At 71.7% G+C, this 85,170-nt stretch carries 69 protein-coding genes and 3 tRNA genes (1 of these 72 only partly in view); 30 read left to right on the plus strand and 42 right to left on the minus strand.

The window, feature by feature from the left end; genetic code table 11:
- On the plus strand, nt 1–437 hold the 3' end of the coding sequence (locus tag AB0P35_RS15595) for a histidine kinase (protein ID WP_363510949.1). It extends 700 nt beyond the left edge of the window; 437 of the gene's 1,137 nt are visible here — the last part of the coding sequence; its start codon lies beyond the left edge, outside the window; the stop codon is at nt 435–437.
- Between the two features lie 86 nt (nt 438–523).
- Here the strand turns inward: AB0P35_RS15595 and AB0P35_RS15600 are convergent, their stop codons facing one another.
- Together AB0P35_RS15600 and AB0P35_RS15605 are read right to left on the minus strand one after the other, a co-directional pair.
- On the minus strand, nt 524–3,523 hold the full coding sequence (locus tag AB0P35_RS15600) for a S53 family peptidase (protein WP_363510952.1): 3,000 nt from the start codon (nt 3,521–3,523) through the stop codon (nt 524–526).
- Nucleotides 3,524–3,941: 418 nt separating this feature from the next.
- A tRNA-Leu gene (locus tag AB0P35_RS15605) sits at nt 3,942–4,025 on the minus strand.
- A gap of 453 nt (nt 4,026–4,478) precedes the next feature.
- Here AB0P35_RS15605 and AB0P35_RS15610 point away from each other — a divergent pair.
- The 6 genes from AB0P35_RS15610 to pknB all read left to right on the plus strand — a co-directional run bounded on the left by AB0P35_RS15610 (nt 4,479) and on the right by pknB (nt 12,898).
- Nucleotides 4,479–5,351, plus strand: coding sequence for a DUF3662 and FHA domain-containing protein (locus tag AB0P35_RS15610; RefSeq protein ID WP_095873823.1), 873 nt, complete (start codon nt 4,479–4,481; stop codon nt 5,349–5,351).
- Nucleotides 5,352–5,363: 12 nt separating this feature from the next.
- The gene (locus AB0P35_RS15615) at nt 5,364–5,879 is read left to right on the plus strand and encodes an FHA domain-containing protein (RefSeq protein ID WP_095873824.1); all 516 of its coding nucleotides are present in this window, start codon (nt 5,364–5,366) and stop codon (nt 5,877–5,879) included.
- A gap of 122 nt (nt 5,880–6,001) precedes the next feature.
- A complete protein-coding gene (locus AB0P35_RS15620) occupies nt 6,002–7,618 on the plus strand; it encodes a protein phosphatase 2C domain-containing protein (RefSeq protein ID WP_363510957.1) in 1,617 nt (538 codons plus the stop codon).
- A 111-nt stretch (nt 7,619–7,729) separates the two neighbouring features.
- Nucleotides 7,730–9,097, plus strand: a complete 1,368-nt coding sequence (locus AB0P35_RS15625; protein ID WP_363511051.1) for an FtsW/RodA/SpoVE family cell cycle protein — start codon at nt 7,730–7,732, stop codon at nt 9,095–9,097.
- Between the two features lie 14 nt (nt 9,098–9,111).
- Nucleotides 9,112–10,575: a penicillin-binding protein 2 gene (locus AB0P35_RS15630; RefSeq protein ID WP_363510960.1), complete on the plus strand. Its 1,464-nt coding sequence runs from the start codon at nt 9,112–9,114 to the stop codon at nt 10,573–10,575.
- Between the two features lie 262 nt (nt 10,576–10,837).
- On the plus strand, nt 10,838–12,898 hold the full coding sequence (gene pknB / locus AB0P35_RS15635) for a Stk1 family PASTA domain-containing Ser/Thr kinase (RefSeq protein WP_095873827.1): 2,061 nt from the start codon (nt 10,838–10,840) through the stop codon (nt 12,896–12,898).
- An 87-nt stretch (nt 12,899–12,985) separates the two neighbouring features.
- Here pknB and AB0P35_RS15640 read toward each other — a convergent pair whose 3' ends face one another.
- The 5 genes from AB0P35_RS15640 to AB0P35_RS15660 all read right to left on the minus strand — a co-directional run bounded on the left by AB0P35_RS15640 (nt 12,986) and on the right by AB0P35_RS15660 (nt 16,446).
- Nucleotides 12,986–13,678 carry a class E sortase gene (locus AB0P35_RS15640; protein WP_363510964.1) on the minus strand — a complete coding sequence of 231 codons (693 nt, stop codon included), beginning with the start codon at nt 13,676–13,678 and terminating at the stop codon, nt 12,986–12,988.
- Between the two features lie 24 nt (nt 13,679–13,702).
- On the minus strand, nt 13,703–14,710 hold the full coding sequence (locus tag AB0P35_RS15645) for a class E sortase (protein ID WP_363510967.1): 1,008 nt from the start codon (nt 14,708–14,710) through the stop codon (nt 13,703–13,705).
- Between the two features lie 4 nt (nt 14,711–14,714).
- On the minus strand, nt 14,715–15,374 hold the full coding sequence (locus tag AB0P35_RS15650) for an aminodeoxychorismate/anthranilate synthase component II (RefSeq protein ID WP_095873828.1): 660 nt from the start codon (nt 15,372–15,374) through the stop codon (nt 14,715–14,717).
- Between the two features lie 62 nt (nt 15,375–15,436).
- Nucleotides 15,437–15,607, minus strand: coding sequence for a hypothetical protein (locus AB0P35_RS15655; protein ID WP_095873829.1), 171 nt, complete (start codon nt 15,605–15,607; stop codon nt 15,437–15,439).
- An 80-nt stretch (nt 15,608–15,687) separates the two neighbouring features.
- The gene (locus AB0P35_RS15660; RefSeq protein ID WP_363510971.1) at nt 15,688–16,446 is read right to left on the minus strand and encodes a DUF881 domain-containing protein; all 759 of its coding nucleotides are present in this window, start codon (nt 16,444–16,446) and stop codon (nt 15,688–15,690) included.
- 164 nt (nt 16,447–16,610) lie between these two features.
- Here AB0P35_RS15660 and crgA point away from each other — a divergent pair, with 164 nt between their 5' ends.
- Nucleotides 16,611–16,859 carry a cell division protein CrgA gene (gene crgA, locus AB0P35_RS15665; protein ID WP_095873831.1) on the plus strand — a complete coding sequence of 83 codons (249 nt, stop codon included), beginning with the start codon at nt 16,611–16,613 and terminating at the stop codon, nt 16,857–16,859.
- 296 nt (nt 16,860–17,155) lie between these two features.
- On the opposite strand, the gene AB0P35_RS15670 is transcribed toward crgA, so the two are convergent.
- Together AB0P35_RS15670 and AB0P35_RS15675 are read right to left on the minus strand one after the other, a co-directional pair.
- Complete coding sequence (locus tag AB0P35_RS15670; protein WP_363510974.1) at nt 17,156–18,046, minus strand: rhomboid family intramembrane serine protease; 891 nt, start codon at nt 18,044–18,046, stop codon at nt 17,156–17,158.
- Between the two features lie 81 nt (nt 18,047–18,127).
- Complete coding sequence (locus AB0P35_RS15675; protein ID WP_363511053.1) at nt 18,128–18,652, minus strand: peptidylprolyl isomerase; 525 nt, start codon at nt 18,650–18,652, stop codon at nt 18,128–18,130.
- Between the two features lie 151 nt (nt 18,653–18,803).
- Between AB0P35_RS15675 and AB0P35_RS15680 the strand changes: the two genes are divergently transcribed.
- Nucleotides 18,804–19,676: a DUF5324 family protein gene (locus AB0P35_RS15680; protein WP_363510976.1), complete on the plus strand. Its 873-nt coding sequence runs from the start codon at nt 18,804–18,806 to the stop codon at nt 19,674–19,676.
- Nucleotides 19,677–19,779: 103 nt separating this feature from the next.
- Here AB0P35_RS15680 and AB0P35_RS15685 read toward each other — a convergent pair.
- From AB0P35_RS15685 to dnaA, 14 genes are all read right to left on the minus strand, one after another.
- Nucleotides 19,780–19,852 (minus strand) — tRNA-Ala (locus AB0P35_RS15685).
- Between the two features lie 128 nt (nt 19,853–19,980).
- On the minus strand, nt 19,981–20,109 hold the full coding sequence (locus AB0P35_RS15690) for a DLW-39 family protein (protein ID WP_014137031.1): 129 nt from the start codon (nt 20,107–20,109) through the stop codon (nt 19,981–19,983).
- A 40-nt stretch (nt 20,110–20,149) separates the two neighbouring features.
- Nucleotides 20,150–20,581 (minus strand): DUF6191 domain-containing protein, encoded by a 432-nt coding sequence (locus AB0P35_RS15695; RefSeq protein ID WP_363510978.1) that lies wholly within the window; start codon nt 20,579–20,581, stop codon nt 20,150–20,152.
- A gap of 105 nt (nt 20,582–20,686) precedes the next feature.
- Nucleotides 20,687–21,337 (minus strand): hypothetical protein, encoded by a 651-nt coding sequence (locus AB0P35_RS15700; protein WP_363510980.1) that lies wholly within the window; start codon nt 21,335–21,337, stop codon nt 20,687–20,689.
- Nucleotides 21,338–21,608: 271 nt separating this feature from the next.
- Nucleotides 21,609–21,682: transfer RNA gene (locus AB0P35_RS15705), tRNA-Ile, on the minus strand.
- Between the two features lie 16 nt (nt 21,683–21,698).
- Nucleotides 21,699–23,075, minus strand: a complete 1,377-nt coding sequence (locus AB0P35_RS15710) for a cyclopropane-fatty-acyl-phospholipid synthase family protein (protein ID WP_363510982.1) — start codon at nt 23,073–23,075, stop codon at nt 21,699–21,701.
- 234 nt (nt 23,076–23,309) lie between these two features.
- Nucleotides 23,310–24,065, minus strand: a complete 756-nt coding sequence (locus AB0P35_RS15715; RefSeq protein WP_363510984.1) for a DUF3566 domain-containing protein — start codon at nt 24,063–24,065, stop codon at nt 23,310–23,312.
- A 142-nt stretch (nt 24,066–24,207) separates the two neighbouring features.
- Complete coding sequence (gene gyrA / locus AB0P35_RS15720) at nt 24,208–26,781, minus strand: DNA gyrase subunit A (protein ID WP_095875540.1); 2,574 nt, start codon at nt 26,779–26,781, stop codon at nt 24,208–24,210.
- An 87-nt stretch (nt 26,782–26,868) separates the two neighbouring features.
- The gene (gene gyrB / locus AB0P35_RS15725) at nt 26,869–28,869 is read right to left on the minus strand and encodes a DNA topoisomerase (ATP-hydrolyzing) subunit B (RefSeq protein WP_363510986.1); all 2,001 of its coding nucleotides are present in this window, start codon (nt 28,867–28,869) and stop codon (nt 26,869–26,871) included.
- A gap of 271 nt (nt 28,870–29,140) precedes the next feature.
- A complete protein-coding gene (locus AB0P35_RS15730) occupies nt 29,141–29,677 on the minus strand; it encodes a DciA family protein (protein WP_363510988.1) in 537 nt (178 codons plus the stop codon).
- Nucleotides 29,678–29,737: 60 nt separating this feature from the next.
- Nucleotides 29,738–30,871 carry a DNA replication/repair protein RecF gene (recF, locus tag AB0P35_RS15735; protein ID WP_363510990.1) on the minus strand — a complete coding sequence of 378 codons (1,134 nt, stop codon included), beginning with the start codon at nt 30,869–30,871 and terminating at the stop codon, nt 29,738–29,740.
- 29 nt (nt 30,872–30,900) lie between these two features.
- A complete protein-coding gene (gnd, locus tag AB0P35_RS15740; RefSeq protein WP_363510992.1) occupies nt 30,901–31,776 on the minus strand; it encodes a phosphogluconate dehydrogenase (NAD(+)-dependent, decarboxylating) in 876 nt (291 codons plus the stop codon).
- Between the two features lie 172 nt (nt 31,777–31,948).
- Complete coding sequence (dnaN, locus tag AB0P35_RS15745; protein ID WP_095873840.1) at nt 31,949–33,079, minus strand: DNA polymerase III subunit beta; 1,131 nt, start codon at nt 33,077–33,079, stop codon at nt 31,949–31,951.
- 956 nt (nt 33,080–34,035) lie between these two features.
- Nucleotides 34,036–35,874: a chromosomal replication initiator protein DnaA gene (gene dnaA, locus AB0P35_RS15750; protein WP_363510995.1), complete on the minus strand. Its 1,839-nt coding sequence runs from the start codon at nt 35,872–35,874 to the stop codon at nt 34,036–34,038.
- Nucleotides 35,875–36,276: 402 nt separating this feature from the next.
- On the opposite strand from dnaA, the gene rpmH reads away from it, so the two are divergent.
- From rpmH to AB0P35_RS15795, 9 genes are all read left to right on the plus strand, one after another.
- On the plus strand, nt 36,277–36,414 hold the full coding sequence (rpmH, locus tag AB0P35_RS15755) for a 50S ribosomal protein L34 (protein ID WP_030392420.1): 138 nt from the start codon (nt 36,277–36,279) through the stop codon (nt 36,412–36,414).
- 21 nt (nt 36,415–36,435) lie between these two features.
- Complete coding sequence (gene rnpA / locus AB0P35_RS15760) at nt 36,436–36,864, plus strand: ribonuclease P protein component (protein ID WP_363510997.1); 429 nt, start codon at nt 36,436–36,438, stop codon at nt 36,862–36,864.
- Complete coding sequence (gene yidD, locus AB0P35_RS15765; protein WP_095873843.1) at nt 36,861–37,175, plus strand: membrane protein insertion efficiency factor YidD; 315 nt, start codon at nt 36,861–36,863, stop codon at nt 37,173–37,175. The genes rnpA and yidD overlap by 4 nt, the downstream gene beginning before the upstream one ends.
- A 3-nt stretch (nt 37,176–37,178) precedes the next feature.
- Entirely contained in the window at nt 37,179–38,336 is a 1,158-nt protein-coding gene (gene yidC / locus AB0P35_RS15770; protein ID WP_363510999.1) for a membrane protein insertase YidC, read from the plus strand.
- A gap of 79 nt (nt 38,337–38,415) precedes the next feature.
- Nucleotides 38,416–38,946, plus strand: a complete 531-nt coding sequence (locus AB0P35_RS15775) for a R3H domain-containing nucleic acid-binding protein (RefSeq protein WP_095873845.1) — start codon at nt 38,416–38,418, stop codon at nt 38,944–38,946.
- Nucleotides 38,947–39,168: 222 nt separating this feature from the next.
- Complete coding sequence (rsmG, locus tag AB0P35_RS15780) at nt 39,169–39,933, plus strand: 16S rRNA (guanine(527)-N(7))-methyltransferase RsmG (protein ID WP_363511056.1); 765 nt, start codon at nt 39,169–39,171, stop codon at nt 39,931–39,933.
- Between the two features lie 263 nt (nt 39,934–40,196).
- Nucleotides 40,197–41,192, plus strand: coding sequence for a ParA family protein (locus AB0P35_RS15785; RefSeq protein WP_363511001.1), 996 nt, complete (start codon nt 40,197–40,199; stop codon nt 41,190–41,192).
- Nucleotides 41,189–42,271: a ParB/RepB/Spo0J family partition protein gene (locus AB0P35_RS15790; protein WP_363511003.1), complete on the plus strand. Its 1,083-nt coding sequence runs from the start codon at nt 41,189–41,191 to the stop codon at nt 42,269–42,271. Before AB0P35_RS15785 ends, AB0P35_RS15790 begins: the two co-directional genes overlap by 4 nt.
- A 116-nt stretch (nt 42,272–42,387) precedes the next feature.
- Nucleotides 42,388–43,005 carry a GNAT family N-acetyltransferase gene (locus AB0P35_RS15795; protein ID WP_095873847.1) on the plus strand — a complete coding sequence of 206 codons (618 nt, stop codon included), beginning with the start codon at nt 42,388–42,390 and terminating at the stop codon, nt 43,003–43,005.
- 88 nt (nt 43,006–43,093) lie between these two features.
- Here the strand turns inward: AB0P35_RS15795 and trxA are convergent, their stop codons facing one another.
- From trxA to AB0P35_RS15830, 7 genes are all read right to left on the minus strand, one after another.
- Entirely contained in the window at nt 43,094–43,420 is a 327-nt protein-coding gene (trxA, locus tag AB0P35_RS15800; protein WP_030270128.1) for a thioredoxin, read from the minus strand.
- Between the two features lie 121 nt (nt 43,421–43,541).
- Nucleotides 43,542–44,507, minus strand: a complete 966-nt coding sequence (gene trxB / locus AB0P35_RS15805; RefSeq protein WP_363511006.1) for a thioredoxin-disulfide reductase — start codon at nt 44,505–44,507, stop codon at nt 43,542–43,544.
- A gap of 201 nt (nt 44,508–44,708) precedes the next feature.
- On the minus strand, nt 44,709–45,602 hold the full coding sequence (locus AB0P35_RS15810) for a hypothetical protein (RefSeq protein ID WP_363511008.1): 894 nt from the start codon (nt 45,600–45,602) through the stop codon (nt 44,709–44,711).
- Nucleotides 45,599–46,330: an RNA polymerase sigma factor SigM gene (sigM, locus tag AB0P35_RS15815; RefSeq protein ID WP_179419422.1), complete on the minus strand. Its 732-nt coding sequence runs from the start codon at nt 46,328–46,330 to the stop codon at nt 45,599–45,601. Before sigM ends, AB0P35_RS15810 begins: the two co-directional genes overlap by 4 nt.
- 26 nt (nt 46,331–46,356) lie before the next feature.
- Nucleotides 46,357–48,579, minus strand: a complete 2,223-nt coding sequence (locus AB0P35_RS15820; RefSeq protein ID WP_363511010.1) for a protein kinase family protein — start codon at nt 48,577–48,579, stop codon at nt 46,357–46,359.
- Nucleotides 48,580–48,807: 228 nt separating this feature from the next.
- A complete protein-coding gene (gene murJ, locus AB0P35_RS15825) occupies nt 48,808–51,093 on the minus strand; it encodes a murein biosynthesis integral membrane protein MurJ (RefSeq protein ID WP_363511012.1) in 2,286 nt (761 codons plus the stop codon).
- A gap of 41 nt (nt 51,094–51,134) precedes the next feature.
- Nucleotides 51,135–53,489, minus strand: a complete 2,355-nt coding sequence (locus tag AB0P35_RS15830; protein ID WP_363511014.1) for a DUF6049 family protein — start codon at nt 53,487–53,489, stop codon at nt 51,135–51,137.
- Nucleotides 53,490–53,875: 386 nt separating this feature from the next.
- Here AB0P35_RS15830 and AB0P35_RS15835 point away from each other — a divergent pair, with 386 nt between their 5' ends.
- A complete protein-coding gene (locus AB0P35_RS15835; RefSeq protein ID WP_363511058.1) occupies nt 53,876–55,297 on the plus strand; it encodes a CCA tRNA nucleotidyltransferase in 1,422 nt (473 codons plus the stop codon).
- 122 nt (nt 55,298–55,419) lie between these two features.
- On the plus strand, nt 55,420–56,136 hold the full coding sequence (locus AB0P35_RS15840) for a restriction endonuclease (RefSeq protein WP_363511016.1): 717 nt from the start codon (nt 55,420–55,422) through the stop codon (nt 56,134–56,136).
- Between the two features lie 63 nt (nt 56,137–56,199).
- On the opposite strand, the gene AB0P35_RS15845 is transcribed toward AB0P35_RS15840, so the two are convergent.
- From AB0P35_RS15845 to AB0P35_RS15860, 4 genes are all read right to left on the minus strand, one after another.
- Nucleotides 56,200–56,919 (minus strand): hypothetical protein, encoded by a 720-nt coding sequence (locus AB0P35_RS15845; RefSeq protein ID WP_363511018.1) that lies wholly within the window; start codon nt 56,917–56,919, stop codon nt 56,200–56,202.
- A 47-nt stretch (nt 56,920–56,966) separates the two neighbouring features.
- Nucleotides 56,967–58,319 (minus strand): MFS transporter, encoded by a 1,353-nt coding sequence (locus AB0P35_RS15850; RefSeq protein ID WP_363511020.1) that lies wholly within the window; start codon nt 58,317–58,319, stop codon nt 56,967–56,969.
- A 149-nt stretch (nt 58,320–58,468) separates the two neighbouring features.
- Nucleotides 58,469–59,551, minus strand: a complete 1,083-nt coding sequence (locus AB0P35_RS15855; protein ID WP_095873857.1) for an inositol-3-phosphate synthase — start codon at nt 59,549–59,551, stop codon at nt 58,469–58,471.
- 136 nt (nt 59,552–59,687) lie between these two features.
- Nucleotides 59,688–60,374: a PadR family transcriptional regulator gene (locus tag AB0P35_RS15860; RefSeq protein ID WP_095873858.1), complete on the minus strand. Its 687-nt coding sequence runs from the start codon at nt 60,372–60,374 to the stop codon at nt 59,688–59,690.
- Between the two features lie 395 nt (nt 60,375–60,769).
- Between AB0P35_RS15860 and AB0P35_RS15865 the strand changes: the two genes are divergently transcribed.
- Nucleotides 60,770–63,349: a transglycosylase domain-containing protein gene (locus tag AB0P35_RS15865; RefSeq protein WP_363511023.1), complete on the plus strand. Its 2,580-nt coding sequence runs from the start codon at nt 60,770–60,772 to the stop codon at nt 63,347–63,349.
- Between the two features lie 93 nt (nt 63,350–63,442).
- A complete protein-coding gene (locus AB0P35_RS15870) occupies nt 63,443–65,044 on the plus strand; it encodes a glycosyltransferase 87 family protein (RefSeq protein ID WP_363511025.1) in 1,602 nt (533 codons plus the stop codon).
- Nucleotides 65,045–65,056: 12 nt separating this feature from the next.
- Here the strand turns inward: AB0P35_RS15870 and AB0P35_RS15875 are convergent, their stop codons facing one another.
- The 3 genes from AB0P35_RS15875 to AB0P35_RS15885 form a co-directional block, all read right to left on the minus strand.
- A complete protein-coding gene (locus tag AB0P35_RS15875; protein WP_363511027.1) occupies nt 65,057–66,103 on the minus strand; it encodes an alanine racemase in 1,047 nt (348 codons plus the stop codon).
- Between the two features lie 31 nt (nt 66,104–66,134).
- Nucleotides 66,135–67,256 (minus strand): peptidoglycan bridge formation glycyltransferase FemA/FemB family protein, encoded by a 1,122-nt coding sequence (locus AB0P35_RS15880; RefSeq protein WP_363511029.1) that lies wholly within the window; start codon nt 67,254–67,256, stop codon nt 66,135–66,137.
- A gap of 180 nt (nt 67,257–67,436) precedes the next feature.
- Entirely contained in the window at nt 67,437–67,745 is a 309-nt protein-coding gene (locus AB0P35_RS15885) for a hypothetical protein (RefSeq protein ID WP_095873861.1), read from the minus strand.
- 331 nt (nt 67,746–68,076) lie between these two features.
- Between AB0P35_RS15885 and rpsF the strand changes: the two genes are divergently transcribed.
- The 4 genes from rpsF (at nt 68,077) to rplI (ending at nt 69,883) form a co-directional block, all read left to right on the plus strand.
- A complete protein-coding gene (gene rpsF / locus AB0P35_RS15890) occupies nt 68,077–68,367 on the plus strand; it encodes a 30S ribosomal protein S6 (RefSeq protein WP_030270167.1) in 291 nt (96 codons plus the stop codon).
- A 103-nt stretch (nt 68,368–68,470) separates the two neighbouring features.
- On the plus strand, nt 68,471–69,073 hold the full coding sequence (locus tag AB0P35_RS15895) for a single-stranded DNA-binding protein (protein ID WP_095873862.1): 603 nt from the start codon (nt 68,471–68,473) through the stop codon (nt 69,071–69,073).
- A 109-nt stretch (nt 69,074–69,182) separates the two neighbouring features.
- Nucleotides 69,183–69,419 carry a 30S ribosomal protein S18 gene (rpsR, locus tag AB0P35_RS15900; RefSeq protein WP_030270170.1) on the plus strand — a complete coding sequence of 79 codons (237 nt, stop codon included), beginning with the start codon at nt 69,183–69,185 and terminating at the stop codon, nt 69,417–69,419.
- Nucleotides 69,420–69,436: 17 nt separating this feature from the next.
- The gene (gene rplI, locus AB0P35_RS15905) at nt 69,437–69,883 is read left to right on the plus strand and encodes a 50S ribosomal protein L9 (protein WP_095873863.1); all 447 of its coding nucleotides are present in this window, start codon (nt 69,437–69,439) and stop codon (nt 69,881–69,883) included.
- Nucleotides 69,884–69,962: 79 nt separating this feature from the next.
- Here rplI and AB0P35_RS15910 read toward each other — a convergent pair whose 3' ends face one another.
- On the minus strand, nt 69,963–71,288 hold the full coding sequence (locus tag AB0P35_RS15910) for an MATE family efflux transporter (protein WP_095873864.1): 1,326 nt from the start codon (nt 71,286–71,288) through the stop codon (nt 69,963–69,965).
- Nucleotides 71,289–71,889: 601 nt separating this feature from the next.
- Between AB0P35_RS15910 and dnaB the strand changes: the two genes are divergently transcribed.
- Entirely contained in the window at nt 71,890–73,383 is a 1,494-nt protein-coding gene (gene dnaB / locus AB0P35_RS15915) for a replicative DNA helicase (RefSeq protein WP_363511060.1), read from the plus strand.
- 147 nt (nt 73,384–73,530) lie between these two features.
- Here the strand turns inward: dnaB and AB0P35_RS15920 are convergent, their stop codons facing one another.
- A complete protein-coding gene (locus AB0P35_RS15920; protein WP_363511033.1) occupies nt 73,531–74,094 on the minus strand; it encodes a dihydrofolate reductase family protein in 564 nt (187 codons plus the stop codon).
- A gap of 213 nt (nt 74,095–74,307) precedes the next feature.
- Here AB0P35_RS15920 and AB0P35_RS15925 point away from each other — a divergent pair, with 213 nt between their 5' ends.
- The 3 genes from AB0P35_RS15925 (at nt 74,308) to AB0P35_RS15935 (ending at nt 80,807) form a co-directional block, all read left to right on the plus strand.
- Nucleotides 74,308–74,931 (plus strand): HD domain-containing protein, encoded by a 624-nt coding sequence (locus tag AB0P35_RS15925; protein WP_363511035.1) that lies wholly within the window; start codon nt 74,308–74,310, stop codon nt 74,929–74,931.
- Nucleotides 74,932–75,030: 99 nt separating this feature from the next.
- Nucleotides 75,031–77,787, plus strand: coding sequence for a right-handed parallel beta-helix repeat-containing protein (locus tag AB0P35_RS15930; protein ID WP_363511037.1), 2,757 nt, complete (start codon nt 75,031–75,033; stop codon nt 77,785–77,787).
- 260 nt (nt 77,788–78,047) lie between these two features.
- Nucleotides 78,048–80,807 carry a right-handed parallel beta-helix repeat-containing protein gene (locus AB0P35_RS15935; RefSeq protein WP_363511039.1) on the plus strand — a complete coding sequence of 920 codons (2,760 nt, stop codon included), beginning with the start codon at nt 78,048–78,050 and terminating at the stop codon, nt 80,805–80,807.
- 78 nt (nt 80,808–80,885) lie between these two features.
- Here AB0P35_RS15935 and AB0P35_RS15940 read toward each other — a convergent pair whose 3' ends face one another.
- The 3 genes from AB0P35_RS15940 to AB0P35_RS15950 all read right to left on the minus strand — a co-directional run bounded on the left by AB0P35_RS15940 (nt 80,886) and on the right by AB0P35_RS15950 (nt 84,727).
- Nucleotides 80,886–81,809 (minus strand): NADP-dependent oxidoreductase, encoded by a 924-nt coding sequence (locus AB0P35_RS15940; protein WP_363511041.1) that lies wholly within the window; start codon nt 81,807–81,809, stop codon nt 80,886–80,888.
- Between the two features lie 202 nt (nt 81,810–82,011).
- The gene (manA, locus tag AB0P35_RS15945) at nt 82,012–83,205 is read right to left on the minus strand and encodes a mannose-6-phosphate isomerase, class I (protein ID WP_363511043.1); all 1,194 of its coding nucleotides are present in this window, start codon (nt 83,203–83,205) and stop codon (nt 82,012–82,014) included.
- Between the two features lie 130 nt (nt 83,206–83,335).
- Entirely contained in the window at nt 83,336–84,727 is a 1,392-nt protein-coding gene (locus tag AB0P35_RS15950) for a phosphomannomutase/phosphoglucomutase (protein WP_363511045.1), read from the minus strand.
- Nucleotides 84,728–85,170: the final 443 nt, after the last annotated feature.

Consider the following 85,170-nt stretch of genomic DNA (forward strand, 5'->3'; position numbering starts at 1 on the left):
GCGTGCTGCGCGCCGCCGGCGTCGAGCCCACCGAGCCGCTGGCCCCGCAGCCGCGGCTGGCCGACCTGCCGAAACTGATCGACGGCAGCGGGCTGCCGGTGACCACCGACCTCTCCACCGGCGGCTGGCAGTGGCCGGAGGCGGTGGAGCGGGCCGCGTACCGGACGGTCCAGGAGGCGCTGACCAACATCACCAAGTACGCGCCCGGCGCCGCGGTGACCGTCCGGGTGGCGGGCGGCGGCCACCGGCTGCTGGTCGAGGTGCGCAACGCCCCGCCGCCGGCCCGCGCCACCGACCTGCCCACGCTGCCCGGTGGCGGCCACGGCCTGGTCGGCCTGCGCGAACGCGCCCAGCTGCTCGGCGGCACCCTGGTGGCCGGCCCCACCGCGGACGGCGGCTTCACCGTCCGCGCCGCCCTGCCGGCCGCGGCTGACTGACCCCGGGTCCTGCCGGGGCGAGAAACGAGGGCGGCGCCCTCCCCGCGAGGGGAGGGCGCCGCCCGTCTGCGTCACCGACCGGGAGGTCAGTTGGCGCTGTAGTAGCCGAACAGGTCGACGATCACGTTCGCCGAGCCGGGGCTGGTCAGCGCCAGGTCGACCACACCGTTGTTGACCGGGACGGTCACCAGGTTGGCGATCGTCTGGCCCTTGGTGTCCCAGTTCAGGTTCGAGGAACCCGGACGGGTGGTGTTGCCGGGCCACGCGTTGAGGTAGCCGCTCGAGGTGGTGTCGGTCACCGTGACGTTCAGCACGACCGAGGTGGCCGACGCCAGCGCGCCGCCGTCGTTCAGCGACAGGTGGACCACCTTGCCGTTGGTGAGCGCGGCCGGAGCCGGCGCACCCTTGCCGGAACGGGTGTCCATCAGGCGCTTCGGACCGGCGTTGTGGAACTTGCCGCCGGAGGCGTCCTTGGTGAAGTAGCCGAACACGTCGGCGAGGACGTCGATCGAGGCCGAGGCACCGTTGTAGATGCTGACCTTGCCGTCGGCGCCGACCGGCACGACGACCAGGTTCGGCACGGTCTGGCCCTTGACCCAGTTCAGGTTGGACGAGCTGGGACGGGTCTCACCGGCCGGCCAGACCGTCAGGTAGCCGCCGTTGTCGGTACCGGTGACGGTGGTGTTCAGCACGACCGCGGTCACGCCGCTGCCCGGGATCTGGAGGTCCAGGGTCTGCTTGCCGCCGAGCTTGGCCTGGGGAGCGCCGGTGCCGTAGCGGGTGTCGAGCAGACGGCTGGGGCCGGCCGGGGTCAGCGTGGAGCCGTTGGCGTCGGCCGAGTAGTAGCCGAACACATCGGCGACGAGGTCGACCGAGCCGGACCAGCCGCCGTTGAAGAGGCTGACCTTGCCGTCGGCGCCGACCGGGACGGTGACCAGGTTCGGCACGTCACGGCCCGCGGACCAGTTCAGGTTGGACGAGTCCGGCCGCGCCTTGCCCGAGGGCCAGGCGGTCAGGTAACCGGCGGCCGTCGTGCCCGCCACGGTGACGTTCAGCACGACCGCGTTGACGCCCGAGGCCGGGACACCGCCGCGACCGGCGACCTGCAGGTTGAGCGTGCCGCGGGCGGGAACCTTGGCGGTGGGGGCACCGGTGCCGAAGCGGGTGTCGAGCAGACGGTCCGGCGACACCGGGTTGTAGGTGCCGGCCGGCTGCGAGGGCAGCTGCTGGCACAGCGCCGCCATGACCGCCTTGCCCTTCGGCGAGCCGAGGCCGGTGGCCAGGTCGTAGCCCGCGAGCGCGGAGTACTTGCCGGAGGCGCTGACGTCGTTGTTGCCCAGGGTGACGTCGTTGAACACCGAGCTGTCGAGCTTGCGCAGGATCGGGTTCAGGTAGCCGACCGGGCCGTTGGCGGCGCAGTCGGTCGACGAGTTGGCCAGCGCGACCAGGGCCGCCCAGAGCGGGGCCGCGGCGCTGGTGCCGCCGTAGACGTTCGCCCAGAGGCTGTTGTTGGCGTCGTAGTTGGTGAAGATCAGGTAGCCGGTGGCCGGGTCGGCGAGCGCCGACACGTCCGGAACCTGGCGGCAGGACTGGCCGGCCGCGGCACCGCAGACGTTCGCGTACTCGGCGGCGTGCTGGGCGTTCCAGGCGAAGTCGGTGTCGCTCAGCGCCCAGCGGGTGGAGAGACCGCCACCGCCGGAGCCGCCGTTGCGGTTCCACACCGAGATCGGGCCGGGGTAGGTGCCCAGGCCGGTGTGCGAGGTGCCGCCGATACCGGTCACGTAGGGCTGCGAGGCCGGGCTGTCGGTGCTGAGCACGTTGTCGTTGCCGAGGCCGGAGCCGCGGCAGTCGGTCGAGCCGGCGTCACCGGCGGCGGCGACCACGGACTGCCCCTGGGCAGCGGCCTGCTGCAGGACCAGGTTCAGCGCGTTCTCGCGGCCGGAGTCGCGCTCCGCCTCGCAACGGCCCCAGCTGATCGAGACCACCTGAGCGCGGTTGTCGTTGACGATCTTCTGGTAGGTGTCGTAGACACCCTGGGCGGTGTTGGGGCCCTGGTAGACAAGGATCGAGGCACCGGGCGCCAGGGACGCGATGGTGTCCACGTCGAGCGCGGTCTCGCCGCCCTCGCCGTTCTGGTAGTCCGGAGCCTGGTTGACGAAGCCGTCCACCGAGACGTTGGAGACCGAGGTCTTGGTGCCGTTGCAGGCCTGCCAGGCGGCGGCCGCGCGGGTGTCGTAGTTCTCCAGCGACAGGATCGCGATGGTGGAACCCGAGGCGCCGTCGGCTATGCCGTTCAGGTTGTAGGCCTGGGCGAGCGCCCCGGAGCTGTAGTAGTCCCGGCCGTCCACCATGTTGTTGGACGAGAGGATGTTCTTCCAGTCGGCGCAGAGCTGCGGGCTGGCGCCGATGTTGCGCGCCTGCTCCGAGCCGGCCGCCGAACCCTTGATCGCGGCCTTGGACTTGACCACCGAACGCGGCTTGTACGTCGAGGTGGTGTCCAGGCCGACGACGCCGGCGATCCGGCCGGCCAGGTCGCCCCGGACCGACGGGGCCTGGGTGTTGGCGTAGGTGGCGGTGCCGTCCGCCAGCTTGTAGCCGGCGAAGTCGGTGTCGAAGGCCTTCTTCGCCTCGGCGACGGTCGCCTTGACCGGGATGGTCAGGCCGTTGGCGCCGAGCTCGCCCGGGTGCAGGCCGGCAGCGGTGAGCGCCGCGCGGACGCTCGCCACGGTCGCCGGGTCGGCGCCGAAGCGCTTCCCGAACTCACCGGTGCCCAGGTAGTGCTTGTACAGCGGGGAGCCGGGGGTGGAGACGGCGCTGACGAACGCGGTCAGCGCGACCTGGTCCTTCGGCTGCAGGGTGATGCTGAGGTCGAGCTCGGTGCTGTCGGCCGGTGCGGCCGTCTTCACGGCGTCCTTCGGCGCGACGGGCGCGGAACCGATGCGCTTGGGCGCGATCGACTCCGCCTGGGCGGTCGCGAGGACAGGCAGGCCGGCCCCCGTGACCAGGGCGGCGGTGGTGACGGCGAGGGTGGTCGCACGTCCTGCCGCCCGCATTCGCGTCCTGGTCGGACCCGATGGGTCGAGCATCCGCGTTCTCCTTGGGATGACAATGCGGCGGATATGGGCGGAATTCCGGACAGAACGGCGGGCACGGCAAAAGAACAAGAAGCCGGCACAGCCGCGTCAGCGGCGCGCTCCCGGCTGATCCCCCACGTGCAACCCCCCGTGGAGACGCCCGAGTTGGCACCATCGGCACCAAACGGACATTTCATCGAACTGTCTTACGGGAATTCCGCTGCATGTTCTATCAGTCGGCGCCGACACGAACGGTTCGAGGGCGCCCCCCGTTATCAGGAGGAGACATTGCCGGGTCTCGGACATCCCGAAATACCCCCGAAGTCCCCCCAAAAGCCCCCCGCACCCCTCAAAGTCGCCGACCCGACGACGGAATGAGTCCGAACAACGAGAAAGCCCCGCAGATCCGAAGATCTGCGGGGCTTCGCTGTGCGCGAGGGGGGAGTTGAACCCCCACGCCCTTTCGGGCACTGGAACCTGAATCCAGCGCGTCTGCCTATTCCGCCACCCGCGCATGGGTGCTGTCGTAAGATGCTTGCCGCTCTTCCGACCTGTCGAGAACCTTACCGTATCTCTCCGGGTCTTCCGTCCGGCTCCCTCTCGGGCGCCCCTTCCGACGTGGAAAACATTAGCACGACCGGCGGGCTACCTCCGAATCCGTTTCCCCGCACCCCGGGGAACCGCCTCCCTCCGGGGCGGACGAACGGGTGACCGAGGGATGAGCGGGGCCCCGCGCGGGTACCTCCCGCTTGCCGTTCAGCTCGCTCCGCACCAGCGTCCGCACCCGGCGCACGCCCCCGTACCGGCACCTGCCGGGCAGGTGGCGAGCGGTGTGCCCGGTCTCACGCCCCGGGACCACGTTCCCGGGGAACCGTACGGATGGGCCCGACGTGGATACGATCAGTACGGAAAACCGCAACCCGGCCCGCGAGCGCGGCCCGGCCGACGCCCTGGAAGGGGGTGCCCCGTGGGAGTCCTGAAGAAGTTCGAGCAGCGGCTCGAGGGTCTCGTGAACGGCACCTTCGCCAAGGTGTTCAAGTCCGAGGTCCAGCCGGTGGAGATCGCCGGCGCACTCCAGCGCGAGTGCGACAACAACGCGACGATCTGGAACCGCGACCGCACGGTCGTCCCGAACGACTTCATCGTCGAGCTCAGCCCGCACGACTACGAGCGGCTCAGCCCGTACGCCGGCCAGCTGGGCACCGAGCTCGCCGGCATGGTCCGCGAGTACGCCGAGGCGCAGCGCTACAGCTTCATGGGCCCGCTCCAGGTGACCCTGGAGCAGGCCGACGAACTGGACACCGGCCTGTACCGGGTGCGCAGCCGCACCCTCGCCGGCGAGGAGCCCGCGGCGCAGCAGGCGCCGCAGCCGCCGGCCGCCCCGGGCGGCTACGAGCGACGCCCGACCCCGCCCGCGCCCGGCGCCCCGTGGCAGCAGCAGGGCGCGGCCCCGTACGGTGCGCCGCCGCCCCCCGCCGGGCCGCCGGCGATGCCGCAGACCCCGCCGGCCGCCGCCGGGAACGTCCGCCCCTTCCCGGGCGCCGGCCACAGCGGTGCGAACACCCGCCGCTGGGTGGAGGTCAACGGCACCCGGCACCAGATCACGGGCAACGCGTGCGTGCTCGGCCGCTCGACGGAGGCGGACATCCGGATCGACGACCCCGGGGTCTCCCGCAAGCACGCGGAGATCCGGCCGGGGACGCCCGCGATGGTGCTCGACCTCGGGTCCACCAACGGCATCGTGGTGGACGGGCAGCACACCCAGCGCGCTACGCTCCGCGACGGCTCCCGAATCGTCCTCGGGTCCACCACCATCGTCTACCGACAGGTCGAAGGGTAGAGCGGGCCACTCATGTCAGAACTGACCCTCACGGTCATGCGGCTGGGCTTCCTCGCCGTGCTGTGGCTGTTCGTCATCGTCGCGGTCCAGGTCATCCGCAGCGACCTGTTCGGCACCAAGGTGAACCCGCGCACGGCGCGGCGCGGCGCACCCGCCGCAGCCGCGCCCGCGGGCCGTCCGCCGCAGCAGGCCGGCGGTCAGGCGGCCCCGCCGCAGCCGCGCCAGCGCCGCGGCGCACCGACCCACCTGGTGGTCGTGCAGGGCTCGCTGGCCGGCACCACCGTCGCCCTGCAGGGGCAGACGATCACGCTGGGCCGGGCGCACGACTCGACGATCGTGCTGGACGACGACTACGCCTCCTCCCGCCATGCCAGGATCTTCCCGGATCAGACTGGGCAGTGGACGGTGGAGGATCTAGGCTCCACCAACGGCACGTATCTGGACCGGCAGCGGCTCACCGCGCCGATGCCGCTCCAGCCCGGCGTGCCGATCCGTATCGGCCGGACCGTCATCGAACTGCGGAAGTAGCGGCGCATGAGGGACACCACCCCGTCCAAGACCAGCCGGGAGCGCGGGCGCCGCGCTGCCGCTGCCGTGCGCGCCCGCGGCATGGTCGCCACCCCGCGGTCCCGGAAGGGGGCGGCGACGGCATGAGCCTGGTGCTGCGCTTCGCCGCCGGCTCCCACAAGGGACTGATCCGGGAGGGGAACGAGGACTCCGGCTACGCCGGTCCGCGGCTGCTCGCCGTCGCCGACGGCATGGGCGGTGCGGCGGCCGGTGAGGTGGCGTCCTCGGAGGTGCTCGGTTCGATCGTCCGGCTGGACGAGGACATCCCCGGTGCCGACCTGCTGACCCTGCTCGGCGACGCCGTGCAGGGCGCCAACGACCGGCTCCGGCAGATGGTCGAGGAGGACCCGCAGCTGGAGGGCATGGGCTGCACCCTCACCGCGATGCTGTGGACGGGCCAGCGGATGGGCCTGGTGCACATCGGCGACTCCCGGGCGTACCTGCTGCGGGACGGCGCGCTGACCCAGATCACCCAGGACCACACGTGGGTCCAGCGGCTGGTCGACGAGGGCCGGATCACGCCCGAGGAGGCGGAGACCCACCCGCAGCGCTCGCTGCTGATGCGGGCGCTGGACGGCCGCGGCCAGGTCGAGCCGGACCTGTCGATCCGCGAGGTCCGGGCCGGCGACCGCTACCTGATCTGCTCGGACGGCCTGTCCGGGCCGGTCAGCCACCAGACCCTGGAGGCCACGCTCGGGAGCTACTACGCCCCGCAGCAGACCGTCCAGGAGCTGATCCAGCTGGCGCTGCGCGGCGGCGGGCCGGACAACATCACGTGCATCGTGGCGGACGTCATCGACGTCGGTGCCACGGACACCCTGAGCGGGCAGCTCGCGGACATCCCGGTGGTGGTCGGCGCGGTCGCCGAGGCGCAGCCGCACCACGGCGACCAGAACCTGCTCAACACCCCGGCCGGCCGCGCCGCGGGCCTCGGCCGGCCGCAGGCGCCGCAGGGCGCGTTCGGCCCGGCCAGCGGCTACGAGGCGGCGGGCTTCGGCCCCGCCGAGGGCTACGAGGACGACGGGTACGGCCAGGCCGACGGCTACGGCGCCGACGCGCAGTCGTACGACGACTACGACGGCGAGCGGCCGTCCCGGCGCAAGCGCAAGGGCCGGAAGCTGAAGGTCTCGCTGGCCGCGCTGGTCGTGCTCGGTCTGCTGGGCGGCGGCGGGTACGTCGGCTGGAAGTGGACGCAGGACCAGTACTACGTCGGTGCGGACGGCAACGGGGTGGCGGTCTATCGCGGCCTGAACCAGTCGCTGGCCGGCCTGAGCCTGTCCTCGGTGTACGAGCAGCACGCCGACATCGAACTCAAGTTCCTGCCGACGTACCAGCGGACGCAGGTCAGCAAGACCATCCAGGCGAAGAGCCTGGCGGACGCCCGCGAGCAGGTGCGTACCCTGGGCACCCAGGCGGCGGTCTGCAAGAAGGTCGCGCAGGGCGCCAAGCCGGCCCAGGGCACCACCGGTGACGGCTCGACGCCGCAGCCCGGGGCGAGCCCGAGCCCGTCGGCGGCCCCGTCGGCCTCCGCCACGGCGCTGACCCAGGCGGGTTTCCGCAACGAGACCCCGGCCCCGGGGGCGAGCCAGAGCCCGAGTCCGAGTCCGAGCACCGACACCCTGAGCACCGGCAACCCCGGCACCACGCCAGATCTGAACGAGCAGGAGAAGCAGCTGGCATCCTCCTGCCCGACCCCCTAGCACCGACCCCGCCAGGGGACTCAGCCGTCGGGGAGCGGCCTACACGTGAGCACCTTTGACCTGAGCAACAGTGAGACGGACCGCCGCGGCGCGCGGCGGGGCAATACGACGATCACACCGCAGAACGCGCCGAACCGCCGCAACACCGAGCTGGCCATGCTCGGCTTCGCGGTGGTGCTGCCGATGTTCGCCTACGCCAACGTTGGCCTCGCCATGGACGGCTCGCTGCCGGCCGGCATGCTCGCGTACGGCCTCGGCATGGGCGCCCTGGCGCTGGTCGCGCACCTGCTGATGCGCCGCTTCGCGCCGTACGCGGACCCGCTGCTGCTGCCGCTGGCCACCCTGCTCAACGGGCTGGGCCTGGTGATGATCTGGCGGCTGGACAAGGCCGGCAAGCTGCTGGCCAGCAACTTCCCCGCGGCCGCGAACCAGCTGATGTGGTCGGGCCTGGGCATCGCGTTCTTCATCGGCGTCATGGTGCTGCTGAAGGACCACCGGATCCTGCAGCGGTACACCTACATCTCGATGGCGCTGGCCCTCGTGCTGCTCGCCGCGCCGGCGTTCTTCCCGACCCGGGACGGCGACTTCGGCGCCAAGATCTGGATCCACATCGGCAGCTTCTCCATCCAGCCCGGCGAGTTCGCCAAGATCATCCTCACGGTGTTCTTCGCCGGCTACCTGATGGTCAAGCGGGACGCGCTGGCGCTGGCCAGCCGCCGCTTCATGGGCCTGTACCTGCCGCGCGGCCGCGACCTCGGCCCGATCATCATGGTCTGGCTGCTGTCGATCCTGATCCTGGTCTTCGAGACCGACCTCGGCTCCTCGTTCCTCTTCTTCGGCCTGTTCGTGGTGATGCTGTACGTCGCCACCGAGCGCACCAGCTGGATCCTCTTCGGCCTGGTGATGTCGATCGGCGGCGCCGCGGTGGTCGCCTCCGTCGAGTCGCACGTGCAGACCCGCATCAACTCCTGGCTCGACCCGATGGCGGCCTTCGCGGACCCGCCGCCGGTCGGTACCAGCGAGCAGATCGGCCAGACCCTGATGGCCTTCGGCTCCGGCGGCGTCACCGGCACCGGCCTCGGCCAGGGCCGCTCGTGGCTGATCCAGTTCGCCGCGAAGAGCGACTTCATCCTCGGCTCGTTCGGCGAGGAGCTCGGCCTCACCGGCATGATGGCGATCTTCCTGCTGTACGGCCTGATCGTGCAGCGCGGTCTGCGGACGGCGATCGCCGCCCGCGACCCGTTCGGCAAGCTGCTCGCGGTCGGCCTGTCCTCGGCGTTCGCGCTGCAGGTGTTCGTGGTCGCCGGCGGTGTGACCGGCCTCATCCCGCTGACCGGTATGACGATGCCCTTCCTCGCCCAGGGCGGTTCCTCGGTGGTGGCGAACTGGGGCCTGATCGCCATCCTGCTCAAGATCAGCGACAGCGCGCGCCGCCCGGCCGCCGAACCGGAGCCGGCCACCGCCCCGGCCTCGGCCTGAAAGGGATCCGACACGTGAACAAGCCCATCCGCCGGGTCTCGGTCTTCTGCCTGATCCTCGTCCTCGCCCTGATGGTGCGCACCAACTGGGTGCAGGGCGTCCAGGCCCACGCCTGGGCCACCAACAAGAACAACGACCGGAACAAGTACGACCGGTACGCCTACCCGCGCGGCAACATCATCGTGGGCGGCCAGCCGGTCACCAACTCGGACTTCGTCAACGGCCTGCGCTACAAGTACAAGCGCAGCTGGATCGACGGCGCGATGTACGCCCCGGTCACCGGGTACTCCTCGCAGTCCTTCGGCACCAGCCAGCTGGAGTCGCTGGAGGACGGCATCCTGGCCGGCACCGACTCGCGGCTGTTCTTCCGCAACACCCTCGACATGCTGACCGGTGACGACAAGAAGGGCGGCGACGTCGTCACCACGATCGACGCCAAGGCCCAGAAGGCCGCCTTCGAGGGCCTCGGCAACAAGAAGGGCGCGGCGGTCGCGATCGACCCGCGCACCGGCGCGATCCTGGCCCTGGTCTCCACCCCGTCGTACGACCCGAGCACCTTCTCCGGCAGCTCGGCGGCGGACGCCAAGGCGTGGACGGACCTCAACGCGGACCCGAACAAGCCGATGCTGAACCGGGCGCTCCGCGAGACGTACCCGCCGGGCTCGACCTTCAAGCTGGTCACCGCGGCCGCCGCGTTCGAGGACGGCAAGTTCCAGAACCCCGGGGACAAGACCGACACTCCGGAGCAGTACTTCCTGCCGGGCACCAAGACCGAGCTGAAGAACGCCAGCAAGGACGAGCCCTGCACCAACGCCACGCTGCTGGACGCCATGGACGTGTCCTGCAACACCGTCTTCGGCAAGATCGGCGCCGAACTGGGCGGCCCGAAGCTGCGCGCGCAGGCGGAGAAGTTCGGCTTCAACAGCTCCAAGGTGGAGGTCCCGATCCGGGCCACCACCAGCGTGTTCCCGTCCAACTCCGCGCCGGACGGCACCGCGATGGACGCCATCGGCCAGCACGACACCCGGGCCACCCCGCTGCAGATGGCGATGGTCGCCGCGGCGATCGCCAACAACGGCACGCTGATGGAGCCGTACCTGGTCGACCAGGAGCGCTCCAGCACCCTCGCGGTGGTCTCCAAGCACTCCGAGAAGGTCATGAGCCAGCCGGTCTCGGCGACGACCGCGCAGAAGCTGCAGCAGCTGATGGAGTCGGTGGTGCAGAACGGCACCGGCACCAAGGCGAAGATCGACGGCGTCACGGTCGGCGGCAAGACCGGCACCGCCCAGCACGGCCAGGACAACAGCGGTCTGCCGTTCGCCTGGTTCATGTCCTACGCCAAGGGCGCGGACGGCAAGCAGGTCGCGGTGGCGGTCGTGGTCGAGAACGGCAGCGACGACCGGAGCGAGATCAGCGGTGGTTCGATCGCCGCGCCGATCGCCAAGAGCATCATGCAGGCGGTGGTCCAGGGCAAGTAGCAGCGGCGCCGACCTGAGGGAATCGTCACAGCAGGACCGTTCCGGTGCATACCGGTCTGGTCTCAGCTGGCAGGCTGTTCGGGTTGCCTCAGGTTCGCCCGGTAGCGTATCCGCCAGCAGCGGGTGTATCCACTGCTGAGTCGTGGCTCCGGCCGCGGCGTCGGCGTCACAGAACCGTGGTGGCGGCGGCAAGCGTCCAACAGTGCGTGCGGGGACACCTACGTCACATCCTCACCACCCGGTGAGGGAGAGGGTCGGAACTATGGAAGAGCCTCGTCGCCTCGGCGGCAGGTACGAGCTCGGCGGCGTCCTCGGGCGCGGCGGCATGGCCGAGGTCTACCTGGCCCATGACACCCGGCTCGGCCGCACGGTCGCCGTGAAGACGCTCCGCGCGGACATGGCCCGCGACCCCTCGTTCCAGGCCCGGTTCCGCCGCGAGGCGCAGTCCGCCGCGTCACTGAACCACCCGGCCATCGTCGCGGTGTACGACACCGGCGAGGACTACATCGACGGGATCTCCATCCCGTACATCGTGATGGAGTACGTCGAGGGCTCGACCCTGCGCGAGCTGCTGCACTCCGGCCGCCGGCTGCTGCCGGAGCGCGCGCTGGAGATGACCATCGGCATCCTGCAGGCGCTGGAGTACTCGCACCGGGCGGGCATCGTCCACCGCGACATCAAGCCCGCCAACGTGATGCTGACCCGCCAGGGCAACGTCAAGGTGATGGACTTCGGCATCGCCCGGGCGATGGGCGACGCCGGTATGACGATGACGCAGACCTCGGCCGTCATCGGCACCGCCCAGTACCTCTCCCCCGAGCAGGCCAAGGGCGAGACCGTCGACGCCCGTTCCGACCTGTACTCCACCGGCTGCCTGCTGTACGAGCTGCTGACCGTGCGTCCGCCGTTCGTCGGCGACTCGCCGGTGGCGGTGGCGTACCAGCACGTGCGGGAGGAGGCGCAGCCGCCGTCCGCCTTCGACCCGGAGGTCCGCCCCGAGGTCGACGCGATCGTGCTGAAGGCGCTGGCCAAGGAGCGCGACTACCGCTACCAGAGCGCCGACGAGATGCGCGACGACATCGAGCGCTTCCTCGACGGCCTGCCGGTGGCCGCGGCCCAGCAGGCCGCCGCGTACGGCATGGGCGGCGCCGGCTACGGCTACGACCAGAGCGGTGCGCCGCAGTACGACCCGTACGGGCAGACCAACCTGCTGCCGCAGCAGGGCGCGGCCGGCCCGACCACGATGATGCCGCCGGTCGGTTCGCAGCAGTCCGGCTACGGCTACCCGCCCCAGGCGCACGAGGACGGCTACGGCGCCGGCGGCGGCCAGGGCGGCGGTTACGAGGACGAGGACGGCTACGGCCGCAGCAGCCGCCGGCAGAGCCAGCAGAAGAAGAACAACACCTCCTGGATCGTGCTGGCCGTCGCGGCGGTGCTGGTGCTGGTCGGTGCGTTCTTCGTCGTCCAGGCGATGCTGAACAGCGGTGGCGGCGGCGGCAAGACGACCGCGCCGAACCTGGTCGGCCTGAGCCTCGCCGACGCGCAGACCAAGGCGAAGGCGCAGAACGACAAGCTGCAGGTGCAGCAGAGCACCCCGATCGCCTGCCCCGACGCGAAGATCCAGAAGGATCAGGTCTGCACCCAGGAGCCGGCCGCCAACTCGTCGATCGACGTGAACACCCCGATCAAGGTGCACCTGTCGTCCGGCCCGGTGGAGACCGAGATCCCGGACGTGTCCGGCCAGTCGGTGGACGCGGCGACGACGACGCTGCAGGGCAAGGGCTTCACGGTCAAGACGGAGATCAAGAACGACGACTCCGTCGCCCAGGACAAGGTCATCTCGTACAGCCCGACCGGCAAGGCCGCGGCGGGCACGCAGATCACCCTGACCATCTCCGGCGGCGCGGGCAAGGTCGCGGTGCCGAGCGTGGTGACCCTGACGAAGGACGCCGCCTCCCAGGCGATCACGGACGCCGGTCTGACCGTCAAGGTCGCCACCCAGTCGGTGACCGACCCGGCCCAGGTGGACGTGGTGCTGGACCAGAACCCGAAGAGCGGCCAGCTGAAGAAGGGCGCTCAGGTCACCATCACGGTCGGCAAGCTGGCGGACAAGCCCTCGGTGCCGATCCTCCAGGGCAAGACCTACAAGCAGGCCTTCGCGATGCTGACCCAGAAGGGCCTCGTCCCGCAGGTCGTCTTCGGTCCGCAGGACGACAACGCGATCGTGCTGACCAGCGACCCGCCGTCCGGCACCCCGGTCGACGCGGGCACGGTCATCCGCCTGACCACGCGGGCCGGCGACGGCCCTCCCACGAACAACTGACCGACCGGTCGTCAGAGCGACGGCGGAGGGGCCGCGCACCACGGGTGCGCGGCCCCTCCGCCGTTCCCGGGCCCGGCCCGGGTGGTCTCAGGCGAGTTCGGGCGGCGGGGTGCGGCGCGCGTCCACCGGCTCGACCCGCTGCAGGCTCCCCCACACCACCAGCCGGTGCAGTGAGGTGTACACCGGTGTGCAGGTGGTCAGGGTGAGGTAGCGGCCGGGCCGGGTGTACGGCGAGCCCTCGGGGACGGGGGCGATGACGCCCACGTTGTCCGGGGAGGTCTCGGGCAGGACGCCGTCGACCCGGTAGACGTACCAGTGGTCGTCGGTCTCGACGACCACCGGGTCACCGGGGCCGAGCCGGTCCAGGTCGTGGAAGCGGGCGCCGTGGCCGTCCCGGTGGGCGGCCAGCGTGACGTTGCCGGCCGGGTCCCAGGGCATCGCGGAGCGGTACGGCGCCTCGTAGAGGCCGGCGACGCCGGTGTCGAGGACGTCGGGGCCGGTGCCTACCCGGATCAGCACCTCGTTGCCGCGGCCCAGCGCGGGGATGTGCAGGAAGCCGACGGCGCCGGCCGCCCGGACCCGCCCGCGGTCGGGCGGCGGGGCGCTCCAGCTGCCGCGCAGCCGGGCGGCCTGCTGCCCGGACTGACGGTCCGCCACCAGGTCGGTCCACCACACCGAGTAGACCGCGAAGAGGGCGATCACCGCCCCGAATGTGATCATCAGCTCGCCGGCGGCGCCGACCACGGCCCCGATCCGGCGTCCGACGGGCAGTGGACTCACGGCGGGGCCTCCCGGGGTGCGGGACTAGCCGGTGAGCGCGGCGGGCTTGCCCTGGCTCCTCGGCCGTTCCTCGAGCATCTTCCCGAACACGATCAGGCGTCCGCGGGCGCTGAACTCGGGTGTACACGTGGTCAGCGTGATGTAACGACCCGGTTGGGCGAACGGGGAGCCCTTGGGGACGGGCTGAATGACCGTCACGTTGGTCGGCGGGGTCTCCGGGATGCCGCCCGCCACCTCGTAGGTGTAGAAGGCGGTGGCGGTCTCCACGACGATCTCGTCGCCGGGCGCCAACTGGCCGATCTTGCGGAAGGGCTGACCGTGCGTCGTCCGGTGCGCGGCGAGCGCGAAGTTGCCGGCCTTGTCGCCGGGCATCGCCGTGCCGGTGTAGTGGCCGACCAGGCCCTTGTCGAGCACCTGCTGCTTCTGGGTGCCCTCGGCGATCGGGTACTTGAGGCCCAGCTTGGGGATGTACAGCAGCGCGAAGCCCTTGCCGGGCTCGAACTGCCCGGCCGGCGCCGAGCCGGGCTTGGCCGGGCCGGTGGGCTGCGTTGCGCTGTTCCACTGCTGTTCCAGCCGGTTGCCGGCGGCGTTCGCCGAGGCGTCGGCCTGCACGTTCGTCCACCACAGCTGGTAGGAGACGAAGAGCAGCATCACCAGGCCCAGGGTGATGAAGAGCTCGCCGATCGCACGGGCGACGACCACCCGCTTCTTCTCCGGCGGCCGTACCATGGCCGCTGCGGAGCGGCCCTGTGCCCGGCGGCGGCCGGTGCCGGGGGCGCCCAGGCCACCACCCAGGGCACCGGCCCGGCGGCGCTCGGCGCGGCCCTCCGGGGCGCCCGTGGCGGGCGGCCCGGGTGCGGCGGGCACGACGGCCTCCGGGACCGTCCGCAGCTGCATCGTGCGGTCGTCGAGGGGCCAGGCGTCCTGCCCGCCCTGCGGCACCTGCGGCGGCGGGGCGGCGGCCTCGTACACACCCCAGTCGTCCGCCCCCCGGCCCGGCTGCGCGCCCCCCTCCGGGCGTACGGCGGTCACCGCGTCAGCTCCGGCCGATCACCGGGGCGAGCCCCCGGGAGCGCTCGACGGCCTCCGGGAATCCGCACTCGGCGAGCCAGTTGGCCAGCATCCGGTGGCCGCCCTCGGTGAGCACCGACTCGGGGTGGAACTGCACGCCCTCGACCGGCAGCTCGCGGTGACGCAGGCCCATGATGACGCCGCTCTCGGTCAGCGCGGTCACCACCAGGTCGTCCGGCACGGTGTCGGGCTCGACCGCCAGCGAGTGGTAGCGGGTGGCGGTCAGCGGCGAGGGCAGGCCCTCGAAGACGCCGCCGTCCTCGTGCTCCACCAGCGAGGTCTTGCCGTGCAGCAGCTCGGGGGCCCGGCCGACCACGGCGCCGTGGGCGACGGCGATCGACTGCAGGCCGAGGCAGACACCGAAGAGCGGCAGGCCGATCGAGGCGCAGTGGTGAACCATCTCGACGCAGACGCCGGCCTCCTCCGGGGTGCCGGGGCCGGGTGAGAGCAGCACCCCGTCGAAGCCCTCGTCCCCGGCGCGGCGCACGGCGTGCTCCACGGTCACCTCGTCGTTGCGCACCACCTCGCAGGTGGCACCCAGCTGGTAGAGGTACTGGACGAGGTTGAAGACGAAGCTGTCGTAGTTGTCGACCACGAGGATCCGGGGCGAGCCGGCGGAGCTCATGCGTGCTTCTCCTGGGGTGGGTCCGAGGTGCGGATCGGGCAGGGACGGGGAGTGGCGGCGGGTCAGCCGGCGCCGCCGTCCTCCACCGTGACGTCGCCGAAGGGCAGCAGCGGTTCGGCCCACGGGAAGACGTACTGGAACAGGACGTAGACCGCCCCGAGAACGAGCAGCAGCGAGACGATCGCGCGGACCAGGGTGTTCCCCGGCAGGTGGCGCCAGATCCAGCCGTACATCGTGCTCCTCGGATTCGGGTCGGAGACCAGATTAGACGCCGTGCCGCCGGGGCACGCCGTCCATCGCCCTTCCTCACCCTCTAACGACGGGCCTGCGCCGAGAGATCCACCGATCCCTGGTAGGCGGGGACGGTGAGGTCACCGCTCTCCTGGACCTTCCAGCCGAGCCCGTACGCGGCGACGTACTGCAGGTAGTTCTTGATGGTCGGGTCGGCGTCCACCGCCGAGCGCAGGGCGTCGGTCTTCCCGACCGCCTTGATGACGTAGGGCGGGGAGTAGACCCGGCCCTGCAGCAGCAGGGTGTTGCCGACGCAGCGCACCGCGCTGGTGGCGATCAGCCGCTGGTCCATGACCTGGATGCCCTCGGCGCCGCCCCGCCAGAGCGCGTTGACCACGGCCTGGATGTCCTGCTGGTGGATGACCAGGTCGTTGACGCCGGGCTCGGGCACACCGGGGATCCGGGCGGTGGCGTTGGGCGGTGCGTCGTTGAGGGTGACGGTGAGGCCGGGGCCGCGCAGCGGCTCCAGGCCGGCCGTCCGCTCCAGGGCGTCGACCCGGGCGGTGTCGGCCGGGTCCTGGCTCTGGTCGCCCGCGAGCTTGTCGACCCGGTCGTGCAGGCCGCCGATCTGCGCCTGGATCTCCTGGTTCTGGGTGCTGCGCTGCTGTATGACGTCGCTGAGGCGCAGCAGGGAGTCGTCCGTCCGCAGGTCGGTGCCCTGGGCGGTGCGGGCGCTGATGTAGAAGAGCAGACCGGCCAGCGCGAAAACCGCGCAGGTCAGGGCAGGACCGACAATTCGGATGCGGCCGGGGCGGCGCTCGGCCCGAGGAGGGGGAATCATGGAATTAGGCACCGTACCCTTATCTCCTTAAGACCCGGCGAACCACTACGCTAACGGACGCCGGTGGCATGTGCGGAGCACGTCTCCCGTCGTGACCGGCCCCCACAGCCGCCCCGCTCCGCTGCACACCGCGCGGTCACAGCGCATCGACAGGAGAGCCTCTCGTGCCGAAGTCCCGAGTCCGCAAGAAGGCGGACTACACCCCGCCGACCACGACCGCCGTGAAGATCAGCTCCGGCCGGGGCTGGGTCGCGCCGCTGATGCTGGCGCTCTTCCTGATCGGACTGGTCTGGATCGTCACCTACTACGTGACGAGTGGCGACTGGCCGATCAGCGGCTGGGGCAACTGGAACATTCTGGTCGGTTTCGGCTTCATCGCGGCGGGATTCGGCGTCTCCACGCAGTGGAAGTAGCGGCCGGACACCCCGTTCCGACCACCGCCGCCCCGGTTCGGCCCGGGGCGGCGTTTCGCTGCCCGCCGACCGGTCGATCGTACGTTTATCCACACGGTTATCCACACTGGGGAAAACTCGCCCCAGCCTGTGGATAACCTGCCGGCGCTTTGTCCGCGCCCATCCGTCGGCATTCCGCGAAACGCGGAATGCCGACAGCAGGACGCGCGTAGACCCGGTCGGGTCGGCCCGGTGGTGGAATCGGCTGTGCACAACCCGGCGCGCGCTGTGGACAACGGCCGCGCACCGCACCGTCGTCAGGCCCCGAGCAGGGCGCTCTCCACCACGACCATCAGCACCACCACGGCCAGCACGCCGGCCAGCGTCAGCCCCTGGACGAGGTTCCGGCGCCCCCGGGGTGCGTACATCAGCCCCGCGCCGGTCACCGCGCCCGCGACGAGCCCGCCGACGTGCGCCCGCCAGTCGATCGCCGAGACCGAGAAGGTGATCACCAGGTTGAAGACCAGCAGCGCGATCACCGGCCCGAGCGGTGTCCTGGTCACCCGGAACAGCACCGCGGTGGCGCCGAGCAGACCGAAGATCGCCCCGGACGCGCCCACCGAGAAGACGTTGCCCCCGGTCACCAGGTAGGCGAAGGCGTTCCCCGCCAGGCCCGAGAGCAGGTACAACGCCAGATAGCGCCCCCGGCCGAGGACCCGCTCCAGCTGTGGGCCCAGCACCCACAACGAGATCATGTTCATCAGGATGTGGAACGGCCCGGAGTGCACGAAGACGGCGGTGAAGAGCCGGTACCACTCCTCGGGCCCCTGGGCGACGCCGTAGCGCACCGGCACCCCGCCGAAGCTCGTCCCGCTGAGCATCGCCAGCCGGACGCCCCACTTGGGGCTCAGGTACTCCGTCACCAGGAACACCAGCAGGTTGAGGCCGATCAGCACCTTGGTGACCAGCGCCCCGTCCGCGGTCGGCAGGCCGCCGAAGCGGGTCCTGGCCGGACGGTGCTCGGCGGCCTCGCCGCGCACGCACTCCGGGCAGTGGAACCCCACCGACGCGCTCACCATGCAGTCCGGGCAGATCGGCCGGCCGCAGCGGGAGCAGCCCACCCCCGTCTCGCGCTCGGGGTGCCGGTAGCAGCCCGGCAGCTCGGCCGTGCCCTCCGACTGCGGACGGGCCGGCTCGTCCGGAAGCATCCGGGATTCCCTCCTCGTGACCGGTCCCGGCGGCAGCCCTCCGAGGGCACCACCGGGACCGTCCAGGCTACTGCGGGCGGCTCAGCCCCGGGTGATCTCCACCGACTCGATCACCACGGGCTGCAGCGGACGGTCGTTCCGGTCGGTCTCCAGCCCGGCGATCTTCGACACCACGTCCTGGCTGGCCGGGTCGGTGACCTCGCCGAAGATGGTGTGCTTGCGGGTCAGCCAGGTGGTCGGAGCGACCGTGATGAAGAACTGCGAGCCGTTGGTGCCCGGGCCGGCGTTGGCCATCGCGAGCAGGAACGGCTTGGTGAACGCGAGGTCCGGGTGGAACTCGTCGGCGAACTTGTAGCCGGGGCCGCCGGTGCCGTTGCCGAGCGGGTCGCCGCCCTGGATCATGAACCCGCTGATCACCCGGTGGAAGACGGTGCCGTCGTAGAGGGGCTTCGCCTCCTTCGTCCCGGTCTCCGGGTCCGCCCACTCGCGGGTGCCCTCGGCCAGCTCGACGAAGTTCGCCACGGTCTTCGGAGCGTGGTTCGGGAAGAGCTCGATCACGATGTCGCCCTGGTCGGTCTTCAGGGTCGCGGTGAGTCGGGCCACGATCGCCCTCCTTCTCTCCTGTCTCGTCAACACCGGAATCATCCCACGGGCCCCGCGGACGGCCCAGCTTGGCGTGCCCCTCGGCATAACGGGATGCATGATCTCGAAAGAGGTGGAAATGTGCATACCGGACGCCACCGAAGAGGAGAAGCCCGTGACCCGTCTGGACTCAGCGCGCGAGAACACCGGCTGGAGCAAGGAAGCCGCCGCCGTCTACGCCGCCACCGCCAAGGACGCAGCCATCCACTACGCGGACGAGGCCAGGCAGCGGTTCGGCCCGGCCGTCGAGGCACTCGGACCGAAGGCCGCGGCGGCCGGTGCACAGGCCCGGACCAGCGCGTCCCAAGCGGCGCAGGCGGCCCGCGTTCAGTACGCCAAGCATGTCGCTCCCCAGTTGGAGTACGCCTTCCTCTCCCTGCCGCCGGGCGCGCAGCAGAGCACCCTGAAGGCCGTCCACCGCGCCCAGGAGGCCGCGCTGGCCGCGAAGATCAACGCCGGCAAGGCGGCCGACCAGGCCAAGGCCACGCTCGGGCCCAAGGTCAGCGACGCCTACAGCGGCGCCAAGGCCACCGTCGTCCCGGCCGCCCAGGAGGCGCAGGTGCGCGGCGCGGCTGCGCTGACCGCGCTGCAGGGGCACGTGACCGCGGCCGAGATCAGCGACCTCGCCGCGAAGAACATCAAGAAGGAGAACCGCAGCGGCTGGGCGACCGGCCTCGCGGTCGGCGGCGTCGTCGCGATCGGCGCCGGCGTCTTCGCCTGGCAGTGGTGGCGCAAGCAGAACAACCCGGAGTGGCTGGTCGAGCCCCCGGCGGGCGCGAACAACGACACCGGAAGCCCTGCGGCCGGCACCGAGCGGCCCGCGGCCGGCTCCGCCACCGCACCGGCTCCCGCGGCGGCCGACACCCCGGTCAACGGCTCCGTCCCGCACGAGCAGCAGGGCGGCGAGGACACCCCCAAGCCCGACTCTCAGCCGGGCCGACCGGACGCCGACCGGCCCAAGCCGCACGACCCGCGCAAGCCGCACTGACCCTGCGCCCCACCGCCCCGGCAGAAGCCTCCGCCGGGGCGGTGGGGCCCGGAAACGACGATCGGCCGCCGACCTGATCCCAGGTCAGCGGCCGATCCGCGTGTGGAGCTTAGGAGATTCGAACTCCTGACATCTGCCATGCAAAGACAGCGCTCTACCAACTGAGCTAAAGCCCCAGCAACAGCACACGAAGCCGTGCGCTGCGCACTAGCGTACCCGCTCCCGACGGAAATCTTGAGCGGGCCGCCGCCCGCCGTCCCGGCCCGGTGGGCCGGGACGGGACCGGCGGATTTCGTCCAGGGTCTCAGCGACCGGCCGGGACCGGGTCGGTGGCCTCGGTCCACAGGTCCTGCTCGGCGCGGTCCGCCTGGACCTGACGGTAGACAAAGAAGCCGCCGAGGGCGACCAGGGCGACCAGGAGAAGCTTCTTCACCGCGGGACCTCGTCCTTCTTGCAGATCGGATGTACGAGCATCAAGGAGCGGTCGGGCCGACAGACCGCCCTGCGGCCGATGATACACACCGGTAACCCGCTTCCGAGCGGGCCGCCACCGCGTCCAACCCGGCCGTCCCCGCGCCCGATTGACGCGGCGCCTCCCGGCGGCGGCCCGACGCCTCCGTACGGACCGGGAGCACGGCGGTGCCGCGCCCCAGGTCGACGCCGCCACGCGGCGGGGCCCCGTCGCCCTCCTCGTCCCGGAGCATCAGCGTGGTGGCCCGCTGCTTCAGCTCGTGCTGCTTGCCGGCCGCGAACTGGGCGTGCAGCTGCTCGAAGCCGGTCGCCGAGACCTGGCCCTCGCGGCCGGCGCCGCGCCACGGCAGCCGGCCGGCCCGACGGGCCCGGAGCGCCACCTGGTCCAGCACGGCCAGCGCCACCAGGCCGCAGACCAGACCGGGCAAGCTCATCGCCCAGAAGATCGCCACACCGACCGCCTTCCGTCCCGTGGACGTGCTCGTACCCGCAAGCCTGCCCGGCCCGGGACGGAAGGTCCAGGTCCGTGAATCACCCGGTCAGCGGCCGAGACCCCACCTGCGTGGCCGAACGGCACCGAGCCGGCCGAGCCCGCGACGGAGTTCGGCGACGTCCTCGCGGAGCTCGCGCAGGTCGTGCGCGGCCTCGCAGAGCCGGGCGCTCATCGCCCGCACCAGCGCCCGGTCTGCGAGCACCATCCGCTCGCAGGCGGCGAGCCGGTCGCCGACCTCACCGGCCAGGACCCGCCGCTCGGCGGCGGCGAACAGCGCGTCGCGGTCGACCGGGGCGGCAGCCGCCTCCTCGGCGTCCAGCAGCTGCGAGCGCACCCGGCGGGCGACCTCGCTGCGGCGCAGCACCATGGCCACATTGAGCACCGCACGGCGCGGATAGAGCGCCGTGCGCCATCCCCCATTCGAGTTAGGCTGCAAGTTGCAGCCCGGGCCGACCTGGGCTTTTGCATTCCTGTGGATAACTTTCAGGCCGTTGTCCACAAGCTCGGCGCGGTGCCTGTGGATAACCGCGTTGATCGCGCGCTCGCCGACCTCGAAGTAGTCGGCGACCATCCGCGTGGTGATGTGCAGCCCGTCCGGCAGCAGCACGACGGCCTTCACGCGGTCGAGCGCCTCGACGCGGTCGCACAGGCTGCGGCGCAGGGTCGGGGATTCGAGCAGGGCAGCTTCCCTGGACATGGGGACGCCGTCCATGACGGAGTGGATGGTGGACCGCCCGCTCACCCCGGGCCGGGGGCATGGTCTTCCGCCAGCAGGAGCGGAGGTCGCATCACGTCCACGGATCCCATGACCGGTTCTGTCGCCCGGCTATCCCCGACTTCACAACAGTTTCGAGTCGCTCAACCCCACAAGTGCCTCCGCGCACCCGGTCCAACGAGCGGCTGCCCCCGGCGTCACGCCGGGCAAAGCGAAAGGCCCGGACGTCTCCGTCCGGGCCTTTCAACTTCGGTGGGGCTAACAGGACTTGAACCTGTGGCCTCTTCCTTATCAGGGAAGCGCTCTAACCGTCTGAGCTATAGCCCCTTGCCGCACTGAAAGATTAGCGGACCGACGGCCGATCTCCCAAATCCGTATCGGCCGGCTGCTCCGATCGGGGCCGGTCGGAGGTGGGGCGGGCCTGCGCGAGCCACTGCTCGCGGGTGGCTGGGAGACCGCTGGCACCGGCCTCGGTGGTGCGGACGGCGAGCACCTGGTTGATGCCGATCCGGTTCTCCTCGAAGGCGACCGCGGAGGCGGCCATGTACAGCCGCCACACCCGGGCGCGGCCGCGGCCGGCCAGCTGCGCGGCGGTCGGCCAGTGTGCCTCCAGGTTGGCCACCCATTCGCGCAGCGTCAGCGCGTAGTGCTCGCGCAGCGACTCGACGTCCCGGACCTCGAAGCCGGCCTCCTCCAGGAGGGAGACCGTGCTGCCCACCGGGGCGAGCTCGCCGTCCGGGAAGACGTAGCGGTTGATGAACGGGCTGGGGGCGTACGCCTCGCCGGGGCGGTCCGGGCGGCGGGAGATCTGGTGGTTGAGCAGCCGGCCGCCGGGGGCGAGCAGCCCGTACAGGCCGCGGGCGTAGCCGAGGTACTGGACGGCGCCCACGTGCTCGGCCATGCCCACGCTGGAGACGGCGTCGAACGGGCCGTCGGGGATCTCCCGGTAGTCCTGCAGCCGGACCTCGACGAGGTCGGCCAGGCCGGCGTCGGCGACCCGGCGGCGGGCGTACTCCACCTGCTCGGCCGAGATGGAGACGCCCACGGCGGTGACGCCGTAGTGCCGGGCGGCGTGCAGCAGCAGGGAGCCCCAGCCGCAGCCCACGTCGAGCAGCCGCATGCCGGGCCGCAGCCCGAGCTTGCGGCAGATCAGGTCGAGCTTGGCCTCCTGGGCGGCCTCCAGGCTCTTCGCCTCCGGCGTCCAGTAGGCGCACGAGTAGACCATGCTGGGGCCCAGCACGAGGCCGTAGAAGTCGTTGCCGACGTCGTAGTGGTGGCTGATCGCGGCGCGGTCGCGGCCGCGGGTGTGGGCCCGACCGCGGCCCCGGGGGACCTCCTCCGGCGGGGGAGCGGGCTGCGGGCCGACCGCACCGGCCCTCAGGACGGCCCGCAGCGCGCGGCGGCCCGGGCCCCCGAGGACGTCGCCGAGGCCGGGGTGGTGGACGTCCGTGCGTTCGGAGAACCTGCCGACCGCGGAGAGCACCTCGTAGAGGTCGCTGTCGGGGTCGGTGTCGAGGTCCCCGGAGACGTAGGCGCGGGCGAGCCCGAGCTCGTCGGGGTGCCACAGCAGGCGGCGCAGGGCGCGGCGGTTGCGCAGGACCACGCCGGGAGCGTCGGGCGGGCCGGCGGTGCTGCCGTCCCAGGCCGTCAGGCGCACCGGGATCCGGGCACCGAGCAGTGACTCCACCGCACCGACCAGTTCCGTCGCGACCTCGGCCATCAGACACCTCCGAGCAGCCATGTACCGGACAGTCCGGGCGCCCCCGGCACCGCAACAGCCAACCGCCGCCCGGGGCCACAGGGCCGTCCGGCACGCCGGGGCGGTGGCGCTGTCACCCGGATGCCACCCGGACGCCAGCGGGCCCCGACAGCTGCAACAGCTGTCGGGGCCCGTCTTGTTCCCTGGAATTGACCGGGTGTCAGCGATCTGCGGGAGCCGCCCGGAGGGGGGTGCTCACTCCTCCTCGGCGAGGGTCAGCTCGATGCCGCCGGTGAAGCCGGCCGCGGTGTTGTAGATGAACGCCGAGAGGGTGGCGAGCGCGGTCATCAGGACGACGTCGATGATGGCGATCAGCGTGGTGAAGATCATCACCCGGCCGAAGCCGATGTACTCCATGAGGTCGAAGCCGCTGTTGGTGTCCGAGCCGGTGACGTCCTTGAGCGTGCTGGTCAGCGAGTCGAAGACGCCGAGCCCGTTGAGCACGATCCACAGCACCGCCGAGGCGACGATGATGATCACGCCGACGGCCAGCGACAGCAGGAAGCTGACCTTCATGACCGACCACGGGTCGGCCTTGGCGATCCGCAGCCTGGCCTTGCGGACCCGGCCGCCCGCGGCGGAGCCGGGGGCGGGGGCCGGACGGCGCGCGGCCGCGCCGCCGGACTGCGCGGCACCGGGCACCCGGGTGCCGCGGGCCGGGGTCGGCTGGCCCTTGGAGTAGGTCGTCGGCTGCGAGTAGCCGCCCGCCGAGGGCGGGGCGCTGGGGGCCGGCGGCGCGGACGGCGGGGTGCCGCCGCCCGCGGCGAAGCCGGCGCCGCTGGTGCCGCCCGGGCCGGACTGGCCGGCGGAGGCGACGGGGGGCATCAGCGAGGTGGATGCGGCCGAGTGCTCGGCCGGAGACTGCGGTACGCCGCCGTAGGGCGTTCCGCCCTGCGCGGCACCCGGCGCTCCGCCCGCGGCACCTCCCGCTCCGCCCGTGGCTCCACTCACCCTGGTCCTCCCGCTGTTCCCTCCCGGGCGGCCGCCGCCTCCCGGTCATCGTCTCTCAGCCGGCCCCGGCCAGGTGGCCGGTCCCGGGCGGCGGCCGGCGCGCCCCTCGGGGGAGGGCTGCGCCGGCCACCCGGACGTGCGGTCAGGCCTGGTCGGCCGTGCCGTCCGCCGTCGTCGTGTCCGCGGCCTCGCCGGCATCGCCGGCCTCGTCCTCCGCGGTCTCCTCGTCCTCCGCCTCCGCGTTGCGGGCCATGCCCACGACCGCGTCGCGCTTTCCGAGGTTGATCAGTTGGACGCCCATGGTGTCACGTCCGGTTTCACGAACCTCGGAAACCCTGGTCCGGATGACGCCGCCCGAGAGGGTGATGGCCATGATCTCGTCGGTCTCCTCGACCACGAGGGCACCGACCAGGGAGCCACGGCCCTCGACGATCTTCGCCGCCTTGATACCGAAACCGCCTCGGCCCTGCACACGGTACTCGGCCACGGGCGTGCGCTTCGCATAGCCGCCGTCCGTCGCGGTGAACACGTACGTGTCCGGCCGGATGACGTTCATGGACAGCAGCTCGTCGTCCTCGCGGAAGGCCATGCCCTTCACGCCGGAGGTCGCGCGGCTCATCGGCCGCAGGGCCTCGTCGGTGGCGGTGAAGCGGATCGACTGGGCCTTCTTGGAGATCAGCAGCAGGTCGTCGTCGGCGGAGACCAGCTCGGCGCCGATCAGCTCGTCGTCCCGGCCCTCCTCGTCCTGGCGCAGGTTGATCGCGATCAGGCCGCCGGAGCGCGGCGAGTCGTAGTCCTTGAGCAGGGACTTCTTCACCAGGCCGTTGCGGGTGGCGAGCACCAGGTAGGGCTTGTCCTCGTAGGTGCGCACCGCCATGACCTGCGCGATGTGCTCCTCGGGCTGGAAGGCGAGGAGGTTGGCGACGTGCTGGCCGCGGGCGTCACGGCCGGCGTCGGGCAGCTCGTAGCCCTTGGCCCGGTAGACCCGGCCCTTGTTGGTGAAGAAGAGGATCCAGTTGTGCGTCGTCGTCACGAAGAAGTGGTCGACGATGTCGTCCTGCTTGAGCTGCGCACCCCGGACGCCCTTGCCGCCGCGCTTCTGCGAGCGGTACAGGTCGGAGCGGGTGCGCTTGACGTAGCCGCCCCGGGTGATGGTGACGACGATGTCCTCCTCGGCGATGAGGTCCTCGATGGAGAGGTCGCCGTCGGAGGGGATGAGGGTGGAGCGCCGCTCGTCGCCGTACTTCTCGACGATGGCGGTGAGCTCCTCGGAGACGATGCCACGCTGGCGCTCCGGGGAGGCGAGGATCGCGTTGTACTCGCTGATCTTCGCCTGCAGCTCGTCGTGCTCGCTGACGATGCGGGCGCTCTCCAGGGCGGCGAGGCGGCGCAGCTGCATCTCGAGGATGGCGTTGGCCTGCAGCTCGTCGATGTCGAGCAGGCCCATGAGGCCGGTGCGGGCGGCGTCGGCGCTCTCGGAGGCCCGGATGAGGGCGATGACCGCGTCGATCTGGTCCAGCGCCTTGAGCAGGGCGCGCAGGATGTGCGCGCGCTCCTCGGCCTTGCGGAGCCGGAAGGTGGTGCGGCGGACGATGACCTCGATCTGGTGCGCCACCCAGTGCCGGATGAAGGCGTCGAGCGAAAGCGTGCGGGGCACGCCGTCGACCAGGGCGAGCATGTTGGCGCCGAAGTTGGTCTGCAGGTCGGTGTGCTTGTAGAGGTTGTTCAGCACGACCTTGGCGACGGCGTCGCGCTTGAGCACGATGACCAGGCGCTGGCCGGTCCGGGAGGAGGACTCGTCGCGGACGTCGGCGATGCCGGCGATCTTGCCGTCCTTCACCAGGTCGGCGATCTTCAGGGCCAGGTTGTCCGGGTTGACCTGGTACGGCAGCTCGGTGATCACCAGGCACTGGCGGCCCTGGATCTCCTCGACCTCGACGACCGCGCGCATGGTGATCGAGCCGCGGCCGGTGCGGTACGCGTCCTCGATGCCGCGGCGGCCGACGATCAGCGCGCCGGTGGGGAAGTCGGGGCCCTTGATCCGCTCGATGAGGGCTTCGAGCAGCTCCTCGTTGGCGGCCTCGGGGTGTTCGAGCGCCCACAGGGCGCCGGAGGCGACCTCCCGCAGGTTGTGCGGCGGGATGTTGGTGGCCATGCCGACCGCGATGCCGGTGGCACCGTTGATCAGCAGGTTGGGGATGCGTGCCGGGAGGACGGTCGGCTCCTGCGAGCGGCCGTCGTAGTTGGCGGCGAAGTCGACGGTCTCCTCGTCGATGTCGCGCATCATCTCCATGGCCAGCGGCATCATCTTGCACTCGGTGTAGCGCATGGCCGCGGCCGGGTCGTTGCCCGGGGAGCCGAAGTTGCCGTTGCCGTCGACCAGCGGCATCCGCAGCGACCACGGCTGGGCCAGGCGCACCACGGTGTCGTAGATCGAGGTGTCGCCGTGCGGGTGGTAGTTGCCCATCACGTCGCCGACGACGCGGGCGCACTTGTAGTAGCCCTTCTCGGGCCGGTACCCGCCGTCGTACATCGCGTACAGCACGCGGCGGTGCACCGGCTTGAGGCCGTCGCGGACCTCGGGCAGCGCGCGGCTGACGATCACGCTCATGGCGTAGTCGAGGTACGAGCGCTGCATCTCGGTCTCGAGCTCGATCGCCTCGACCCGGGACACGAACGTGTCGGTGGCGGTGCTCTGGGCCTGCTCCGGCTGCATGTCGCCGTCGGGACGGTTGTCGTCGACCACTGGTGGTCAGTTTCCTTTCACGCGTGACTGGACGGTACCGGCGGGGGTTCGGCCCCGTCAGACGTCCAGGAAGCGGACGTCCTTGGCGTTGCGCTGGATGAAGGAGCGGCGGGCCTCGACGTCCTCGCCCATCAGGACGGAGAAGAGGTCGTCGGCGCGGGCCGCGTCCTCCAGGGTGATCTGCTGCAGCAGACGGTGGGCCTGGTCCATGGTGGTGATCCGCAGCTCCTCGGCGTTCATCTCGCCGAGACCCTTGAAGCGCTGGATCGCGTCGTCCTTGGGCAGCCGGCGCCCGGCCGCGACGCCCGCGGCGATGACGGAGTCGCGCTCGCGGTCGGAGTAGACGTACTCGAAGTCGTCCTTGCCCCACTTGATCTTGTAGAGCGGCGGCATCGCGAGGTAGACGTACCCGGACTCGACCAGCGGCCGCATGAAGCGGAAGAGCAGGGTGAGCAGCAGGGTGCGGATGTGCTGTCCGTCGACGTCGGCGTCCGCCATCAGAACGATCTTGTGATAGCGGAGCTTGGACTCGTCGTAGTCCTCCTGGATGCCGCAGCCGAAGGCCGAGATCAGCGCCTGGACCTCGGTGTTCTGCAGCACCTTGTCGATGCGCGCCTTCTCGACGTTCAGGATCTTGCCGCGGATCGGGAGGATCGCCTGGATGCGCGGGTCGCGGCCCTGCTTGGCGGAGCCGCCGGCCGAGTCGCCCTCGACGATGAAGATCTCGCACTCCGCCGGGTCCTTGGACTGGCAGTCGGAGAGCTTGCCGGGCAGCGAGGCGGTCTCCAGCAGGCCCTTGCGGCGCGTCAGGTCGCGGGCCTTGCGGGCGGCGACGCGGGCGCTGGCGGCCTGGATGGACTTGCGGATGATGTCCGCGGCCTCGTTGGGGTTGCGGTCCAGCCAGTCGGCGAAGTGCTCGTTGACGACCTTCTGCACGAAGGTCTTCGCCTCGGTGTTGCCGAGCTTGTCCTTGGTCTGGCCCTCGAACTGCGGCTCGCCGAGCTTGACCGAGATGATCGCGGTCAGACCCTCGCGGATGTCCTCGCCGGAGAGGTTGTCGTCCTTCTCGCGGAGGATCTTCTTGTCGCGCGCGTAGCGGTTCATCAGACCGGTGAGCGCGGCCCGGAAGCCCTCCTCGTGGGTGCCGCCACCGTGGGTGTGGATGGTGTTGGCGAAGGAGTAGACGCCCTCGGTGTACGAGCTGTTCCACTGCATCGCGATCTCGACGGAGATCGTCCGGTCCTTGTCCTCGGCCTCGAAGTCGATGACGGACGGATGGACGGGGTCGCCCTTGCGGGAGTTGAGGTGCGCGACGAAGTCGGCGATGCCGCCGTCGTAGCGGTAGGTGACGCTGAGCGGGTTGCCGTCGTCGTCGTTGTGCTCGGGGCGCTCGTCGGTCAGCGAGATGGTCAGTCCCTTGTTGAGGAACGCCATCTCCTGGAACCGCCGCGACAGCGTCTCGAAGGAGTAGACCGTGGTCTCGAAGATGTCCGGGTCGGCCCAGAAGGTGACGCTGGTGCCGGTGCGGTCGGTCGCCTCGTGCTGGTCGAGCGGCGCGGTCGGCGCACCCATCTTGTAGTCCTGGGTCCACCGCCGGCCGTCGGTGTGGATCTCCACCGAGAGCCGGGTGGACAGCGCGTTCACGACCGAGACGCCGACACCGTGCAGACCGCCGGAGACGGCGTAGCCGCCGCCGCCGAACTTGCCGCCCGCGTGCAGGACGGTCAGCACGACCTCGACCGCGGGCTTCTCCTGCCCCGGGACGATGCCCACCGGGATGCCGCGGCCGTTGTCGACGACCCGCACGGCGCCGTCGGCGAGGATCGTCACGCCGATGGTGTCCGCGTGCCCGGCCAGCGCCTCGTCCACGGAGTTGTCCACGACCTCGTACACCAGGTGGTGCAGGCCGCGCTCACCGGTGGAACCGATGTACATGCCCGGGCGCTTGCGGACGGCGTCGAGGCCCTCCAACACCTGGATCGCGTTGGCGTCGTAGGACTTCCCGGTCGCCGGGTCGATGGGTTCATTGGTCTGGCTGGGGTTGCCGGAATCGGCCACGAAGCGCCCTCTCTGGCACAGCGCGGGCCGCACCCCCGCCCCATCGTCGGGCGGGTCTGCGACCACGGCGTTTCGACTCAGTTGCTGCAAGCAACAGCGTTTGCACTTCAGTCTACCGGTACGACTGACAGAGACGGGCGTTTGGCAGCCCCTGAGGGCAGATGTGCCGCCCTGAATCCCCTCCGCACATGTCCCGATACTCGACAGGGGGGCTCAGAGCCCCTACACGGGCCGCCAGCCGTTCCGGATCCGTTCACTCCGGGTGATGCCGTCAGCCCCAGGTGTCGCCGGGGCCGCGACTGCCCGGCGCACGCAGCCGGCCGTAGCCGCGCTTGGGGGCGTCCGGCCCCAGCACCTTGATCACCCGCACGGTGCCGTGGCCCAGCTCGTGGTTCAGCCTCGCTACCAACTGCCTTGCCAGAAGCCGAAGTTGCGTGGCCCATGCGGTGGAGTCGCACTGCACCGTGAGCACCGCCGCGGACTCCTCGAACTGCTTGGGCACACAGTGCGCCGCGATGTCCGGCCCGACGATCTGCGGCCAGCGGCCCATCACCCCGCCGACGGCCGCGGGCGCCTCCCAACCCCGCTCCGTGATCAACCGGTTCAGCGCCGCCCCCAGCGGAACCGGATCGCGGCCGTCCGCCCGCGCCCCGCTGCGCAGCCCGTGCCGCTTGGCCTCGCGCTTCTCCCGGACCTGCTCACCGCGCTGCCGCGCCTGTTCCTTGGCCGCCCGCAGCGCCACCCGGGCCAGATCGACCCCGGACGCCTCGGACGGGCCGGCCCCCGACGGCTGCGGCGTCTCGCTCATGCGCGGCTCTCCCTTGGCGCGGCGACGGATGAGCCTTCCAGCGTACGGGGCCGCCGCACACTAGACGTCGAGTCGGGCCACCGATCCCTCGGCGACCGCGAAACGCGCCCCCGACAGCGCCTTCGGCACGTCCTCCGCCACGGCCGCGGTCACCAGCACCTGCTCGCCGCCGGCCACCAGCTCCGCCAGCCGGTCCCGGCGCCGCGCGTCCAGCTCGGCGAACACGTCGTCCAGGATCAGCACCGGCTCGCCGCCGTCCGCCTTCAACAGCTCGTACGAGGCCAGCCGCAGCGCCAGCGCGAACGACCAGGACTCGCCGTGGCTGGCGTACCCCTTGGCCGGCAGCGGGCCCAGCCGCAGCACCAACTCGTCCCGGTGCGGGCCGACCAGCGTCAGCCCGCGATCGATCTCCTGCTTGCGCATCGCCTGCAGCGCGGCCAGCAGCTGCTCCTCGGCCTGCTCCCGGCTGCTCGGCAGAGCGCCCTCGAAGGAGCTGCGGTACTCCAGCACCGTCTCGCCCGCGCCCGGCGCCATCTGCCGGTAGGCCTCCGCGACCAGCGGCTGCAGCGCGCCGACCAGTTGCAGCCGGAAGGCGGTCAGCTCGGCGCCGGCCCGGGCGAGGTGGCCGTCCCAGATCTCCAGGGTGGAGAGGTCGGCCCCCTTGCCGCCGCCCGACCGGCGGGCCATCGCCGCCGTCTTCAACAGGGCGTTGCGCTGCTTCAGCACCCGCTCGTAGTCCTGCCGGACACCGGCGAGCCGCGGCGCTCTCGCGGTCAGCAGCTCGTCCAGGAAGCGCCGGCGCTCGCCCGGGTCGCCCTTCACCAGGGCGAGGTCCTCAGGCGCGAAGAGCACCGTCCTCAGCAGCCCCAGCACGTCCCGCGGCCGGACGTTGTCCGAGCGGTTGATCCGCGCCCGGTTGGCCTTGCCCGGGGTGATCTCCAGCTCGACCAGGGTGGGTCGCTGCTCCCGGAGGATCGAGCAGCGGACCACCGCCCGCTCCGCCCCCAACCGGATCAGCGGGGCATCGGTGGCCACCCGGTGGCTGCCCAGGGTCGCCACGTATCCGATCGCCTCGACCAGGTTGGTCTTGCCCTGGCCGTTGGGCCCCACGAACGCGGTGACGCCCGGATCGAGGGGCACCTCGACCCGGGCGTAGGAACGGAAGTCGGCGAGCGACAGATGCGCGACATGCATGGTGGTGGACTGCGCCCGCCTTCCGTGGACTACTTCGACTCGACCGCGTGGCCGCCGAACTGGTTGCGCAGCGCGGCGATCATCTTCATCTGCGGCGAGTCATCCTGCCGCGAGGCGAAGCGGGCGAACAGCGAGGCGGTGATCGCCGGCAGCGGCACGGCGTGGTCGATCGCGGCCTCGACCGTCCAGCGGCCCTCGCCGGAGTCCGCCGCCCAGCCCTTGAGCTTGGCCAGGTGCTCGTCGTCGTCCAGCGCCCGGACGGCGAGGTCCAGCAGCCAGGAGCGGATGACCGTGCCCTCCTGCCAGGAGCGGAAGACCTCGCGCACGTCGGTGACCTCGGGGGCCGCCTCCAGCAGCTCCCACCCCTCGGCGAAGGCCTGCATCATCGCGTACTCGATGCCGTTGTGGACCATCTTCGCGAAGTGGCCGGCGCCGACCTTGCCCGCGTGCACCGAGCCGAAGTCGCCCTCGGGCTTCAGCGCGTCGAAGATCGGCTTGACCCGCTCGACGTGCTCGGCGTCGCCGCCGTACATCAGCGCGTAGCCGTTCTCCAGGCCCCAGACGCCGCCGGAGACACCGCAGTCCACGAAGCCGATGCCCTTGGCGGCGAGCACCTCGGCGTGCTTGATGTCGTCCGTCCAGCGGGAGTTGCCGCCGTCGACCACCACGTCGCCGGGCGAGAGCAGCTCGGCGAGCTGCTCGACGGTCTCCTGGGTCGGGCCGCCGGCCGGCACCATCACCCACACCACGCGCGGGCCGTGCAGCTTCTCGATGAGCTCCTGCAGGCTGTCCACGTCCGCGAGGTCCGGGTTGCGGTCGTAGCCGATGACGGTGTGGCCTGCGCGGCGGATGCGCTCGCGCATGTTGCCGCCCATCTTGCCGAGACCGATGAGGCCGAGCTCCATGACTAGTCCTTCACTGTGGTGTCGTGCCGGGACGTCGGCGCCGTTGCCGCACTGCCCTGAGCCTACGCCGCCCAGGGCAGAGGCCCCGCCGGTCGCAGCCGACCGGGCGAGGCCTCGTCGTCCACAGGCTGTGGACCGGTGCGCCCGCCCTGTGGAGAGCGGGCGCGGCCGGTCAGCCCGACAGCCGGACCGGCATGATCAGGTACTGGTACGCCTCGTCCGCCTCGGCGTCCACCGCGGGCTTGCCGCTGAGCAGCGCCGGCTTGGTCGGCGTGGTGAAGCTCAGCTGGGCGAAGGCGGAGTCGATGGCCTTGAGGCCCTCCTCCAGGTAGCCCGGGTTGAACGCGATCGAGATGTCGTCGCCCTCGAGGTCGGCGTCGATCCGCTCGGTGGCCTGGGCGTCGTCGCCGGAGCCGGCCTCCAGGGTCAGCACGCCCTGCTCGAAGCTGAGCCGGACCGGGGTGTTGCGCTCGGCCACCAGGGAGACGCGCTTGAGCGCCTCCAGGAACGGCTGCGTCTGGATCGCGGCGACGGCCGAGAACTCCGTCGGGAAGAGGCTGCGGAACTTCGGGAACTCACCCTCCAGCAGCCGGGTGGTGGTGCGGCGGCCGGCGCCCTCGAAGCCGATCAGGCCCTCGCCCGCGCCGCCGGAGGCCAGCGCGATGGAGACCGTGTCGCCGCTGCCGAGGGACTTGGCGATGTCCTGCAGGGTCTTGGCGGGGACCAGCGCGACTGCGCTGATGTCCGGCTGCTCGGGCTTCCACAGCAGCTCGCGGACGGCGAAGCGGTACCGGTCGGTCGCGGCCAGGGTGATCCGGTCGCCCTCGATCTCGACCCGGACGCCGGTGAGCACCGGGAGGGTGTCGTCCCGCCCGGCGGCGACGGCGGCCTGGCTGACGGCGGAGGCGAACACGTCGCCGGAGACCGTGCCGGTGGCGGTCGGCATCGCCGGCAGGGCCGGGTACTCGTCGACCGGGAGGGTCGGCAGGGTGAACCGCGAGCTGCCGCAGACCACGCTGACCCGCATCCCGTCGGTGGAGATCTCCACCGGCCGGTTCGGCAGGTTGCGGGAGATGTCGTTGAGCAGGCGGCCGGAGACCAGGACCGTGCCGGCCTCCTCGACGTCCGCCTCCAGCTCGACCCTGGCCGAGACCTCGTAGTCGAAGCCGGAGAGGGCCAGGGTGCCCTCCTGGGCCGTCAGCAGCAGGCCGGCGAGCACCGGCACCGGCGGCCGCGCCGGGAGGCTGCGAGCAGCCCAGGCCACCGCCTCCGCGAGGACATCACGCTCCACCCGGAACTTCACCGGTAACCGCCTCCTGGCTCACTGCTGTGCGCTGCGCGCTCGATCGTCTCGGTGCACTGGGCCGCCCGGCGCAACCGCCCGGCTTCCAGTTGCCGAGAACAGTCTGACGTACTCCACCGACAGACGGAGCAGATGGGCGGAAGCAACCCGAACAGATGTCGGGATCCGGTTGTCCACAGATTTCGGCCCGCCCCCCTGTTGATCAAGCTCAGGGGTCTCTATGTGTAGTGGTAGTAGTAGGGCCTGTGGATACGGTGGATAACCCCGTTTCCGCAGGTCAGGCCCGGTATTTTGTCCACAGTCGCTGTGGACGGCGGATGTGGACAACCAGGCCTCGCTGTGGACGACCGAGAGTTACCCACAGGGCACGCTGAGTATCCACAGGTTATCCCCAGGACTGTCCCCAGATCATGGCCCGGTTATCCACCGGTGTCGAGCAACATCACGTGACGCCTTTCACACCTGGGGGTGAACATCTGCGCCGTGTTGTCGAACTGTGGATACAGCTGTGGAGAACCTGGGGATAACCATCGGTTTCCTGGGGACAACCGGTGGACAACCCGATCGGCCCACTGGCGGACCGTCAACTTTCCACAGTCTGTGGATAACTGTTGTGCACAAGTCCACAGGCACCTGACCTGCAGAGAAGAGCGTAACCCGGACGGCCCTGTGGACGAATTCTGGATAACTCGCCGTCCCCGCACCTGTGGACAGGGGAAAACCGGTCCGTCCTGTGGATTGTGCCGCCCCGCACCGAGCCCGTTCGAATTCCTGAACGGATGTTCCATTCGGCGCATTTCCCGCCCCTCGCGCCGTCACCGGGATGCTGCCCCGGCTTGCGGCTGTCCACACCTGCCGTCGCGTGCCGGCCGCCGGTACGGCGAGGGCCCCGCCGACAGTGTGTCGACGGGGCCCTGGAACGCCCGACTGCCGCCCCTGCAGGGCGGGTTGACGGATCAGCTCTTGATGCGGTTGGTGAGCTCGGTGACCTGGTTGTAGATCGATCGGCGCTCGGCCATCAGCGAGCGGATCTTCCGGTCGGCGTGCATGACCGTGGTGTGGTCGCGCCCGCCGAACTGTGCGCCGATCTTCGGCAGCGAAAGGTCCGTCAGCTCCCGGCACAGGTACATGGCGATCTGGCGGGCCGTCACCAGCACGCGGCTGCGGGAGGAGCCGCAGAGGTCGTCCACACCGAGGCCGAAGTAGGCGGCCGTCTGCTGCATGATCACCTGCGCGGTGATCTCCGGGCCGGCGTCCTCGTCGCCGCCGGGGATCAGGTCCTTGAGGACGATCCCGGCCAGTTCCAGGTCGACCGGTGCCCGGTTCAGGTTGGCGAAGGCCGTCACCCGGATCAGCGCGCCCTCCAGCTCGCGGATGTTCCGGGTGATCCGGGAGGCGATGAACTCCAGCACGTCGGCCGGGGCGTTCAGCTGCTCCTGGATCGCCTTCTTGCGCAGGATCGCGATCCGGGTCTCCAGCTCCGGCGGGGTGACGTCGGTGATCAGCCCCCACTCGAAGCGGTTGCGCAGCCGGTCCTCCAGGGTGATCAGCTGCTTGGGCGGCCGGTCGGAGGAGAGCACGATCTGCTTGTTCGCGTTGTGCAGGGTGTTGAAGGTGTGGAAGAACTCCTCCTGCGTGGATTCCTTGCTCGCCAGGAACTGGACGTCGTCCACCAGCAGGATGTCCATGTCCCGGTACCGCTTGCGGAACGCGTCCGCCTTGCCGTCCCGGATCGAGTTGATGAACTCGTTGGTGAACTCCTCGGAGCTCACGTACCGCACCCGGGTGCCGGGGAAGAGGCTGCGCGAGTAGTGGCCGATGGCGTGCAGCAGGTGCGTCTTGCCGAGGCCGGACTCGCCGTAGATGAAGAGCGGGTTGTACGCCTTCGCCGGCGCCTCGGCGACCGCGACCGCCGCCGCGTGCGCGAAGCGGTTGCTCGCGCCGATGACGAAGGTGTCGAAGAGGTACTTGGGGTTCAGCCGGGCCGGCTCGTCCTTGCGGGCGCCGCCCGCCGGGGGAGCACCGGGCGGCGCGGGCACGCCGGGGGCCGGGGTGCGCTCGGGCAGCGCCGGGGGAGCCGCGGCCGCCGGCGGGGCAAGGGGCGGCCGGGTGGTGCCGCGGCGGGCGGCGCCCGTCCGGGGCCGGGCCTCCGAGGGGTCGGGGCCGAGCACCCCGCCGAACAGGTCGCCCTGCGCGGGGTTGCCGGCGGGCAGCCCCTTCGGCCGGGACGCCTCGGGCTGCCGTTCGGTGGCGGCCGGCGGGGACTGCTCGTACTCGGGCCGGTCCCACTCGGCCGGGCCGGCGGGCCGCTCGCCCCAGGGACGCTGCTCCTCCGCGTACGGGGCCGGGGCCTGCTCGTAGCGGGGCACGTCGTACCGCTCGGGCTGCTGCTCGTACGGCTGCGGCTGCTCGTAGGGCGTGGGCCCGTAGCGCTCGGGCTCGCCGTGGTAGGGACGCTCGGACCAGTCCTGGCCGGCCGGCGGGCGCGGCGGCTCGGCCGGCTGCGGCTCGGGCGCGGGGGTGGGCAGCGCGTTGGCGTCCACCATGACGGCGATCCGGACCGGGCGGGCGAACTCGTAGGTGAGCGCCTCGGTGAGCTGGGGGAGGAGACGCCCCTCCAGCACCTGCTTGGCCCGCTCGTTGGGGGCCGCCAGCAGGGCGGTGTCGTGCATCATCCACATCGGCTGGGTGCGCCGCAGCCACATCTTGTCGCTGTCCCCGACCCCGGCGTCGTTGACCAGCCGCTCGACGACCTTCGCCCAGAGCGGGACGAGATCGCTGTTGACATCAGCCACTGGTGCACGCTTTCTCGTTCCCCGCGTTCGGGGGCTCAGGGGACTCGGGGTGCCGGTCCGATCGATGAACAAACCCGACAAGTCCTGCAACGGTAGTCAGCGGGCAGAGCTGATTCAAGTTGTTGTCCACAGGCTGTGGGCGACGGCCGCCGGGGCTGCCGGTTTGACCCTCCGGGGCGCTCCCGCGTACCGTAACCAGGTCGAGTTGTCGATGGCCGCTGCCGCATGCCCGCGGGTCCACCCGCTTCCACAAGGCGCGCAGCACGGGCGCCGTGGATGGCCTCAACACCAGCAGACCTGGGCCGTTGAGGTGGATTTCCCGTCGAAGGGGAGATCGCGCGGACGCACGGTGACGGCCAAGCGACGTCCCGTCATCCTACGATTCACCTCAGGAGCCCCCGAGTGAGCAAGCGCACCTTCCAGCCGAACAACCGCCGTCGTGCCAAGACCCACGGCTTCCGGCTCCGGATGCGTACCCGCGCCGGCCGCGCCATCCTGGCCGCTCGCCGTGGCAAGGGCCGCACCAGCCTGTCCGCCTGATCCGGCGCACGGGTTCTGATCGTGCTGCCCTCCGAGAATCGGCTGCGGCGGCGCCAGGACTTCTCGACCGCGGTCAAACGCGGTCGCCGGGCCGGCAAGCCCCTGCTGGTCGTCCATCTCGACAGAGAGGGCGGTCGGCCGGGGCGGACGGACCGGGAAAGCGACTGCGACCCGCACGCCGCCGAGGGGATCCCTTCGGCGCGTGCGGGTTTCGTCGTGAGCAAGGCCGTGGGATCCGCGGTCGTGCGCAATCTGGTGAAGCGTCGCCTTCGTCACCTCGTCCGTGAGCGTCTGCCCCGGCTGCCCGCAGGTAGCCTGATAGTGGTACGCGCGCTGCCCCCGGCCGGGTCGGCGACGTACCTCGATCTCGAACATGACCTGGATGCGGCGCTGAGGCGTCTGCTCCGGGCGGAACCGACCGGCAGTGCGCCGACGGGAGCAGGGCGATGAAGTACCTGCTGATGGGGCTGATCAGGCTCTACCAGTGGACGATCAGTCCGCTGCTCGGGCCGGTGTGCCGTTACTACCCCTCGTGCTCGCACTACGGGTACGAGGCGGTGCGCCTGCACGGTGCGATCAAGGGGAGCGGCCTGACCGCGTGGCGCATCCTGCGCTGCAACCCCTGGTCACCGGGTGGGGTCGACCATGTGCCACCGCGCAAGCACCCGGTGTGGCACCGCCGGGTCCGCAATCTGCTGAGCCCGAAGAGTGGGACCGCCGGGCCGGAGCCGGTGGCCAATCCTGATGTCCAAGGAGCCTGACCGGTGACCTTCTCCTTCCTGAATCCCCTCTACACAGCGGTGTCCTGGATCATCGTCCAGTTCCACTCGCTGTACAGCCACGTCTTCGATCCTGACGGCGGCTGGGCCTGGGGTCTGTCCATCGTCTCGATGGTGGTCGTCATCCGGATCTGCCTGATCCCGCTCTTCGTGAAGCAGATCAAGGCGACCCGGGCCATGCAGGCGATCCAGCCGAAGATGAAGGCCATCCAGGAGCGCTACAAGAACGACCGGCAGCGCCAGTCCGAAGAGATGATGAAGCTCTACAAGGAGGCGGGCACCAACCCCTTCTCGAGCTGTCTCCCGATCCTGGTCCAGGCTCCGTTCTTCACCGCGCTCTACGGTGTGCTTGCCTCGGTGGCCGCCGACAAGACGATCGGCGTGATCAACGAGCAGCTGCTGGACAGCGCCAAGCAGGCGCACATCTTCGGCGCCCCGCTGTCGGCGACCTTCCTGGGCAGCAGCGAGCTGAGCGTCAAGATCGTCGTCGCGGTGATGATCGTCCTGATGTCGCTGTCGCAGTTCGTCACCCAGCGCCAGCTGATGACCAAGAACGTCGACCTGACGATCAAGACGCCGTTCATGCAGCAGCAGAAGATGCTGATGTACGTCTTCCCGATCATCTTCGCGGTGATGGGCATCAACTTCCCGGTCGGTGTCCTGGTCTACTGGCTGACCACCAACGTCTGGTCGATGGGTCAGCAGCTGATCGTCATCCGCAACAACCCGACGCCGGGCTCCAAGGCCTACGCCGAGCGCCAGGCCCGCCTGAAGAAGGCCGGTCGGCTGAACCCGGACGGCAGCGTCCGCAAGACCGGTGTGCTGGCCGCCCTGACCGGCGGAAACAAGCAGACCGAGGCGACCGCGGAGGCCGTGGTGGCGGAGACCGTCCAGGTCCGCCGTCAGCAGCCGCGCAAGCAGACCAAGGCGCAGCGCCAGCACACCGCCGGGCACCCGGGCGCGCAGGCGGCCGAGGAGCACGCGGAGGAGCCCGTCGCCGAGGAGCCGGTGGCGCTGTCCAAGCAGGACGCCGTCCCGGCGGGCCGGTCCGCGGCCAAGCAGCCGGCGGGCAAGTCCGGCCAGCGCCAGCAGCCCAAGCGCGGCGGCCAGGGCGGCGGCCAGCGGCCGAAGAAGAAGTCCTGACCGGCCTCCGCCGGTCGATACGGACCCAGATCTTCCCTCTCGGCCCCACCCGAGGGCCCATCCCCGAAGGAGTCCATCAGTGACGGAAGGCACCACCTCTGCCGTCGAGGTCGAGGCAGGCGCGGAGTCCGGCGAGAACGTCGTCGCGCGGCTGGAGCGCGAGGGCGACATCGCCGCCGACTACCTGGAGGGTCTGCTGGACATCGCGGACCTGGACGGCGACATCGACATGGACGTCGAAGGCGACCGGGCGCTGGTCTCGATCGTCAGCGACGGCACCGACCGGGCGCTGCAGCGGCTGGTCGGCCAGGACGGCGAGGTGCTGGAGGCGCTCCAGGAGCTGACCCGCCTGGCGGTGCACCGGGAGACCGGTGAGCGCAGCCGTCTGATGCTGGACATCGCCGGCTTCCGGGCCCGCAAGCGGTCCGAGCTGGCCGACCTCGGCGCCAAGGCCGCCGACCAGGTGAAGTCCACCGGCGAGCAGGTCAAGCTGCGGCCGATGACCCCCTTCGAGCGCAAGGTGGTGCACGACGCGGTGGCGGCGGCCGGGCTGCGCAGCGAGTCGGAGGGCGAGGAGCCCCAGCGGTGCGTGGTCGTGCTTCCGAGCTGACCTCGTGCCGAGTCGAGCGACCCCGTCCGCCGCGTGCGGGCGGGGTCGTCGTTCCTTCGAGGGTGGTTCGTACGGCCCGGTTTGCGCACGGGTCGGGTGCCCGCGTGAGGATGGGTACCTGGTGTTGGGGTGGATACGGTGAGCGGAGAGGCTGACATGGAGACGGACGGCGTGGCGACCGAGGGCGGGCCGTCGGAGGGTGTGCCCGGTCGGGACACTCCGATGGAGGGCGTCCCCGCGGGAGTTCCGGCCCCGGGGGAGGGGCCCGGCGAGCCGCCGGCCGCGGCTGCGGGCATCTTCGGCGAGGGCCTGCCGGCGGCGGTTCGGTACACGGAGCTGCTGGCCACAGCGGGGGTGCAGCGCGGGCTGATCGGCCCGCGCGAGGTGCCGCGGCTGTGGGACCGCCACGTGCTGAACTGCGCCGTGCTGGCGGAGCTGCTGCCGCCGAACGCCTCGCTCTGCGACGTGGGCTCCGGGGCCGGACTGCCGGGCATCCCGGTGGCGCTGGCCCGGCCGGACGTCTCGGTCACGCTGCTGGAGCCGCTGCTGCGCCGGACCACCTTCCTGGAGGAGGTGGTGCGCGAGCTCGGCCTGCAGAACGTCACGGTGCTGCGCGGCCGGGCCGAGGAGATGGTCGGCAAGGTCGCGGTGGACATCGTCACGGCTCGCGCGGTGGCGCCGCTGGACCGGCTGGCCGGCTGGGGGATGCCGCTGCTGCGGCCGTACGGGCAGATGCTGGCGCTGAAGGGCGACACCGCGGAGCAGGAGATCGAGGACTCGCGGGCGGCGCTCACCAGGCTGGGTGCCGAGCGCTGGTCGGTGATCTCGGTCGGTGAGGGCACGCTGGAGACCTCGACCCGGGTGGTCCGAGTGGAGGCGGGGGAGAGCCCCGGCGGTGTGAAGGCGGCCACACGGCGGGCCAAGGCGGCGCGGGCGGGCCGCGGCGTCCGGGACGGCGGCCGCGGTGGTGGGCGCCGGCGCCGCTGATCGGCGGCGGGTGAGCAGGACGGAGAGCGGGTGGCCCCGGGGCCACCCGCTCTCGGTGTTTTCGCAGGCCGGGCGTGCCGGGCCGGGTGCGGGCGTCGCCGGGAGGGTGGCATTGGATCGAGGACGGAGTGTCGCACCGTCAGATTTACGACATTCCGGGCATGGTGTTTCACGTGAAACGACGCTCACTGCTTCCCGGAATCCTCGACCGCGCCATGGCGGTGACTGTTGCCGCTCCGGTTTCACGTGAAACACTGACCCCCATGCAGGACTCGGAGACCATCCACCAGATCGACGACACGCCGATCGGGCGCGCCGCCCAGGCCGCCGTCCAGGCCATCGGGCGGACCGGGGAGGGGCTGCCCAGGCCCGCCGCGACCCGGGTGATCGTGGTGGCGAACCAGAAGGGCGGGGTGGGCAAGACCACCACGACCGTCAACCTGGCCGCCGGCCTCGCGCTGCACGGGCTGCGGGTGCTGGTCGTCGACCTCGACCCGCAGGGCAACGCCTCCACCGCGCTCGGCATCGACCACCACGCAGAGGTGCCGTCGATCTACGACGTCCTGGTGGAGGGCAAGCCGCTGGCGGACGTCGTCCAGCCGGTGGTGGACGTGGAGGGGCTGTTCTGCTGCCCGGCCACCATCGACCTGGCCGGCGCGGAGATCGAGCTCGTCTCGCTGGTGGCCCGGGAGAGCCGTCTCCAGCGCGCCATCGCCGCCTACGAGCAGCCGCTGGACTACATCCTGATCGACTGCCCGCCCTCGCTCGGCCTGCTGACCGTCAACGCCCTGGTCGCCGGCCAGGAGGTGCTGATCCCGATCCAGTGCGAGTACTACGCGCTGGAGGGCCTCGGGCAGCTGCTGCGCAACGTCGAGCTGGTGCGCGCCCACCTGAACCCGGCGCTGCACGTCTCGACCATCCTGCTCACCATGTACGACGCCCGCACCCGGCTGGCCGCGCAGGTCGCGGAGGAGGTCCGGACGCACTTCGAGAACGAGGTGCTGCGGACGGCCATCCCGCGCTCGGTCCGGATCTCCGAGGCGCCGAGCTACGGGCAGACCGTGCTCACCTACGATCCCGGCTCCACCGGTGCCCTCTCCTACCTGGAGGCCGCTCGCGAGATCGCGCTGCGGGCCGTCGAGGGCGGTTTCCCGGCCGGGGCGTCGGCGGGCTACGGTGCGGTCGGGCAGCAGCGGACCGCTGGCGCGGCGGCGCAGGCCGCGGCGGCACAGCACGGCACGATGGAGGGCAACCGGTGAGTGGTGGGCGCAGAGGACTGGGACGGGGTCTGGGGGCACTGATCCCGGCCGCCACACCGGCGGCAGGGGTGCCGGCGGCCGCCCCGGCGGCGACCGCGGTGGTGACCCCGACGGCCGTGCCGGTCCTGCCGACCGACCGCGGCACCGTGGCGGCCAAGGCCGCCGCGGAGAGCCTGCGCGAGCTGGCCGGCGAGGCGCACGCGCGGAGCGTGCCGGAGTCGGTGCTGACACCGGTGGACGGGGCGCGCTTCGCCGAGCTGCCGCTCGACACGATCACGCCGAACCCGCGTCAGCCGCGCGAGGTCTTCGACGAGGACAAGCTCGCCGAGCTCGTCGCCTCCATCAAGGAGGTGGGCCTGCTGCAGCCGGTGGTCGTCCGCCAGGTCGGCCCGGAGCGCTTCGAGCTCATCATGGGCGAGCGGCGCTGGCGGGCCTCGCGGGAGGCCGGCCTCGAGGTGATCCCGGCGATCGTCCGGGCCACCGAGGACGACAAGCTGCTGCTGGACGCGCTGCTGGAGAACCTCCACCGGGCGGAGCTGAACCCGCTGGAGGAGGGCGCCGCCTACGACCAGCTGCTGCGGGACTTCTCCTGCACCCACGACGAGCTGGCCGACCGGATCGGCCGCTCCCGCTCGCACGTCTCCAACACGCTGCGCCTGCTGAAGCTGTCCCCCGCGGTGCAGCGCCGGGTCGCGGCCGGGGTGCTGACCGCCGGCCACGCGCGCGCCCTGCTCGGGGTGCCGGACGCGGGCCGGCAGGACGAGCTGGCCCGGCGGATCATCGCGGAGGGTCTCTCGGTGCGCACCACCGAGGAGATCGTCGCGCTGATGGACCGGGAGGAGAAGCCGCAGAGGTCGGCCGGGCCGAAGGCCGGGAAGATCCTCTCGCCGGCCTTCGGCGACCTCGCCGGGCGGCTCTCCGACCGGTTCGAGACCCGGGTGAAGGTCGAGGTCTCGCAGCGCGGCGGCAAGCTCGGCAAGGGCAAGGTCGTGCTGGAGTTCGCCTCCGTCGATGACCTCAACCGGATCCTCGACACCCTCGCCCCCGGCGAGGAGGGGCTGCGGCTCTCCCAGAGCTGACGGCGGCCTGCCGAGAAGCGGACGAGCGGGTGCATGTTTCACGTGAAACGTGCACCCCTCGCGTTTTTCGGAGCAAGCTCGTGGTGTGGGACCGAGCCGGAGGAGGTGTGTGGGGCGTGGGTCGCAGGCTCGCTCCGCTGACGCTGGACAACCTGGCCGATCTGCCGGACGGCTGCCGCTCGTGCGTGTTCTGGGAACTCGACCCGGTCAGCGGACGGGCGGCGGTGGACGGGGGCAAGGCGGAGTCGGAGAAGGAGGGGTGGATCTCGGCGGTGCTGCTGGAGTGGGGCTCCTGCGGACGCATCGTCTACGTGGACGACGTCCCGGCGGGCTTCGTGCTCTACGCGCCGCCGGCGTACGTGCCGCGCTCGCAGTCGTTCCCGACCAGTCCGGTCTCGCCGGACGCCGTGCAGCTGATGGTGAGCCGGGTCGTGCCCGGCTACCAGGGTCAGGGGCTAGGCCGGGTGCTGGTCCAGGCGGTGGCCAAGGACCTGCTCGGCCGGGGGTTCCGGGCCATCGAGGCGTTCGGGGCGGTGGGCCGTCCGACGCCGAGCTGTGTGCTGCCGGCAGACCATCTGCTGGCGGTCGGCTTCAAGACGGTGCGGCCGCACCACCGCTACCCGCGGCTGCGGCTGGAGGCCAGGAGCACGCTGTCCTGGCGCAGTGACGTCGAGGGGGCACTGGAGCGGCTGCTGGGCGGAGCCCGGAAGGAGCCGGCGCTCCGACCGTTCTGAGCCGACCGGGGCGGCCGAACACGGCCCGAGAAACGCCGGAGGGCCCCCGGACAGGTCCGGGGGCCCTCCGCGGCCGGCGGGTGGCGGCTCAGATGAAGTCGGCCAGCTCGCGCAGCAGCGCGGCCTTCGGGCGGGCACCGGTGATGGTCTTCACCAGCTCGCCGTTCTGGTACACGTTGAGCGTCGGGATCGAGATGACGTTGTAGGTGGCAGCGGTCTGCTGGTTGTTGTCGACGTCGAGCTTGGCGATGGTCAGCTTGTCGCTGTGCTCGGCGGCGATCTCCTCCAGGATCGGGGCGACCTGGCGGCACGGGCCGCACCAGGTGGCCCAGAAGTCGACCAGGACGGGCTTGTCGCTCTTGAGCACCTCGGCGTCGAAGGTCGCGTCGGTCACGGTGATGGTGGCGCCGGCCACGGCACTCTCCTTGGGGTCACGGACGAGGGGTGCCTCGCCGCCGCGGGGGCGGCTCGGCACCTTCGGACGGGATAACAACCGCGAGGGCTGTTCTGTTTCAGGGGTGGTCGGGGGGTGGGGGTCAGACCGCGACGGCCGCGGCCTGGGCCTCCAGGTCGGCCAGCGAGGCCAGGTAGCGCTCGGCGTCCAGGGCGGACGAGCAGCCGGTGCCGGCCGCGGTGATGGCCTGGCGGTAGGTGTGGTCGACCACGTCGCCGGCGGCGAAGACACCGGGGATGTTGGTACGGGTCGACGGCGACTCGACCTTCAGGTAGCCCTCGGCGTCCAGGTCCAGCTGGCCGGTGAAGAGCTCGGTGCGCGGGTCGTGGCCGATCGCGATGAACAGGCCGGTGACCGGCAGCTCGCGGGTCTCGCCGGTGGTGGTGTCGCGCAGGGTGAGGCCGGTGAGCTTCGGGTCGCCGTGGATCTCCTCGACGGCGCTGTCCCAGGCGAAGGTGATCTTCGGATCGGCGAAGGCACGCTCCTGCATCGCCTTCGAGGCGCGCAGGCTGTCACGGCGGTGGACGACGGTCACGCTGCGGGCGAAGCGGGAGAGGAAGGTCGCCTCCTCCAGAGCGGTGTCGCCGCCGCCGACGACGGCGATGTCCTGGTCCCGGAAGAAGAACCCGTCACAGGTGGCGCACCAGGAGACACCGCGGCCGGACAGGACGTCCTCGCGGGGGAGACCGAGCTTGCGGTGCTGGGAGCCGGTGGCGACGATCACGGCGCGGGCGCGGTGCACGGTGCCCTCGGAGTCGGTGACGGTCTTGACGTCACCGGTGAGGTCGACGGCGACGATGTCGTCCGGCACGAGCTCGGCGCCGAACTTCTCCGCCTGGGCCCGCATGTTGTCCATGAGCTCGGGGCCCATGATGCCGTCGCGGTGGCCCGGGAAGTTCTCGACCTCGGTGGTGTTCATCAGCGCGCCGCCCGCGGTGACCGCGCCCTCGAAGACCAGCGGCTTCAGGGAGGCGCGCGCGGTGTACAGCGCAGCGGTGTATCCGGCGGGGCCGGACCCAATGATGATCACGTTACGGACATCGCTCACTGCATCTCCTGGTTCGCTTCGCGACCCGCGCTGGTGCGGGGAGGGCGGTCCTGCTCCGCCGCCCGGGACAACGACTGCCCAGTCTCCCGCATTCCCGGGCACGGCTGTGTCACATGCCCGCACTGTGGGAGCGAATGTTCCGATGGGTGGTTGTTCCGGCGGCCGGGCCGGGGTGCCCTGCGGGTGGGCGGAGGCGCAGGCTCAGCCGGCGGGGACGGTCCGGTGGAGCACCACGCCGGGGGCCGAGCAGTCCGGGGTGACCAGGTAGACGTCCAGCCGGTCGGTGCCGTCGGGGTACACCAGGGCGGTGACGGCGGTGGCCTGGTAGCGGCCGGGGGCGACGGCGAGCGGGGCGCGGTCGCCCTGCCCGGTGAGCGCGGCGGCGCAGGACGGCGCGGTGGTGCCGACGGAGGTGCGGGGGGACTCGCCGCCGCCCTGCTGGGTGAGCGCCTCCGGCGTCTTGGAGCTGCCGGGGGCGCTGGAGGCCGTTCGGACCAGCTGCTGGACCTGGGCGGCCAGCGCGTCGTCCCGGAAGGTCGTCCCCGCGCTCAGGGCCGGCTGCTCCGCGCTGCCGGCCGCGGGCCTGGCGGCGCTGTCGGCGGCGCCGCCACCGCCGGTGGAGGAGAGCGGGAGCAGTAGCGCGCCGAAGCCGATCACGGCGGCCGCCGAGACGGTGGCCAGCAGCAGGCGGACACGGCGACGTCCGCGCGCCGTCCGGCCGGGGCGGCCCGGGCCGGTGCCGCCGGCGGGGTGCCCGCTCGGCCGGCCGACGGCCGGGGGCACCGCTTCAGCGGCGGCGGCGTCGGCGGTGTGCGCGGGGGAGGGGGCGGTCTCCGTCCGGGCCGCGGCGAGCGCGGCGTCGATCCGCCCGGCGACGTCGGCGGGCATCGGCGGGGTCTCCACCGCGCCGAGCAGTTCCCGGACCTCGGCGAGGGCGGTGAAGGTGTCCGCGCACTCGGCGCAGTCGGCCAGGTGGCGGCGGAGGGCCGGCTCCTCGGCCGGGTCGGTGAGCTGCTCGGCGAGGTCGGCGAGCACCTCGACGTCGGGGTGGCCGGACTCCGGCTCGGCCGGGCCGGAAGGCGGGTGCGGCGTCATCGCTTGGTCCCATCTCCTTCCAGCGCGGTGCGGCGCCCGTCGGCGCCCGTACCTGGGACGGTGCCGGGGCCGGACGGGTTCCCGCGTGGCGGTGTTTCACGTGAAACATCCGTGCGAGTGCCGTCGGCCGGGGCGCCGCCCTCCGCCGTTTCACGTGAAACACCGCCGCCGCGCAGGTGGCGGACCAGCGGCAGCAGCCGGGCCCGGCCGCGGGCGCAGCGGCTCTTCACGGTGCCGACCGGTACCCCGAGCACCTCCGCGGCCTCGGCCACCGAGTAGCCCTGCATGTCGACCAGGACGAGCGCGGCGCGCTGCTCGACCGGCAGGGCGGTCAGCGCGTCGGTGACCTCGCGGCGCAGCTCGGCCCGGACCACCACGGTGTCGGTGGCCTCCGCGCTGCCGAGGGCGGCGTCGAGGCGCTGCGGGTCCTCGTCCAGCGAGCCGGCCCGGCGGGAGGCGGCCCGGCGGGCGCGGTCGAGGCAGGCGTTGACCACGATGCGGTGCAGCCACGTGGTGACCTGGGAGCGGCCCTGGAAGGTGTGGGCGGCGCGCAGCGCGGAGACCAGGGCGTCCTGGAGCGCGTCCGCGGCCTCCTCGCGGTCGCCGAGGGTGCGCAGGGCGACCGCCCAGAGGCGGTCCCGGTGGCGCCGGACGAGGAGACCGAAGGCGTCCGGGTCGCCGGCGACGTGCCGGGCCAGCAGATCGGCGTCGGACGGCTCCTCCGCCATGTCCGCCACCCCCTGCCCGTCCTCGCTCAGCCGTTCACCGTGATCTCGGCCACCTGGCCCCGGTACTTGCCCCCATCGTTGGGGATGGCGGTGAGCCAGATCAAGAGGAACCGGGTGGTGATCGGCTTCTTGGGCTTGAGCTGGAGGTCGCCGCTGCTGCTGCCGGAGGCGATCGCCTCGCCGAAGCCGTCGAAGCCGGCCTTGCCGGTCTGCGGGGTGCCGGTTGCGCCCGGGGCCGCCTTGAGCTCGACCGTGTGGTTGCCGCCGGCCAGCTTCACGTCGACCGAGCCGACGGTGCGGGCCGTCCCGAGGTCGAGCAGCAGGCCGGTGCCGGGCCGGTAGCCACCGCCGAACGGGTCGTTGTAGCCCTGGGTGGTCCAGACGGTGTCGGCCTTGCCGTCCTTGAGCAGGGGCAGCTCCGAGGCGTGCTCGGCCTCCTGGTCGCCGAAGGCGTTGAACGAGGTCGGCGTGTAGGCGAGGGTGACCCCGGCGAGCGGGGCGCTGGACTGCTGCGCCGGCGGCGCGCTGGACTGCCCGGCCGGCGGGGCGGCCTGCTGGGTCTTCGACCGGTTCAGGTACTCGACGCCCTGCCAGGAGGCGACCACGATCGCGGCCAGCGCCACCAGGGAGGCGGTGGCGCGCAGGGCCGTCCGCAGCAGCCGGCGGCGGCGCCGGGGCCGCGGCGCGGGCGCGGTCGTCTCCTGGTGGACGGAGTGCTGCGGTCGGGGGTGCGGAGCCGGCCGGGCGGCGGTGTGCGGCGCCGGGCTGTGCGGCGCGGGCTGAGGCTTGGGCTTCGGCTTGGCGGCGGTGAACGTGGGGGCGGGCTGCTCGGGCTGCCGGATCTTCGGCATCAGCGCGATCGCCTTGGCGAGCTGCTCGGGGGTGGTGATCGGGGACTGGTGGTGCGGCGGGTGCTCGCACAGCGCCCGGGCGGCCAGCTCGGACAGGCCCTTGTGCACCCCGGCCCGGACCTGGTCCGGCGGCATGCAGCCGAGGCTCTTCGGCATGCCGCGCAGGTCGTAGCGGTCCTCGGCGTACGGCCAGCGGTGGGTGAGCGCCGCGAACAGCAGGGCGCCGATCGCGCGGGTGTCGGTCCGCTCGGCCTCGTCAGTGGTCAGGCCGCGCAGCGCGGCGTCCACCGCGATGCCGTTGATCCGGTACTGGCCGGTGTCCGTGCGGAGCACGCAGCGCGGGGTGAGCCGCAGATGGGCCTGGCCGCGGCGGTGGGCGGCGGCGACCGCGTCGGTGACCTGACGGACCATCTGGTACGCCTCGTACGGCTCCATCGGACCGTCGGCGATCAGGTGGGCGAGGTCGGAGGCGTCCGGCAGCCACTCGCGGACGACGTAGACCAGATCGCCCTCCTGGACGGCGTCGAGGACCTGGACGAAGCGCGGGTCGCCGAGCAGGGCGGCGGAGCGGGCCGCGGTCAGCACCGCCTTGGCGCGGCGGTGGCCGGCCGCCATCAGGTGCACGCCGACCGCGCGGCGGAGCTTCTCGTCGACCGCGCGCCAGCTGCTGAAGGTCTCCGACTGGGTGATGCACTCCTCCAGCCGGTAGCGGCCGCCGATCTTGTCGCCGCTGTGCCGCAGCGGGGCGGGCTTGGCGGCCGGGAGGGTGCCGGTGTCGGCATCCAGCGTCTCGGTGCTGACGACGGGTCGGTCGTCGCGGGCGGGGGCGTCCGGGGCGGTGCGGTCGGGCCGGGAGGAGCCGCGGGAGGAGGAGCGGCGGGCCGGGGCGGCGGCACCCCGGGCGGTGAGTTCGGCGGCGAGCTCGGTGGCGGAGAGCTGGGCGGTGGACTCCCCGGCCTCCTCGCGGACGGCTGCGGCCGCCTGCTCCGTACGGGTGGCATCGGCGGCCTCGTCCGAGGCGTCGTCGTCGGCGGTGTCGTCGTCGGAGGAGCCGGAGGCGTCGGCGGTGTCCTCGGCGGAGGGCTCACGGGCCGTCACGGCGTCCACGAGGGCCTCTGCGGCGGCCTCCCCGACCTCGGCCTCCTCGGCACCGTCGGAGGCCTCGGAGGGCTCCTGGGAGGCCTCGGGAGCGTCGTCCCGGGTTTCGCCCGGGGCGGTGGCTGCGGCGGGGTCGGAGGCGGCGTCAGCGGCGTCCGAGACGGCGTCAGAGTCCTCGTCCGCGGAGTCCTGCCCGGCGGCGGACGGGCCGCCCTCGGGCGTGATGTCCTCGATTGCCATGGCCAGCGCCGCCTCGTCCGCGACGGTCGTGTCGACGACCGCCTTGGTGCCATCAGCCACCGTGGTCCTGCCTCCCCTTAGTTCCGGCCCGGTCCTGAGAAGTCGGCTTGCCCTGACGCCGGGGCTCCGGGCCCGCCAGGACAATTGTGCCCACTGATTCTCCCCTGGTACGACCGCTGGGCCGCCCGACCGGTTGCGCAATCATCCGCGATCCGGTGGACGGCCCGTCATCGGGGTCCCCCCTCGGCGCAGCCGCTCGGGCTGCGCCGGGTTGACGTTATGTCATGCTCAGCGGCCGAGTCGGCTGCGCACCATGCCGAGCATCGCGTTCAGCTCCTCGATCCGCATCCGCCGGGCGACCAGCAGGAAGGTGCCGACCTGCACCGTGGCGGCCACCACCAGGGTCAGCACGCCGGCCGGCCAGCCGTCCAGCAGGTCCAGCATCACCAGCTCGACGGCCAGGCCGAAGGCGGCGGCCGGCAGCGAGGCGATCGCGAGGCGGACGTAGGTGCGGCCGATCCGGCCGGTGTCCAGGCCGCCGACCCTGGCCTTCAGCCGGGGCACCGCCACGGCGACGCCCACGGCGTAGGAGGCGCCGTAGCAGAGCGCCATGCCGGTGACCGCCCACTGGGCGGGCAGCACCAGCCAGCAGAGCACCGCGGTGCCCGCCTGGCAGGCCGCCACCCAGACCGTGTTGGAGAACGGCGTACGGGTGTCCTCGTAGGCGTAGAAGCCGCGCAGCAGCACGTACTGCACCGAGTAGGGGATCAGGCCGAGCGCGAAGGCCGACAGCATGTAGCCGATCGACAGGGCGCCGTGCGCCGCCGAGCCGCCGTTGCCGAGGCCGTAGACCGCGTAGCCGATGACCGGGCCGAGCGCGAGGAACAGGAAGGCCGCCGGGACGATCGCCACCGCGGAGGTGCGCAGCCCGTACGAGAGGTCGTCGCGGACGGCGCCCGCGTCGTGGTCGGCGGCGGCCCGGGAGAGCCTGGGCAGCACGGCGCTCATCACCGAGACCGTCACCACGGCCATCGGCAGCTGCCAGATCAGCAGGGCGTTGGCGTACGCGGCCAGGCCGACGCCCAGGTGGCCGTCCTCCTCTGCGGCGATGCCGGAGGCGGTGGCGAGCTGGGTGACGACCAGGAAGCCCGCCTGGTTGGCCAGGACGAACAGGAAGGTCCACTTGGCCAGCCGGGCGGCCTTGCCCAGGCCGTGGCCGCGCCAGTCGAAGCGCGGCTTGAAGGAGAACCCGGCGGCGCGCAGGTACGGGATCATCGCCAGTGCCTGGACGGCGAGGCCCAGCAGGGTGCCGATACCGAGCAGCCGCACGCCCTCGGGGGAGATCGTCTGCGGGGTCACCTGGCTGTGCTGGAAGGTGCCGTAGACCCAGATGTAGCTGCCGAAGGTGAAGATCACCACGAGGTTGTTGAGGACCGGCGTCCACATCATCGCGCCGAACCGGCCCCGGGCGTTGAGGATCTGGCCCATCACCACGTGCACGCCCATGAAGAACATCGTCGGCAGGCAGTACCGGGCGAGCGCGACCGTGGTCTCGGCGCTGGCGGGGTCCCGCATCAGCGAGTGCGAGATCAGCTGGACGAGCAGCGGCGCGGCGAGCACGGCGACCGTCGCCACGCCCGCCAGCCCACAGACCACCAGGGTCAGCAGCCGGTTGGCATAGGCCGTGCCGCCGTCCTCGTCGCTCTTCATGCTGCGGACGAGCTGCGGTACGAAGACGGCGTTCAGCGCGCCGCCGCCGATGAGGATGTAGAGCAGCGTCGGCAGCGTGTTGGCGGCGTTGTACGAGTCGCCCATGGTGCCGACACCGATCGCGGCGGCGATCACCATCGTGCGCAGGAAGCCGGTGCCGCGGGAGACGAGCGTGCCGGCCGCCATCACCGCACTGGAGTTGACCAGGCTCGCCACCCTGCCAGCCGCCGCACCGGGCACCGGCTCCGCCGCGGGAGGGGCCAGGGGGGGAATGACGGGCGGAGCGGTGGGCGGAGCAGCGGGTGGCGGGGTGCCGCCCTCACCGAGCGCCTCGTGCAGGCCCGCCTCCTCGGCGGTGAGCGGCGGGTCGAACTCGATCGTCGGGACGAAGGGCTGTGGCTCGGGCGCGCCGCCCACGCCGCTCAGCAGCGCGTCCACGCCCAGGTACTCGGCGGCCTCCGCCTCGGCCTCTTCCTCTGCCGCCGCTTCCGCGCGGCTGCCGTCGTCGTCCCCGCCGTCCCCGCCGTCCTTGCCCCCGTGTTCCTCGCCGTCCGGGGCGGGCGGCTGCTCGGCGGTCAGCACCGGGGTGCCCGCCCAGTGCGGGACGGGGGAGCCGAGGGCGACCGGCGGTGCCTCCGCCGGCTGGGGGCCGGGCTGCGGCGGCAGCGCCGCTGCCGCCTCGGCGGTGGCCAGCCCGTACGGATCCTGCTCCGCCGCGCTGCCGAAAGCGTCGCCCGCGTGCGGATCACGGGCATAGGTGTCGTCCACGTACCAGTCGGTGGCGGGTTCGGTGGCCTTCGGTCCGACCCCGCCGCCTGGGCCGCCCCGGCCCTGTGCTCGCTCCTCGCGCGGACCGCTGCTCATGCCACCTCTTCGCTGGTCGGTGGAGCCCGGACGGGGTTCCCTCAGTGACCAACCTTCTCATCACCGGTGGCCCGATCCCGGGCATCTGCGGCGGACTCCGGCGGTGAGTCGGACGGCTTCACGGAGGCGTGTGCGGGAGCCTCGCCGACGCTGTCCTCCGCCGTCTCCGCGCCCTCCTCGGCAGTGTCGGCGGACGGTTCGGCGCCGTCCTCGTCGGCGTCCACCAGCCGCTCCGGGTCGAGGTCGACCTCGCCGGCCGCGGAACGCTTCTTGCGCTGCAGGTAGAACCGGACGCCGGCCAGCGCCATCAGCACCACACCGCCGCCGATGACGTACATGACGCCGCTCGCCACCGAGGTCACCTCGACGGTGAACGACACCGCCTTGCCGTACGGCTGCGCGTTCGGACCGGTCGTCCACAGCTGGGCCGTCATCTGCACCGGGCCGTTGACCTGCGCCTCGGCGGGGAAGCGGAAGGTGCGACTGGTGGTGCCGTCCAGCACCACGGTCGCCGCCTCGCCCACGTTGAGCCGGTTCACCTGCGAGGAGGTGACCCGCAGCTGCAGGTTGCCGACCGCCTGGTTGAGGTCGTTCTTGACGCTGATGAGCAGGATCGCGTTGTCGCCCGGCAGCGTGATCACGCTCTTGGCCGGCACCTTCACCGCGGCGGTGAGGTTGGCCAGGTAGCTCTGCACGCCGTCCCGGTACGCCGCGGACGCCTCGGCGTGGTCGCGCCACTCGGTGGACATCGAGCGGACCATGGCCGCGTTGAACGGGCCCCGCACGCGCTGCGGCTGGGTCAGGATCTGCAGCAGCTGGTCCAGCCCGGTCTGCACGCCCATCACCGAGCCCAGCGAGGCCGAGGACAGCTCGGAGCCGCGCAGTTCGCCCGGGTAGTCGCCCGGGACGGAGCCGTTGGCCTCCGGGTCGGCCGGGGCCGTGGCGACGGCGTCGAGGCGGGCCGGGGCCACCCAGCCGCCCGGCTGCGCGGCCGCGTGGAGGGCGGCGGCCAGCGCCTCCGCGGTGCCGACCGTCAGCGTCCGGGACGGCATCACCAGCAGGCTGCGCTGGTCGTCCGGGCGCTGCTGGGTGATCGTCATCGTCTCGGCCAGGAAGCGCTGCTCGGCCAGGCTCTGTGCCTCGTCGGAGTCGAGGTTGCCGGAGAACAGCGAGGAGAGCACCGGGTCGGCGACCACCGCGGTCTGACCGTTGCCGATCGGGCGCGCCGCGTTCGGCGTGTAGGAGAGCGAGCGGGACTCCGGCATGGTCGAGCCGTTCACCAGCACCAGGTCGGCACCGGCGGTGCGGGCGACCCCGGCGGTCGGCTGGTCCAGCCGGCCCTGGTACGGCCAGGCGACGTCGCCCTTCACGTCCACCGACAGTCGGCCCTCGGCCGTCACCTTGCCCGCGGTGGCGGCCTTGCGCAGGGCGGTGTCCATGCCCGCGAGCCCGCTGCCGTTGTGCGCGATCGAGGCGAGGTCCGGGTCGGCGTACGGCAGCGCCACGACCTGCGAGCCGTTGGCCGCCACCGCGGTGCGCAGCTGCGCCAGCCAGGCGGTGGCGACGTTCTGCCCGGCGCCGGCGACGGTGTTCTCCTCCTTGGCGGACTCACCCGCCGTGCCGGGCTTCTGCACCCGGTACGGCTTGGTCATCGCGTACACCGTGTCCAGCAGGTCCGGGTCGATCACCCAGGTCAGGTTGGGCAGCGTCTGGCCGATGGTCACCAGCTTGCCGAGCCGCCCGTTCGGGCCGAGCTCGGTGGCCAGGCCGTCGTCCCGCAGTACCGGCATCTGGTCGTTGTCCGGCATGGTCTGCGCGACCAGCTCGGGGGCGTGCGTGATCGGCCAAAGGGTGGCGATCTGGGTCTGCTTGGCGCCCGGTGCGGTGTTGTACGGCAGGAAGGTGCGGGCGATGCCCAGCGGGCGGTCCTCGTCCGTGTCCCGGACGTCCACCGCGAGCTCGTACACGCCCGCCGCCTTCAGGCCCAGGTCGGCGGTCGACACCTGCAGGCTGTACGGCCGGGACTGGCCCGGGGCGAGGTCGCCCAGGTCGGCCTTGTGGCCCGCCAGGACGGTGCCGTCCTTGCTGGTCGGGTTGGTGCGTCCGGCGACCAGGTTGATCGCGCTGCGGGTGTCCAGCTCCTCCTTCGGGGAGCGCAGCACCACGTGCGCCGCCTTCACCGTGGAGGAGCCGGCGTTGGTGACCCGCCCGGTCACGGTCACGGTGGCGTTCTCGCCCGCGACCGGCGCGGAGACCGAGTCGATCTGCACGGTCGCCGGGTAGTCCGGGGAGGCGGTCGGGAAAGCGGGCGCCGCGGCGGTGGCGTGCGGCGCCGCGGACAGCAGAACGGTGCCGCCGGCCAGCACCGCGGCCAGGCGCCGGGCCGCCCGTCCCACACGTCCGTACGCTGTCAGGCCGTGCCGCGCCTCGCCCACGTGCTGTGCCCTCGCCGTTTCTCGTTCGATTGAGTGGATAGCCATGACCACCGCGGACCCGGTCGGGGTCCGTTCAGGCGCCGGGCAGCCCCGAGCGACCGGAGCACCGGCCTGCGCCGCCCGTACCGGGCTCTCCCGGCATGGTAACGACGTGTCCGGCGCACCGGTGGTGCGGGCCGCCGACTGCCCGGCCGCGCACCCGGCGCACCCGGGCACAGGCGCGCCGCGGGCGGAAAAAGCGACAGGCGGCGGGCCCGGCCGGGCACGTACCCTAGGGAGCCGTGTCCACTGCCAATGACTCCAGCGTCCATCATTCCAGTTCCACCGCGCCGACCGCCCTGCCCGGGCTGAGCGAGGCGCAGGCCCTCGGTCTGCAGGAACTGCTCCGGGTCTCGCCGGTCGCCGACGAGATCGCCCGCCGCTTCGAGGCGGCCGGCTTCCGGTTGGCGCTGGTCGGCGGCTCCGTCCGGGACGCGCTGCTCGGCCGGCTGGGCAACGACCTGGACTTCACCACCGACGCCCGCCCGCACCAGGTGCTCAAGCTGGTCAAGGGCTGGGCCGACGCGGTCTGGGACGTCGGCATCGCCTTCGGCACCGTCGGCGCCCGCAAGGACACCGCCGACGGCTCCTTCCTGATCGAGATCACCACATACCGCTCCGAGGCGTACGACCGCACCTCGCGCAAGCCCGAGGTCACCTACGGCGACACCATCGAGCAGGACCTCGTCCGCCGGGACTTCACCGTCAACGCGATGGCCGTCGACCTGCCCGGCCGCGGCTTCGTCGACCCGCACCACGGCCTGGAGGACCTGGAGGCCCGGGTGCTGCGCACCCCCGCCACCCCGGAGGAGTCCTTCTCCGACGACCCGCTCCGGATGATGCGCGCCGCCCGGTTCGCCGCTCAGCTGGACTTCACCCCGGCCCCCGAGGTCGTCACGGCGATGACGGCGATGGCCGAGCGGATCACCATCGTCTCCGCCGAGCGCGTCCAGGCCGAGCTCAACAAGCTGCTGCTCGCCGCCCACCCGGTGAAGGGCCTGCGGCTGCTGGTCGACACCGGCCTCGCCGAGTACGTGCTGCCGGAGCTGCCCGCGCTGCGCCTGGAGAGTGACGAGCACCACCGCCACAAGGACGTCTACGAGCACTCGCTCACCGTCCTGGAGCAGGCGATCGCCCTGGAGAAGGACGGGCCGGACCTCGTCCTGCGGCTGGCCGCGCTGCTGCACGACATCGGCAAGCCGCGCACCCGCCGCTTCGAGTCCGACGGTCGGGTCTCCTTCCACCACCACGAGGTGGTCGGCGCCAAGATGACCCGCAAGCGGATGCGGGCCCTCAAGTACTCCAACGAGCTGGTGGACGAGGTCTCCCGGCTGGTCGAGCTGCACCTGCGCTTCCACGGCTACGGCGGCGGCGAGTGGACGGACTCCGCGGTGCGCCGCTACGTCACCGACGCCGGCCCGCTGCTGGAGCGCCTGCACAAGCTCACCCGCTCCGACTGCACCACCCGCAACCGCAAGAAGGCCGCCGCGCTCGCCCGCACCTACGACTCCCTGGAGGAGCGGATCACCCTCCTCAAGGAGCAGGAGGAGCTGGACTCGATCCGGCCCGCGCTCGACGGCAACCAGATCATGGAGCTGCTCGGCATCAAGCCCGGCCCGCAGGTCGGCAGGGCCTACAAGCACCTGCTGGAGCTCCGCCTCGAGTACGGGCCGATGCCGTACGAGGAGGCCGTCGCCGCGCTGCGCGCGTGGTGGGCCGAGCAGGAGTGAGCCCTCCGGCCCCGGCCGGATATCGCGAATCCGAGCATCGCCGAGCGTAACCGGACGGTCGGCGGTGCGTTGCTCCGTCCGAGGGAGGGGATGCGCCCCTCCCCGGACGGAAGGACACGGCCATGGCTGTGGACGCGGTTCTGTTGGAGTCGCCGACCATGCGGGCGACCGTCGCCGACCGGGTCGAGGTGCTCGACCGGGTGCGGGCACTGCAGCTGCTGCCCGACGGCGTGCACGTCACGACCGAGGGAGTGGCGGCGTACTTCGGGGTTCTGCCCACCACGGTGAAGGCGGTGGTCTTCGACCACCGCGAGGAACTTGCTGCCAACGGCTACCGCGTGATGACCGGTTCCGAACTGGGTTGCTTCAAGGAGCTCAGTGGGATCCGGTCGCGCGCCCGCTCGCTCGCCCTGTTCACCCGGCGCACCGTGCTCAACGTCGCCATGCTGCTGCGGGACAGCGAGACGGCCCGCCAGGTGCGCTGCCACCTGCTGGACGTCGAGCAGGAGGCGCGCCGGTCGGCTGTGGACGGCGCCGCGCTGCCTGTGGACAACGCTCCGCGGTGGCCGGAGGGCTCGCTCCAGGCGGCGGTCGCCGGCGTCGCCGAGCAGGTGGTGCGGGACGTCGTCGGTACCGCGGTGGTGCCGCTCCTCAACGCACTGGCGATCGAGGTCGGCCGGAACAGCAGCAAGATCGACGCGATGGCCGACCGGGTCGACCGGCTGGAGCGGGTCGTCCTGGACGACGACGAGCGCACGGTCGCCCGGCGCCGCCGCCGGCTGCTGAGGGCGGTCGACGAGGGTGTGGACGAGGAGGAGCTGGCGGATCTGCTGATCTGACGATCGGACGAACGGTGCCCGGGACGGTTCCGATCCGTCCCGGGCACCGCCGACCTCGCGAGGTCAGGACTTCTTCGGGGCCGCGGTGGAGCCCGGGGTCTTGACCGTCCCGGAGGTCAGCGGGCCGAGGCAGAGCACGTAGTGCTTCTTCCGCCAGCGGCGGCCGGTGCTGCCGCTGAAGGTGGCCGTCGTCCCGGGGGTGCCGTCGCAGGCGGCCACGCTGCCGCCGCTGATGTTCTTGAGCACCTTGTAGGCGGCCTTCGGGTCGCTGCAGGAGACCTTGGAGACGCTCTTGTAGCCCGTCTTCTCCACGCAGTCGCCCGCCTTCGCGGCGGAGGGCGAGGAGTCGGCGACGAAGAAGCCGATGATGATCACGACCGCGCCGGCCGCCGCCACGCCGGCGCGCAGCCAGAACTTCAGCGGCCGCCGGGGCTTGGGCGGTGCGGGCACCACGGCGCCGGGCGGCGGCGGGTACGCGGGCGCCGGGTGGCCGGGGCCGCCGCCGTACGGGGGCTGCGGTCCGACCGGCGGGGCGGGCGGCTGCTGGCCGGGGCCCGGATAGCCGTACGCCGGGGGCGGCTGCTGCCCGTACGGGGGCGGCTGTTGTCCGTAGGCCGGTGGCTGCTGCCCGTATGCGGGCGGCTGGCCGTAGGCCGGTGGTTGGCCGTACGCCGGCGGCTGCTGGCCGTACGCCGGAGGCGGCTGCGGCGCCCCGTAGGGCGGTTGCCCCTGGGGTGCCGTGCCGTACTGCGGCTGGCCGTACGGATTCTGCGGTGTGCTCATCGATCCCCCCGTGGGCTGCTGAGGTCGCGCCGGTACGCGGACGTACCTTAGCGACTCCCGGCCGGCCGACGGGACGTCAGTCCCCGCCCGGGGCGGTCGGAACGGGCCGCCCGGGCGTAGAACAGCGCCCCCAGCGCGTAGGTGAGGGCGACCCCGCAGACCACCCCGACGGACCGCCCGTTCAGCGGCAGGACCAGCGCGGTGATCCCGGCGGCGGCGACGAAGGAGACGTTGAACAGGACGTCGTAGACGGCGAAGACGCGGCCCCGGTACTCGTCCTCGACGGATTCCTGGACGAGCGTGTCGGCGCAGATCTTGGTGCCCTGGGTGACCACGCCGAGCAGCAGGGCGGCGACCAGGCTCGGCCACTCGCGGAAGGTCAGGCCGAGCGCGGGGACGAAGACCGCCGCGGCGGCCAGGCAGGTGACCATCCAGCCGGTGAGGCCGAGCCGGCGGGTGAACCAGGGGCTGATCAGCGCGGCGAGGAAGAAACCGACCGCGGAGAAGCCGACCGCGCGGCCGAGGCTGGTCAGGCCGCCGGCGGCGTCGTCGGGGGAGTTGAAGGTGTAGCGGGAGAGCATCAGCACCACGACGATCAGCACGCCGTAGCAGAACCGGGCGAGGGTGACCGCGGCCAGCGCGTGGGTCGCCGGGCGGCAGTCGCGGACCAGGTGGCGCAGTGCCGTGCCGAGGTCTCGGGCGGCGGTGGTGAGCGCCCGGCTCAGCGGCGGCCGGTCCGGGTGGTGCTCGGGGCCGAGCAGGTCGCGGTCGATCAGCAGGGCGGCGAGTGCGGCGGAGAGGTAGAGCAGCGCCGCGATGCCGACCAGGGCGGCGTCGGCCCGCGGGCTCGGCGGGAGCACCTGGTGGACGAGGAATCCGAGGCCGCCGCCGAGGGTGGCGGCGACCGTGCCCATGGTGGGGGAGACCGCGTTGGCGGTGACCAGCTGCCGGGGGTCGACCACTCGCGGCAGGGCGGCCGAGAGGCCTGCCAGGATGAACCGGTTGAGAGCGGTGACCAGCAGCGCGGCGGCGAAGAACAGCCACTCCGGTGCCTGCCCGAGCAGCAGGGCCGCGGTGGCGAGGCCCAGTCCGAACCGGGCGAGGTTGCCATAGTGGAGGACCTGGCGGCGGCGCCAGCGGTCGAGCAGCACGCCGGCGAACGGGCCGACGACCGAGAAGGGCAGCAGCATGACGGCGAGCACCGCGGCGATGTCGCCGGGGGAGGACTGCCGCTCGGGGGAGAAGATCACATAGGCGGCGAGTGCGACCTGGAAGGTGCCGTCGGAGAGCTGGCTGAGCATGCGGACCACCAGCAGTCGGCGGAAGTCGCGTCCGCGCAGCAGCCCGCCGAGCGTGGCGCGGTGGGGCGCCTGCCTGCCGTCGTTCCTGGTGATCGCCACCCGGACAGGTTGCCATGCCGGGCGGCGCGGTTTCACGTGAAACATCGCTCGGCTCCGGGAACGCCGAAGGGTCCCGGTCGTGGACCGGGACCCCTGGAGGTGGCCTGCTCAGTGGTTCAGCGCCCGTCGCCGGGCACGTCGCCCTGGGGTCAGCGCTCGACCTCGCCGCGGATGAACTTCTCGACGTTCTCCTTGGCCTCGTCGTCGAAGTACTGCACCGGCGGGGACTTCATGAAGTAGGAGGACGCGGAGAGGATCGGGCCGCCGATGCCGCGGTCCTTGGCGATCTTCGCGGCACGCACGGCGTCGATGATGACACCGGCCGAGTTCGGGGAGTCCCAGACCTCGAGCTTGTACTCCAGGTTCAGCGGAACGTCGCCGAAGGCGCGGCCCTCGAGGCGGACGTACGCCCACTTGCGGTCGTCGAGCCACGCGACGTAGTCGGACGGGCCGATGTGGACGTTCTTGGAACCGAGCTCGCGGTCGCGGATCTGCGAGGTGACGGCCTGGGTCTTGGAGATCTTCTTGGACTCCAGGCGCTCGCGCTCGAGCATGTTCTTGAAGTCCATGTTGCCGCCGACGTTCAGCTGCATGGTGCGCTCGAGGATGACACCGCGGTCCTCGAACAGCTTGGCCATCACACGGTGGGTGATGGTGGCGCCGACCTGGGACTTGATGTCGTCACCGACGATCGGCACGCCGGCCTCGGTGAACTTGTCCGCCCACTCCTTGGTGCCGGCGATGAACACCGGGAGGGCGTTCACGAAGGCGACCTTGGCGTCGATGGCGCACTGGGCGTAGAACTTGGCCGCGGCCTCGGAACCGACGGGCAGGTAGCAGACGAGGACGTCGACCTGCTTGTCCTTGAGGACCCGGACCACGTCGACCGGCGCCTCGTCCGACTCCTCGATGGTCTCGCGGTAGTACTTGCCCAGGCCGTCCAGGGTGTGGCCGCGCTGCACGGTGACACCGGTCGGCGGCACGTCGCAGATCTTGATGGTGTTGTTCTCGCTGCTGCCGATGGCGTCGGCCAGGTCGAAGCCGACCTTCTTGGCGTCGACGTCGAACGCGGCGACGAACTCCACGTCACGGACGTGGTACTCGCCGAACTGCACGTGCATCAGCCCGGGGACCTTGCCGGCCGGGTCGGCGTCCTTGTAGTACTCGACACCCTGCACCAGCGACGCGGCGCAGTTGCCCACGCCCACGATGGCTACGCGAACCGAACCCATTCCGGTTGCTCCCTGTGTTCTCATGAGGCCCGCCGTGAAGGCGGTTCTCGAATCCCTACTGGTATGACTGTCTGACGGGCGCGCGGCGCCCACTCCTCCCACGGTTCCGGTGCCGCGAAGCACCTGGCCGCGGGTCTCAGCGCTCCTGTGCGGAGCGCCCCGGGCGGTCGTGCGGTGGCCTCGGCGGGTCCGAGGACCCGGCCTCCTGGCCACGGCCGTCCGAAGTCTGTGTCGCACCGGCCGACGCGCCGTTGCGTCCGGTGGTGCGGTTGGCCCGCTCGGTCTCGATGAGCTCGTTGAGCCAGCGGACCTCGCGCTCCACCGATTCGAGGCCGTGCCGCTGGAGTTCGAGCGTGTAGTCGTCGAACCGCTCGCGGGTGCGGGCGATCGAGCTGCGCATCCGCTCCAGCCGCTCCTCCAGCCGGCTGCGGCGGCCCTCCAGGACGCGCATCCGCACGGCCTTGTCGGTCCGGGCGAAGAACGCGAAGTGGACGCCGAAGTGCTCGTCCTCCCAGGCGTCCGGGCCCGATTCGGCGAGCAGTTCCTCGAAGCGCTGCTTGCCCTCGGCGGAGAGCCGGTAGACGATCTTCGACCGCTTGCCGTTGAGCGCTGTGGCGGGAACGTACTCGACGTCCGGGTTGTCCTCGACCAGGAAGCCCTGGGCGACCAGGTTCTTCAGGCAGGGGTAGAGCGTGCCGTACGAGAAGGCACGAAACGAACCGAGCAGGACGTTGAGACGCTTGCGCAGCTCGTAGCCGTGCATCGGAGCGTCGTGCAGCAGGCCGAGAACGGCGAATTCCAGCACTCCGGAACGCCTGCTCATCCCCTGCCGCCTCCTCTCCCCGTGGCTGTTGGGCCGGTGCACGGGGCGGTTATGCCGTCCCGATGTATCGGCTCGATATATCGAGAACAGTAAACCGGGGTCACGATGTGAGCAAGGGGGGCACGCGTGAACGTGATCACAAGGTGGCCGCGGTGTGGACCGGTGGCGTGCGCGGGCTCCACGTCAAGTCCGACGCGGCCCGGTAGGCAACGGCACTGTAATGATCTGCCGGCGTTATGCGGCTTTTGTCCTTTAATGCCCGAATGTTGACGTTTGAAGGATGCGTACGCTGTCGCGTGTGCACGAGGACCACCTCCGGGGATCAGGCGGTTGCGGGCATCGGAAGTGAACCCTGCCTTCGGGCCCGGAATGCCCGACCGAGGAGCTGCTGAGAGATGAGCGAACACCGGCGAAGGTTGCCCAACGGAGGCGGCGGCCAGCCCCCGGGTGGCCACGGCGGGGGCCGTCGGCCCGACGCCTACGGCAACCCGTCGGGGGGCGCGCCCTCCCACGGCCGACCCGGACCGGACGAGCTCCGCTCCGAGGGGCTGCGGCGTGCCCGCGCCGCTGGTCCCCGCGAGACCGCCCAGCAGCCCCGGCTGACCCGTGCCGAGATGCGCCGCCAGGGCCAGAACGGCGGTGGCGGCGGTGGCGGCGGCCGGCGGGGCGGGCCCCCGGCCGGCGGCGGCCGCGGCGGCTCCGGCGGCCCGGGCAAGAAGCGCTTCATCGACTACCCGCGCTGGGGCAAGGACGGCTTCCGCCGTTGGATCCCCTCGTGGAAGCAGATCCTCTCGCTCTTCCTGGTCTTCTTCGGCGGCACCGTCGCGGCCGTCGGCGTCGCCTTCGCGATGACGCCCGTTCCGGACCCGAACAAGCAGTTCGAGGAGCAGAACAACATCTACTACTGGGCCGACGGTTCGGAGATGACCCGCAAGGGCGCCACCAACCGCCAGATCGTCCAGCTGGCCGACATCAGCCGGGCGGCGCAGGACACCACGATCGCGGCCGAGAACGAGACGTTCCGCACCGACAAGGGCATCGACCCCAAGGGCATCGCCCGCGCCGTCTACAAGATGGCGACCGGCGGCGAGACCCAGGGCGGCTCGACCATCACCCAGCAGTACGTGAAGAACTACTACTTGAGCCAGGACCAGACCGTGACCCGCAAGGTCAAGGAAATGTTCATCACGCTCAAGATCGCCGACCAGAAGGACGAGGTGCTCAAGGGCTACCTCAACACCAGCTGGTACGGCCGGAACTCGACCGGCATCCAGGCCGCGGCCCAGGCCTACTACGGCAAGGACGCCTCGCAGATCAACATCTGCGAGGGCGCCATGCTGGCCGGCCTGCTCAAGGGCGCGGCGCTCTACGACCCCTCGCTCAGCACCGACAACCACAAGCGCATGCAGGAGCGCTGGGACTACGTGCTGAACCGGATGGTCATCGCGGGCCTCACCAGCAAGGCGGAGCGCGACAAGTGCGGGCAGGCGTTCCCCGAGCCGATCAAGCCCAAGGCCGCCTCCAACATGACCGGTGAGGTCAGCTACCTGGTGGAGACCGCCAACAAGTACCTGATGGCGAAGGACCCGACCATCAGCCAGGAGGCCCTGCAGCGCGGCGGCTACAAGATCTACACCACCTTCCAGAAGGACAAGGTCGACGCCCTGAAGAAGGCCGTCGACGACTTCCAGAAGGCGAGCCTGCACCCGGACAAGCGCGAGGAGGACAACTTCGTGCAGATGGGCGCGGCCTCCGTCCTCCCCAACGACGGTGCGATCGTGGCCATCTACGGCGGCTCCGGCATCGAGAACGGCCACTACACCAACAACGCCGACGCGTTCGGCATCCCGGTCGGCTCGACCTTCAAGCCCTTCGTGCTGGCCGCCGCCATGCAGCTCGGCGTCCAGACCAAGATGGACTCGGACGGCCAGCCGACCCGGATCAGCACCGACAGCCGCTACATGGCCAACAACCTGTCCGAGATCTTCAAGTCGGACGGCAGTCCGGTGATCGGTGACAACGGCCAGCCCTACAAGCAGAAGAACGACAGCACCTCCAGCCCCGGGTACGTGACGCTGAAGGAGGCCATGAAGAACTCCTACAACGTGCCCTTCGTCCAGCTCAACCAGGACGTCGGCGGCAAGAACGTGGAGAGCATGGCGCTGCAGATGGGCCTGCTCAAGGGCAGCCTGGCGCCCTCCAGCACCATCACCTTCCCGCTCGGCACCTCCACCCCGAGCGCGATCCGGATGGCCTCGGCCTACTCGGTGTTCGCCGCCCACGGGCAGCAGACCGACCCGTACTCGGTGCTGAGGGTGCAGAAGGACGGCGTCGACATGCCGAAGTTCGCCAAGCCCCAGGCGAAGAAGGTGCTCGACGCGGCCGTCGCCGACAACGTCACCGACGTGCTGGAGAACGTGGCCAAGAACGGCACCGGTAAGAAGACCAACGAGCTGGGCTTCCCGGTGGCGGGCAAGACCGGTACCACCGACTCCGGCACCTCGGCCTGGTGGGTCGGCTACACGCCGAGCCTGGTGACCTCGGTCGGCATGTGGCGCGAGCAGCCCGGCAAGCCCGGTCTGCTCTCGCTGAACGGCACCGCCGGCAAGAGCGAGATCCACGGTGGTGACTTCCCGACCGACGTCTTCACCCGCTACATGAAGATCATCGGCCCGGGCAACCCGAAGAACTTCCCGGACCCGGAGGAGGCGGGTGTGAAGCTGGACGCCTCGGGCGCCCCGTCGACCGCCTCGCCCTCGGCCTCCGTCTCGGCCTCGACCAGCGCCTCCCCGACGGAGACCCCGTCGACCACGCCGAGCCCGAGCAGCGGACCGACCGGCAACAGCCCCTCGCCGACCGCGACGGACAGCTGCTTCATCCTCTGCCCGACCCGGACGCCTCCGACCAAGCCCGGCAAGCCGACGGCGAGCCCGACCGACACGTCCACCGCGGGCGGCGGCGCGCCAGCACAGTGACGACACTCCGGCGCCGGTCCGCCCCTCCGGGGGTGGGCCTGCGCCGGAGTCTTTGCCGGGGTCTCCTCGTCGTGCGGGCGGTGGTGCGGCAGTATGTCCGCCATGACGTCCAGCACCCACGAGACCGCCGGGCCCGCCCCCGTCCCGGCGGCCGGTCCGCTGCCCAACACCGTCGTCGTACCGGCCGACGAGGACCCGGTCGCGGCGGCCGGCAGCGAGGTGTTCGGCGGCCCGCCCGGGCGCCGCGCCCTGCTCGGCGTCTCCTGGTGGACCCCTGCCCGCTTCCTCGCGCTGGTCGTCATCGTCACCTATGTGCTCGGCCTGGTGCAGAAGGTCCCCTGCTACGACGGCGGCTGGTTCCACGGCGCGACCACCCAGTACACGCACGCCTGCTACAGCGACATCCCGCACCTGTTCTCCGGCCGCGGCTTCGACAGCGGGCGTCACCCGTACCTGGACCCGCTGCCCTTCCCGACCCAGGACATGCAGTACCTGGAGTACCCCGTCCTGACCGGCCTGTTCATGCAGGTCGCGGCCTGGCTGACGCCCACCGGCGGGGAGCTGCAGGGGCGCGAGCAGTGGTTCTGGATGGTCAACGCGGGCATGCTGATGGTCTGCGCGGTGGTGGTCGTGGTGGCGCTCACCCGCACCCACCGCAGGCGCCCCTGGGACGCGCTGCTGTTCGCCGTCGCCCCGTGCCTGGCCCTGGACTCCACCATCAACTGGGACCTGCTCGCGGTGGCGCTGGCCGCCGTGGCCATGGCGTACTGGGCCGGCTCCCGGCCCACCGCGGCCGGTGTCTTCATCGGCCTGGCCACCGCGGCCAAGCTCTATCCCGTCCTGCTGCTCGGACCGCTGCTGGTGCTCTGCTGGCGGGCCGGGAAGTGGCGCGACTTCGGCCGGGCACTCGGCGGCGCGGTCGCGGCCTGGCTGGTCGTCAACCTGCCGATCATGATCGCCAACTTCAAGGGCTGGGCCACCTTCTACACCTTCAGCCAGGTCCGCAAGGAGGACTTCGGCTCGTTCTGGCTCATCCTCATGCAGGACCGCAACCAGCAGCTCCCCACCCTCAACACCTGGATCTCGGTGCTGCTGGTGCTCTGCTGCCTGGCCGTCGGCTGGCTCGCGCTCGCCGCCCCACGGCGGCCGCGCTTCGCCCAGCTCGCCCTGCTCGTTGTCGCCGCGTTCGTGCTGACCAACAAGGTCTACTCGCCGCAGTACGTGCTCTGGCTGATCCCGCTGGCCGCGCTGGCCCGGCCGCGCTGGCGGGACTTCCTGATCTGGCAGACCTGCGAGGTGCTGTACTTCCTCGGCGTCTGGTCCTACCTCGCCTACACCGGCGACTCCAAGCAGCACGGCATCGGCCAGGACTGGTACCACCTGGCGATCGCGCTGCACCTGATCGGCACGCTCTACCTGTGCGCCATGGTCGTCCGCGACATGCTGCACCCGGAGCGCGACCCCGTCCGCTGGGACGGCAGTGACGACCCGTCCGGCGGTGTGCTGGACGGCGCCCCGGACGTCTTCGTCCTCGGTGCCGCGCGCCGGCAGCGCGAGGAGGCGACCTACGCGGCGTACGCGCCGCAGTACGACGCGGACTGGCTCGAATCGGTGACCGCGTCGGGCGCACCGGCCGACGGGGACTGGCCGGCGCCCGCGGAGCACGGGGACGTCGCCGAGCAGGGCCGCCCGTAGGACGGCCGGCGGCTACGCGGCCCCCAGCAGCGTCTCCCGGTGGTCCACCACCCGGTCGAAGTGCGTGGTGGTGTGGCGGACGGTGAGCGAGAGCTCGTCGCCGATCACCGGGGGCTTCAGGTCGCCGGGCAGGAAGAGGATCGACACCTGCATGTGCGGCGGCTCGGCGAACCACAGTTGGCGGCCGGCCCAGGCGTAGGGCGAGAGGGTCCGGTTCACCGTCGCCAGGCCGGCGCGGGCCAGGCCCTTGGCCCGGGGCAGCATGCCGTGCAGGTACTTGGGAGCCTCCAGGCCGACGCCGTGCGCGGTGCCGCCGGTGACCACCAGCAGGTGGCCGTCGGACGGCGCCTTGTGCTGGCGGTACCCGTATCGCTCGCCCTTGGCCACCGCGGTCACGTCCAGCACGGTCGCCGCGGCGTGCAGCGCCCCGACGTCGCCGAGCCAGAGCCGGGTGCCGATCCGGGAGCGGAAGGCGGTGTCCGGGTGCAGCGCGGACAGCCGGGCCAGGTCGGCCGAGGCCAGGTGGCTCAGGTACACGGTGTCCGGCGGCGGTCCGGCGGCGGCGATCGCCCGCATCCAGTCGGACACCTCCCCGACCGGGTCCGAGCCGTCCGGCCGGTCCAGCGGCAGGTGCAGCGCGAAGCCCTCCACCACCGGCCCGTCCGCGGGCAGCTTCGGCAGGTCGGCGCGGGCGATGCCGTGGCGTCTCATGGTGGTCATGCACTCCACCACCACCCGGGCGCCGGGCGGGAGCGCCCGCAGCGCGTCGACGTGGGCGACCGTGCGGACCGTCCCGGACGGCACCGCGGGCGCGTCCTCGCCCGGCCGGTACGGGGTGAGCACCAGCAGCTTCCCGGGGAATCGGATGTCGGCCGCCTCCTGTGCGGTGCCCACCGCCAGGATCCCGGTGCCGAGCAGCGCGGCCTCCTCGGCGAGCCGGGCGTTGCCGAGTCCGTAGCCGTTGCCCTTGGCCACCGGCACCAGGCCGGGGAACTCCGCCAGCACCGCCTGCTGGTGCGCCCGCCAGCGGGCGGTGTCCACGTACAGCGACAGGGTCATCGTCACTCCCCGAGGATGTGGTGAGGGCGTATCAGCGGCGCGACATGTAGAGGTCGAGCGCCTTGTGCAGCAGCTTGTTCAGCGGGAAGTCCCACTCCCCGAGGTACTCGGCGGCCTGGCCGCCGGTGCCGAGCTTGAACTGGATCAGGCCGAACAGGTGGTCGTCCTCCTCCAGGGTGTCGCTGATCCCGCGCAGGTCGTACAGGGTGGCGCCAAGCGCGTAGGCGTCCCGCATCATCCGCCACTGGATCGCGTTCGACGGCTTGACCTCGCGCTTGTGGTCGGCGGAGGCGCCGTAGGAGTACCAGACGTGCTCGCCGACGGTGAGCATGGTGGTCGCGGCCAGCGGCTCGCCCTCGTGATAGGCGATGTAGAGCCGCATCCGGTTCGGGTCCTCGGCGGCCAGCGACTTCCACATCCGCTGGAAGTACGCCAGCGGGCGCGGGGTGAAGCGGTCCCGCTCGGAGGTGACGACGTAGAGGCGGTGGAAGACCTCCAGGTCGTCGTAGCCGCCCTGGACGACCTCGACCCCGCTCTTCTCGGCCTTCTTGATGTTGCGCCGCCACAGCTGGTTGAAGCCGCGCTGCACGTCGTCGAGCGAGCGGTCGGCCAGCGGCACCTGGAAGACGTACCGGGGCTGGACGTCGCCGAAGCCGGCGCCGCCGTCCTCGCCCTGCAGCCAGCCCGCCTTGCGCAGCCGGTCGGCGACCTCGAAGGCGCGCGGCTCGTACCAGTCCGGGTCGACGTCGCGCAGCCGCTTGGCCTCCTTGGCCGCGATCGCCGCCTTGAGAGTGGTGGCGTCCCAGCGGCGGACGACGACCGGCGGGCCCATCTTCACCGAGAACGCGCCCTGCGCCTTGAGGTGGGCCAGCATCGGCTGCAGCCAGGAGGCGTCGAGGTCCCGGTCGAACCAGTCGATCACCGGGCCCTCCGGGAGGTAGGCCAAGTAGCGCTTCACCTTCGGGAGTTGCCGGTACAGCACCAGGCCGGCGCCGACCGTCGCGCCCGTCTCGTCGAACCAGCCGAGGCTTTCTGCGCGCCACTCCGCCTTCACGTCCGCCCAGGCGGGGATCTGCATGTGGCTGGCGGAGGGACGGGACTGGATGAAGGCGAGGTGTTCCTCGCGGGTGATCGTCCTCAGGCGCAGGCTCATGCTGGGATGCTCCTCCTCGGTCGGGCGGTCCAGGCGGGCGGTCACGGCGACCCTATCGCCCGAATGGTCCGTTTCTGCTGGGGTCGGCGCCGACGTGCCGGTGCCCTCACCGCATACCTGAGCACAAGTAAGTACGCGGGGAGGGCACCGGAGGTCACGCGTCGCTCCGGCGTGCGGGTGTCACCACACGCCCCCGAAGAATCCGCCGTGCGCGAGACCCAGGTAGAAGCCGACGCCCGCCAGGCCGGTCGAGATCACCAGTGCGAAGCGTTCGGCCGTGGTGACCGAGATGAACTGGCCCCACATGCCGGCCACGATGCCCACCAGGCCCGTCCACGAGCTCATGATGTGCAGGTTGTCGAAGAACGAGCTGACGAACGCCAGCAGGCCGAAGACGGCGGCCACCGCGACCATCGCGTTCTCGCGCGGGTGCGCGTGGCCGTCGGTGTTGAGCGTGAGGGCCGGAAACCGGCGGACGGTCTGAGCCAAGGGACCCACCTCCAGGGTGGACGGGCGGGACGGGCGGCGCGGACCGCGCGGCGCCGTCGGCGGCACGGACCGGAGAGCGTGCCGTTCCGTCCAGATTGCGGCCGATATGCCCTGGATCACAACCCCTATGCATTTTGGACCGGAGCGTTCGGGCGGGTAGGCTGTGCGGTCTGCACTGGTGTAGGTGTGCCCCCGTATGCCCATCGCCGGAGACGGTTGTCAGACCCCGCCACTACGGTGGCCGGAGTCGTCACCGCACCGGTGCGACGCTGCACAACCCTCCTGCCACGGAGAGACCGTGGCCGTTGAGTCCAAAGGAGGTGGGTTACCCATGCGTCACTACGAGGTGATGGTGATCCTCGACCCGTCGGTCGAGGAGCGCGCTGTCTCCCCCCTGATCGAGAACTTCCTCAACGTTGTCCGCACTGGTGGCGGCAAGGTCGAGAAGATCGACACCTGGGGCCGTCGTCGTCTGGCCTACGAGATCAACAAGCAGTCCGAGGGCATCTACTCGGTCATCGACCTGAAGGCCACGCCTGAGGTCGTCAAGGAGCTCGACCGCCAGCTCAGCCTGAGCGAGTCGGTTCTGCGGACCAAGGTCCTGCGCCCGGACACCCACTGAGCCACCGCTGACGCCACCGGCGTCAGGTGACTCACGCACGGTGTTTCACGTGAAACACCGGGCGAGCACCGCAGAACTCCTTTTTCCGAGAGGTCATCCCACCATGGCAGGCGAGACCGTCATCACCCTCGTCGGCAATCTCGTCGACGACCCCGAGCTGCGCTTCACCCCGTCGGGTGCCGCGGTCGCGAAGTTCCGCATCGCGTCCACTCCGCGCACCTTCGACCGCCAGACCAACGAGTGGAAGGACGGCGAGAGCCTCTTCCTCACGTGCAACGTCTGGCGGCAGCCGGCGGAGAACGTCGCCGAGTCGCTGCAGAAGGGCATGCGCGTCATCGTGCAGGGCCGACTGCGCCAGCGGTCTTACGACACCAAGGAAGGCGAGAAGCGGACGGTCTTCGAGGTGGAGGTCGACGAGGTCGGCCCGAGCCTCCGGTCGGCGACCGCCAAGGTCACCCGGGCCAACCGGTCCGGCGGCCCGGGCGGTGGCGGCAACTTCGGCGGTCAGCAGGGCGGCGCTCCGTCCGGCGGCGGCTGGGGCGGCGGCCAGCAGGGCGGTGGCGGCGGTGGCTGGGGTGGCAACCCCGGCGGCCAGTCCGGCCCGTCCGACGACCCGTGGGCGTCCTCCGCGCCCTCCGGTGGCAACCAGGGCGGCGGCTGGGGTGGAAACTCCGGCGGCGGCTACTCGGAAGAGCCCCCGTTCTAGCGGTGCACGCCGGGCACGGCCCCTGGGCCGGGCCCCGGCATGCTGAGAGATTTCGTGCGGTCCGCGCCGCCTCGCGCGTCCGGGCCGTCCATCCCCAATGGAGCACATGATGGCGAAGCCGCCTGCTCGCAAGCCGAAGAAGAAGGTTTGCGTCTTCTGCAAGGACAAGGTCAACTACGTTGACTACAAGGACACGAACCTGCTGCGGAAGTTCATCTCCGACCGCGGCAAGATCCGTGCCCGCCGGGTCACCGGCAACTGCACCCAGCACCAGCGTGACGTCGCCACGGCCGTGAAGAACAGCCGTGAGATGGCGCTGCTGCCCTACACCTCCACCACGCGCTAAGAGAGGGTGACCGAAGAATGAAGATCATCCTCACTCACGAGGTCCCCGGCCTCGGCAGCGCCGGCGAGATCGTCGAGGTCAAGGACGGCTACGCCCGCAACTACCTGGTCCCGCGTGGCTTCGCCATCCGCTGGACCAAGGGCGGCCAGAAGGACGTCGACGCCATCCGTCGCGCCCGCAAGATCCACGAGATCCAGACCCTCGAGGCGGCCAACGAGATCAAGGCCAAGCTCGAGGGCCTGCAGGTCAAGCTGTCCGTTCGCTCCGGCGACGCCGGCCGCCTGTTCGGCTCGGTGACCCAGGCCGACGTCGTCGACGCCATCAAGGCTGCCGACGGCCCGTCCGTGGACAAGCGCGCCGTGGCGATCGCCTCCCCGATCAAGACCCTGGGCACCCACAAGGTCTCGGTCAAGCTGCACTCCGACGTGCAGGCCAACCTCGACGTCAACGTCGTGGCCGCCTGAGCGCTCCGGTAGCAGTCCGAGGGCCGGCCTCCCCGTCCGGGGAGGCCGGCCCTCGGTCGTTCCGGCGGTGCGGCCGGGCTCAGGCGCGGACCGCCCCGGTCACCAGCCAGTGCCCGCTGCGCACCCGGAACACCAGGAATGCCGCCCGGGTCAGCATGAAGAGGTTCATCGCCCACCAGAGCGCGGTCAGTCCGCCGCCGAGACCGGGAACCGCGAGCGCCGCCGGGGCGAACACCACCAGGGTGCCGAGCATCGCCGCGGCCAGGTAGCCGCCGTCGCCGGCGCCCATCAGCACGCCGTCCAGGACGAAGACCAGGCCGCCCACCGGCTGGGTCAGCGCGGCCAGCAGCAGTGCGGTGGAGAGCTGCGTCTGCACGGCCGGGTCGGCGGTGAACAGCGGCACGTACAGCGGCCGGGCCAGCACGATCAGCAGGCCGAGCAGCACCCCGGCGCCTATGCCCCACTCGACCATCCGGCGGGTGGCCGCCCGGGTGCCCTGGACGTCCCCGGCGCCCAGGTGGCGGCCGATGATCGCCTGGCCGGCGATCGCGATCGCGTCCAGGGCGAAGGCGACGAAGACCCAGATGGTCATGGTGATCTGGTGGGCGGCGATCTCGGCGTCGCCCAGGGTGGCGGCCACCGCGGTGGCGATCAGCAGCACGGCCCGCAGGCTCAGGGTCCGGACCAGCAGCGGCCCGCCCGCCCGGGCGCAGGACCGGATACCGGCCGGGTCGGGGCGCAGGCCCGCGCCCTCCCGCCGGGCGCCGCGGACCACGACGACCAGGTAGCCGGCGGCCATCGCGTTCTGGGCCAGCACGGTGCCCCAGGCGGAGCCGGCGACGCCCAGCCCGGCGCCGTACACCAGGCCGAGGTTGAGCGCGGCGTTGGCCGCGAAGCCGGCCACCGCGACCAGCAGCGGGGTACGGGTGTCCTGCAGGCCGCGCAGGACACCGGTGGCGGCCAGCACCACCAGCATCGCCGGGATGCCGAGGGCGCTGATCCGCAGGTAGGTGACGGCGTACGGGGCGGCGGTGGGGGAGGCGCCGAGCAGGTCGGCAGCCTGCGGGGCCAGCGCGAGGCTGAGTACCACCAGGCCGGCCGAGAGCAGCAGGGCCAGCCAGATGCCGTCCACGCCCTGCTGGACCGCGGCCCGGCGGTCGCCGGCGCCGATCCTGCGGGCGACCGCGGCGGTGGTGGCGTAGGCGAGGAAGACGAAGGCGCCGATGACGGTGGTGAGGACGGCTGAGGCGATGCCGAGGCCGGCCAGCTGGGCGGTGCCCAGGTGGCCGACGATCGCGGAGTCGGCCATCAGGAAGAGCGGCTCGGCGACCAGCGCGCCGAAGGCCGGTACGGCGAGCGCGAGGATCTCGCGGTCGTGGCTGCGGCGCGCGGGCGAGGAGGTCATGCGGGCCAGCCTACTCATCCACAGGTAAGTGGTGAATGGGATATGCATCACTTACTCGAAATCTTGATCGAGGTCCGGTGGAGGCAGATGTCCACCGCCTGCCCGGTGGACGGGCGGCCGTGTGAACTTTTTCTCATGCACAGCCGGTCGAGGAAGTAATAGCAGGTCACCGGGTTGACGGTGGATGGATGGTGTGGTTATCCACAGAGCTGTCCACAGGGTTGTGCACAGGTTTCGGGCACTTCTCCACAGGTGCCGTCCCGTCGTCCACACCCCCTGTGGATAACCGTCTTGGCCGAAGGGCCCCCGGCGCCGTAGCGTGGGGCGCCGACCTCCCCCTCTCCTGCGCCCGCTCCGGGCCGGCCGGGACCGCCCGTACGACACCTGCGGCCCGGCGGGGGAACTGTCGGCCGGTTGGCGTATGAAGGAGGATGCGTCATCGGCAAGGCCCGCTCCACTCGCACGACTCGCTGAACGGGGAACACGCGTGACCGGCCCCCAGTACGACGACCACGACGTTCCCCCGCCGCCGGAGGACGACTGGCAGCCGTCCGACGACGCTTTCGGTCCAGGCTCCTTCCCCAGCACCCCCAGCGACCGCCTGCCGGTCTCCCGGGGCCGCGACGGTGGAGGCGGCGGCCGGGACGGTGGCCGGGAAGGCGGCCGGGGCTCCTTCCAGCGCGGCGGCGGCGACGGCTCCCGGCGCGACGACCGCGGCCGGCGGGACGGCGGGGCGGACGACGACCGGCTCTCCGCCTCCGACGGCTTCGAGCGCGTCCCCCCGCAGGACCTCGCCGCGGAGCAGTCCGTCCTCGGCGGCATGCTGCTCTCCAAGGACGCCATCGCCGACGTCGTCGAGGTGCTGAAGCCGGCCGACTACTACCGGCCCGCCCACGAGCTCATCCACGGCGCGATCCTCGACCTGTACGCGCGGGGCGAGCCCGCCGACCCGATCACCGTCGCGGGCGAGCTGACCAAGCGCGGCGAGCTCGCCCGGGTCGGCGGCCCCGGCTACCTGCACACCCTGGTCAACTCCGTCCCGACCGCGGCCAACGCCGAGTACTACGCGGAGATCGTCCACGAGCGGGCCGTCCTCAGACGCCTGGTCGAGGCCGGCACCCGGATCGCCGGCATGGGATACGCCGCCGAGGGCGACGTGGACGAGATCGTGAACGCCGCCCAGGCCGAGATCTACGCCGTCACCGAGCAGCGCACCAACGAGGACTACGCCCCGCTCGCCGACATCATGGAGGGCGCCCTCGACGAGATCGAGGCGATCGGCTCGCGGGCCGGCCAGATGAACGGCGTGCCCACCGGTTTCGCCGACTTCGACCAGCTGACCAACGGTCTCCACCCCGGTCAGATGATCGTCATCGCCGCCCGTCCCGCGATGGGAAAGTCCACCCTGGCACTCGACTTCGCCCGGGCCGCGTCCATCCACAACAACCTGCCGAGCGTGATCTTCTCGCTCGAAATGGGACGCAACGAGATCGCCATGCGCCTGCTGTCCGCCGAGGCCCGGGTGGCGCTGCACCACATGCGCTCCGGCAACATGACGGACGACGACTGGACGCGGGTCGCCCGCCGGATGCCCGACGTCACCAACGCGCCGCTCTACATCGACGACTCGCCGAACCTGTCGATGATGGAGATCCGCGCCAAGTGCCGCCGGCTCAAGCAGCGCAACGACCTCCGCCTGGTCGTCATCGACTACCTCCAGCTGATGCAGTCCGGCGGCTCGCGCCGGGCCGAGAGCCGCCAGCAGGAGGTCTCCGACATGTCCCGTAACCTCAAGCTGCTCGCCAAGGAGCTCGAGGTCCCGGTCATCGCGCTCAGCCAGCTGAACCGAGGCCCCGAGCAGCGCACCGACAAGAAGCCGATGGTCTCCGACCTGCGAGAGTCCGGTTCCATCGAGCAGGACGCCGACATGGTCATCCTGCTGCACCGCGAGGACGCCTACGAGAAGGAGTCCCCGCGGGCCGGCGAGGCCGACCTCATCGTCGCCAAGCACCGAAACGGCCCGACCGCCACCATCACCGTCGCCTTCCAGGGCCACTACTCGCGCTTCGTCGACATGACCCGCGACATGGGCTGAGGCGTGTAGGGGCTCAAAAGCCTTGGCAGAATCTCACGGCAGTCGGCAGATGGATGGCAGAAATGCCACTGCCATGAGACCTGCAGTTCAGGGGCTTCACCCGTTTGGGTGGCTCGGGCGGTAGTCCGGGTCACCCGGGACGGGCGCTCAGCGCCTCGTCTCGTACCTGGTCAGGATCACGCCGCAGGGAAGCGTCCGCGTCTCCACCAGGTTCAGGTTCACCCAGTTGTCCAGCGCGGTGAAGAACGGCGTGCCGCCGCCCACCAGGACCGGCGCGGTGGCCAGCACGTATTCGTCGATCAGCCCGGCCCGCATGGCCGCCCCGGCGAGCGTCGCGCCGCCGATGTCCATCGGGCCGCCGTCCTCGGCCTTGAGCCGGGTGATCTCGGCGACCGCGTCGCCGGTGACCAGGCGGGTGTTCCAGTCGACCTTGTCGATCGTCGAGGAGAACACCACCTTCGACATGTCCCGCCAGCGGCGCGCGAACTCGATCTCCGCCGGGGTGGCGTCGGGCTGCTGGTCGCCGGTCGGCCAGTAGGAGCTCATCGTCTGCCACAGCTTGCGCCCGTAGAGCGACAGGTCGGTCGCCTGCAACTGGTCGGACCAGAACCGGAACAGCTCGTCGCTCGGCACGCTCCAGCCGATGTCGTCGCCGGGCGCGGCGGTGTAGCCGTCCAGGGTCAGGTTCATGCCGTAGATCAGTTTCCGCATGGCGCCGGCCTTCCGTGAGTCGGTCTCACGCGTACAGACTGGCACGGCGCGGGAGACTCATCGGTGCGCGATCCGAGCTCACATGTGGTCCTCGTGCTCGGTGGCTCAGCCGCAGACTCATCGTTCCGCCGAGGAAATGGCATCGATCTGAGACTGATCTTGGGTGACATCGCGGTGGGACAACAGAGAACCAGCAGGTCACAGGAGACCGACATGTCATCGGCGGCGAGACCCTACAAGGCGGGCGCCGTGGACGTGCTCGCCATCGCCCTGGACGACTGCCGGGAACCGGCGCTGCGGCCGCTGCCGGCGGAGGCCGCCGAGCTGCTGGCGGCGCTCGGTGCGCCGCCCCGCCTGGTGGCGCACCTGCGGGCCGTGCACGAGGTCGCCGGTCAGCTGGTGGACTGGCTGGCGGCGCGCTGTCCCGGGCTCGAACTCGACCGTGAGGCCGTGCTGTTCGGCGCGGCCACGCACGACATCGGCAAGGTCCGGCACCCGGCCGAGCTCTCCGGCCCCGGCTCGGAGCACGAGGCGGCGGGGCAGGAGCTCCTGCTGGCGCACGGGGTGTCCGAGCGCCTGGCCCGGTTCGCCGCGGGCCACGCCGACTGGGAGGCCCCGGGCACGCGGATCGAGGACCTTCTGGTGAGCCTCGCCGACAAGGCATGGAAGAACAGGCGCGTGCCGGGCCTGGAGGACCTCGTCGTGGCCGAGCTGTGTGCGGCCGCCGGCCGCCCGGCCTGGGAGGAGTTCCTGGCCCTCGACGAGATCCTCACCGGGATCGGCGACGGCGCCGAGGCCCGGCTCGCCTACCAGGCCGCCCACCCGCTCGGTGGGTGAGGTGCCGTCCGGTGGCCGAAAGCGGCTGTTCGTAGGCGCAACCAACCGCTACTCTGAGCGCGTTTTGCCATGATCACCCTTTAATCGGACGGAGGGTCGGTGTCTCACCGCCGCCTCATGGCGACGGCCGCGGTACTTGCGGCCGGCGTCGCCCTCATCCCGGGTCCGGCACGCGCCGCCGACTCGCCCCGGGCTCTCAACGGTTCGGCGGCCACAGGCGGTTCGGCCCCCGTCGGCGCCGGCAACCCCGCCTTCAGGACTTTCAGCAGCCCCGCCTCCAAGGCCGTCCCGGCCCAGCGCGCGGCGCTGCCCGGGCAGGGAGAGCTCAAGCCGCGGAACACCACCGCCGGCAGGACCGTCTTCGTGGACACGTACTGCTACCGGACGGACGGCGACGGCACCGAGGCCAACCCCTACTGCGACCTCCAGAAGGCGGTCGACGCGGCGGTGGCCGGCGACACGATCGAGATCGGCGGGGCGCCCGGCTCCATCGTGGAGGACACCACCGTCGTCCGGACCTCAGGCATCTCGCTGGTCGGCGTCGGGAGTTCGGCCTGGCTGTTCCCTCACTCCGGCAACGCGGGCAAGCCCGCCCTGGTGCTCGACGGGGTCTCGAACGTCACCGTCAGCAACCTGATGCTGCAGACGAGCAACGGCGGCACCGCCGTCGAGATCAAGAACTCGTCCGACATCACCCTGGATTCCAGCTACGTCGCGGCCAACGGCGGCGGCACCTCCGTCGCGATCGACGGCTCCTCCCGCGATGTGACGGTCAGCCGGACGTACCTGCACACCGGCAACTGGTCGGCGACCGGCTCCGGCGTCAGCGTTGCCGAGGGGGCGAAGTCGATCACCCTGGCCGGCGACATCCTGGCCGCCACCGGTATCCGGGCCACCGGAGTGGCCGGGCTGAACGTCGCCAACAACACCGTCCAGCGCGGCTGCACCCCGGCGCTGGCGGTCGACGGCGCCTCGACCGGCGTGTTCGTCGAGAACAACCTCTTCGAGGACGCCAACGCGGTGACCGACGCCGCCATGGGCGGCCACAAGGCGGCGTGCCTCGCGGGCGGCAAGGGCTGGGCGCCCGACGTGACGGTGTCGGCGGAGTCGGCCCCGGGCACCACCGCGGACTACAACGCCTTCTACATCGACGGCGCCAACGCGACCGCGCCCTACGGCTGGTCGGGCACCACCTACGGCACGCTCGACGAGTTCCGGGCCGGCGTCGCAGGCCAGGGCGGGCACGACCTCGTCGACCCGAAGAAGCCCAACGAGCACGAGATCCGCTTCTTCTCGATCGCCAAGGTCGACTACCTGCTGCAGAACGGTTCGGCCTCGATCGGAACGGCGAACCCCGCCGCACCCGGCCGTCCGAGCTCCGACTTCTTCGGCGCGACGCCGTTCAACAGTCGGGGCGCCGCGCAGCCCACCAACCCGGGCCTGTCGCTCGGCCTGACGGCCGAGCAGATCTCCGGCCACGCCGTCCGGCTGACCGTCGACTCGAAGTCGGCCGGCCCGGAGGGCCGCCTGGACGTCTACTGGGGCGACGGCCGTGGCGACCACGTCGGCACGCCGGTGGACGGCACGTACCCCGTGACCCACACGTACGAGAAGATCGGCTCGTACACCGTCGAGGCCCACCTGCGTGACAGCAAGGGCAACACCCTCGTCAACACCCTGGCAGTGGTGACTGCCGGCTCGGACTACACCGCGTACGGCCCGACCCGCGTCCTCGACACCCGCGAGGGCGTCGGGGCCTCCCGGCGGAAGGTCGGCCCGTTCGGCACCGTCCACCTCAAGGTCGGCGGGAACGAGGGCATCCCGCAGGACGCCACGGCGGTGGTCATGAACCTCACGGTCACCTCGCCGACCGCACCGGGCTTCATCACGGCGTACCCGTACGGCGGCGGCCGCCCGACCACCTCGAACGTCAACTACGTGGCCGGCCAGACCGTGCCCAACCTCGCTGTGGTGCCGGTCGGTTCCGACGGCTACGTGGAGCTGTACAACGGCTCCAACGGCACGGTCGACCTGGTCGCCGACATCGCGGGCTACTTCACCCGGACGGCGGCCGGCGGCTACACCCCGACCGCGCCGACCCGGCTGGTCGACACCCGCTCCGGCTTCGGTGTCGATCCCGGAAAGCTCTCCGGCAGCAGGTCGTTCGAGGTGCGGATCAGCGGAACGGCGACGTCCGACGGGTACGTTCCGTACAGCGGTGTGTCCGCGGTGGCCCTCAACGTCACCGTGACGGGCGCCACGGCCGGCGGCTTCCTCACCGCCTACCCGAGCGGGCGGCCCACACCGCCCGTCGCGTCCAACCTGAACTACGCGGCGGGGCAGACGATCGCCAACGCCGTCGTCGTCCCGGTCGGCCCGGACGGCAAGATCCGGATCTACAACGGCAGCCCCGGCGCGACGGACGTGGTGGTCGACGTGGTCGGCTACTACAGCACGAGCAGCACCGGCACGTACCTCCCGGTGCAGCCCCAACGCCTCCTCGACACCCGTGCCCGGCAGACCCCGCTGGACAGGGGCGGGTACGTCTACCTGCCGCTCTCGACCGGCGACCCGGGCATCACCGCCTACACGCTCAACGCCACCGTGACGCGGACGACCGGCAGCGGCTACCTCACCGTGTCACCCGACCCCAACTCGATCGACGCCTACCGGGCGGGCCGGCAGGTCTGGCCGGCCAAGCCCCTGGTGTCCACCCTGAACTGGGAGCGGGGCCAGACGGTTCCGAACATGGTTCAGGCGGCCGCCGGCGCCAACGGCATCGTCGACCTCTGGAACTCCGGCACCGGCACGACCGATCTGGTGGTCGACATCTCCGGCTACTACGACAAGGGCTGACGCTCCGACCGTCGGAGGGCCCCGGGACGCGATCGCCGCCTCCCGGGGCCCTCTGCCTTCCACCGGCACGGGACGCGGTGGTGTGGCCGGATCTCGTGGTCGTGCGCGGCTGTGGGGCGAGACCCGCGAGCCACGGGCCGGGAAGGAGGTGGTGGGAGGCTCCGGTGCGGTGGCCGGAATTCACTGTTCGTAGGCGCAGTTGACCGCTACTCTGTGCGCGTTTGATCGTGTGATCATCCTTCCAGTGGACTGGAGTGTCGGTGTCCCACCGCCGTCTCGCAGCCGCGACTGCCGTCCTCGCAGCCGCCGTTGCCTTCGTTCCGGGAACGGCCAGTGCGGCCGGCTCCCCACCTCCCGCCGGGGCCCGGGCCGTTCCCGGCTCGCCGTTCGCCGGCGGGGGCCCCGCGAACCTCACGTCCTTCGAGAGCGATGCGGCCAAGGCCTACCGCCCCCAGCTGACACCGCTGCGCTCCGCTTCCGAGCTGAGCCGCGACACCGGGTCGGGGAAGACCCTCTACACGGTGACCGACGGCGGGTTCTGCCAGGGCACCGGGCTGGGCACCAAGGCCGCCCCGTACTGCCACGTCCAGACCGCGGTGGACGCGGCGGCGCCCGGCGACACGATCCAGGTGCTCGGTCGCGGCGGGTACTACTCCACCGAGTCGATCACCGTGCGGACCTCGAACATCACGATCGTCGGCGACGACAAGCAGCCGTGGATCGCGCCCGGCGGCGAGACCTGGGGCAAGCCCGCGCTCGTGCTGGACGGCGTCACCGGTGTGAAGGTCGCGCACCTGCGCCTGTCGGCCGGGAACACCCACGTGGTGGAGGTCCGCAACTCCTCGGACATCACCTTCGACTCCGACTACATCGACGGCTACGCCGCCGACGTGCTCGCCGTCGACGGCGCCTCCAGGTACGTCACGGTGACCCGGACGTACCTGGATTCCGACAAGTGGGCCAAGGACGTCTCGGCGATCGCGATCGCGGAGGGCGCGAGCCGTGTCACCCTGGCGGGCAACCTGATCGCGGCCTCCGGCATCACGGCGACCGGCGTGAAGGGCCTGACGGTCACCGGAAACACCGTGCAGCGAGGCTGCTCGACCGGCCTCGCGGTCCTCGGCACCTCCTCCGACGTGTCCGTCCAGAACAACCTCTTCGAGGACTCCAACGACGACGACACGTACTTCATGGCCGGGTTCAAGTCCTTCTGCACCGAGCACGGTCACAGCTGGGACGCGGACGTGACCGTGTCCGCGGAGTCGGCCCCCGGCACCACCGCCGACTACAACGCCTTCTACGTGTACCGCGACGACGCGACGGCCCCCTACGACTGGGCGGGCACCGTGCAGCCGGGCCTGGAGGCCTTCCGGGCCGCCACCGGGCAGGGCGCGCACGACCTCGACGACACCAAGAAGGCGTACAGCGAGAACCTCCACGCGGTCGGTGAGCAGACCGTGATGGACTTCCGGCCCACCGCCGGCTCGGCCGTCATCGGCACGGCGAACCCCGATGCGCCGGGCCGGCTGGACACCGACTTCTTCGGCGTCAGCCCGTACAACAGCCGGGGCGCCGTCCAGTACGTGAACGCCAACCCGACGCTGGCGCTGGCGATCAAGGTCACCCAGACCAGCGCCTACGGCATCGCGCTGACCACGGACGTCACCAGTGGTTCCGGCATCCCGCTGGTGATCACCGCCGACTGGGGCGACGGCACCAACTCCGTGTACTCGCGGTACGGCGGCTTCAACGAGCAGAGCGCGCACAGCTACGCGGAGCCGGGCAGGTACGCCGTCACGGTCACCGTGAAGGACAACACCGGTGAGTCGGTGGCCAATGCCGTCCGGGTGGAGACGGCCGGCACCCACTACACCGCCTACGGGCCCGTCCGGCTGCTCGACACCCGGGACGGCACCGGTGCGGCCCCGGCGAAGGTCCAGCCGTTCTCCTCGGCCCGGGTGAAGATCGGCGGCACCGGCGGCATCCCGGAGGGCGTCGTCGCCGCCGTGCTGAACCTGACCGTCACCAACACGGCGAAGCCGGGCTTCATCACCGCCTTCGGCGAGGGCGACGGCCGGCCGAGCACCTCGAACGTCAACTTCTCGGCCGGCCAGACCGTGCCCAACCTGGCGATCGTGCCGGTCGGCGCCAACGGCTGGGTCGACCTGTACAACGGCAGCCCGGGCACGGTGGACCTGATCGCGGACATCACCGGCTACTTCGGCACCGCCAAGTCCAGCGGCTACAGCGCGGTCGACCCCGTCCGGCTCGTCGACACCCGCGACGGCACCGGGACGGCCCGCGGCCAGGTGCCCGCGAACGGCTCGTTCACCGTGCAGATCGCCGGCAACGGACGCGCCCAGCTGCCCGCCTCCGGCATCACCGCGGTGGCGCTGAACATGACCGTCACCGAGCCGCAGGCCGCGGGCTTCCTCACCGCCTACCCAGAGGGGCAGACCCGCCCGCTCGCCTCCAACGTGAACTTCGGCCGCGGCCAGACCATCGCCAACGCGGTCGTCGTACCGGTCGGCCAGGACGGCCGGATCCGCGTGTTCAACGGCAGCCCCGCCGGCAGCAGCGTGGTGGTGGACGTGGTCGGCTACTACAGCGCCGCGAGCACCGCGGCCTACATCCCGATCAACCCCTCCCGGGTGCTCGACACCCGTGACCCGGCCTGGAAGTACGGGCAGCTGAAGCCGGGCAACTACATCTACATCCCGTTCTTCACCACCCGCACCGACGTCTCGGCCCTGGCCCTCAACACCACGGTCACCAACACCCGTGGCGCGGGCTTCCTGACGGTGTCGCCGGACCCGAACCGGATCGACCAGTACCAGTACGGCGGCGCGGTCTGGCCGAACCGTCCGCTGGCGTCGGTGCTCAACTGGCTGCCCGGCCAGACCGTGCCCAACCTCGTGCAGGCGAGCACTGGGCGCAACGGCATCGTCGACTTCTGGAACTCCGGTACCGGGAACATGGATCTGATCGTGGACGCCTTCGGCTACTACATGTCCACCTGACGGCCGCACACCACGGGCCGGGCCCGGTACGGACCTCGCGCCGTACCGGGCCCGGCCCGTGTGCGTCCGCCGCCCGGGTCAGAGCTCCAGCACCACCGCGCCGCGGGTGCCGCCCGCCTCCAGCCGGGCGTGCGCGGCGGCGACCTCCTCCAGCGGGTGGACGGAGCCGACGCGGACGGTGAGCCGGCCGTCCTCGACCTGCTTGGCCAGGCCGGCGAGCGCCGGTCCGTCGGGGCGGACGTCGTGGACCGCGACCTCGATGCCGCGTTCGGCGTCCGGCGCGGCCGGCGGGCGGACGGCGACGAACAGCCCGCCGTCCCGCACCGCCGCGAGCAGCGGCGCGGAGAGGCCGGCGGTGTCGATCACCGCGTCGGCGCCGTCGGGGGCGAGGGCGCGCAGGGTGTCCACGGCCGTCTCGCCGCGGGCGACGAACTCGGCTCCGAGGGCGGTGAGCTCCGCCTCGTCCCGGGGGCCGGCGACGGCCAGGACGCGCAGGCCGCGGGCGAGCGCGAGCTGGGTGGTGAGGTGGCCGAGGTTGCCGGCTGCGCCGGTGACCACCAGGGTGCCGCCGGCGTCGAGGCCGGTGCGCTCCACGGCCTGCAGTGCGGTCAGTCCGTTGAGCGGGAGGGCCGCGGCGGTGGTGGCCGGGACCCCGGCCGGGGCGGGGGCGAGCTGGTCGGCGGGCAGCACCGCGTAGTCGGCGTGCGTGCCGTTGCGGGTGGCGAACCAGTGCGAGAGGCCGATGACCTCCTCGCCCGCCGCGAAGGCGGTGACGCCCTCGCCCACCGCGTCCACCGTGCCGGCCGCGTCCCAGCCGAGCCGGAAGGGTGGTGCGCCCAGCAGCGCGGCCACCAGGCCGGATCGCACCGCGGTGTCGGCGGGGTGGACGGCGAGCGCCCGGTTGCGGATCCGCACCTCGCCCGGGCCGGGGACGGGCACCGGGGCGTCGGTGATCTCGGCCCGGTCGGGGCTGCCGTAGCTGTGGACGGTGACGGCGCGCATGGTGCTCTCCTCGCATCTCGTCGGCGGGCGGGTGCCCGGCCGGGTGGCGTGCTCCGAGGCTGTCACCGCGCGGCGGAGGGCGGCAGAGGAGAGCTCACCCTGGGATCGCCGATCCCAGGGTGCGGAGGAGCGGTGCCGACGTGGCGTCACCCGTGGTTCGGCCACCGGGCGGAGTGGTCCGTCCGGCGGCCGGTACCGGTGTTCAGAGGGTGACGGTGGCGCGGAAGAGCGTGGCGCCCGGGCCCGCGACGGCGGTGTCGGTGCCGGTGGCGGGGAGGAAGGCGGACTGTCCGCGGGCGAGGTCCAGGGTCTCGCCGTCGGCGCCGGTGAGGCGGACGGCGCCCTCGGTGCAGAGCAGGATCTGCGGGGCGCGGCCGTCCAGCACCGCGGGCTCGGCGCCGAGGGTGTAGCGGGAGAGCCGGAACTCGTCGATCGGCACCGGGTAGTGGTGCTCGCCGTCGGCGGCGGCCGCCGGCCGCAGCACGTCCGGGGCGGTGGGCTCGAAGACGACCACGCGCAGCAGCTCGGGGATGTCGATGTGCTTGGGGGTGAGCCCGCAGCGCAGCACGTTGTCCGAGTTGGCCATGATCTCGACGCCGGTGCCGCGCAGGTAGGCGTGCGGGATGCCGGCACCCAGGTAGAGGGCCTCGCCGGGCTGCAGCCGGATGTGGTTGAGCAGCAGGGCGGCGATCAGGCCGGTGTCGCCGGGGAACTCGCGGGCGGCGAAGGCGTAGCCGGCGAGGGCGCCGGTCGGGTCGCCGTCGGCGGCGGCCTCGACGGCTCCGGCCACCTCGGTCACCGTGCGGTCCGCCTTCGCGCCGGTCATCGAGAGGATGTGGGCGAGCGCGTCGGCGAGCGCCTCGGGGGCGGGCTTGCTGCGCAGGATGTCGATCAGCGGGTCGAGCGCGGGGACGCCCAGCGAGGCCATCAGCGCGGCCGCGTCGGTGGGCTCGCGGAAGCCGCAGAGGCCCTCGAACTCGTCCAGGGCGCAGATGAGTTCGGGCTTGTGGTTGGCGTCCTTGTAGTTGCGGTGCGGGGCGTCGACCGGGATGCCGGCTTCCTCCTCGGCGGCGAATCCGGAGCGGGCCTGCGCCAGGGTGGGGTGGGCCTGGATGGAGAGCGGCTGGCCGGCGGCGAGGACCTTGAGCAGGAAGGGGAGTCCGGGGCCGAACCGGGCGACGGCGGCGGGGCCGAGTTCGCGCTCGGGGTCGGCGGCGATCACCTGGTCGAGGGTGGCCGGGCCGTGGTGGCGGTCGAGGCGGGAGGGGGCGCCGGGGTGGGCGCCGATCCACATCTCGGCCTGCGGTTCCCCGGTGGGCTGCTCGCCGAGGAGGGCCGGGATGGCGGTGGTCGATCCCCAGGCGTAGGGGCGGACGGTGTTCTGCAGCCTGTCCATCGGCTCGGTTCCTCGCTGTTCCCTGCGGGGTGGTTCTGTCGGAACGGCAGACTCTAGCCGAGCGGTGTGTACGGACAGTGCGGTGCGGCGACCCGGCCGGGCCGCCGCACCGCGGGGGAGCGTCCGGGGATCAGGCGCGGACCACGGCCAGGACGGCGTCGCGGAGCTCGGCCATCCGGGCCGGCTCCTTCGCCTCGACGTTCAGGCGCAGCAGCGGCTCGGTGTTGGACGCCCGGAGGTTGAACCACCAGTCGTCGCCGGCCACGGTCAGGCCGTCCAGCTCGTCGACGGACACGCCCTCCAGCGCGCCGTAGACCGCGCGCACCTCGGCGGTGCGTCCTGCCTGGTCGGCCACGGTGGAGTTGATCTCGCCGGAGGCGGCGTAGCGGTCGTACTGGGCGCACAGCTGCGACAGCGGCAGCTCCTGGCCGCCGAGGGCGGCGAGGACGTGCAGCGCGGCGAGCATGCCGGTGTCGGCGCGCCAGAAGTCGCGGAAGTAGTAGTGCGCGGAGTGCTCGCCGCCGAAGACGGCGTTGGTGCGGGCCATCTCCTCCTTGATGAAGGAGTGCCCCACCCGGGTGCGGACCGGCACGGCGCCGAGGTCGGTGACGACCTGCGGGACCGTCCAGGAGGTGATCAGGTTGTGGATGACGGTCGGCTTCTCCTCGCCGGCCGCGCGGGCGCGGGCGATCTCCCGCTCGGCGACCAGGGCGGTGATCGCCGAGGGCGAGACCGGCTCGCCGCGCTCGTCCACCACGAAGCAGCGGTCGGCGTCGCCGTCGAAGGCGAGGCCGAGGTCGGCGCCGACCTCGCGCACCTTGGCCTGGAGGTCGACCAGGTTCTTCGGGTCCAGCGGGTTGGCCTCGTGGTTGGGGAAGGTGCCGTCCAGCTCGAAGTACATCGGCACGACCTCGACCGGCAGCCCGGCGAGGACGGCCGGGACGGTGTGGCCGCCCATGCCGTTGCCGGCGTCCACGGCGACCTTGAGCGGCCGCATCGCGGACAGGTCGACCAGCGAGAGCAGGTAGGCGGCGTAGCCCTCCAGGGTCTCCCGGGAGGACAGCGTGCCCGGGGTGACGCCCTCGGCGGCGGCGGGCACCGTGACGGTGCCGTCCTCGGCGAGCCAGGACTCGACGAGCTCGCGGATCTCGGTCAGGCCGGTGTCCTGGCCGACCGGCGCGGCGCCGGCCTTGCACAGCTTGATGCCGTTGTACTGCGCGGGGTTGTGCGAGGCGGTGAACATGGCGCCGGGCAGGTCGAGGCTGCCGGAGGCGTAGTAGAGCTGGTCGGTGGAGCACAGGCCGATCTCCACGACGTCCGCGCCGTGGGCGGCGGCGCCCTCGGCGAAGGCCCGGGACAGCTCCGGCGAGGACGGCCGCATGTCGTGGCCCACGACCACCGCGGAGGCGCCGAGCACCTGCACGAAGGCCGCGCCGAAGGCGCGGGCGTAGGACGCGTCCCACTGGTCCGGCACCACACCCCGGACGTCGTACGCCTTCACCAGCTGACTGAGGTCCCGCATGGCGGATCTCCCACCCTGTTCGGTGCGGGACGGCCCGCACGGTCATCGGTCGACACCCGGTACGGGGCTCCGGGCGACGTCCGCCGCCGATGCCCCGGGAGGGGCGGTCGGCGGGCCGTGGAGCCGGTCACGAGCGACCGGATGCTGCGCGACCCTCGGGTGTTCAAGTGGACCCGAGACTACCTGCTGCCCGGAGGCGCCCGGTCCCGGCGGCCGGACGGGTGGACACGACGTTGTACGATCCGCATTCCGGGCCATGTGCTCGGATGCCATCCGGGCCCTGTCGCGATGACATGCGCTGTCGATCCCCCTCCGGCCGCGGGCTCGCCGCATCGTTCCCGAAGATTTTCGAAAGGCTGTGCCGTGACTGCCCCTGAGGAGACCACCTTCGCCGATCTCGGCAGGGTGCTGGTGATCATCCCGACCTACAACGAGGCCGAGAA

The sequence above is a fragment of the Kitasatospora sp. NPDC085879 genome, assembly GCF_040686255.1.
Classification (GTDB): domain Bacteria; phylum Actinomycetota; class Actinomycetes; order Streptomycetales; family Streptomycetaceae; genus Kitasatospora.

What these genes read in the sequence shown, in the direction of transcription:
- AB0P35_RS15865 (WP_363511023.1), top strand. Translation starts at nt 60,770, where the DNA reads ATGAGCGAACACCGGCGAAGGTTGCCCAACGGAGGCGGCGGCCAGCCC.
- yidD (WP_095873843.1), top strand. Translation starts at nt 36,861, where the DNA reads ATGAAGTACCTGCTGATGGGGCTGATCAGGCTCTACCAGTGGACGATC.
- AB0P35_RS15655 (WP_095873829.1), bottom strand. Translation starts at nt 15,607, where the DNA reads ATGTACGGCTGGATCTGGCGCCACCTGCCGGGGAACACCCTGGTCCGC.
- AB0P35_RS15615 (WP_095873824.1), top strand. Translation starts at nt 5,364, where the DNA reads ATGTCAGAACTGACCCTCACGGTCATGCGGCTGGGCTTCCTCGCCGTG.
- murJ (WP_363511012.1), bottom strand. Translation starts at nt 51,093, where the DNA reads ATGAGCAGCGGTCCGCGCGAGGAGCGAGCACAGGGCCGGGGCGGCCCA.
- rpsR (WP_030270170.1), top strand. Translation starts at nt 69,183, where the DNA reads ATGGCGAAGCCGCCTGCTCGCAAGCCGAAGAAGAAGGTTTGCGTCTTC.
- AB0P35_RS15710 (WP_363510982.1), bottom strand. Translation starts at nt 23,075, where the DNA reads ATGGCCGAGGTCGCGACGGAACTGGTCGGTGCGGTGGAGTCACTGCTC.
- gnd (WP_363510992.1), bottom strand. Translation starts at nt 31,776, where the DNA reads ATGGAGCTCGGCCTCATCGGTCTCGGCAAGATGGGCGGCAACATGCGC.
- AB0P35_RS15870 (WP_363511025.1), top strand. Translation starts at nt 63,443, where the DNA reads ATGTCCGCCATGACGTCCAGCACCCACGAGACCGCCGGGCCCGCCCCC.
- AB0P35_RS15600 (WP_363510952.1), bottom strand. Translation starts at nt 3,523, where the DNA reads ATGCTCGACCCATCGGGTCCGACCAGGACGCGAATGCGGGCGGCAGGA.
- AB0P35_RS15660 (WP_363510971.1), bottom strand. Translation starts at nt 16,446, where the DNA reads ATGATTCCCCCTCCTCGGGCCGAGCGCCGCCCCGGCCGCATCCGAATT.
- rpsF (WP_030270167.1), top strand. Translation starts at nt 68,077, where the DNA reads ATGCGTCACTACGAGGTGATGGTGATCCTCGACCCGTCGGTCGAGGAG.
- pknB (WP_095873827.1), top strand. Translation starts at nt 10,838, where the DNA reads ATGGAAGAGCCTCGTCGCCTCGGCGGCAGGTACGAGCTCGGCGGCGTC.
- AB0P35_RS15895 (WP_095873862.1), top strand. Translation starts at nt 68,471, where the DNA reads ATGGCAGGCGAGACCGTCATCACCCTCGTCGGCAATCTCGTCGACGAC.
- AB0P35_RS15925 (WP_363511035.1), top strand. Translation starts at nt 74,308, where the DNA reads ATGTCATCGGCGGCGAGACCCTACAAGGCGGGCGCCGTGGACGTGCTC.
- AB0P35_RS15845 (WP_363511018.1), bottom strand. Translation starts at nt 56,919, where the DNA reads ATGAGCACACCGCAGAATCCGTACGGCCAGCCGCAGTACGGCACGGCA.
- AB0P35_RS15840 (WP_363511016.1), top strand. Translation starts at nt 55,420, where the DNA reads ATGGCTGTGGACGCGGTTCTGTTGGAGTCGCCGACCATGCGGGCGACC.
- sigM (WP_179419422.1), bottom strand. Translation starts at nt 46,330, where the DNA reads ATGGCGGAGGAGCCGTCCGACGCCGATCTGCTGGCCCGGCACGTCGCC.
- AB0P35_RS15700 (WP_363510980.1), bottom strand. Translation starts at nt 21,337, where the DNA reads ATGTCCAGGGAAGCTGCCCTGCTCGAATCCCCGACCCTGCGCCGCAGC.
- AB0P35_RS15855 (WP_095873857.1), bottom strand. Translation starts at nt 59,551, where the DNA reads ATGGGTTCGGTTCGCGTAGCCATCGTGGGCGTGGGCAACTGCGCCGCG.
- rsmG (WP_363511056.1), top strand. Translation starts at nt 39,169, where the DNA reads ATGGAGGGCGTCCCCGCGGGAGTTCCGGCCCCGGGGGAGGGGCCCGGC.
- rplI (WP_095873863.1), top strand. Translation starts at nt 69,437, where the DNA reads ATGAAGATCATCCTCACTCACGAGGTCCCCGGCCTCGGCAGCGCCGGC.
- AB0P35_RS15695 (WP_363510978.1), bottom strand. Translation starts at nt 20,581, where the DNA reads ATGAGCTTGCCCGGTCTGGTCTGCGGCCTGGTGGCGCTGGCCGTGCTG.
- AB0P35_RS15950 (WP_363511045.1), bottom strand. Translation starts at nt 84,727, where the DNA reads ATGCGGGACCTCAGTCAGCTGGTGAAGGCGTACGACGTCCGGGGTGTG.
- AB0P35_RS15910 (WP_095873864.1), bottom strand. Translation starts at nt 71,288, where the DNA reads ATGACCTCCTCGCCCGCGCGCCGCAGCCACGACCGCGAGATCCTCGCG.
- AB0P35_RS15810 (WP_363511008.1), bottom strand. Translation starts at nt 45,602, where the DNA reads ATGACGCCGCACCCGCCTTCCGGCCCGGCCGAGCCGGAGTCCGGCCAC.
- AB0P35_RS15650 (WP_095873828.1), bottom strand. Translation starts at nt 15,374, where the DNA reads ATGAGCTCCGCCGGCTCGCCCCGGATCCTCGTGGTCGACAACTACGAC.
- gyrA (WP_095875540.1), bottom strand. Translation starts at nt 26,781, where the DNA reads ATGCAGCCGGAGCAGGCCCAGAGCACCGCCACCGACACGTTCGTGTCC.
- AB0P35_RS15920 (WP_363511033.1), bottom strand. Translation starts at nt 74,094, where the DNA reads ATGCGGAAACTGATCTACGGCATGAACCTGACCCTGGACGGCTACACC.
- AB0P35_RS15785 (WP_363511001.1), top strand. Translation starts at nt 40,197, where the DNA reads ATGCAGGACTCGGAGACCATCCACCAGATCGACGACACGCCGATCGGG.
- AB0P35_RS15880 (WP_363511029.1), bottom strand. Translation starts at nt 67,256, where the DNA reads ATGAGCCTGCGCCTGAGGACGATCACCCGCGAGGAACACCTCGCCTTC.
- AB0P35_RS15730 (WP_363510988.1), bottom strand. Translation starts at nt 29,677, where the DNA reads ATGAGCGAGACGCCGCAGCCGTCGGGGGCCGGCCCGTCCGAGGCGTCC.
- recF (WP_363510990.1), bottom strand. Translation starts at nt 30,871, where the DNA reads ATGCATGTCGCGCATCTGTCGCTCGCCGACTTCCGTTCCTACGCCCGG.
- manA (WP_363511043.1), bottom strand. Translation starts at nt 83,205, where the DNA reads ATGGACAGGCTGCAGAACACCGTCCGCCCCTACGCCTGGGGATCGACC.
- AB0P35_RS15620 (WP_363510957.1), top strand. Translation starts at nt 6,002, where the DNA reads ATGAGCCTGGTGCTGCGCTTCGCCGCCGGCTCCCACAAGGGACTGATC.
- AB0P35_RS15670 (WP_363510974.1), bottom strand. Translation starts at nt 18,046, where the DNA reads ATGCTTCCGGACGAGCCGGCCCGTCCGCAGTCGGAGGGCACGGCCGAG.
- AB0P35_RS15875 (WP_363511027.1), bottom strand. Translation starts at nt 66,103, where the DNA reads ATGACCCTGTCGCTGTACGTGGACACCGCCCGCTGGCGGGCGCACCAG.
- AB0P35_RS15860 (WP_095873858.1), bottom strand. Translation starts at nt 60,374, where the DNA reads ATGAGCAGGCGTTCCGGAGTGCTGGAATTCGCCGTTCTCGGCCTGCTG.
- AB0P35_RS15940 (WP_363511041.1), bottom strand. Translation starts at nt 81,809, where the DNA reads ATGCGCGCCGTCACCGTCCACAGCTACGGCAGCCCCGACCGGGCCGAG.